Raw genomic sequence first — 82494 nt, 5'->3', positions numbered from 1 at the left:
ATTTCATATAATGGTTGCTCATCTAAGCTGAATGCATGATTGAAAATTGCTTCGCGAATGGTTGCTACATCTTCTACTTCATAGAATGGTACAATAACTGGCGCGAATTTTTGAATCTTTTGCTTTGGTAATCCATCTTCTTCGATGAAAATGGTACGTAAAATTTCATGACGATCTACAAAGATGTTGAAAGCTTCTTCGAACATAGAATGATTCAAGTCGTCTTGCATTCTGAATGCATTGTAAATGTTGAATTCTTTCGACTTTCCTTGAATCTTTTGCAACAACCAAAAACGTGTTTGTGATGGTGATAAGTCATACGCTTCTGCTTCTGGTGCCGCGGCAATATTCTCGAATGTTTCGTCTAATAAAGACTGTGATAAGCTTTCTACCGTAGGGTTCGTGTAAAAGATCTTGAAAGGAATGCGCTTATCCATTTCTTTATGGACACGGTTGATCATTTGCGAAATCATCAAACTGTGACCTCCTAACTCAAAGAAATGATCCTTAATTCCAATTTCTTCTACACCTAAAATATCTTCCCAAATTGTAACCAACGTTTCTTCTGTTTTATTCGTTGGTGCTACATAGTTTTCTTTCACTACGGTAGAAGCATCTATTTCTGGTAATGCTTTTCTGTTTAGTTTCCCATTTGGCGTTAGTGGAATCTTAGGCAACGCTATAAAATAGCTAGGAACCATGTAACCTGGCAATTTTGAGGTAAGCGTTGCTCTCAATTCCGCTTTGTCTACACTTTCTGTAGCTGTAAAATAAGCAACTAGGACTTCTTCGTTTAAATGCGTTTTTACAATCGTTACGACTTGCTGGATAGCTTCAGACGAACGTTGTATTGCTGTTTCTATTTCTTCTAATTCGATTCTGAATCCTCTCAGTTTTACTTGATGGTCTTTTCTTCCTAAGAATGCAATGTTTCCATCAGCCATCCATTTTGCTTGATCGCCTGTGTCGTACATGCGCTGCGATGGATTGAAAGGATTTTGTATGTATTTTTCGTTTGTGAGTTCTGTTCTTCCTAAATACCCTTTCGTTACACCTAATCCAGAGAGGTATAAGCGACCTTCTACTCCAACTGGTACTAATTGACGGTTTTCATCTAAAATGTACGCCTGTGTGTTTAATAATGGTCTTCCTACTGGAATGGTACTATACTCGTTTCCTTCTGAAAGTTGATAGTAGGTACTATACGTAGTATCTTCAGACGGACCGTATAGGTTACGAACTTCTGCGTTCGTTGTTTCTAGCAATGTATTTGCAATATCAACTGGGAAAGGTTCTCCTGCTAAGTTGATTGCTACAACATTTTCTAAACTGCATTCTTTCGCTAATAAGTTACGCATGCTAGATGGCACTGTGTTGATCAAAATGTTTTGATCTTGCTCTACATAGTGTGCAATTTCCAAGGCATTTTGCATCACACGAATGTGTTTTCCTGTCGATAAGGTATAGAAGAACTCATATACAGAAAGGTCAAAACAATGTGACGTTACTGCATAGGTAACTTCATGATTGGTATTGCGGAACTCTTCAAATGCCCAATAGATCATTGCTACGGCATTTTGGTGTGTAATCATAACACCTTTTGGATTTCCTGTCGTTCCTGATGTGTAAATGATGTATGCTAAATCGTCTGCATCTTTAGCAACGTTTACATTCGTATCTGCATATTGATCATTGTTTTCATTGAAATATGCTAAGCTTTCATCAATTACTAAGCGACAGTTACTATCTTTCTCGATGTATTCTATGCGTTCTTGAGGATAATTCTTGTCAATCGGTACATACGCTGCACCCGTTTTTAATACGGCGATTAAAGAAATTACTAATCGCTCATCTCTTTCCATCTTTACTCCGATAAAATCAGAGGTAGTAATGTTATATTTTTCTATTAAAAAACGTGCTAGTTTATTGGCTTCTCTATTTACTTCATCATACGTAAAGCTTTTGTCTCCAAATATAATGGCAGTATTTTGCGGTGTACGTTCAACTTGTTGCTCAAAAAGCTCAATAATAGTTTCATCTGACGGGAAGTTAAAATTTGTATCATTAAACTCGTTTATAATACGGTTTTGTTCAGCTTCCGATACTATAGCAACCAAATCGATTCTCTCTGTGATATTTGTCTCTAAATTTTTTAACCATGATTGGACATTTTGCACAAAGTGGTTTGCTATAGTATCTTTCGTAAAGTTTTCAGAATATGAAACCCATACAGTGAAACCGTTATTTTGTCTTTCAACATGCAACATAAACGGTAAGTTATATTCCGTTTTTCCATAGTTGAATCCGAAAGCTGAATAGTTTTTAAATGTATTTTTTAATTCAAAATCATCTCCAAATTTTGTATACTTATATACTTCTTGAATTTCTGCTTTTGTTTCTTGTAATAATGTTTTAAATGCTTTTCCTTTAAATTCAGGTTGCTCGAATAACAATGGTATATTGTTTTGTCCAAGCATGGTAGAAAAGATAAAATCAGAAGTTTCGAAGTATCTTTCAATTAAAGCGCTGTAGATCACGAAGAATATTGTATACTCTGCGATAGGGTTTTGCGCGGTAATTTTTGTGAAATATGCTAGTTCTTCATTGGTCATGAAAAAACGCTCTGTATTGGCAGGTTTAAACGTTTCTTCGGCAACTGGTGAACTATTTTTCACTTTTTGTATCCAGTAATCTGCGGTAAGTTTATTTTCTAAATTTTTCATGGTTTTAAGTTTTTATGCGGTTAATGCTTCTTCCCCTAGGTAATAGGATGGTATCGTTGCAACTAAGTTTTGGTGTAATGAGTCAATTCGTACTAATATTTTACTAGTAGTATCTGCGCGAAGAACTTCACATTTTAATCCTTCTAATGCTCCACAAACAATTCTTCTCTTTTCCCCTATTGTTGGCAATGCTTCTTCTGTGGTAAGATCCAGAATTTGATCATCTCCAATTAAGAGTTTAATGTTTTCAATCTCATAATCTTGAACTACTGCATATTCTTTTCCAAATTGGATATATGCACAAGCTCCATTTACGGATAATGCTTTATAGAAGTCCATCGGAGATTTTACATTTACAAACACATACGATTTGAATAAAGGCTCTAAAAGAACTTTTTTGCGATCGCTCCAAGTTCTTACGGTTTTGGCAAGTGGTAAGAATGATTCAACTCCAGCTTCCTGAATACGATCATGAACTTTTTTTTCCCAGCGAGAGTTCACATAGAGTACATGCCATTTTGAGTTTGAAGTAGTTTTCATAAGTTAAGTGGTTTTTGAATATAGCTTCGCTTCCCTCAGTCCCATGAAGCTTATTTGTTAATGATTTATGTTTTTTGAATTCCTTAGTCTGACAATGACTTTTTAAGGTCTTCTGGTATTATTTTTTGAGTTCCTTAGTCTTAATTTGACTATGTATGGTCTTCGAGTTTGCTTTTCTGAATTCTTAGTCTTGATCAACTATATATTATGATACTCAGATATGCTTTTTAATTACAGTATAAAAGTACAAGCTAACGTGTTTACTGTCACTACACTAAAGAGTAGTTGTATTCAATATTTTCTGAAACTACACTTTCAGGTAGCTCTGTAGATACAAGGCTTGAAGCTAATGCTTCCTGTGAAACTAATGACTTGTTTTTGTTGAAGAAATCAATCAATCCATCGTATGTAAAAGCTACAGGGATTGTTTCTGATCCTAAGTATTCGATAGATTCTCCAATAACAGATGCTTTGATTCCTAATAAACGTAATACGCGTAGTAGTTTACTATCAATTTCAGCAAAAGCGATATTACCTTTGTGTGCACAAACTGGCGCAATAGCACACACCATTAATTTTTTAAATAAGTTAACGTCTTTTGATTCTTTTTGAATGGCAAATCTTCCAATGTGAAAGATTTCGTTTACATTATAATTTGTTATGGCAAGTAACGGGTTGATTCCAAAAATTTTCTGAATTGGCAATACATCAGAATAATTCCATTTTAATACTCTAATTGCTCCAGTAATTTCGTCAGTATCATTTTTTACTACAAAAATTTCTGAATTATCAATGTACTTAATTTCTTCTTCGTGAATAGCATTAATGTCATCCTCATAATTTTGTGGCAAAACATTATTTGAGTGATGCTTAAAGTTCTCTGTTACGATAAATTTTGCAAGGTCTAAAATCTGTCCTTTTCCTAAGTTTGTTGGGTAGTTTCTTTCAATATTCATGGTTAAAAATTTTGATTCAAAACTATCCCTCAGAGCAGGTGAAAGCGCTACACCAAAGTGTAGTAACTGACTGATTAGTAAAAAACTACACTTTTGTGTAGGTATTAAAACGGACACAAAAGGCACAAAAAAAACGTGCAAAAGCACGCTTTTTCCAGCATTCGTTTTTTAAATAGAATTCTTAATTTTTAACCTAAACTCAACTAAAACAAAGCGTTAAGGTTTTATGAAATATAAAATATAAAATGTTTAATTGGTCATGTAAATAGCATTAGCTATATTTGTTTGGATAGAGATTCCAAGATTGTAAGAAAAAACAACAAACTCCTCCATACTGTTTTTTTATTACTTCTTAGAAAAGTTGCGTATAATATTATGAAAAATACCATACCTGCTATCTGTTTTTCATATATAGATTACATACAAAGATTACTATTCATATAAATATTTATAGAAAAAACATGAGAAAAAGAATTGGAAATTTCTAATTCGCATTAACACCTAACAACATTAAATTAAGAAGAAATTAGGAACAACTAAAAAAGTTAAAAAAGAAACATAACCTAAAAAACAGCGGAATAAAATATAAATAAGGGTTTCCCCTTGAACAAGGGAAAAAAAGGGAAAAAAGTGAATTCTGCTAAAAGTATATCATTAAACAATATATAACAGTTGTACAATGATAAGATGTTTTTGTTGTTAATGCTCTCACCAGGCGAGACAAAACATTACTGACTTTTAGTGGACTAAATATTTTACTATGAACGATGTTAATGATTTTTTTTCATTTAGAAATACAGTAAACAGTATTTCGAATAATGAACAACAAAAAACTGCAAATTATTTGGCGCCAGTAATGGCCTTTGCAAGAACTACCTACAAAAGTATTTACATTATTGATTACCAACAAAAAGGATTCGAATACGTTTCAGACAATCCTCTATTTCTATGCGGTCACACTGCTGAAGAAGTACAGGAAATGGGATATGCTTTTTATTTTAAATATGTCATAGAAGAGGATTTAAATTTGTTGTTAAAGATTAATGAGGCTGGGTTTGAATTTTACGAACGTATTCCATTGGAAGAGCGTAAGAATTATACAATTTCTTATGACTATCACCTTAAAAATCAAGAAGGCAAAACCATCTTAATCAATCAGAAGCTGACTCCAATTTTTTTAACCAATGAAGGGAAAATATGGAAAGCTTTGTGTATTATTTCTTTGTCAGCAGAGCAACAAGCAGGAAATATTACCATTTATAAAAAAGGTGATAATAAACTGTTTAGATACGACTTAGAAGGTAACTTTTGGAGAACTTCAGAACGTATAAAGTTAACCAATAGAGAACGAGAAATTCTTTTATTCTCCACCAGAGGATATACAATCAGTGAAATTGCCCAAGCAATCTTCGTTTCTCCAGATACGGTGAAGTTTCACAGAAGAAAACTTTTCGATAAATTGGATGTAACAAATATATCTGAAGCAATCGCCTATGCTACCAACAACAAGTTGATCTAGTTGTTAGCTTAGTATTGTTGACAAATAGAACTCAGGAAACTTTTTGTATTCTTTTCCTGTAGTGATATTGTAAGCAATATGCGCGCACATAGCAGCTACAGTCCATGAAGCTACCGAAAGTTGTGGCGGCGATAATGGCTCTTTTTCAGCTTTGTATTTAGCAATAATTTCATCAATCCAAGTATGTGGAGTTCCCCAAAATTTCAAATAATTAGATGCATATTCAACTACATTCACTTCGCTAAAAGGATCTCCGCCTGGCTTTTTAATACTATCCAATAATAATCCGTCAGGAGCAATAACAGTTACCAATCCTCCCCAACCTAAATTGTACGGGTGCAATACAGGAATATTATTTTCTTGGCAAACTTTATCAAATACTAACGGTACATCTGTTGTAAAATCAAGTGCATTTATGGCAATTTTATGTCCTTTGATATATTCTTCAACATTGTCAACCGTTAAAAAGGTATTGTGTACTGTAATCTTTGCTTTAGAATTAATAGCGAGCAATCTATCTTTTATGGCTTCTGTTTTGTCTACATTAATATCGTTTTCAGTATAATTTTGTCGATTTAAATTTGACTCTTCCACGTGATCGCCATCAATGATTGTGATATTTTCAAACCCTAATCGTAATGCGCATTCGGCAATGACGCTTCCTATACCAGATCCACCCAGAATTAGGGGGGAATTTTTGATAATTTCTTGCTCTTCAGTAGTTAAGTAGATTCTGTTTCTAGAATATCTATCGCTCATATTGATGATTTTTGTTTCAAAGGTACTGTCGTTAGGAGTATGTGCCACTACACAAAAGGGTAGGTTTTTGTATTTTGATGAGTAATAATATAAAAAAATTAGCTAGAATTAAACGTAAATTCTGATTTTTTTGCAAGAAACTATTCTTTTCTAAAAAATCAAAAAATAAAGAAAGTAAAAACTCACAAAATAAAATGCGTATTCTGGAAAGCGTTGTATTTAAGGGCTTTGTTTACCTTCTCTTTGTTATGACTACATAGCATTTTTATAGATTATATTCGGCTCCAAATGCATTTTTTGTTGAAAATAAGTCAATATTACATCAAAATAATGCTGCTATTTTCATAGACTCATTTTTCTTAAAAAAGTTGGTTTTGAATCAAATTCATGGAATAAAAATGCAAATACCAGATAGTTTCAACCACACAAATTATCTTTTTCAAGAATAATTCTCACCATTCATAATCTATAATTTCACCTATTCCTTGATATATTTTTACAATAAGGAAAACCATAAAAAAAGAATAAACAATTGTTTTAAATTTGAGATAAAATAATACTGATAAATTACGTTATATATTTAGTAATCAGCCCATATTCTTTGATAAAATTAACATTAAAAACATTTTCTTATATTTAGTAAAGATTCGTATTACATGAAGAATTTAGTGCAATTTTTAAACCATCAGTATATTCAATATTTTAAATTACAAAACCTCGAAGTTTAATGTTCAACCCCTTTAGAATACTAATCTTACTTCTATGGTATTGCGCATCTACTTCTGTTCTTAATGCACAGGATATTGATTCGCAAGGTAATCTGTGGATTTTCACCTTGGATAAGAGTCGGTCTATGACTGATAAAAATCTAGGATACAAAACCTATGTGTTTTCTAAGCTTTTGGGAGCTAAACTATATGCTAATATAGATTTCTCTAAAGATGAATTTGTCTTTTATGATAGTGGTGTTGTATGGATGCCCGGTTCGTCATTTAATCCAAAAAGTGTTCCCTCCTACTTAAAAAGAGAAAATAGAAGAAAGGAAAAATTCCGTGATCGATTCATTCGACAAGCAACAAAAAGCAATACTCCTTTACAATTTAATGATCCGGCAGCTTTTGAGCAGCGTTTCAAAAGGATTTACGGTATTTGGAATACCAAAAACTTCCCGTATGCAACATCATTCGTAGCATTGATTCAACCGATAACCTTGGCTTCCTTTTTAGAAGATTATAAAGAATTGAATCTGCTAAAGTATAATAAAATCATTTTATGTAGCATTACAGATGATGCCGACCAAACAGATCAGTGGTTGCAAGATTATAAAACGATTCGAAAATTTGTTCCTAATAAACAACACGAAATTGATAGTACATTAAGCGCTTTAATTTACAGTCCTTTCAATGTAAATAGTAAAGGGCGCGGTGCATTTGCTGCTGTTTTTCCTCCTATTGAAAAAAATGGCAAGCCGAAACTATTTGCTTACGAATATACTACTCGACAAGGCTTAATGCAGCCAGCAGGAGTTAATTCGTCAGTAGAAATTAACACCTCAGAACGAGACACTATTGAACTGACAATTAACTCATTGACTTCTAAAAGTCATTTAATAAAGTTAGATTCTATTCTTGTAAATAATGAATTATTGCAAATTTCATATCCTGTTATTCTTAAAAAAGATAGCATTCAAAAAATTCCAGTTTCACTAAATAGTGTGTTTGATAACACAGTTGCTTTGCGTGGTTTTGGGCAACAAATCTATACCGATGATTTACTTGGTGAACGCATTCAAAAAGTAACTATCAACGAAAATCATTCAGGAATCTTCGCGATACATTCGCCGCTACATCGTTCTTCATTATATATCAATGGAACAATTATTTTAGCAATAGTACTGTTCTTGATAGGTAGATTCATCTATAAATTACATCTTCCAAAATGTATTATCATAGGACCTTCAGGCGAAACAACGATTATTAAAAATGGTTTTAAACGTTTTGAACAAAAGAAAAAAATACAATATGCCGGATTTACGAAAGCGTTTAATATTATTTCTTCCGTTCGACTAAAAAATCATTTTGTTGACAATACACAACTAAACGTAGATACTTCCTCCTCAAAAAAATGGATTGCAGTTATTTCTAAGAAAAATCTATTGTTTGTCAATGATATTGAAGTATATCAATTTCAAAAAGGAGATAGTAAACAAATTCAAGGTGTGGAAACTGCGTATCATGCTAAAATTCGAAAAAAGTATGGAGATAAATATGCCATCTACTTTATTCCATATCCGTCAAGCGATACACAGTTAAACTTTACAATGAAAGAAGATCCTTCTCAAAATGAATACAGTATTAGTACTGCAATTATTGATCAAAATATGTTTAACTCAGCTGTTGATATACAGAATGAGCGCATGATTAGTAATCTATTTCTAAAAAATGACATCTCAACAACAACAAATTATATATTGTTGTGTAACAAAATTCAAGATGGAAATACTAGTATTTTGTATGTAAATCTGATTCAATCATACAGCTTAAAAACATTTTTACCAATTCAAATCGTAAAACAATATAAAATTAAACTGAACAAAACTGATGATTTAGAAGAACTCATCAATTATGAAGCTGCTGCTTTGGAAAAAGAATTGAAACAACAACACCAAAAAGCAAAACTGAAAGTATACTATAAAAAAGGTAGTGATACATATGCGTTGTTAGCAGTTAATTATCCGTTTTTCCCAGTGAATTTATCACTTTGCTCCAAAGAAACTAATGCGTCAAAAACACAATTAGTTCTTTATAATTCGGTAACTTACGATAAGGAAGCTGTGGAAAAAAACACCTTACGAATAAAGATCGAACGTCCAAGTGATATTACAATTGAACCGTATTCTATCCAATTGATTTGGAATCCACATGCTTCGGTGTATGGAATGCATTTGACAGATAGAACGGCATATGCTATCAATGGAGAGAATTACTTAGACATCGGAAACCCTGATACTATCACACTTGATGTGATCAAAAATAATGACCAATATACCCTAAAATGTCAAGGACATACCTTACAAACGAATGTCCAAGATTATTTTTATAAACCAATATATAATGAATAATAGATTTTTACCGATAAAAGTCGCCAATAAAGAATTGTCGATCAACTTAAGTATTGATCCAAAATCGTGGTACGATCCAGCATTTGTTGTGGTAAATAGTAATCACAAACTGCTGCTCAGTATTCCCGAAAAAACGTCTATTATTCCTAAACATACATCAAAAACGGCGTTAAATCCAAGAATTTTGAATGAAAAACTGGTAGAAGTTGATGCTGTTCCTGTTTGGGAAGTTACTATTGGTTTAGGTGATTATGGCGAAGATGTACAAGGAGAAATTGGTACTTATTTTACAGGAGAAACCAACAATTCCAAAAAGCAAGGTTTAAAACTAAACTTCACTGGAAATAGCATCCGTACTTTATCTGATTGGGGCGCAATTCACGTACATTTTCGTTACAAAGAAGAAAGTGAAGAAGTACGTTTTGGCTCTTGCTATTTAATTGTTAGTAAAGAAGAAAACAAATTTGGTAGTCTGAATATCGATTTAGGTTCAGAAGCTACACAAATGGCATACTTACCTATTGAGAAACATTCGCCGGGAATTAGTCCTGTAGCTACGAATATTTCCATCATCAACGAAATCAAAAAAGGATATGCGCAATTGCATGTAGGCGATCATAAAACCGATTATATTCAACGTGACAAAACCGATGAAGATTTATACAAAACTGGAAAAATAATCTACAAAAGAAAAGGAACTTTATCTTCGAGTTATGATGATCCGTCTTGTGTAATGGCATTATTATCTGATCGTAGTTTCTTAGATCCTACACGTATTGCCAATTACAACAAAGCCAACAATCCGATGTTGTGGGATTGGAAAACTCATGAAAGTACCTATATAGAAACGACGAACGTTTTTAATGAAAAAGAAGCGTACATAGAAAAGATTCAGGACAATTTGACCATGATTGGGAATTTAAAACTTGCCTATCTGGATCCTTCTGCCGCAACAAATATTGAGTTGGATGGAAAAGGTATGACTGGTGGAACCAAAAGTGAAGACAATTTGGTAGAACTGATCTCGTATATCTATCAAATATTGATCGGAATTGGAACACGTGAAATGAAGAAAGGAAAAAATGCTTTGTTCATGCGTTTGCTATTGTTGATGCCAAATGTGTACGACCAAGATCGTGTGAATAATATATTGAGAAGTCTCAACGAAAAATTCAATAAAGAATTCATAGCACACTTTTTCACAGATCGTGACGCAACTCGAACACTCGAAACACCCATTGTCATAGAAGCATTTGCTATTTCGGAAAGTGATGCATCTTTGATTGGCTATTTGCGAAACAACTCATTACGCGTAAACAACAAACGTGAAGATATTGACATCAACGATCGCTTTTTAATTATTGATGCTGGAAGAGGAACGATAGATTATTCAATTCTAGAATTTCAAGGAAGTGAATCTTATAGCTGTATTGATCGTGGTGGAATGGCGGGCGCAGGACAGTATTTGACAAACATTTTTCTAAAAGCCGTCGGAAGTCTATTTTCTGAAAAATATGGAAGTCCCGAAAAATATAGTGCCTTCATTCAGCGTGTAGATATGGTACAAGCGTTGGTTTTAGAAGAATTCTACGAGCGCTTGAAAATGAATTATTCTATTGAATACCATAAGAATATTGAAGAAGCACCATTTTTTCAACAGTTTTTAAAACATATAAATAATGCTGATGATCGACTTGCCATTGAAGTACTTCGAAAAAGTTTTGATCAATTAGACAAAGACAACGCATGGGTTTTTACGGTGGAAAGACCGAAAGATTTTATTGAAGCACAATCACTCAATTTGGTGGAAACGCTGGTTGACAATTTGGTCGAAGGAAATCAAGGAGCATTTATCACAGACATTAAATATATAGTACTCAGTGGTCGCGGAATGAAGTTTGACTTATTCCGATCGCAATTACAATCAACACTAGAAAAACGTGTAAAATATACACCGATTAAAAACTGGTTAGGAAAAGTAAAAGATCATAAATCGGTTATTTTTCCAGACTTTATGAGCTCCAAAGACTTAAAGAAAAAAGCGGTAAACCTAAAGCGTATTACCAACTTTTCAGTGAACTCTAACAGTAATTTATTAATTACGTTTGACAATGAATCGGAAAACAATTCGTTATTTTCTGGTGTAGACATTGAGGAAAATCAACTAAAGCGATTTAACTATCATTATTCTCCAGACAGAAGTCAAAACAGAGACCATTCTGATGATGAAATAACAAGTATCTATTACTTAGGAATGCAGTCAGACTTTGCCTTTTTACTCGGAAGTGATGCAAAAATGTATTATCCTGCACAAGCAGAACGATACAATGATTATAGAAACTTTTTAATTGACACACTCTTTGGTCCGGGACAATCCATGAAGGGAAATCCTGATATGTATAACCGATTTATCAAAGAAATATCATATTTAGGAATCAACAAAACAGTAACAAAACCTAAAGAAGAAGTTAGTATAACACCAGATATTCCGAAAAAAGAAGAAATAGAAACAACTGAAAGTTTTCTGGCTACACCGAAAAAAGAAACCACAGATACAAATAATAAGAAAAGTTCTAGTGATCTTTTAGGTGATTAAATTAACAAACAACTAAGCATAAACCGATGATGACTAAAAAAACTATAAACTCTATACTATATGCGCTAGTATTGTTCCTTTTTATTCTCTTGTTTGTATTCACTGGATCACCAAACAAAGTAGATAAACAACTAACAGCAACTGCTACGCCAACCATTACTGATGTGGATGCTGTGGATAGACTCAATTTACAACCTTACAATGAGTTACAAAATGAAATTGCTGAGGTAAAAGAAAATGTCAACGAAACCACACAAGTATTGTATTTTAAGAAGAAAGGGAAAACAGTACAGGTGCAATTGGTTGAAAGTACTGAAACGCTTGCAAAACCTATGGTATTAACCTTAGATGCAGCAGATACGTATAATTTTAACTTTTCTGAATATACGGACAATGATTTTGCAACATTGATAAAATCAAATATTGGAAATGTTGTTTTAACAGCGAATTCTAAATGGACAGAAGGGAAATATTCGTCTGCAAAATTCCCTGTTTTACTTGGTTGGAATACCGCTTTCTCTGAAAAATTTAAAACACTTCGTAGTCAAAAAGTAACGCAAAGCGACGCACAAGTTTCAGCAAATACGACGAAGTCTATTCATTTTTTCTTATGGAGTACAATTGAATACATGAAATCTGAAGGCAAAGACAAATTTCTGTATCACATTGCAAAAGATGGAGAAAACTACAGTATTACATCAACCTTTTTTGATTTTGATCATAAAGAACCAAGAGTCAATCACAGAAACGATTCAACAAAACAGATTAAAGATTACAAAGAAAAATTCGAAAACGCAACCTTAAAAAGTTTCACTTTTACCAAAAATAACGATAACCTGACGCTAACTACTGACGAAGAAATCATTGCTATTCCTATTCGAGCAGGCGATGCTATAAGTGTTGCTACCATTGGAAAAGTAGATCCTACAACCGAAGAAACTGCAAAAAAAGCCTTAACTCCTATTCTAGCGAACTTAAAAAAGGCGGATGCTTCTATTTCCAATTGGGCACAAACAAAATACAAGAAAGCTACTTTAGCACAAGCCTTAGATTTACCAATTCGTACTTCGAGATGGAAACAATTTATTACAGCTAATAAAGCGATAGACTTGTTTGATTTCTTTATTGAAACCATGACTTTTCAATTAGATGAAACTAATCAAGATACAGTTACACTTGAGGCAAACACAACTTTTTTAGAAACCACGAGTAAACTCACCTCTAGTGGAAATACTCTGAGCACAAACATATTGCTGGGTTTGGGAATTTTGACATCGCTGTTTTTATTAATTAAAGAACAATTGTCTCCTAAAACTATTGAAAGAAAGGAAGAAGAAAGTGACGAAATCGAAACTGAAATTGAAGAAGATGAAACAACAACTGTTGGGAATATAGAGCAAGTTGCAGTTCCAATAGTAAATACGAAATCTGACAAAGAAATCATTCAGAAAAAAATCAAAAGCATCAACTCGTTGCAAGAAGCTTCAAAGCTTCCGTGGAAGTCAAGCATTGAAAAAGAATTGAGGTATTTAATTCAACATAAAGATGAAGTTTCAAAATTGATTGCTGCAAAAAACAAAGATGAAGCAGCATTTCTCAACACATTAAAAGAAGTATATCCGAATCAAATAAACAAACTCGCTTCTCAAAAACAAAATGCAACGCTTTGGAGTGATTTCACAGGAATAGAAGATAAAAAAGAATTGAAAAAATTCTTGAAAACCCATAAAAATGGACTTGAAGGGCTTCCCAATTTGTTAAAAATTGGTTTAAAATATGAAGGTTTCGATAATTCTAAAACCTTTGTTGAAGCATTGAAAAATCTAGCAAAAGAGAAAAAATTCACCAAAGAATTAGATGTTTTATCCAAACTGAACGAAAAGTATCCAAATGATTCTATAGATAGTATCATCAACTTTATAACGAACACTAACGCAACATTAAGCAAAGGTGTAAAAACAGCAAATTCTGTACCCGAATTATTACCTTATGTAAACAGTTGGTATAAAGATTATACAGGAAAAAGTGCGGATTGGGAAAACCTAACAGAAAAAGTTGCTACCAAACAACGTCAAATTCAATCGGAAACGAATACAACTCAGAAACTGGCATATATTCAAGATATATACCAACTCATCACTACCAAAAAAGAGGATGTTTTAGCTGAAATATTGACACAGTTTAAAAAAGAAACTCAAAAGCTAAAAGAAGATACAGCACAACAAATTGCTACTACCGAAAAAACAGCTGCTGAAAAAATTGAAACAGCTAAAAACGTTGCCAACACTGAAATAGCAAACATCAAATCGCAAGCAAAACAAGCATATGAAGCTTTGGAAACATCTGCTAAAGCAACCGCTAATAATAATAAATTAGCCGAAAAATATTTTGCCAACTTATATGATCCATATATCAAAGAATTCCAAAACAAAGCACGCGATTTTGACAATGCAGAATTGACCAAACGTTTGGCGTTTATTGCCTTTAATGCAATGGATTTAGCCAAATTTATCAATGATAATTGGAGCGCAGACATCAAAACGGAAGGAAATATTAGACGTATCTTACGCAGAGAATCACTAGGTGAAGTTCCAAAAGAAAATTTTGATCCAAATACAGCTACTAGCTACATCAATACCATTGTAGCATTTTTACATAATAATGGTGTTAAAGAAGTTGAACACTTGATAGACGGTATTGATATCAACGAGGAATTAAAAGGTCTACACTAAAAAAACAGAAATTTCATGCTCAGTTTCTATTTACTTGCAAGTATCATAGTTCTTGTTGTAAGCTTGCTTATTTCATCATCTCAAAACAACGGAAAAAAAATTGCATTGTTCTCGCTTTCTACACTTATGGTTGTGAGTGTTTGGATATTGGCCCGCTATATTCGATCAAGCGATATTGAATTTTACAAAAATGTAGAAACGCACGCCATTGAACATTTAGGATACGATTTTTCCAATACGCACGAATTGAATTTGATGAATGATGACAAACCTGCAACAGCTTTATTTGATGAAGAACAAGGTAAATTGACCATCAAAGTAGATTCAGTCAATACGGAAACACCATTTCAAATTACCTATGAAGACTTAGGAAAACCATTGTTAGTTTCTACAAATACGGCTGGAACTGATTATAAAATTGCCAATACATCACTTCCTGTTTGGAATCCGCAACAAAAACTTGAGATTCCATTTTCTAGCAACCGAAAATTGGCCTGCTCCTATTATGCAAATGATCAAAAAGAACATTTTTTCATCTTTGAATTTGACGAAAACATCAAAGATGGAGTAAAAGTAATTGATACAATAAAGCGCAGCAAACTCAATATTGGATATCCGATTTTGGATATGGTAGAGGAATGTTTTGATATTGAATTGTCTGATACTGAAATTGAAATCTTAGAAGAAACCTATTTGGTTCGAAATAAAATTTACAGCGATCCGAGTAAACATGAAATTGCGCCATTACATCTATATCCAGGAAAATTAGCGGCAAAAGGAAATGTAACTTTAGGTTCGCAAACACTTGATCCTAGTGTAAATACTCAAAAAATTGTACTTAAAGACAACAGTTATTTTTATATCGGAATTGGACAAAATAAAAGTGCAAAGCTTCAATTAAACTATCAGGAAAATCGTTCGTTGCTCAAGCATAAATCACCTGCGCGTTATCCGTTGTATTTTAACGATTCTATCAAAACTGCAGAATTGCTAATTTCCACTTCTGTAGATGACATCATTAAAAGTTCGCGTGAATATAGCGGTGTGATTAATTTTGAAGGAAGAAGTGCATTTGACAACCGATATCACATCAATGCATCTTTAAAATATGCTATTGAAGATGGACAAACTAAGTTAAACGCTATTAAAATAGACAACAATTCAGGTGAGCTAAAACTTGAAAAAGTACTAGAAAACCAACCTTTTGTCCTTAAAACAAATACCAAAGCTGTTGATTATATTGTTCAAGTCAAAAACTACAATAAAAACATGCTTACCTGTTGGTATTGGTTGCCGTTTTTCATTCTGATTGTTGCCGCATTATTCTTTTACTTTTTAATTCACAAATGGAGAAATAACATTGGCTTTTCTGGGAAAAAAGAAGTTGCTGAAACTAAATTGCTCAACACTTTAAAAATTGAATACGCCCTCTATTGGGTAATCACCGTGTTCTTAACAGTTCGTATCTATTTATTGTGGCGAATGTATGCCTTTCCTCCTTTGGAAGATATTACTTTCTTTGAATTCCAAGAGCTTCAAAACATGGAATCCTTCAAATGGACTATTATTACGTTGATTGGATTTTTAATATTTCGTTTTGTGTATTTATTCATCAAAATACAAGAAATTCCAATTCCGTTTGCACACAAGCTGGAAGAAATCATTCATAAAATCAATTTAAAACCGTTGCTCTTTAAACTTGGAATTCTCGCTGGAATTTGGATTGCGGTTTTTGTCTTCTTATTAATTGCAGATCGATTTATTAGTTTTGCTTTTATCATCACGTGTATCCTACTTCCATTATTTGCGTTTATTTATATCGATAGTAAAATTCCCGAAGATGCTGAAGATACTATTTGGATGATGTTTGGAAAGCGTTTGCTCAACTTGGCATTTTATATTCTTATTTATTATAAGTTTGATGCAGGATTTTGTTTGATTGCGCTCGCTGTAGGTTCTTTTTACTTTTTAATTAAAAACACCTATTTCTTAGTAAAAGAAAAACAAAAAAAACGCACAAAATATTCAATTCTTACAGGTTTCTACCTTTTCGTATTTTTCTGTGTATTCTTTTCACATTATATCATTCCACAACTTCCGCTTTTAAAAGATGCGAGTAATGGACGTATTGCAGCTAGAGGAAAAATAATTTATACAACACCTGGCGAAATGCTTTTGGACGCTGATTTCAATTCTACCCAAGCAAGACGAATTTTATGGGCTTCTGAAAGTCATTGGTTTGCTAACAATCATTTATATGAACGTGTCAAAAACAAAGCAGGTTATCATTTTCCAAACATACGTACACAATACAATTCTAGAGGAGTAAGTTTAACGGTGCATACACGTGAGTTTGTGGTGTTGCGCTACCTTATTTTTGAACACAATATATGGTTACCAATATTGCTCATTGCGCATTTTCTTGCATTATTGCTTATTGTTGGTTACTATTATTATCCAAAAAAACATACCGATCCAATTGATTATTTTAAAACCTTAGGAGCCATTTCGTTGTTCCTTATTTTGAGTATTATCATGTATTTGGTATGTATCAATAGCGTGATATTTATTGGGCAAGATTTTCCATTCCTGACACTTACAGGAAAAGCTGCTATCATCATTCCTTTTATATTAATTGGTTATATCATGTATCACCTCAATTACAAAAACATAGAACATGTACAACAAAAAGCACCAGCACAAGTTCGTGTTCCTGCTTTTGCTCTGTTGGCTGTATTATTTTTAATTGTTGGAGGAAAAGTATGGAGTACGCTAAGCGCGATGGACGATCCTAATATGATTACCCATGAAGCTACACAACCTGTGGAACGTTTGAAAGGCTTTGTGGATATTATGAATTCAGATTTTAGAAGCATTCAAAAAGAATACAAACGTTCAAAACGATTGAAAGCATTAAATTACAAACACATTCCTGATATTTTAGATCGTTATTTAGGCGATACGGAAGAAGCGCGCTTTAAGAAAATTGACACGATGGTAAACAATTATGTGAAACAACCACGTGATGCAAGCTACTTGACATCTGCGTTGAAAAGCTTTGATATGAACGAAGCTAAAAACCTAGAGCATATTTTACATATTCGTAAAAAGCGCTATTCGGATCAGTTTGAATTTGTAGTAAATAGTAGTTATTACCGTATCAAACCTATTTTTGAAAGTTCTAAAGAAAATCCTGATTGGGGAGGCGACTTGTTAGCAATGGAGACTCCGAATCAGTATTATTTGCAACCTGTACAGCAGAAAAAACTAGATTCTATCTTTAAACGTGGACAATTGATAAATCGTCGCACGAAAGATTATGAATCTATTCCACTAGATCGAAAATTGTTTGGAAATTCGTTTGCCAAATCAAAAATGATCAAACTATATCGTGTGCCAAGCAAATGGTTGTTTACAGACGATGACGCGATTGTTGCAAAAATTAGTAATGAGAAAAAAGTAAAGCGTGTTACACTTTCAAACAGAACACGTATTTACAAAGAAGAAAACACCTCAAGTTTTTCAGATTTCATTCTAAATAATGGCGATATTTTCAAAATTGAAGATTACAGACCATTGCGCGTAAGTTATAATTCAGAAAACTATTTGGCTTTAAATTATAATTACAACGGAAAACAACGTTTCTTCTATCCGTTAGGGAAAGGAATGATTTGGGCATATAACTATTCAAAATTATTAGAAAAAAATTACGAAAAAACACCGCCAAAAGAAGCCAAACGCGCTACGTTTGATTATCTATTGCAACAAGATTTAAACGATTTGGCAATTAATAAGGAAATTCACGATGATTTCTTCTTAACTGTGATGGACGGTGAAGGACATGTACGTGCCATGTTTGATTACAATCGTGGGAAAGAAAACTATAAAATCAATCCGAACGATCATAGAAAATTGAATCAGATTTACGAAGAAATCTACTTTAACACACGTCAAGAAGATTTAACGCTAGGCACTCGAAACATTCGTAAAATATATGCTTCTGGAGGATTTGGTTCTACCATAAAACCAATTGTCTATGGAGCTATTACTTCGCAACAAAAGCTGGATTGGGACGCTATCAAACTGAACAATATGTACAGTGATAAAATTTATTCTGCTCCTAAAGACACTACACTCAAAGGGGAACAAGTAAAGTACTTTGGAAACAAACCTTTGGTGGCACCTTGGTTAGAAGCTACAGGCGAATTTAAAGGTGAAATTGATAACAAAACCTACATTTTAAAGTCTAAAAACGCGTATAACGGAATGATGATGCTCTTGGGAAGTTATTCTAATAAGCGATTAAAAAATTATAGAAAAGATATTTTACGCCCAGATTCAGATACGATTGAAATGCGTGAACGCTTCCCTAGATTTACTATTAATGGACGTAACTATGTACTTTCGGAAGATTTTTACGATAAGCTTCCGCAAGATTTGAATAGTACAGATTATGTATTGCGATCTGGATTGATCAACAACTTTGATTTTGATACTTCACGCTCCAAGATGAATACGAGTGTTGATTCTTCTTTTGTAGTATTTAATAGTGAAAACAAAATCAATACGTTCCTGAAAACAGAAGAATTATTCGGAAAAGCAATTCGAAATAGTAATTTTAACTATCAATGGGTTTTTCCTGAAAAGCAAGCATTCATTAAAAACTCTACCAACATTCCGGGAGAAGATTTACGAAACAATATTATCAATCCTGCCAAAGGTGGAAGTCCATTTGAATTGACACAATTGGGAATGTTGGAAAATATAGTGCGCTTGTTTAAGCTGAATTCTGATATAAAAGCGACTGTTCAAGAACAAACCGATAGTACGTACACGAAGATGAACTTTGCGGTAAACGACTGGAGTGATGCGTCTTATAAAGGTTTTGTCAAGAAAAATATTTACCAAACCATGCACAATGTTCCTAAAAAAGGAACTGCACAAGAGGTGTTTAAAGGTAAAAATACCTTTACGGCGTACAATACAAAAACGGAAGAAGATGTTACTTTTTATGTCTATGCGAAGACTGGAACACATAATGGCAAACCAAACGAAGTCAACGATAAATCGCTCGTGATAGTAATCAGTGATGTGGATTTGACCTTGCCAAACTATGAAACCGAGCCAAAATTATACACTATGTTATTGACCATAAACAGTGTTAAAAACTCAGAATATAAGAAAAAACAAAAAAAACTCTTTGACTTAATTATAAAATCAGAATCCTTTAAACTGTATTACGAACTATGAGAAAGCGTTCAAAACATACAAAACCACTGTACAAATTGCTAGGAATCGTATTTTTGGTAGCATTCGTTGTAGGTGCTTGGATTATTTGGAGTCATGGCATTAAAAAAAGTGAGATTGAACTGAATTCTGCAGTTGCTTTTGAAGCCGATAGAACCATTTTAAAACTGAAAAAAGACAGTTTGGTGACGATTTTAAACAAATGGCAAGCTGAAAAGCCAAAGAAGTTCTCTAAAGTACTAGTAGAAGACGATTGGATTATTTGGCCATATGACAAACGCTACCAAAAAGGAATCATGCAGGAAATTTTTGGTGGTGAAGCAACCTATAAGAGAGATTCTATTGTTTTTAAAAATGATACTCAGAATTTGCAATTACGCTTCAAAGCACAAGCAGATACAGCCTATGTTTATGTGCGTTTAATTACACAATATTATTCCGTTTTAGATCAATTTAAAGAAACTTCAAAAACAAAGAAGACTCGAAAGTCAGAATAACACATAAAACATTTCATATTCAACAGATTAAAAAACGAAAAATCTATACTTTCTACCCGATCTTTCCATAAAAAAACTATTTCCATATACGAGTATTTCGTATATTTAGGTAAAAATCTCCCCAAGCTCTAGTTTTAAACAATGTTACAGAGAATGATTTTTTCATTACTTCTAGAAGAATATGGAAGCCTAACCGTATTCTTTTGAACGTTGCAACATCAAAAACTACGTATAAGAAACCCAGTCTTATAGAATTAAAATACTATTATGTATCTATAAAATTGTATGAAAAAATATTACAAGTTTGTTTTTAGTGCCTTATTTTTTTGTGTGAATGTTGCGTTTGGGCAAGGTGAAGGCGTTAATTGGTATTTTGGCTCTAACGCAGGTTTAGATTTTACAACCTCGCCTCCTACTGCATTGCTAGATGGAGCTTTGGAAACCAATGAAGGTGTAGCTACCATTTCTAGTCAAACTGGGCAATTACTTTTTTACACGGACGGAAGATCGGTTTGGGATAGAAACCATCAAGTAACTCCAAATGGAACAGGATTGACTGGTGATAGTTCTAGTTCACAATCTGCCATTATTGTTCCCAAACCAGGCGATCCTAATATTTACTACATCTTTACGGTAGATAATGAAGCTGGTTTGAATGGTCTACGATATTCTGAGTTTGATCTTACGCTAAATAGCGGAAATGGCGATGTAACAAGCTTAAAAAACGTACCTCTTTGGCCTTCTACCGCAGAGAAAATTACCGCAGTTCAACATGCAAATGGCACTGACTACTGGGTATTGAGTCACGCTTGGGCTAACAATACTTTTTTGGTTTTTCAAGTGACAGCTGCGGGTGTTAATACAACTCCCATTACACAAGATATTGGAGCTATTCATTCCGGAAATACTACAGAAGCAATTGGTTATATGAAAGCTTCTTCCAATGGAGAAAAACTAGCTGTTGCACAATGGTCAAACGATAGTTTTGTTGAAATTTTTGATTTTAACGATGCCAATGGAACTATTTCCAATCCTATATTATTAGACAATATTTTTTTTGTAGGTGAACAAAATGGTTCATACGGCGTAGAGTTTTCACCAAATACTGAATTCTTGTATGTCTCTGACTTAAAGTTTAATCCTACTGTTGAAAGTAAAGTCCATCAGTTTAATATTACTTCATGGAATCAAGCAGATATTTTAGCTTCGGATGTAATCTTGTATGAAGGTCCTGATATTCTTGGAGCTATTCAATTAGCCGTTGATGAAAAACTATATGTTGCAAATGGCGGTGTTGCGTTTTTAGATGTCATTGAAAACCCAAATGTTGCAGGAACTGGTGCTGGATATTTAAATCGAGGCATCAGTTTACAAGGTCGATTAGGACGTTTTGGATTGCCTACATTTATCCAATCCTTCTTTGTGGGCAGTATTCAATTTGAAAATATTTGTTTAGGTGAAGAAACCAATTTCACTTTAAACACTTCTGAAACAGTCACTTCTGTTGCTTGGAATTTTGGTGATGGCAATTCATCAACTGACTTAAATCCTGTACATCTGTATGCAAATCCCGGAACTTATTCAGTAACTGTTTCTATCAATGTAAATGGTGAAATAAGAGATACCACAAGAGATATTACCATCTATGAAATACCAGTTGCAGGTGCAATTTCTGACTATTTATTATGTGATGATGTTTCAAACAATCAAATTGAGACATTCGATTTGTCAACTAAAATTACAGAAGCTTTGGCTGGACAATCTGATCAATTATTTAGTGTAGCTTTTTATGCTTCTCAAGAAGATGCAGATACAGATCAAAATCGACTACCATTGTCATTTGACAATACTTCTAATAATCAAGAAATTTTTGCGCGTGTTTTTAATTTAGGACAATCTGGATGTTTTGATATTACCAGTTTTACATTGATTGTAAATCCACTTCCTATGGCAAATCCTATTGATAATATTGATATTTGTGACGATCAAAGTAATAATGGTTTTGAAGTAATTAATCTTAATCAATTTGATCCTGAAGTCTTGCAGAGTCAAACGGCAAGTGACTTTGTTATTACCTATCACCTCACACAACAAGATGCAGATAATGATATAGGTGCGCTTGCTACTAATTTTCAAACTATAGACAATCCACAACAAATTGTAGTACGAATTGAAGCCGCAGGAAACGCAACTTGTTATGACACTACTAGTTTTGAAATTACCATTACGTCAGCCATTATTGCCAATGAAGTAGACGGTTTGTTTGAATGTAGTTTTTTAGATAATCCGAACACGGCAACTTTTAATTTAACAACTCAGAATGCTTTAATTCTAGATGGACTTACAGGAACTTATGGAATTTCGTATCACTTGAGCGAAACTGATGCAATGATGAATATAGCACCAATCAGTAGTATTTACACCAACACTGAAAATCCGCAGCAAATTTATGTTCGAGTTGAAGATACTACCAATTCAAGTTGTTTTGATATTGTAGATTTTGCAGTTACTGCACTAGAAAGACCAATTGTAGCGGATGATGAAACTTTGTATTTATGTACAGATGGAACCGTTGCTTTACCTGCTGGAGTTGATGCCGATTTTTATAACTGGTCCAATGGAGCAACTTCCGAAACCATTATTGTAGATACCGCAGGAACGTATACTGTGGAAATTGGCAATAGTTTTACCATTTTTGGTGAGCAACAAAATTGCAGCAATACCAGAACGTTTACGGTGATAGAATCTGGTCCTGCAACGGCTATTGATGTAACAATTACAGATTGGACAAATACTCAAAATACCATTGCTGTAGCCGTACAAGGTTTGGGTAATTACGAATATTCTTTAGATGGAATTACCTATACTAATTCAAACCTTTTTGAATTTTTATTAGCAGGCGAATATACGATGTATGTAAGAGATAAGAACAATTGCGGCATTGTGACAGAACCTGTATTTCTGCTAAATTATCCGCGTTTCTTCACACCAAATAATGATGGTTTTAATGATAATTGGCAAATTGTAGCTTCTAGTAGTGATCCTACATTACGTATTTATATTTTTGACCGTTACGGAAAGCGACTTACCACGTTGAATCCTGCATCTAAAGGTTGGGACGGAAATTATAATGGACAACGAATGCCTTCCGGAGATTACTGGTTTAGAGTAGAAAGACCTATGATTGGAACTATTTATAAAGGGCATTTTACGCTAAAACGATAAGACATTGTAAAATACGTAATTTGTCGTATTGTAATCACTCTTAAAATATTCAATTTTTGGAAGGTAGTGTAATACTAGAACCTTAACTACCTCGTATGCAAAAAACGCTTACTACATAAGATCGTAAAAAAATTAAAGTCAAAAATATGGCGAACGCTCGGTTTTGTAGTATTTGCTATTGCTGTTTTTCTGCTATTTATTTTTTTATACTTCGCGATTCTTTTCAAGACACAAACGATTTTGAATTGATTCCTACGCTCATATTTGGTGTATTTGGAGTTTTCTTTTTGGTTATACTCGGTTATATGGCTTCAATTTTAATTAAAGATTTTAACGCTGGTGCTAAGAATTGCTATGAAGGAATTGTAGAAGACAAAAAATTGAACATTAAGCAAAGTACTTTTCATTCAAGGAGTCATGATCATAGAGATTCTAGCAACAGTAAAACAAATAAAAAACGCTATTATTACATCATTGTAGAAGGAATAGAACATGAAATAGAATACAACATGTATTTGCAAGTAAAAGTGGGCGATTTAGTTTATTTTGAAGTCGCACCAAAATCACGTACAGTTTTGTTTTATGAAGTTCTTGAAAATACAGCGGTAGAAACGAAAACTGAAGCCGTACGATTTGATACTGTTGATTATCAAGATTCTTGATCATCTCCCATTTAGAGGACAGTTTATACGCTAAGTTAAGTTAATAAATCATATATCAAGCTACTTGTTTATTTTTCATCAAATACCTGTTAACAGGTATTTGATTTTCGATTCCTTGATGTCTTCTTTTGGTATTATAATAGTTAAAATATTTCTTGAGTTGTTTGTATAAATCTATGGCAGAGTCTGGCGGATTAAGATAGACACTTTCATATTTTACAGTTCTCCATAAGCGCTCAATAAATACATTGTCAATAGCACGTCCTTTTCCGTCCATACTTAATTTGATTCCACTACCAAGAACGAACTTAGTAAATACCTCTGATGTAAACTGACTTCCTTGATCGGTATTTATGATCTCTGGTTTTCCGTGAATAGCAATTGCTTCTTCTAGCGTTTCTTTACACCAACTAGCATCCATGGTATTGGAGACAGACCAGTTCAATACATATCTGCTATGCAGATCTATGATTGCCACTAAATACATAAAGCCTTTTCGCATGGGGATATAGGTAATATCAGTAGCCCATACCTGATTAGGAACTGTAACGGTTAAGTTCCTGAGCAGATATGGATATACTTTATGGGCTTTATTTCGCCTAGAAGTATGTTTTCCTGGCATGACAGCTCTAAGTCCCATAACTTTATAATAGAGACGTTCTATACGCTTATGATTGACGCTATATCCTTTATCCATAGTTAGCCACGTATGGATTCGTCTAGCGCCCTTAAAACAATGATCCATATAGTGAGCATCTATTAATTTCATTAGTTCCAAATTCAGCTTACTTTCTCCTTTGGGTTTGTAATACAGACCTGAACGATGGAGCTTTAGCAATTTGCATTGTCTGCTAAGACTCAAGATAGAATGATCCTTGCTTATCATTAGTCTTCGTTTGGTTAGTGGTGTTATCGCAAGGCGTTCTTTAAAAAATCAAGTTCGACTTTCTGCTGACCGATTACTTTTAATAAATGTTCTTCTTTTTCTTCTGCTGCACTTTTGACAGATTTTGTGCCTTTATCAAAAACCGTTTCCGCATTGGCTAGAAATTCCCGTTTCCATGTGTAGATTTGTTGCACACTAATTTCAAATTTCTGTGCAAGCTCTTGAACGGTTGAACGTTCTTTTAATACTTCCAAAACAACTTTGGTCTTGAATTTTGAAGTGAATTTTCTTCGTGTCATATCAGTAAATTTAAGTGTTTTTTTCTAACTTAAACTACTGTCCTAATTTCGGGGGAATGATCAGCATGCTTTTTTACAAACCCATGGAGTTGCAAATTAATTACGAACACTATTCTTTTTTACGTTTCTTTTTCTTACCCAATGAAATTTTATAATCATCTACGGTTCCTCGGACCTTTATGTTAAGATATCGTGTTCTTTTGTTGGTATTTACTTCTACAATCTCATCTTCTTGATCTTCAGCAATAGTACGATTCTTGCGTTTAAATAATTTATACCAAGCAGCTTTCCGAACAGTTTTCCAGGGAATACGTAAATAATAATCGATATTTTGATTGCTATCATGTGTGCCAGATAGTTCCATGTGACCTAAAGTAGATTCGATGGTCATAGAAGGAATATGAATCTTTCCTTTTTCCACATTCAAGCTGTTTTGTAAAGTATCAAACCGAATGTTTCGCAGGTTTTTATCTCCCATATAATCTGAAAGTGCCAACATGGGATCGTAATTTTTTAACCTACCGTTTGATACTTTTACATCCATTTCTAGCGTAGATTGATCCAAATCAGGAACCATATCTGGATATACTCTAATCTTACCTTTAATTCTGGAAGTGAGTTTTCCTTGTAAATTTTCAGAAATGAGATGATCTTGCCCAAAATTTTCAAATTTGAAAAGCAGTTTATCCAAATCAACATGAGTCATTACCAAATCAGGTTGCAGATAAATATGTTTTGGATCGCTACCATTAAAATAGCCATTTAATTGAATCTTTCCTCCTGCAGCATTCATCTGTAATGTATCTATATAAATGTAATGATTGGGCGTTGTTCTGAATTCTGCTTTGATCTTTTGAAGGTCTATCCTATGGTAGATAAAGTGCTCTATATCTGCCTTAAACTGCATGTCTGTAAAAGGCAGTTCATATATATTAAAAGCATTGGCATGTTCTGCTACATCAGCAGTTTTTGATGCAACAACTTCTGTTGGTTTTGGTGGCTGTAAATCAAACTTAAAAAGAGCATCATAATCGATGTAATTTGCTTTTACCGCTAGGTAATTATCTCTTTTCTTTATTTCTTGATTTTTTCCTAAATAATAATTTAAATCGAAATTAAAATTAGTGGTTCCTATTTCTCCATGAAAATCTTTTATAACAATATGCTCGTCCTCATAATGAATATTTCCTCTAAAATCATGAAAACGAAGCGGATGCAATTTCATTTTTGTATTTAATTTGTCTAAAGCCAGATCGATGGAATGCAAAGCAGAATCTTTATAATGCATACTAGAGTCAAAATGCAATGCCAAATCATCAAATTCTTCATGTCTATATTCTTCAGGAACATAATTTTCACCTCCATACGAAAAAACATCTTCCAATCTTAACTTGTTGGAAGTGATGTTGATATCTAAGTCTACATCTCCGTTAAGTTCGGGTTGCATCCAAAATGTATAATCGTGTATGAGTCCATCAAAGTGAAAATCACTATCATCAATATATCCAGTGAAATCTACTATTTTTAAATCCGTACTGTCGATTAATACATCAGCATGAAAATCATGTAGCTTATGTGGATAATGTTTTAAGCCAGCATGTAAGCTATCAATAAAAAACTCACCTTTTGGTAAATACTTAGATTCTGTAAAGTCTTTAGCAGAAGCCTTAAAAGAAAATCCTAAACTAAGATTTTGTATTTGCTCATCAATACCTTTTTGGATAGAATCTAACTCAGAATATCCTGTCAATTGTGCAATATCCAGATGCTCAGAAGTAATATCAAAATGAGCTTCTACTGGAATATTCGTATGATGCACTATAGCGGGTAAGTCAGACAGAAAACCACTAATGGATAGATCTGTATTACCTATTGACATATCAAATTGTTTCAATGTTGCTTCTTTACCATTCATGACCAAATCTACATTCAATGAATCTAAAGGAGCGGGAAGGTTTTTGGCGTTTAAACTTAAGTCTTTTACACGCAACTGTGCAAAGTATGCTTGATTGAGTTTTTGTAAAGCTTTTTCGGGTCTGTCAATATCTATAATATCGTGAAAATTCATTTTTAACGAAACTTCTCCAGAGGCACCTTGTACTTGCTCCAAATCAAAAAAGTCGGCAATAAAATTTAGATTAAAGTAAGAGTCGACTTGCATGTCTACTTCTGGCGATTCAAAATTCTTAACCAGAATAGCACCTTTAAACTCTCCCTTTTCTAATGAAGCGGTCATGTCTGTGAGTGAGAATTCCATAGTACTTGTATCTCTATTTTCGCCATTTGTAAAATGACCACTAAAGCCCATGTTATCTATCTTTTTTCCTTTTTTAGTATTTTCTAAAAAGGCTTTTTTAGCTCCAAAATCAGCATTTATAAATGGTCTATTTCCTTTATTGGCAGCACCTTGAATACTAGCGTTAAAATAAATTTCACCAGCGTTTTTGTATTTTTCCAAAACTGGAATCACATCTGCCGGAGCGAAAGCTATAAACATATCAAAATTGGGCTTTTTCCCTTTTATGGAAAGGTCAAGGTCTACATCATTTTTTACATCTATAGAGCCTTTTAATTCAAAATCGCCATTTTCCATAACAATACCCGAAGGTTGTATGTCAAGAATACCAGTATGCTCATTGAATACAACGTCTGTGTGGACTTCTAAATGTTTTTTATGGAAAAAAGTGGTATCTCCATTTTTTATAACATTTAATTCAAGATCGGCATCTACATGCCCTGAGATAATGCTATCTTTTTGATTAAAACTACCTGTGCCTGCATATACAAATTTTTCAACATCTGTATTCGTAGCTTCATCCAATGTATGAATATCAAGGTTTTTAAATTTAATTTTCTTTAGATGAATGTTCGTAGATGGAGTTTCTGTATCAGAGGTGCTAGCGATAGAGTTTTGAATATTAGTAGTATTATTTTCGTGAATAACGATATTAAAAACACCATCTTCAACTATCAAAGATTGAATATCATAATTTCCATTTACAATGTCCCATAGGTTAAAGCCAACATAGATGTCTTTTACATCCATTATAACTGGTGCATTGTCTTCTTTTGTTTCAAAAATTTTGAAATCATAAACTTTTACAGCGATGTATGGGAAATTACCAAAAAGAGATAATTCACTATCACCAATACTAATAAGACCTTTGTGTCCTTTATTTAATTTTTCAATTTCTCCTTTAATAATTTCAGATTGGTTGACCTGAACATATAGTATGAGTCCACCTACTACTAAAGTAGGAACTATGATGAGTCCTAATAAAATTCGTTTCCATAATTTTTTAATCTTCAAAGTAGATGTCTTTTAGTGTTTGACTTTAAAAATAACGAATTCGTATGAAAAAAACTTATTTTAGGATATGATTTAGTTTTTGAAATATATGTGTTTGTTAATTAGGTAGTTGGAGTAGGAAAGAGTTTCTTTAGAATTATGTTTAAAATTAGGATACCAAGAAAATAGATTGTAACCCTAGAAAATCAATTACGATATTTAAGCTACTTCAAATACATATAGCCAAATGCTACAATAAATACAATAGCACTTATGATATACGTGACAAAAGAATCATAAGATTTGAAATAGTGAACGGTATAAAGAATCAACAAGTAGAGAAGTATAATGATCACAATTATTTTCCGTTTGAACACTCTAGTTTCAGCACCATATTTAATTTTATTATCGGCTAAGGTAACAACCGTTGACCAAGGCCGTAATACAATGTCTATAAATGCATGTGATTTCCATATATCTGATCCTTTTGAAAATTTCCGAATCCATAAAACAGGATTTTATTGGTAAAGAATGTCAGTAAATTGTAATGTACACATTGTTTTTTGAATATAATATACTTGTAGTATAAAATACCTACAAGTGCAAAAAATAAATAGTATTGAATAGTAGGCATAAGAAAATAAGATAAGTGCCAGTATACAAATGAGGCTAGTAGGAAGTACTACAAACAATGAAAACTTAAATAGTTGTATCCACTTGTCATAAATTTCAACGTACTTATAAGTATTAATAATTTGTTAATTTACTACTTTGTTAGCAATATTAAAAGTAAGTTTTTTCTTTAAATAGTTGCTGTTTTAAAACAAAAAAGCCTTCGCAATGCAGAATTAGAAAACATACTTAAGAAACTGTTTAATACATTTTGAATGATAGAATTGTAGTGTTTTTTTGCTACTCGAAATTAAATAAATACGATATCAATTACTTTCTATAACTACTATTGATTAATAAATTTAGACTGTTTTTACCTCAAAAAATCATTATTAAATTTTTAGAGATAAGCATATCAATAATATGATTTTATAAATACTTAGCAACTCCTTTTTTGCTTTGAATCTCAGGTAGTAAAAGTTATAATTTCAAGTAAATCTGGAGTTGCGTGTTTGTAAAGGTATAGTGTTGTGATCAACGATCTTTAAAGTCTTTCAAACCTTGACGCCTGCCTCTATCATAACCATCTTGATAAGTATCTGCACCAATTTTTGCGATAGGACATATTGGTGTAATGAAAATGGGCTTACTTTTTTTATTCGTCACATTATAGTAGGTATAACCAGCTTCAAAACTAGCTTCCCAACCGTCACAAAATGAGCGTTCATCATCATTTTCAATGACAGGAATCGCTAATGGATGACTGTTATCATCTTCAATATTAGGATTGCGCTTTTTGAAATCTTTTTTGCCTTCTATCAATCCACAATTATAACCATCTTGATATGAGTCTAGTCCAGCTTTTGCAATTGGGCAAATAGGCGTAATAAAAACGGGTTTCGGTTTGTGATTTGTAATATTGTAATAACTATAGCCAGCTTCGTAACCATCTTTCCAACCATCACAAAACGTTGCTTCCATAGCGATTTTCGAAATATTCTTTTTGTTGGCTGCGTGTACAGTAGCTGTTAAACTTGTTAAGAACAAACACAGAAGTAGAATTCTTTTCATAAAATGATTAGAGGTTAAAATGTTTATACAATACGATGTGAATCATCACAATAATTATTCCGTAAATGCTGATATTTAATTAGATATAGATAAGATCTCAAAAACATTTGACAGAATATTTAAAAATATGTTTTAGTTTGAATCTGTAAAATGTTATATTTGTAAAACTGTAATCTGTTTGTATTTACAATCCTTAAAAAATTATTTTTATGTCGTTTGAACGAATTAAAGAAAAACTAAACCTATTGGCAGATGCCGCAAAATATGATGTTTCTTGCGCGTCAAGCGGAAGTGATCGTGCCAATAAAAATAAAGGTTTAGGAGATGCAAAAGGCATGGGGATTTGTCATACCTATACAGAAGATGGTCGCTGTGTTTCTTTATTGAAAATTTTATTGACCAATTATTGTATTTTTGATTGTGCTTATTGCGTGACACGAAAAAGTAATGATATCAAACGCGCAGCCTTCAAAGTACAAGAAGTAGTTGATTTGACAATTAATTTTTATAGAAGAAATTACATCGAAGGCTTATTTTTAAGTTCTGGGATTTTCAAAAACGCAGATTATACCATGGAACGTTTGGTCGCTGTTGCAAAGAAATTACGCTTAGAGGAAAACTTTAACGGATACATTCACCTAAAATCAATTCCAGGTGCTTCAGATGAATTAATGCGTGAAGCAGGTTTGTACGCTGACAGATTGAGTGTGAATATCGAAATTCCAACACGTGAAGGCTTGAAACGACTTGCTCCAGATAAAAATCGTGAAGATTTCATCAAACCCATGAAAAAAGTCAAAAATGAAATCATTCAATACAAAGCCGAGAAAAAAATCATCAAAAGCACACCAAAATATGCGCCTGCAGGACAAAGTACTCAGATGATTATTGGCGCTAGTGGAGAAAATGATTATCAAATCATGACAGCTTCCAATTTTTTCTACAGAAAGTTCAATTTGAAACGTGTGTATTATTCAGGATATGTACCGATAAGTTATGATAGTCGTTTGCCACAAATAGGAAGTGAAGTCCCAATGTTACGTGAAAATAGATTATATCAAACCGACTGGCTCATGCGCTTTTATGGTTTTCATATTCATGAAATTGTCAACGAAACACATCAGCATTTAGATTTAGATATTGATCCAAAACTATCGTGGGCATTGCGCAATATTCATGAGTTTCCTGTAGATGTAAATCGTGCAGATAAACGTATGCTTGCCCGTGTACCAGGTTTGGGAATGACTTCTGTATACAAAATATTGAACGCTCGTAAATTCCGCCAACTCAATTGGGAACATTTAAAACGTTTGGGAGTTGCACTAAACAGAGCAAAATATTTCTTAATCTGTAATTCTAATGATTTTGAACGTCGCGATTTAGAACCAAATAAAATCAAAGGATTCATCCTTCAAAATTCCAAAAGTAAGTTCAGACAAGCTACCAGTAATCAGTTAAATCTATTTGGCTAATGCAAAAAGTGTTGATATATGATAGTTCGTTTGAAGGTTTTTTAAGTGCTGTTTTTAAAGTATATGAAGAAAAACTCATAGAGGTTGATATTCAACGAGAGGGCAATGTACAACGTTCTTTTTTTGGTGAAACAGAGGAAATAATTACCAATAAGTTACAAGCAGATCGTGTATGGAATGGTTTAAAAAAGAAACTAACTTCCTACGGGCGAAATCAAGTGTATTATTCGTTTCTAAGCGAGATGAATTCTGTTGAAAATATACTACTAGATTACATTCAACAAGTATTTAAGGCATCAGAAAATATAGAAAAAGACTTTTCAAATGCTACGGTTTTAAAACTCTCAAAAATTACGAGAAGTGTTGGGCGAGAAAAACATCGTATGGAAGCTTTTGTACGTTTTAAATTGACCAAAGACGGTTTGTATTTTGCAAATTTAGAACCAGATTTTAATGTATTGCCATTATTAGCTAAGCATTTTAAATCGCGTTATGCAGATCAAAAATGGGTTATTTATGATATCAAACGAAACTACGGATTGCACTACAATTTAGAGCATGTAGAAACCATTGTGATGGACTTTCCAAAGGAATTTGATTTTACCAAAACTTCTGAAGATTTCTTTGCTGAAGAAGAATTGGCTTTTCAAGAATTGTGGCAAAACTATTTCAAAAGTACCAATATTGAATCTAGAAAAAATATGTTGTTACATGTACGACATGTTCCCAAGCGCTATTGGAAATATTTAAGCGAAAAACAACCACTCTAGAAACAAATTGAATACATCTTTTTAAAATTTGGGTAATGAAATAACAATTCAAACCCTAGTTAGTATTAACTTAAATTTTTAAAAGATGAAAAGAAAAAATCTTAAATCACTAAAACTAAACAAGCAAAAAGTTTCTCAATTTGAAGTACGACAAATTACTGGTGGAATGGTTTCTGAAAATGAAAAATGTAAAACATACATGAAAGAATCTGTTGGCGATTGGTGTTTGTACAGTGTATATGCTTCCTGTTATGGCCCATGTGATGGAGTACATGCAAGTTATGCTTGTAATGGAAATTAAAAAAATAGAGCGAACTTTGGTTCGCTTTTTTTTTAAATCTTAAACTTAATTCCTGTTCTCAAATAAATTTTAGCTTCGTTATCTAGGGAAAAAATCATGTTTCGATTTTTGTTTCTAAGCTCAGTATCAATCGAAAAAATATAGGCTGCTCGTAAATATAATTGCAATCGTTTTGTAAAATTATATTCGTATTGCAATCCCGACAAAATTAGCGACATATTAATACTTCTAGCTTCTTTTCCACCAATAAGAGCAACTTCACGTTGCAAATTTGATGTAAAACCATCTAATTGTGCGTATGCTTTTAATTTATGTTTTTGTGAAAAATAATATTGTAAATTGGTTTTTGGAATTCCCAAATTAAACGACCAATCCGGGTGAAACTTCTTGAAATAACTAACAAAAGGTAACGGAAAATTGAATCCTGAATTTCCAGCATACGAAACTCCTAAAATTAATGTTTGATGTTTTCCATTATATTTTTTTCCTTGTTTTATAAAAATAACGGTTCCTGAAAGAACGATATCTTTTATGCTCAGTGCATCCGCTACCAAATTTGTACTTACACCAGGTTGAAATCGTATTCCTAGTCGCCAATTGTTTCGCATCGGAGTTGTATACCCAATACTTAAATCTAACAATTGAAAATCTCTTAGATCACCTGTTGGAAAAGGAAACTCAACTTCAGATTTTAAATTAATTTTACTGTAATCTAATCCAAAAAATAAATAGGTGTCGTCACCCTTTAACTTTACAGGATAATTAAACAAAGCTCGAAAGCGTTCATATTCTATATTTGATTTTGCATTTGGAATGTAGGTATAATCAATACGGGCTAAATCACTCAATTGTGCATATATTGCCGAAGAACAGCAGTATATTATAAGTGTGAGAATTCTGGTAAGATTTGACATGTATTAAAGTTACGCTTTTTAAGCGCTGAAAGATAAATGTTTCGAGACAATTAATCTAAATAACGATAAAAGAGTTTATAAATTGTAGTCTTCGGAATTTATAAAGTTTAGAGGTTTATATTTTGAAATAAAAAAGTAAAAACAGGTAACACTTACATATTACCTATAGTTTCAACTACACCTAAGGAAGCAGCTTCACCAGCCAACATTGCAGCATTTAATGAACCGTTTAGTTGTACATCTCCTGCGAGAAAAGTTTGTGTTGTTAAACGCGTTTCTGAAGGCAATACATTGTATTGAAGCTGTTGTAAATTTGGCAATGCTCTCGGGATGCTATATTGTTTTAAAAAACTACAATTTGTAATACCGCAGTATTCTTGCAACTCTTCTTGCACTTTTTTAATTAAAAATTTAGAAGACATGTTATGTTTTTTCACAATCGTGACGGAGAGCAATTCTTTTGTGCCTTTTGAAGCAGTTGGCAAACTGTGATGAAAAAAGATATTATTTACAAGTAATGTATTGTCTGCACCTAATCCGATCAAAGGTTTCGAAATGGTACGTTTGGGAGTTTCAAAATACAAGGTTTCGCAAGATTTCCAAGCAGTTTCTTGCGATTTTAAGTTTGAAATTAATTGACTAGCTTCCGTCGCAATAATGGTAAAATGGCTTTCTAAAATAGTTCCATTTTCTAATGTAATTTTTCCGTCTTCAATTGTTTTGACTTTTGTTTTGAAATGAAATTTGGTGTGTTGTAATTTAGATTTCAATTGCTTAGGAATCGCTTCAATTCCTGATTTTGGAAGTGCAGCAAAACCATCGCCAAACATTTTATATACAAACTCAAACATTCTATTCGAAGTCACTAAGTTTGGCTCAAGAAAGATACCGCTAAAGAAGGGTTTGAAAAATTTAGAAATCATATCATCAGAGAAGCCTAAATTTTGCAAATGCGTGAGTGTGGTCGTTTCTGGTTGCGCAAAAATTTCATGTATTGATTTTTTCTTTTTGGTTGAATTTAGTTTGAGCACTTTGAGTTTATCTGAAAAATTTCCAATACCCGAAAAAAGTGTAGGAAATAACAAAGAAAACTTTCGTAACGGATCGCCAATTGTTTTTTGTTTTCCTTTGGTAAAAACAGTAGCGCCTGGTAAAAAATGTTGAAGATCGAGCGCATTATAATCTAAATATTTTTGAGCAGCGGGGTACGAAGTAAGTAGTACTTGAAATCCATGATCTAATTGATAATCATTTACAATATCAGTCTTTACGCGTCCGCCAACACGATCTGTAGCTTCAATGATTTCAGGATAATAACCATAATTTTCTAGAATTTGTGCAGCGATTAATCCGCTAATTCCAGCTCCTACAATATATATTTTATACGTTTCTTTCTTCATGCTAATGTTGTTGCTAAAAATCAGTGTAAAAATACGACAAAACAAAGACATTTATAGATCGTTCCAAACGATTTATATCGTAATACATATTCTAAAAAGAGAGATGTAATTATTCTTTTGCGTAGACTTTTAAATTATAACAACCCCAAATTACAAACAGAATTTCCAATACTGTTCCTACAGTAAATGCTGTTGAAGGCACACCATCTACCATTATGCTTAGCAAACGACCTAGGGCCAATCCGCCCATAAAGAAAACTACAGAAAAAGTTGCACTACGCCAATGTTTTTGAAAAAGAACACTATATCCCCAATATATTCCAAGCGCAAAATAGCAACCCATCATGGCTCTAAATACATGATTTAAGTCGGTACTTTCTACATGAAAATCAAAAAATAACGGTAAAAACGTATTCGGATATAGTCCGTAAGTAGCACCAACAACCAAAATAGCAATGGTAGATAAGGTAAGATGGAGATTTTTATGAACTTCTTTCAAAATATTAAAACGGTTTAGATATTCTTGGTTTCGGCTTTTGTTCGGTATTGTGTAAAATAGTGAACGTATCAATGATCTTCTACAAGATACTTAAAAAGTTAAAATTATGTTAAAATTATTTAAAAAAAATAAAATAAATTACCAGAAAAGTAGGTAAATTATGTATTGAACAAAATATTTGATGTTTCTAAATTGATATGATCTGCATTAAAATTTTTAATATTGAAGTGTAGATGCAACAATGAAGATTTATTCTTATAAAACCAATTAAAGTATGCACTGGAAAATTAAAGCGAGTTTGCAAAAAATATTGCATTTCACTAAGATTGGCGATCAGCTCAATCACATTCCGGCTACGCTTAAAAAAGATTATCATAAAAATGTGTGTTTATATCAGTTTTACGAATGCATTCGAAAATTTGAAGCTTCTAAAATTCAGCTAGAAACAGACACTAAAAAAGCAGCATTGGAAATTGGTACAGGATATTCCTTAATTGCGCCTGTGGTTTTGTACCTGTTAGGTTTTGATACTATTGTAACGGTTGATATTTCCAAAGATGTTTCTATCAAAACATTTCAAAAACAAATTATACACTTGAATGATGCTACATTGCTTCAAACCGTATCAGAAAAGGGAAGGTTTACAGTTTTAGAAATCAAAGAAAAATTACAGCAGATACAATCGTTTCAAACACTTGAAAAGTTGTATAAATTTTGCAACATCATTTACATTCCGAAATACACACTAAGCGATATCGAAAACACTTGCAATTCATTTGACTATATCTGTTCGCAAGTGGTTTTTGAACACATCTCACCAGCATTTTTAAAACAATTATTTATAAAAATGAAAACTTGGCTAACCAAGGACGGTTGCGCTATACATACCATCAATTTTATAGATCACTTTGCAAACCCTGGATTTTTTCAAGACAAAAATATTTCGGAATTTAACTTTTTAAAGTATTCAGATAACACTTGGGATTTTTGGGCAGGAAATGCGATTGCCTATACCAATCGCTTGTCATATTTATATTATTTGGAGTTGTGCGAAGCAAACAAATTACAAGTAATTGACTTTATTGGAGAAAATTATAGAATACATAATCCATTGCCAACAACAGAGATTCATCCAGACGTTTTAAAGAAATATAAACAACTTTCAAATGTGGAAGATGTGTGTAAATTTCAACGCGGAACACTAATTTTTAAAAAATAAAAAACACCTCTGACATCATCTGTCAAAGACGCGGATACATTTGCAGTATTATTAACTCTTAAAAAAATACAACAACATGAAAAACGCAGTAAATTGGTTTGAAATTCCAGTAACAGAATATGAAAGAGCAAAAAAATTCTACTCTGAAATTTTAGGAGAAGAAATTAAAGATCATCATATGGATAACATGAAATATGGAATTTTTCCATACGATATGGAAAATCATAATGTTGGCGGCGCTATCATGCAAATGGAAGGTTCAAATCCTTCACAAGATGGTTCAACAGTATATCTAAATGGCGGAGATGATTTAAGTATTGCCTTAGGAAAAGTTGAAGCAGCAGGAGGAAAAATCATCATGCCAAAAACAGACATTCAAGAAAATGGTTTCATTGCACAATTCATCGATTCAGAAGGAAATAGAGTAGCATTACATTCTATGAATTAACAAAAAAGACTATTTTAATGGGAATCTAAACTTGATTCAGAACTTTATAAAGTGGTGATGAATATATAAGGGAAACTGAATCAAGTTTAGGTTAACCAAAACGGAATCTTTAGACTGATTGAAAAAATATCATGACACAACTCGCAAGACTTATATCTATACTCACATTATTACGATCAAAACGATTGTTAACTGCGTCAGAATTGGCAGAAAAATATGATGTTAGCGTACGTACAATTTACAGAGATATTCGAAAGTTAGAGGAAGCTGGCGTACCTGTATATACGTTAGAAGGTAGAGGCTACAGTTTGATTGATACGTATACGATTGCACCTGTACAATTTACCGAAAAGCAAGCCAATGCGCTGATTACTGCTGAACATATCATCAATCAATCCAAAGATGCTTCTTTCGTAAATGACTTTAAAGAAGCATTGACTAAAATTAAATCAGTTTTTAAAACATCTGTCCAAGAAAAAAGTGAAATATTAAGTGATAAAATTCATGTATTTAATTGGAAGTTAGAAGATACTTTTAGTGATGCGCTTTCTGAAATTCAGTTGGCAGTGACCAATTTTAATGTCATGGAAATCAATTATAAGAAAGCAAACGATTATCAAATATCAAATCGTAAAATAGAACCTTATGCCATGTATTCTACAGATAATAAATGGATTTTAATTGCATGGTGTCACCTGCGTAATGATATGCGTGCTTTTCGCATAGATCGCATTCAAAATTTTAAAATACTTGAAGAAAAATTTGAAGATCGAAAATTCAATATCAATGATTATTTTGCATTAGATACGTGCAACAGTCACAACTGCAAAAACTAAAAAGCCAAAGTTTGTACTTTGACTTTTATTTGACGGTATTTTTAATATTAAGAGTTTGTATTTGCGTTACCTTTTGTTGCTGCACATGGTTGAAAACCATACGTCTTATCAGGAGCAATTAACTGCCAGAATACAGTATCATTTGGTCTTAATTTAAAGGTTGAGAATGCCTCTCCAACTACACCTGAAGTAATTGGATTTGCTTTCCCATTTACAGAGTAAAACCAGAAAACTGAATCAGCATTTGGATTTTCATCAAGATTATAACAAACATTACTAATATCAGCAGAAACTTCTGTAGTAGTGTGTGATATTGACTTTACATATTCTTCTCCATTCATTTTTACTGGAACATAATCGATTGAATTATTACTGTTTTTAACAATTAGATCCATAACTTCTTGTATTGTAGGATTTTTGCTGTCAGATCTAACAGTGAAAGTTTGACTTTGTAGTGAATAAGGAGAACCATAATTAGCTTCTAGATAAGCGTTATTTTTACAAGTAAAGTCTGTATATTGACCAGTAGTGACGTGAGGGAAATAGATAATCATTGAAAATGAATATCTTCCTTGTGTAGGGCTTAAGCTAACTTCGGGATGTGAAGCATCTTGATGCATTTTAGAACCTACATTGTGTAACACATTTTGTAGCAAACGCAACGAACGTCTGTACGAACCTGCGTGTCTAGCAACAGTATAACCGTTTTTAGATTTGTTGCTCAAATGTGCTACTGTTCTTCGAAGTACAGCACGTTCTGCTTTGGTAATCCCATGGTTTTTCTCTGCCTGAATTGGATCAATCAAAAATTGATGCAATGCATCATCGTCATGCATTAACAAACTAATGTAATTCAGTAAGTTTGAATTGGATTGTGACATAGTTTTATTTTTTTAGATTATTAGGTATTAAAAGTAGGAATATTCTTTTTTAAATTTATGGGTGATAATACCTGATTGTAGTTTTGGAGGTTTCTATCTGTTTGATAAAAATATAAAATAATTGAACAAAATAATTTATTGTTATAATTGAGTATTTGTAGTATTAAAGTGTTAATTTATTGATATATAATGTATTAATTGTAAGTGTGTTGTTTTTGGGGATAGTTTTATGGTTAAATTTATTTTTCAAAAATGTTTATAAAAACTGATTTTTTAAAAGCCTTTATTTTGTAAGAAAAATAAAGGCTTTTTCAATGTTAATTATTAAAATACGCAATTCATCGTATTGTTTCGTGATGTTTAAATAAAGAATTTTAAGTCCTAAAATTATCACTTATGAAATGTATATATTTACTCTTGAGTTTGTGTATAGTATCATTTGCAAATGCGCAAACCACCAAAAGCTCACTTGATAGTGCTTTGGTAAAAAAAGAGCAGCAAAAGTTTACAGAAGGTATCAAACTATGCGAAGAAGCTATTGCATTAGACAATACTTCCATAGATGCTTATTTTTACAAAGCTGGATTCCATACGGCGCTAATCAACAAAAGAAACGCAGGTACCGATTATAAAAATTATAAAGCTGCCATAGCAAACTATTCTAAAGTAATTGAGTTACATCCCAAACATGCAGAAGCATTCTTTTTTCGTGGTGGAGCACATGATGCAATGGGTTTTTTAAACGATGCATTGGCAGATTACAAACAATCAATTTCTATAAATGTAAATCAACCAGAAGTATACAATAGTATGGGGGTTTGTAATGCCAAAAAAGGAAACATAGATATAGCGATGAGTTACTTTGAAAAAGCGATCATTTTTGATCCAACGAATGGAAAAGCGTATTCCAATAAAGGAAATATTTATGACATGAAGCACGATCTTACAAATGCTTGCGCAAACTGGAAAAAGGCAATAGAATTAGGGTATACAGGTAATCAAAGAAGATATACCGCAAAATGTAAATAGCGCTATTACCTAGAAAAATACGCAATATGTCGTATTGTATACACTGTTAAAAAAAGGGAATTTTGAATATCTAATAAACAGTAATTCAGAATATTAATATCCTAAACATGATGAGAAAAACAGGAATACTACTTCTTTTATTAACGCTTATAGCAGCTTGTACAAATTATGGAGAAAAGAAAGTTTTTGACGGAACAGAGATTTATTATAAAGATGGTGTAACGGAAGTCGAAGCAGATAAACTTGGGGAAAGTTTAATGGATTCAGGGTTTACTAATGGTGAACTAAAATCTGTTCAATTTCTTAAAGAAGGAGACAAATATATTTTTAAAATGGTTGTAAAAGAACAGTTTTTAGAAGACAACTCTTTGTCACATGTTTTCAAATTTTTCCCTAGAGAAATTTCAGAATATATGGATTTGTCAATCGATTTGCATCTGTGTGATAGTCATTTTAACACATTGCAAATACATACATTACAAGATGCACATAAATCCATCATGGCAAAAGCTACTGAAATTCGCTACACCAATAAAGTAGTTCCGCACGATGTTGAAAAATTAAAAGACTATCTCATTGAAAATGGCTTTGCAGACGATGAAATCAAAAAAGTAGTAGTATTAGATAGAGAAAATATGAATTATATATTCAAACTCGTCATAGATAAACGAAGATTGGAACATGAAGGAACACTGAGTTTATTAACACTCTTAAAGGGACAATTATCAAAAAATGTATTCAGTGGTTTGCCCGTAAAAATTCACATGTGTGATGATTTAATGAATACACTCAAAGAAATTTAAAAATAAATAATACATATACAATGAAAAACATAGTATTTATACTGCTTTACTGTTTTATGTGTCAGTTAACAATTGCACAAAAAATAGATATCGAGAATGCGCCGCGAAACCCAATTGGTTTCAAGCATAAAAAGGAGCACTTCTTTTTACGAGGAGATATTTATTCTTCTGCGGGAAAGATTTTTGACAAAAAAGGAAATCTAACATTCAACTATGGAATACGTTATTACTACGATACCAATGGAAGAATTACTGGAAATAATTACAATGATACATTAGAGTACGATTCCCGTGGAAATAAAACCAAGTTCAAATACAAAAATGGAAGTACTTCAATATATAAATTTAATGCAAATGACTTATTGGTATATGAAAAAAGCTCGTATGGAGACGAAAAAACATATACCTACGATACCAAAAATCGCTTGATTAAAACATCTATAAAAAAGAAAGGAAAACTGAGTCAAAAGCGTTTGTTTACCTACAGTAAAAAAGGAGATTCTTTAATTGTTGATATGGCATATACATATACTAATGGTAGACGCGGATTTACTGCAAAATCATACTATATCAATGGCTTTTTGGTAAAAGAAATAGTGGAATCAGGAACATATCGCTATATAGTAAAAACAGATGCTAAAGGAAATAAAATTGACTTTTACGATGCAGATAGAGCAGATGCAAAACACTTTGAAACCTTAAATCGTTATTTCAGTGATGCTAACAAACCTGTGAAAATTGAATACGGATATTACAAAATGAGCGAGCGGAAAACAGCTAAAAAAACAAGTACAATATATGTAAATGGTAAACGAAGTACAGAAATTGCTGTAAGTAAAGGTGTAAAACCAAATGAAAGAGTAATTTATGACGGATTAACAGAAACGTATTATACTATTCAGAATATTATTCCAGAAAGCCATACGATTGATACTCGAATTCCAGTAAAAAATATTCTTTCTAAAGGGAATCCATACATGAATTATGCATACGATGGAAAATTTATCAACTATGTACATGGATACAACAAAGTAAAATCGCGTGACTTTGCCTTTCTTGGACCACACATGATCGATTATCGTATAGATAAAATATTAGGTAGAACTTACATCATTCGAAACTACAAAAACATCAAAGATCAGAAAGTAAAACAAATGGAGTTGTTCTCTGCTGATACAGCTTCGATTTTGTACATACGAGAGTTGAAAAAGGAAAACTTTTTCATCGTAGACAAAGGGAAACACATCGATTACAAAAAGGCACGATTTGAATATTTGACGAATGGAGATCCTGTCATTTTTGTAGATGAAAAACCCAAATATGTACTCACAGGATTCAGAATGGCAGAAGATGGAAAAGTACGTATAGGAAAAAGATATAATGGTGAACTAGGTAGCGATTATAAAAAAACTAAAACAAATACAACTAGTAAGTTAGATTGCATCGAAGGCGATTGCATGGAAGGTTGGGGAAAAATAAAAGTGGGCGAAATTATTACCAAAGCAACCTTTAAAAATGGCGCTATTGATGGACTTGCTTACATATCATATCCAGAAGGTGGATTTTATCATGGACAATACAAAAACAATCGACGTGAAGGATTTGGCTATTACAAATGGAGCAGCGGAAATATCTATATCGGAAATTGGAAAGATGGAAAACAACATGGGCTTGGCTATACAATGAGTAAAGAATTGCAAATCACAAGTGCAGGAAGATTTGAAAATGGGAAACTAGTTGAAAAACAAGGAGCAGATTACAAATCAGGAAAAACGAACGGAAATTGCTTAGGGAATTGTAATGATGGATTTGGAAAATATACGTACAACAACGGCGACAAATATTGGGGATTTTTCAAACATGGACAGCGCACAGGAGTAGGAACTTATGTGTGGAGCAACAAAAGTGCTTTTACGGGAACCTATACTGAAAATGGAAAGCGTAATGGTTATGGAATGTATACCTATGTTGATAAATCTGTTTTCAAAGGCATGTTTGTCAATGATAAAATAGATGGACTAGGCTCTATGAAATATAGCAAAACAGGCAATTTGGTATTTGGAGTTTTTAATAATAAAGGCGCAAAAGTCAAAGACTATCAATAATACTAATCAATACAATTTACATGAAGAAAATTAAAATACTACTTATAGTAATCTGCGTATGATGTTGCTTTATAAAATGCGAAATTCCTGTGGAGACTTATGAAGTTACTCAAGAATTTGCCAAGAAAATTGATAAACTAGCAGTACACTTTTCAGCGGATATTCCTAAAAGTTTAAAATTTGACAAACCTGTTGAAGGCAAAAAAACATACTCGTATGGAATGATTCAGGAAGTAGGGAAAGATAGTGTTGTTACAGAAATGTGCTCATTTGGATATATCACTATGAATGGTAGCATGAAAATCGTAAAAGATGGAGCTACTTTTATGAATCAAATTTTAAGCATGCTCAAAAGTGGAGGTTACAAAATAGAAGAGGAAAATATAGGCGAACACGAATTTGATGGAGAAGAATATATGTCACTACGCGCTATTGGAATTATGAAAGAAGGCATCAGCAAAGAGTTTGTCGGGCGCTATCTTTTTAATGTAATAGCCAAACCCAATCCGCATGGAAATACAAGTATCATCATGTTAATGGCAGCAAGAGACGACCAAGAAGCAAAAGATTATGATGATTTTAAAGACAAACTTACAATTTCTACTGTTTGGAATACCTTTAAATACCTAAAATGACCGAGTTAGTCGTTGTAAAGAGATTGCTTAGAATATCTTTTAAGTAATCTCTTTATTTTTTGAAGAAAATCAACTTTCATAAAATAAAGAAACTAAAAAAGGAAAGGCATCATGAAAATTACAATCTTACTAATAGGTCTCTTTCATACGATTATATTACATGCAAATATGGCTTCGCCTGTAAAAGAAGGAACTCTAGGAACGCGTCCATTTATCAGTCAATATGTGCATATTTTACATGAAAATTTACGTATTGCGATTGATGAGGATTTTCAGTATGCTGACTTTGAGATTGAATATATTATCAATGCTGAAAAAAGCGGTGCACAAATCCCATAACTTTTCTATGCTTCGGAATACTATACAAATTTTGAAGCCACGACTAATGGTAAAAAAATAATGCTTCAAAAAACAGGAAAATTTTTGGGATTTATATGGAGATGACAAAGAAAAACTGACCAACTTTCTATACTTATATGAAACCGATCAAAAAGCGATACGCGAACTTGAAAATGAGTTCAAATATGGTAGGAGTGATCGGATTTCACTAAACGACTTCTTATACTTTCAAACAGATATTGCAGCAAGAAAACACAGCATCAAAGTGCATTACAGAGGTACAAATTGGCGTTACAAACACAATCGATTACATGAAGATAGTTTCCGCTATGCATTGGCACCAGCAAAATACTGGAAGTCATTTGGAACACTAGATATCACAATTGATACAAGCAAAGTAAAAGATCAAATAGCCATCAATCTTGGAACACCAGAAAATGGTGATATCAATGGAATTGCAAATTATCACTTTAACAAATTGTCTGTAGACATTATTCAAATCACTCGAATTCCCAAACTGAGCAGTTTTGCAATATTCTTACTCCGTATAGAATTCTTTTGGCTAGCAGTAATACTCATTAGTTTTATTGTGCTATTTCATGTCTGGAAAATATACCGTTTCCGCAAAAAGAACCCTCAAAAAAAGGTTTCAATAGTAGCCGTTTTGGGTACTATAGTTATTCCAATACTGTTTATGCTCACAATCATAATGGCTTCTTTTTGGATTGATGCTTCTACAGGTGAACCCTATGCAAGCGGACGCGAAAGTTATGGAGTTTTCTATTCGTTTTTATATATGCCTAAGTATATTCTTATCTATGTCATTTTCTCCATTATAACAGATTTTTTATTTAAAAAACTACATGCAAAAGTTATATGAAACCTCAACTTGTTTGAAGTGAGTTTGTTAAGTGCTAGCGCGAATCAATGCAACTATCAAATCTCAATTATCGAGTAAAAACATTAGAATTTTTGTTAATTTAAGCAACACTCACAAAAGCGACAATGAACAATCAAAAAGTAACCCCAAAGTATATTTTCATAGGAATAGTCGTAGTACTATTTACTTGGTTTATTCATGAATTTGCACATTGGCTTACAAGTGAGCTCTTAGGTTATAAAGCTTTTATGCGATTGAATGGCGTAGGAACTATTAACAGAGAAAAACCAGCAGAAATACATCAAGCTATTATTTCTATTTCAGGACCAATCATTACTATTTTGCAAGCTGTCATTGCCTTTCTGTTATTAAAATCAAAAGGTTGGCACAAACTTCTATATCTAGTACTATTTACAGCATTTTACATGCGTTTTATGGCTGGAATTATGAATTTTATGAATCCAAATGATGAAGCTCGTGTTGGCCAATATTTAGGAATAGGAACACATACATTATCCCTCGTTGTAAGCATCTTTTTATTCACCTTGGTATATATCATAAGTAAAAAGTATAAATTAAATTGGAAGTTTCAACTTGTTACAATTCTGTTAGTTTTAATAATCAGTTGGGCAATTATATTTGCCGATCAATACTTTCGAATTCGGATTATATAAATAATATTTATTTTGTAAATCGTTATAGAGAATTTGATTTAGTAGCTCATACAATAATTTAATTCTTCAATTCAAAAAATACGCAACTCTTCGTATAGGAATTTTAGCTGAAAAGTAAGAATATTGTTAGTGTGAAGCATCACACAAAACAAAACCAACCAAAACATTTTTTATCTTTATAAAGATGAAATACCGCATGCTTATATTCTTCTCATGTATAACAGCAGTTCTTGCTGCTCAAACAGATATTGCACAAGCAAAACAAGAGGCTATCGCATTGTTTGAAGCGTACGAACAGCAAAGTGAAACCTTCAATCAAAAACGCGAATTAGATTCGATGCAAGTGTACTTAAAAAAACTCGATGCATTGCTGCCACAAATTCAAGATTCTTCATACAATTACAGAGCTGATTTAATTCGCGGTTCAGTGTTGACGCGCAATACACAATCAGATGAAGCAATGAAAGTATTGCTAAAAACTACGGAATTTTTCAAACTGCAAGAAGATTACCCAAACTATTATCGCGGACGTTACAAAATAGGAATTTGTTACTATTATGTAAATCGCCGTGAAGCTACTAAAGAAGTTATGTTAGAAGTAATCGCTAACAAGCAGTACATCAGTCAAGATTTAGCCACTAGTGCTTTAGCGAATATAGGTGCGGTTAATATTGAATTGGGCATGCAACAAAAAGATGACGCTTTATTACAGGATGCAGTCAACAGATTAGATAAGGCAATCTCTATCAATAAACAAATTAAAAACTATACAAAGTTAGCTTCAAACTACAGCTTATTAGCCGAAAGCTACAATCAATTAAAAGACCGACAGAAAGCACTTAAATTTTTGGATAGTGCCATTCATTTTGCTCAAAAAGATAAAAACCTTGGACAAGAAGGTTTTGCAATGATAAAAAAAGGAAACATATTTACCAATAATAAGCAATACCATCAGGCGCAAAAAATGTTTGATAAAGCATCAAAAATCTATAGAAAAGCAGACGACAATCCTTCATTATTATATGCATATGTAGAGAAAAAACGAATGTTAATGTTGATGGAATCCTATGAAGAAGCAAGCAAATTGGGCGACTCTATTTATGGATTAACAATTGAGAATTACAACAAACGTTTTGCAGATGGTATTTCTGAAATGGAAACCAAATATAAAACTGCTGAAAAAGAACGTCAAATTCTAGAACAACGTGCCGATATCGCTGAAAAAGAGTTGACACTACAAAAACGTCAATATCAATTTTATGGTGCTTTAGGCTTGGCAATATTAATTTTAATAATCGGATATCTATTTTACAATCAACAGAAATTAAAGAATCGACAATTAATCAAAGAAAATAGACTAAAAGTAGCCTTAAAAGAGACGGAAACGCAAAACAAATTACAAGAACAACGCTTGCGAATTTCGCGCGATTTACACGATAATATTGGCGCGCAACTATCATTTATCATTTCATCAATTGATAACTTAAAGTATGCTTCCAAGGAAGTAACTCAAGAGTTCAAAGACAAACTGAGTTGTATAAGTGAGTTTACATCATCCACCATCGATCAATTGCGAGATACTATTTGGGCAATGAACAAAGATGAAATTTCGTTGACAGATTTACAAAGCAGAACACTCGCGTTTATTGAAAAAGCCAAAATCGCCAAGCAGGAAGTTAAATTTAAGTTCAATAATGAAGTAAATGCATCCATTCAGTTCACCGCAATTCAAGGAATGCACTTATTTCGTGTCATTCAAGAAGCAATCAATAACTCACTAAAATATGCAAATGCAGATTTGGTTACGGTTGATTTTAAAGAAGAAAGCAGTCAAATCATATTTAGCATAAAAGATAATGGGATCGGATTTGAAAAAGAAACCGTTTCACTTGGTAATGGATTGAATAATATGCAAAAACGTATGGGCGAAATTAATGCGCAAATAAAGATCAACGCAAAACCAGCAGAAGGAACAGAAATTATAGTGAAATATACTATTTAAAAAGTAACATTTCGTGCTGAACGCTGCATGTAAAGTGTAGTTGAGGTATGATCAAAATAAATAGAAAATTCACGAGTAAACCAATAAAACTAAAATCATGAAACTCAAAATAGCTATTGCAGAAGATAATCATTTTTTAGCCAAAGCGGTGATTGAAAAACTATCTTTCTTTGACGATTTTGTGTTTAAATTTATAGCAGCAAATGGTGCGGAGATGATTGGGAAATTGGAAGCAAATCACAATATAGATGTCATTCTGATGGACATTCAAATGCCTGAAATGGATGGTATAAAAGCAACAGAAATCATCAAGGAAAAACATCCGCAAATCAAAATCATTATGCTGACTGTTTTTGATGATGAAGAAAATATTTTTAAAGCAATTCAAGCTGGTGCTGATGGTTATTTGTTGAAAGAAATCAACGCAGAAAACATTCATAAATCCATTCTGGAAGTGGTGAATAATGGTGCGCCAATGTCGCCAAGTATTGCTTTAAAAGCGTTGAATCTATTACGAAATCCGATCGAAATCACAGAAGATTCAGAGATAGAAAAAGTAAAACTCACCAAACGAGAAACTGATGTATTACTACAATTGAGCAAAGGATTGAATTATAACGAAATCGCAGAAAACTTATTCATCTCCTCTGGCACCATTCGCAAACATATTGAAAACATCTACCGAAAATTGCAAGTACATAACAAAATGGAGGCGGTACAAAAAGCGAGATCGCAGAAATTGATATAATTTTAGTTATGAGTATTGAGATCTTACATTAGATAAATATTGAGAAAAAGATGTGTCAAAATCTTCTACGATTAATTTATTCCGCAGCAATTTTTCTAACATAAGCAGAAAATCTCTCTTTGTTTACACCTAATTTCTCTTTGATAAACTTGAAAAAGTCTGCATCTGTGTCTACAGTTCGTAAGCCATCAATAACACCTTGCATTCCGTGTTTTTCAAAAACTTTTATACAAATCAATCCGCCAATAACATACCTAAATTAGGTATGATCTTCACCATTTGGAATATAACCGCGCAATTCTAATAGAGAAATTTCAAAATCAGTATTTTCTAAAAGATACGCTTTCAATTTCTTAGTATACCAAGCCAAATCTTTGCCACCGCTTCCATCCATATACGTGGCAAATCCTTCATTTAACCAAAAATAATTGGTATCTGGGAAAAGTTCGTATGTATAAATATGAACCAATTCATGTGCATAATACGCTGAATTATTTCCAGCATACACAATTCGGTTATGAATATCTGCCAAGCCGCCAGTTTAACCAGAAATGTAAATCTTGCTCATATAATCATAGCCAATCAAACGTACAATTTCTCCAGAATAACTACTCACATAATAATTAAATGAAATTGGAGCTACCTTAAAAATTTTTGCAATTTCTTCATTAAAAGCATTCATGCGAGAAGCATCTTTTTCATCAAATTGATGTAGAGGATGAATATAATAGGTGATAGCGCCAAATTGCTTTTTTTGCTAAACATTTTGATGATACTGAGGACTAATGACAAGCACATATTTTCCATTTACTTTTTTAACATATACAGAAAGGATTGCTTCCAAAACAATGGTATTATTTTTATCTAAATGGGCTAAAGAAGTTTTTATCGCATAATGACCATTTTCCACCTTAAAAATACCTAAAACTGTACATTGAACTTTTGGAGTTCTAGTACGAACGGATCTAAGATCAACCATCCATAAAAAATCATCTGGAATATGATATTCACTGGTGCCCCAAAAAGGAATTTCTGAATTTTTGAATTCTCCAGATTGTAAATACGCTGTCCAAAGTACTATAATTTCTTTCTCTTCAGGATCATTAGCGTTTTCTACATTAGCGTCAATTTTTACCTAAAACACAGTATCGTTTTGGGTATATCCAGTAAAAAACGTTAGAAAAAAAGGAATAGTAAAGTTTGTTTCATCATCGGTTGTTAGTTTTCTAAACTATGAAACGATTACTTTTTTAATATAGTATTTAGATGTAATTGTGAATCTTAGGTTTATGATTTTTCTAGCACCAAACACCTAAACCAAAAATGATTCTACCAATTAAATAACGAGCTGCTTTTTTCTATTTCGGTGGAAATAAAATCGCTTCTCCATAAAACGACTTTATCTTATAGCGTTTGATAATTTGAGTCATGATCACACCTAAGAAAAACGCAACTCCAATAATTCCATACTTATGAAACGATTCAAATATGAACATTTCATAAATGCAAAACCAGGAGACTGTTTCCGACTTCATCATCGTGATTCCGAATACAATCCCGATCAATAAATACATAATAGTTCTTTTCATAATTTAAAAAAGTAAAGGAAATAAAATGTGAATCATGAGTAAACCGCCAATGAAAAAACCAATCACAGCAATGAGTGAAGGTACTTGTAAATTACTCAACCCTGAAATGGCATGACCTGATGTACAACCGCCAGCATAGCGCGCGCCAAAACCAACTAAAAATCCGCCAATAATGAGTAATGAAAAACTTTTTATAGTAGAGAAAGCTTCAAAAGAAAATAAGGTTTCAGGTAAATACGCTTTTCCAGCACTTTCAAAACCTAAAGCGTGTAAATCAGCAATTGTAGTTGAGTTGATGGCGACAGCATCTTCAAGCATTAAAAAATCATGCACAATGAATCCGCCAATCATTGTTCCTAATACTACTATCAAGTTCCAACGTTGTGCTTTCCAATAAAACTTAAAAAAATCAGCTTTATTTCCTGCGCCGCAAATACTGCAAATAGTTCGCAAATTTCCAGACATTCCAAAGTTTTTTCCAACCATGATTAATAAAAACATCACTAGCGCAATCATGACGCCAGAAACATACCATGGCCAAGGTTCATATATCCATTCCATAACGAGTAATTTCTTAGCAAAAAAAAGAAAAACCAATCGAGATGGAAGTAACTTAGGTTACAGAGTGTTTAATAACTAGTTTCGTCTAGCTGAACTTTTCCTCTAAATGTTCGGTATACAAAATACGTATAACCTAATACCAAAGGTGTTCCAATAGCCACGATAATCAGCATGTTTTCCATAGAACCTTCTGAAGCAGCAGCATTGTATATATCAATATTGTATTGCGCATTTACTGTAGAAAATAACAGTGTTGGATATAATTCTATCGCAACCAAAACCAACATGGAAGCAATGGTAATAGACGAAAATATAAATGCGAGTTTGTATCGTTTTTTATTTGCCAATCGTGGCACATTTGCAATCGACAAAAACGTAATTAATGGTGCGGCAAATAAAACTGGATTCGCTTTAAAATCATCAGATAAATGTGGGATATATAACAAAGTATACATTGTAGTGATGCCAAAGAAAACCATAAATAAAATCAATCCTCGTTTCATAAGAATGGTCAATTTAGCAAACAATCTACCTTCCGTTTTAACCAGTAAATAAATAGCACCATGTGTCATGAATAGAAATAACGTAGTAAATCCAGTCAATAAAGAATATGGATTTAAGAATTCAAAAAATCCTGCTCCTTGATATTGATATTCTGGGCCAATAGCCAATCCTTGCAATACATTTCCGAGAACAACACCTAACAAGAACGCTAGCATAATGCTGGAAACACTGTAAATAATATCAAACATATTTCGCCACCAAGGCCATTCTTCTTTCCCTCGGACTTCAATAGAGATACCTCGCAAAATCAGGAAGACTAAAAATAGCATAAACGGAATATACATACTTGAAAAAAAGGTTGCATACATCACTGGGAAACCAGCAAATAATGCACCGCCACCAATTACAAGCCATACTTCATTTCCGTCCCAAACAGGTCCAACAGCATTCATGGCAATACGACGACTGTGATCTTTCTTGAAAAATAAATGCCAAGCACCAGCTCCAAAATCGAAACCATCTAAGATGGCGTATCCAGAGAACAATCCACCAATTACTAAAAACCACCAAGTGGGATAATCTAATCCTAAAAAAGTTTCCATACGCTTTTAATTTCCAATTACTACTTGTGTTATTTCTTTGTTTAACGGTCTATCATTATCATCCTTTTTCGAAGCTTCATATGGTCCATGCTGAATCTTTTTATTCAATAAATAGATAAATAATAAGAATAGGAAGGCATATACAATCATAAATAGAATTAAGGAGAACAATATCTGATTATCAGTCACAGCTTGTGAAAAGGCTTCATTGGTTCGCAAATGTCCATATACAACCCAAGGTTGTCGTCCCATTTCGGCAGCAAACCAACCTGCTTGATTGGCAATTTGTGGCAAAATAGCAGCAAATACAAATACCCAAAGCAATCCTTTTTTACGAAATAGTTTTCCTTTCCACCAAAGAAAAACGCCGTATAAGGACAATCCGATAAGGATCATTCCGATAGCAATCATGATATGATAAAATTGAAATACGGCATTAATTTGTCCAGGTCTATCTTCTTCGGGAAAGGCATTTAAACCTGTAACGGGCGCTTCTGTATCATAATGTAGCAAAAAGGAAAGTCCGCCAGGAATTTTAAGTCCAGTCACTTCCTGCGACTCTTTATCAACCCAACCAAACAAATACAGATCTGCAGGCGCACTGGCTTTAAAATGCCCTTCCATGGCAGCCAGTTTTGCAGGTTGATTTACTGCTACGCCTTCCGCAGAATGATGCCCTGTGTATAATTGCGCCAACGAAAATACAGCCGCAACGACCAATGCAATTTTGAATGCAGGTTTTGAAATTTCTACAAAACGATTTTTTACAATATAATAGGCATGTACGCTTAAAACTAAAAACGCACCAGCTAGCAATGCACCTAGCCAAACATGAAGTACTCTATCTACACTTGAAGGATTAAAAACCATGGCCCAAAAATCAGTGATTTCGGCTCGTGCATTGAGTCCTTCCCCAACAATTTGGTAACCTGCAGGTGTTTGTTGCCAACTATTGGCTACCACAATCCAAACGGCAGAAAACATAGAACCTAGAAACACACCAATGGTAGAGACTAGATGTACCCAAGGTTTTACACGATTCCATCCAAAAAGTAAAATTCCGAGAAATCCACTCTCTAAAGCAAAGGCAAAAATCCCTTCAGCAGCTAAGGCGCTTCCAAACACATCACCTACATACCGTGAATATACTGCCCAATTGGTTCCAAATTCAAATTCCATCACAATACCAGTCACAACACCAATTCCAAAGGTGAGTGCAAAGATTTTTGTCCAGAATTTTGCGAGGATGTGATACTTCTTGTTTTTTGTACGGATATACATACTTTCAAACAGTACCATTAAAAGTCCAAGACCAATACTTAAAGGCGGATAAATGTAATGAAAGGCAATTGTGAAAGCAAATTGGATTCGAGCGAGAATTTCTGTATCCATGGTGAAGAATTTTGTACTGCAAAGATACATCACAAATGCTTATTTAATAGGCAACTATGGTTGCGAAATACGTTTTTATATCAACTATTTTTTACGTATATTATACTATATAAAATACGGATTTTTTGCAGATAGACCATGCGATTTTAAGAAATATTTGCTTGTGAATTATAACTTTTTTAAGGTGTGAAATAAAACTATTAGAATTGTAAATTGAATTCCTTATTTTACTAGTATGAAACAACACATTTTAACCGAAATTTTAGGGAATGCAGATATTTATTTGATAGATCAAATTTTAAAAGGACGCTATCAACAAAATGATCTGATTTTGGATGCAGGTTGCGGAAGTGGGCGAAATTTACATTACTTCCACCAAAGTGGTATTCCATTTTACGCAAATGATATCAATACAGAACATATAAAAAATCTTCAAGAACGATATCCAAAACTTTCTGAGAATTTTAAAGTATCAGCTTTAGAAAAACTACCTTTTTCTGATACTATGTTTGATCATGTTTTGTGCAATGCTGTTTTACATTTTGCAAAAAGTGAAACACATTTTAAAGCAATGTTTTCTGAATTGGTACGTGTGTTAAAAAAGGATGGAAGTTTATTTATACGAATGACTTCCGATATTGGCATTGAAGGGAAATCAACACTTTTACAAGACGGCGTATATTTCTTACCAGATCAATCAGAACGTTTCTTACTCACAAGAGCATTATTAAACGAAATGCTTACCACACATCAACTTTCATTATTAGAACATGTAAAAAGCACGAATGTAAATGATTTAAGGAGTATGATAACATTGGTGTTGATGAAATAGACTATTTCCAAGCTTTATAACCGCCTTTTAAATCATAAACTTTCTTGAACCCTAATTTTGCTAGTTTTTTAGCACTGCGTTGACTTCTATTTCCTGAACGACAGTATACATAGATAGGTTGATCTCTATTGAAACCTGCAAAGTTTTCTGCAAAGTTGGTACGATCAAAAAAGTCAATATTCATGGAATTTTCAATATGTCCAGCATTGTGTTCTAGTTTTGTGCGGACGTCTAGTAATTGGACATCTGCTGCGGAAATGGCTTCTTTGAAAACGGCAACCTCTAAGATTTCGATTCCTTCTAAGGATTTTGATTCTCTGCCAAATAAAGCATTGGTAAAATACATATATGTAGATTTAGGTTATCCGTGTAAAAATAAGAGTTCCTTGATTAGGACTCAGTAACTTTAGTCACAGAAAGTATTGATATATTGAGTACAGTTGAGTGATTTTGCCATAACAAACTCAAAACATTTTTCTTACCTAACTGCACTCAAATTTTATTTATAAACTCGATGGACATACAAATTCAGAAACAGGAATTGTCGTTTCTTCAATCGCTTTAAATCCACCTTTAATATTGATAAGGTTATGAATGCCTCTACTTTTTAATATAGAAGCAGCAATAACACTACGATAGCCACCAGTACAATACACATAAAATGTTTCCTCTTTTGGAAATTCAGCTAAATGGTTATTTATATAATCTACAGGTGTGTTTGTTGCTTCCAAAATGTGTTCTGAGGTAAATTCAGCATCAAGTCGTACATCAAATACGGGCAGTGCTGTTTGGTATACCTTCTGAAAAGCCTCTGAAGTGATTGAACTTACAGTATCGTATTCTTTAGTAGCATTTTTCCATGCGTCAAATCCGCCTTGCAAATATCCTAAGGTGTGATCAAAACCAACTCTTGATAATCGTGTAACTGTTTCCTCCTCACGATTTTCTTGAGCGACTAATAAAATTGGTTGTTTGATATCGGCAATTAGTGTACCAACCCAAGGAGCAAAACTTCCATCCAATCCTATAAAAATGGACCGCGGAATGTGACCTTTTACAAATTCATCTTGATGACGAACGTCTAAGACAATAGCATTGGTTTCGTTGGCAATAACTTCAAATTCTGTCGGTGACAAAGCAGTTGTACCGCGTTGTAACACTTCTGAAATATCATCATATCCTTTTTTGTTAAGCTTTACATTATCAGGAAAATAACTTGGAGGCGGAAGTAAACCATCGGTAACTTCTTTAATGAATTCCTCCTTTGTCATACTAACTCGTAGAGCATAGTTAACTTTCTTCTGATAGCCTAAAGTATCAACAGTTTCTTTCATCATGTTTTTCCGCAGGCAGAACCTGATCCATGTGCAGGATATACAATGACGTCATCTGCTAAAGGCTTGATTTTTTCGCGTAAACTATTAAATAAATGACTTGCCAAATCTTCTACGGTAATTTCACCTGCTTTTTGTGCTAAATCAGGTCTTCCTAACATCACCTAAAAACAAGGTGTCACCACTAAATAACGCATGATCTTTTCCACTTTCATCACGCAACAGATACGAAGTGCTTTCCATCGTATGGCCTGGTGTATGTAAAGCAATAATCGTAATATTTCCTAAAGTAAACTCTTGGTTGTCTTCTGCTATTACGGCTTCAAACGCAGGTTTAGCGTTAGGACCATACACAATGGGAGCGCCTGTTTTTTCAGCTAAAGTAACATGTCTACTGACAAAATTAGCATGAAAATGCGTTTCAAAAATGTATTTGATTTTTGCGTTTTGTTGTTGCGCTTTTTCAAGATAAGGTTGTACTTCACGTAAAGGATCAATAATGGCACCTTCTCCGTTGCTTTCTATGTAATATGCGCCTTGTGCTAGGCAGCCTGTATGTATTTGTTCTATCTTCATACGTAGTAATTTTAAGATGAGATAAAATTACGAACAGAAACATTTATAAACAGTAACTTGGGTTACAGAATGGTACTTTTTTTTAAAGACTTATTGCTTTATAAAAAACTCCATGTAGAAAATGAAAATAGCCATTACAAAGATAAAATAACCAAATCCTTTTTTGAGTTTCTTTCCATCGATGAAATTTCCTAAATAGCTTCCAATAAAAATTCCGACTAATGATATGGAGGTAAAAATTGCTAAAAATTGCCAGTCTATTTCCATCGTAATGGCATCGCCTAAAAAGAAACCTAATAGTGATTTAAAAGCAATGATGATTAATGAGGTACCTACCGCAACTTTCATTTCTACATTTGCTAATAATACCAACGCAGGAATAATTAAAAAACCGCCACCTGCACCAATCATTCCAGTACCAATTCCTACAACCAAACCTTCTAAAAGAATTAATGGGTAATTATAAGAAATCTGTCCAGTACTTGATTTATCATTACGTTCTTTAAGCATAGAAATAGCAGCAGGAAACATAAGTATGGCAAACAAACCAAACATTCCCATTCTGCGTGTAAATTCAAAATCTCCTATAGTAAATAAGGTATTGGGTAAGGCAGGAATTATATAATAACGAACCAAAGTAACACCAATAATCGAAGGAACTCCGAAAACGATTGCGGTACGCCAGTCAACAAATCCTTTTAGGTGCTGTTTAAGTCCACCAACTAATGCACTTGTCCCAACAATAAAAAGGGAGTAAGCAGTTGCCATTTTTTCGTTTACTGCAAATAAATAGGCGAGGACTGGAACGGCTAAAATAGAGCCGCCACCGCCAATAAGACCAAGAGAAATTCCAATAATTAAGGCACTAACATAGCCAAGTATTTCCATAATTGATTTAGGTATTTGTCAGTGCAAAGTACAGTTTGGGCAATGATTTTGCAGTAACAAAAGTTACATATTCAGGCTAAATTTATGATTTTAATATGATTTCTGTGCAATTCTATGCAACCCAATTGTTCTAATTTTTTCAAAAGCCTTGATATTACTACTCTCGAGCTATGTAATTCATATGCAATTTCTTGATGGGTATTGTGAATTGTGTTCGATTTGTTTATACGAATTTTCTCCTTTAAGTAATTTACCAAGCGTTGATCCATTTTTTCAAACGCTACGCTATCTAAAATATGCAATACTTCATTGAGTCGTGTATGATAACTTAGAAATACAAAATCGCGCCATGTTTTATAGGTTGCTATCCATTCTTCCATTTTTTGAATTGGCACGATAATAAGTTTTGTGTCTTGCTCCGCAACAGCTTTTATTTGGCTTTTTGTTTGTCCCATACAACAATTCATTGTCATAGAACAGGTTTCACCGCTTTCTAAATAATATAGAAGCAATTCGTCGCCTTCTTTGTCTTCACGAATTACCTTAATTGCACCAAAAACAAGTAAGGGCATTCCGCGGACGTAATCGCCAATTGCCATCATGGTAAAACCAGCAGGAACTTCTTTAAATGTTCCTACTTGTGAAATTTCATTGAGTAAATCTTCTTCAAAGAGATGTCTGTAGTTGTATTTAAGTTCTTGAATCATGAAGTGCAATTTAGATATTAACTCTATTCACTAAAAGTAATGATAGTATCTGATTCAAAATTACTGCTTTTGAAAATGGTGTGCTGTAACATTGGTTACAGATCATTTTTCAGTATTAAATATGTAATCTTGCTTTTTAAAAAAAGATAAAAAAGGGAGTAATTAAAATTATTTTTTAACAAAAATTTAGAGTCAGATTAGAAGAAATTAAAAAAAATCATCAAAATTTAATTTTTTTCACACAAAACTTCTTTCTAGAAATCACCGAAGATTAGAGTTAGTGTTGAAATAAAAAACGCTCATATTTATTTGGTGGTTTTTATGTAAAATGCACATTTTTATAAAATTAAGGTTCGGATATTGGCAAAGTTTGATCGATTGTAATGAAAAAAGTACATTGTTGAAAAAGTACATTTACATCAACTTAAAAGAATAACATAATGGGAAATTTTACTTTATCTCTCCTTTGGATAGTATTTGTATTTATATCAAGAACTGTTTTTGCACAAAACAATGGTTGCTTTTTTGGAAATTGGCAATTTGAAATTATGAATGGTACTCCCATGGAGGGTACGATGTCCTTTAAAATGGATAATACCGTAAGGGTTACGTTTCAAGGATAAACAAAAACTGAAAAGGATAGAGTAGAAGAAAATGCTATTGTTGTGACAACGAATGGAGTTGCTAATAAGGCAATTGTAACATCCTGTGATGCATCTTCGTTAACTTTATTTGATGAAACTGGGCAAGCTACTATCGTAATGAAAAGAGTCAACAAAAGGCCAGCCGTAGAAATTGTGAGTGCAATCTACGGAAGTGGAGATAAAACTGCCGATGTTAACAAAAAATTGCAAGAATTAATTAATAATGGAATTTGTAATGTTTGGATTGGTAATCATATTTTGGGAGTAGATCCTATAAAAGGCGTTCAAAAGCACTTAAAAGTGGTGTACACTGTAGATGGTGTACAAAAAGAAGGGTCAATTGTAGAAAGAGGTTATTTAAAAGTATACCCAAAATAAAATACTCTACTTAATAATAGCATAAAGTATATAAGAAAAGCTGCTTGTTACAGGCAGCTTTTCTTATGAGTTGAACTTATAAGGCTTCAATTTGCTTCATGATCGCTTCTGCTTCCGCAGTTTTTTGATCACTTAGTTTTCTGTTTGATGTAGACAAATTGAAAGCTTCTTGTGTAAGCTTTTGATACTTCTCGTAGAGTTTGTCTTTTTCTGATTTCTTTTTGAAGAGTCCGAACATAATTTTTTCTTTTTTTTAGCCCTGTAAAGATACGACAATGAAATGATAAATGTAAAATGTTAAACTTTACATTTAAAAATTTTCAAATACCTCTCAATAGTTCTATTAAGTAAAATCGAAACACGTTTCTTCATTCTATTCCTAGAGATAATGAACGTAAAGTTTAAGTTTTTAAATCATTTAATGCTCTATTAGCAAAATAGTTGATACTGGATTTGTGACTTTTCTTAGACTTTAAAAAATAGAAAAGCGAAAGCTCTTTTTAGAAACTTTCGCTTTTTCTCACTATAGAACAAGCTAACTCTTTTAACTATCCTTTTCCTTTTTCTTTTTACGTAAATCAGTATTATATACAACACCAAATTGCAAATAGCCTTTTCCTGTAGTACGAACTCTTTGATAAAGCATTCCTGTTTGTAAGTTAAGGTTTTTGTTGACCTGATATCCAATTCCGCCATACAAACGGTTTCGATCAAACAGTTCTTCTTGTCCATTGATAAATATTTCATCGTAGATTCCGAAGAAAAATGCACCTGGTTCCATTTTAGGCTTGTTCACCGGAATAAACAGCATCAATCGATAACGGAAACGCGTTTTAAAATCGTCTTCAACCCAGCGTTGTTCTGCACGGTAACGATGTTCAAATTTTACGCGTCCTAAATAATTATTTGTGATTAATTGCTGCCATATACGGTGTTCTTCTGTTTCTGGACTATCGCGTTCACTTTCATATACAAAACTTCCGATATACGCATATCCAGCCGTCACAAAGGCATTTTTAGTAAAATGATAATTTAATCCTGTACGTAGCAACCATTGTTCTGTATTATTGGGAAATACGGTGTGATTACGAAACTGAACTTCCGAGTGAATACTAAATTTTTCACTGATTCGGTTAGATCCAAAATACATTAACCAGTTTCCTGTTTCATCCTGACTCCAACTCATTAGTGGCGACATACACAATAGCAGAACAATTATTTTTTTCTGTATGTTCATTTTCATCCTAGTAGAAAGTTACTTTACCATTACTGATATCGTACATTCCGCCTACAATTTTGATATCTCCTTCGTTTTCTAATTCTGCTAACACAGGACTTTGTTTACGAATGTTTTCAATAGTCATTTCAACATTTTTAGCAGCTACATTGTTTACAAACTCAATGTTTTTTGAGTTACGTAAGCTTTCGTCAGTAGGCTCAGTAACCGCTTCTACTGCTGGCTCAATTTTGTTGATTAAAGCTGTTAAATTTCCAAGTCTTGCATGGTCACAAGCACCTTTAACTGCTCCACAAGCTGTATGTCCTAGAACTACGATTACTTTAGTTCCAGCTAGTTTACAAGCAAATTCCATACTACCTAAAATATCTTCGTTTACGAAGTTTCCAGCAATACGTACGCTAAAAATATCTCCAATTCCTTGATCAAAAATAAGTTCAGAGGAAACGCGAGAGTCAATACAACTTAAAACTGTTGCAAATGGGTATTGTCCTGTACTTGTATCAGAAACTTGATCAAGTAAATCACGAGAAACTTGCATGTTTTCTACAAAACGCTTGTTTCCGTCTTTCAATGCCTGAATTGAAGAATCAGGAGTCATTACTGCTTGTGTTTCTTTAGTTTGTGCTTTCATTTTATTTCTTTTAATTATATTTTTTAATTTAGTTTGTTATGATTGTGTAGGTCTAAGTTTAAAAAACTCGATATAACTTTCAGGGTTTTCAACAGTACCTCTTTCTGAAACAAGCTTCACGTTTATATTTCTATTTTTTGCTTTTTCTTTGAAATCGTCTAAAATTTCAATAACATCATGATCTAAGTAGCTTGTTTTGCGCACATCAAGTTCTAAGTGCGTATCTTTTGGAAGACTATCTAATTCTTTTAAAATGGTGGCTTTATTGAAGAAAGTTACTTCTTCTGCTAAGGTCATTTTAATTCTATGTTTCCCATTGCTTTTATCTTCAATATGCAAGAAGTGAGAGTTTTGGTAACTCTTGAAAAGAGTAATAATAACACCAATTGCCAATCCTATTCCAATTCCCCATAATAAGTCTTTGAATACAATTAGTAATACCGTTACAATGAAAGGAACAAATTGCATCCATCCTGCATCCCACATACTCTTAAATGCAGCTGGCTTTGCTAATTTATATCCAACGATGAATAAAATAGCAGCTAATACTGCCAATGGTATTTTATTTAATAAGGTTGGAATTAAAATAATAGAAATTAACAAGAAGAAACCGTGAACAATTGCAGACATTTTAGTGCGTCCACCAGATTGAATATTTGCAGAACTTCTTACAATTACCTGAGTAATTGGTAACCCTCCAATTAATCCAGAAACTACATTACCAGCTCCTTGAGCGATTAACTCTCTGTTTGTCGGAGTAACACGTTTTAATGGGTCAATTTTATCTGTTGCTTCTACACACAATAATGTTTCTAAACTAGCAACTAGTGCAATCGTAAAAGCAGTAATTAATACCTCAGGCTTTGCAATTACAGCCCAATTAGGAAACACGAATTGATTTAAGAAAGAATCCATCGTTTCTGGAACAGGAACTTCTACTAAACTTTCAGCAGCAATACCAAACGTCTCAGAATCTCCTAAGAATACATAAAAAAGAATCCCTATAATAACTGCGACCAAAGGTCCTTGTATGAGTTGAAAAATCTTTGCTTTTTTAGTTAATACGTTTTGCCATAGTAACAATATTGCGATTCCAATAAGTCCCACAACAGTAGCTCCTACACTTATGTTAGAAAATGTAGATCCAATAGCTGCAAAGGTTCCTTCGCCTTTTACTGGATCGTATCCAAAGAAATATGGAATCTCTTTCAAAATGATAATGATACCAATACCAGTAAGCATTCCTCTAATTACAGAAGAAGGGAAAAAGTATCCGATGATACCAAGTCGTAAAACTCCAAATAGAATTTGAATAACTCCAGCCAATACTACGGCTACTAAAAAGTCTCTAAAACCTAGAGATTCTATTGCTGCAAAAACGATTGCAGCAAGACCAGCAGCAGGTCCACTCACACCAATGTGTGAGCCACTTATGATACCAACAATGATACCTCCAATAATTCCGGCAATTAAACCTGAAATCGGTGGCGCACCACTGGCCAAAGCAATACCCAAACACAAGGGCAGTGCCACAAAAAATACTACTATACTTGCGGGTATGTCTGATTTGAAATTTTTAAATGGATTTGAACTATTCATGATAGTAAATAAATGTTTTTTGTGAATTGATTACACTATAAAATGTACTTTCAATTCGTAGTTAGCTTAATATTTTTAAGTGAAAATTTGAACTATTTTTCTACAGTAAGTTTCTGAGAATGTGTAGAAATGTAGCTCAGAATATGCATAAAGCATATAAGAGTAATTTATGCCATTTCTGGCGGAGGAATCAATATTTCAATACTGTGCAAAAGATTTGATCGTTGTACATAAAAGTGAGAATTGTACAATGATAAATCACTGGTAGCAAGTAAAAAATGAATTGAATTTTGTGTTACTTTTTCATTTTCTTCAGATGAATCTTCAACTTCTTCTTCAGTATCATCTTCAAAATCGAAATCTGCAAACTCTATATTTGAATCAGAAAGTATCGAATAGGTTTGTATAATTGGTGGCGACAATAATGCACATAAAACCAGTAAAAACGGGAGTTGCTTCAACAGTTTTAATATATGTTTTTGGTTGATTGGCATTATTAATTAATTACTTTAAAAACTAAATTGTTATAAAATTTTACAATCGTATCTTTTCCTTCTTGAACATTGGTTAATGAGGGTAAATGTTCTGAAAAATAGCGTTGTTGATGTGCACCTTCAATTACTGTAGAAACCAACATTTGTGGACAATCAAATTCGCCATTAATCTCTTTTACCATATTGCTCACACGTTGTACAACACGTTTGTATACTTTATAATATCCTTTTTCGTTCTCGGTGTCAATGTCTTTAGTATGGTACGCCTTTGAAGATTCTGCAATGATAATTCTGTTCAAAATCACTTCATTTACATATGAAAAAGAATTATCTACATCTACTTTACGTGTCAAAATCTCAATAGCTGCTGATAACTTTTCTTCCTTGGATTGAATGTTTGCTGTTGCAAACACCAACTTATACTCAATCCAACTCCAATACCAACAAATCAAATACACCAAAAGCATGTGTTTGCTTTCAAAATACCGATAAATAGAACTTTCATTTGATCCAATTGATTGTCCGAGTTTTTTGAAGGTAAATGCTTCAAAACCCAGTTCATCAATCATTTCAATACTGCGTGATACGATTTTCTTTCCCAATTCAGATGATTCAGGATTCTTCGTATACAATTCTTCACTAATGACAATATGTATTTGTAAACGATCCATACTACTAATTACAAATATAATAGTAATACTATTGAAAAATAAAAGTTTAACTATTTTTTTGAAAAAAACTGTATGACAGATTGGGGAAATAATTTAGAATTGTTTGAAAATCAAGTTCATGAAAAATACGGTAAAATCAAGGTTTATGTATAAATATGTTTACTTTTGCACTTCTATTCACAGTGGAAGATTTATATTATTTATATATGACACATAAAGCAGGATTTGTTAATATTATTGGAAACCCAAATGTTGGAAAATCAACCTTGATGAATGCATTTGTTGGCGAAAAATTATCAATCATTACGTCGAAAGCGCAAACTACACGTCACCGAATTTTAGGAATTGTAAATGGTGATGATTTTCAAGTTGTACTTTCTGATACTCCAGGAATTATAAAACCAGCTTATGAATTGCAATCATCTATGATGGACTTTGTAAAGTCTGCCTTTGAAGATGCCGATGTGTTGATTTATATGGTTGAAATTGGCGAGAAAAGTCTAAAAGATGAAGCTTTCTTCAACAAAATTATCAATAGCAAAATACCAGTGTTATTGTTACTTAATAAGATTGATACTTCGTCACAAGAGCAATTAGAGGAACAAATGGAATTGTGGAAAGAGAAAGTACCAACTGCGGAAATTTATCCAATATCTGCTTTAGAAAACTTCAATATATCACAAGTATTTTCAAGAATTATTGAATTACTACCTGTATCGCCAGCGTTTTATCCTAAAGATCAATTGACAGACAAGCCAGAGCGCTTTTTCGTCAATGAGACCATTCGTGAAAAAATCTTATTAAACTACAAAAAGGAAATTCCGTATGCTGTAGAAGTAGAGACTGAAGAGTTTATTGAAGAGGAAAACATCATCCGAATTCGTTCTGTGATAATGGTAGAACGCGAAACACAAAAAGGAATTATCATTGGTCATCGAGGAAGCGCTTTAAAAACGGTAGGAATGCAAGCTCGAAAAGACTTAGAAAAGTTTTTTGGGAAGCAAATTCACATTGAATTATATGTAAAAGTCAACAAAAATTGGCGTAGCAATGCTAAGCAATTACGACGCTTTGGATATAACAATAAATAAAAGTATGACTAGAATTGTATTCGCTGTAGTAAGTTTTGTTTTGGTGATAGGTTGTGCCAAAAAATCACCGTCTGTATATTCAAAAGATAATTCAACAGCAATTGAAGTGTCTTATATTTCTACTATTGATGGAGGAGGACAAAATGCAGTAGAAATCAGTGACTATTGTGCAAAAACAAAACGCTTGTTTACGGCAAGTACTTTGCATCAAAGTGTCTTGGTATTTGATTTATCCGATATAAAAAAGCCGAAAAAAATAACTGAAATTGATATTTCTCCGTATGGAGTAAATGTAAATAGTGTAGCTGTTTTTGAAGGAAATGTAGCAATGGCAATTGAAAATACAAACAAACAAGCTACAGGATTTATTGCGATATATGACACTAAAACCTTGAAAGAGAAAAAAGTTTTTGAAGCAGGTGCATTGCCCGATATGATTGCATATTCATCAAAAGGGAATTACCTTCTTTCTGCAAATGAAGGCGAACCCAATGAAGATTATACAGTAGATCCAAAAGGTTCTGTTACTATTTACAATACAAAAGCAAATACGCATACGAATGTAGAGTTTGATCTTTCAGACAATGAATTAGATGGATTCAAACAAAAAGGACTTCGTAGTTTTGGGAAAAATGCTAGTTTTTCTCAAGATGTAGAACCTGAATATTTGACAATTTCTGAAGATGAAAAAACAGCTTGGGTTGTATTACAAGAAAACAATGCAATTGCCGAGATTGATGTTGTGAATGCCAAACTGAATAAAATACTGCCACTTGGATTCAAAGATTTTAGTATAGAAAAAAACAAGCTAGATGTTAGTGATAAAGACGGAAAGATACAGCTAAATACTTGGGGAAACCTTAAAGCATTGTATTTGCCAGATGCTATTACAAAAATAAAAGTAGATGGAATTACTTACTTAATCACGGCAAACGAAGGTGACTCTAGAGACTACTTAGGATTCTCGGAAGAAGCCAGAGTTTCGGAAATCAAACTTGATACTGTAGTATTTCCAAATGCTAAAGAAATTCAAAGAGATGAGCAATTAGGGCGCTTAAAAATAACCAAAACGCTAGGTGATATTGATAACGATGGCGATTATGATGAACTCTATGCGTTTGGAGCACGTTCCTTTTCTATATGGGACACAGCAGGAAATTTGGTGTACGATAGTGGAAATGAAGTAGCGAAACTTACCATGAAAAATTCCAAAGCATTCAATCAAAACGATTCTAGAAGTGATGATAAAGGTTCTGAGCCAGAAGCATTAGCAACAATCAAGATAAAAGGAAAAACAATATTATTTGTTGGTTTAGAAAGAACAAATGGAGTGTTGATGTACGATATTTCGAATCCTAAACAACCTGTATCTTTAGAGTGGATCAACCACGAAGGAGATATTTCTCCAGAAGGATTATTTGTAATTCCAGCATTTGAAAGTCCAAACAATCAAAATGTATTAGTAGTTTCTAATGAATACAGTGGAACCATAAGTTTGTTTGAGGTAAAATAAACTAGTTTATCGTTTCCTTCATAAACTCATACAATGCTATCATTTCTTGTTTTCCAGTAGCTTTTCCACAGCGACCACCAAAATACAAGGAAAAACATACCAATACCATGAAAAACATGCGCGCAATTTGAATGGTGTATGAATTATCCAGTGCAGCATTGGAATAAGCCCAAACACCAAATCCAATGAATAAACACGCAACTATAAAGTGCAAAAACATAAATAAAGTCCAAACGGTTGGACTTGGCTCAAATAAACGATGTAACAAACAATTAAGAGTATCAATCTCATCAACTTCAAGATGCAATTGCGGAGACCAAAAATGTTGTTTATGTTTTGGAATGAGGATAAATACATACTGGTCTATACGAGAAACTACAAAATCTTCTTGACTCTTTTTGCTTGCTTCTTGTCGATTCAAAACCGTTTCAGACGATGCTGAAGCTCTATATGAAACCGAGGTCATAATACAATTTCTTCTCGTAAACTCATGGTGATTATTTTTTAAGGATGTCAAAATAGTCTATTTCATTTGGAATAAGACCGATATATATCATATTGCTTTAACAATCAATTCAGAATGATTTATGAAAACATTATCAATCCCAAACCTTACAATCTATTACTTTTATAAAAGCTAAAATCTATATCATGAGAATGATCTTCATCTGTTTACTATTAGCGAGCACCTGCGTATATTCACAACAAAAAAAGGAACTTTCAAAAGAAAACTTGACAACTTTAGATGGTCTTATTTTAAAATATAATACAATTCAAAAGCTTTCCGATTCAGTAACTACATTCCTGAATCAAAAGCAAATTCCTGTGCAAAGATTTACCATAAATAGTAACATATCGGTGCAAACATCTTGTGCAATGATAGGTAAAGGAACCTATGATAAAGTAAAAGCTAATTATCTTATAGAAATTGGAGTTGATACCAATGGAAGTATTCGTAAAAAGTTTGCTGATACGATCTATAATTTTTGGTCAAAAAAAGAAGAGAATGATTTAGAAAACTATAAATATGTATCAGTCAAAATACATTTATTTTATGCCAATGGTGATTATGTGTTTTATAAAAAACCTTCAAGCAACAATATTGGAGATTATTACATATTCTATTTTAAAAACAGAATGATCAAAGTTTCTTTTACAGGATTTGATACCAAAGGTGGATTTGGTGGACTTTCTGCATTTTTAAATGAATTGGTGCAATTTAGATTCGAACGAAATCAGATCAATCCCAAAAATGAAATGAAATTTGATCCGAAACTATTTATAAAACTATATAAAGACAATGCTTTTGCTACAAAAACGACAAAAAAGTAGTCCTTGAAATATGATATAGCGTATATGTGCGTTTATGTTTAAAGTGATACCAAACATACAGTGACATACATAATCTTATACTCATGCAACTCCAACTACTGCTTTTAACCATATTCTTTTTTATATCAAGTAATCGTCCTTTACATAAAGATACTATCCTTAAAATTGATAAAAAGGGAAATATACTTGGATTGCCCCAAGAATATATAAAGGCAACATTCAATTTAAAAAATAAACACCTCAGAATAAAAGATAAAAAAATTACATTTCCTCGATGTGTGCGAGAATATTTTGAAACTTCTAATACTTCAAATATACCTGTGTTAGCTTCTTGGTATCATTCAAAAAAGATCATGTCATATTATATAAAGTTTGAAATTTATCAAGAAAAAAAGGCACGTAAAAGTGAAATACTTCTGAATTTAGAAACCTTAGAATTAATGAGGATCTAAGTAAGTGCTTTGAAAGGAAAACAGGTATTTGATGCAGAAGTTAAGATAGAAAATACCTGTATAAACAGATATAAACAATCTATAAGAAGTGTCAAATTATAGAATGAATAACACACTTTATGGATTCAATATAAAAGTTTAAACAAAAACTTACTTCAAATTACTTTTTACGCATCAAGAGAAAATGTACCTTTGCAGGCACAAAAAGAACGAAATGAGTAATATAGTAGCTATCGTAGGACGTCCAAATGTTGGAAAATCGACTTTATTTAATCGTATGATTAAACGTAGAGAAGCGATTGTTGATTCAGTAAGTGGTGTAACCAGAGATCGCCATTACGGGAAATCAGATTGGAACGGAAAAGAATTTTCGCTTATCGATACGGGCGGATATGTAGTAGGAAGTGACGATATCTTTGAACAAGAAATTGACAAGCAAGTAGAGTTGGCTATTGATGAAGCTGATGCCATTCTTTTTGTTGTGGATGTAGAATCTGGTGTGACTGGAATGGATGAAGAAGTAGCAAATTTACTTCGTCGTGTAAATAAACCTGTGTTATTAGTCGTAAACAAAGTAGATGCAGCCAATCGTCTGCATGATGCTACGGAATTTTATTCGTTAGGTTTAGGTGAATATTATCCAATTGCAAGTATCAACGGAAGTGGAACAGGTGAAATGTTAGATGCGTTGGTAGAAGCCTTACCAGAAGTGGAAGAAGTAGAGGAAGAAAACCTACCGCGTTTTGCTGTGGTTGGAAGACCAAATGCTGGAAAATCATCCTTAATCAATGCCTTAATTGGAGAAGAACGTTACATTGTAACCGACATTGCAGGAACTACACGTGATGCTATTGATACCAAATATAATCGTTTCGGATTTGAATTCAATTTGGTTGATACTGCCGGAATTCGTAGAAAAGCCAAAGTAAAAGAAGACTTAGAGTTTTACTCAGTGATGCGCTCTATCCGCGCTATTGAACATTGCGATGTGTGTTTGCTTGTGGTAGATGCTACAAGAGGATTTGACTCGCAAGTACAAAACATTTTCTGGTTGGCTGAAAAGAATCACAAAGGAATCGTGATTTTAATCAACAAGTGGGATTTGATAGAAAAAAACACCTCTACAGTAAAAGAATTTGAACAACACATTCGCAAGCAGATTGAACCGTTTACCGATGTGCCAATCGTATTTATTTCTGTATTGACAAAGCAACGTATTTTCAAAGCTATTGAAACTGCGGTACAAGTGTATAAAAACAGATCGAACCGTGTGCCAACAAGCAAACTAAACGATGTTATGTTACCAATTATAGAACGTACACCACCACCAGCACACAAAGGAAAATATGTCAAAATTAAGTTCTGTACACAATTACCAACAGCATATCCGCAATTTGCCTTTTTTGCAAACTTGCCACAATATGTGCGCGATCCGTATAGACGATTTGTAGAAAACAAACTTCGCGAACAATTTGACTTTACAGGTGTTCCTGTACAGGTCTATTTCAGAAAAAAATAAAATGTCACCAAAAGTAATCCTTATCACGTTTGCAGTTGTCAGTCTTTTATTGATTGGAATTATGTTTCTAGTGGTTGATGTGAGGAATAATCCTTTGGAAGACAATCAGAGAATTACAAATACCATTGAGGAAAATAAAAAGCAGCAAAATGCATTTGTAGATTCATTGGAAGCGCTAGGTACAAAAAAGCCAAAAGAATTTACGCCAGTTGAAGCCTTACATACGGTGACAGAAGATTTACTTTCACAGATTAAAGGTTTACAAGAACGTTTATTTCCAAGTGGACTTGCTGCGCACGATTTGCAACAATCAGACATAAGTTTCGAAAATAATACAGTTTTTTTTAAAAAGAATGGTGATTACACTGAACAAGCAACACGATTCGTCGCCACACTAAGTACACTTGAAAATACCATTCGCAGCTTGCAAAATATATATCCAGCGTTAAAAAATATCAAAGCGCTGGTACGCAATGCATATTCAGGCGATACCGATTGGTTAAACTATAATTTTAAAGACTTTCCTGCAGTAGCTTCCCACTCGAAATTGCAATTATTAGCAGAAGCTATTAAAAATAAAAAAGAAGAAATCATTACGACTTTGTTAAGGAATTAATGACTCCTTACAATAATTTTTCAAAAGCAACACAATTCAATCACACTTCGCTAACATTCATATCAAGCGCACGGTTCGTTTTTGTTGAAATAAACATAAATCAACAAAATACAAACCTTAAGACACACACTTTTTGTTGCAGCTGCTCTCGTATGATTAAACAGTTGTAATAACGATGATGACAATCAAACCGCAACGACTCCAGTAGATACTTCTGTAAACTTTCAACTTAAAAACACCATTAATATTGGAGGAGAAGGTTCGGCAGAGATTTTTGCTTTCGATCTTTCCACAAATAAATTATTTACCGTAAATACCGAATCAGATCAAATTTCCATTTATGATATTTCTGATGTAAATGCACTAATACAAAAAACTCCAATTGATGTAAGTGCTTTTGGTGCGCCAAATAGTGTTGCAGTTCATAATGGAAAAGTAGCTGTTGCCGTAGAAGCAAGCAATAAACAAGCAGCAGGAAAAGTATATGTATACAATACTTCCGATAATTCTTTAGCAAACGAATATACCGTAGGTTCTTTACCAGATATGGTGACATTTACGAAAGATGGAAACTTTATTTTAGTAGTAAATGAAGGAGAACCAAATGATGACTACACATTAGATTCTGATGGAACAGTAAGCATTTTTAAAGTTGCAAACAATAAAGTGGTAACCATAGATTTTTTCAGCTTTCAACTCGTAAGAAGCAATAAGAGAAAATCAAGGATTTAAGGTGTTTGAATCAAATAAATATGTGCTTTTCGAATACTATTGAAAATGACTTAGTCCTTTTTAGAGCCGTATTTATTAGCTGAGTAAGCAACAGAATATCATCCAAACTGTTTTTTTATTTTTAAGTCTTTTTATGGCATACGAAATACATAAGTTTAGTAAATATTCAGTGTAACTTTGATTTTTATGAGTGTAGACAATCTCTGAAATATAGGTTTTATCTCTGGTGAGTTCTTGCGCCAAAAATGATAAGTTATAATTTTTTTAGCTGTTGTAGTTCCGTAAAAAGTTTCCTGTCTACAATTGGTTAAAAGAATAGTGATAAGCTGTTCTAAAGTTTCTGGTTTCAAAAGTTCACGATCTAAATATACTTTAGCATCAAAGGTGTGTTAATCAGTTAAACTTTCAAAAGAAGATGTAGCCAAACTGTCTGAGTCAAATCTATCTTTTTGTGCGTATGTGTACAAACGTAAATGTTACAGAGACAATAACGAAAAGAAAGATTTGAGCATGTATGGATAAAAATTAACACGATAGGTGAAATACAAAAGTAAATAATAAAGAAGACCGAATTTGAAAAAGGAATATTGGAGATTTTAAGATTTAAATTGAGTGTTTTAAGATTATTTTAATAATAAATGAGGATTTTTTCTGTTTGTTTGTATGGAAACCGATTACTATCAATCAAAAAACAAAATGAATAAACCATTTAGTCTGCTGCTAATTATTTTAGTCAGCTTTTTGTCAGGGCAACTCTCTGCTCAAGAATTCGAAATTAAAGGAAATATTGTTGACAAAACAGACAATACATCTTTAGAATCTGCAACTGTCTATTTACAAACTCTTAAAGACTCTACTTTAATCACATATACCATTAGTGATAACAAAGGGCGTTTTGAATTGGCAGGAAGAACCAAACAAAAAGAAGCTAATCTTTTTGTTACATTCACAGGGTTTAAAGTTTATCAAAAAAAAATCAAGCTAGACAAACCAGTAATCACACTTCCAGAAATTGGAATGGAGTTGGCAACAGATGAATTGGATGCTGTGCAAATTACGGCAATCAAAGCACCAATTACCGTAAAAAAAGATACACTAGAATTCAATGCAGATTCGTTCAAAACACGTCCAGATGCTACGGTAGAAGATCTTATCAAAAAACTGCCCGGTGTTGAGGTAGATAGCGATGGAAAGATAAAAGTCAATGGAAAAGAAGTAAATCAAATTCTCGTAAGCGGAAAGCCATTTTTTGGAAACGATCCAAAAATTGCTACGAAAAACTTAACAAAGGAGATCGTTGATAAAATTCAAGTAACGACAACCAAAAGTGATTCTGAAAAATTTACTGGAAAAGAAAGTACTTCGGAAAATCAAACCATCAATATAGAACTTAAAGAAGATCAAAATAAAGGATTCTTTGGACGCGCTACGGTAAGTGGCGGAACCGATGAACGCTATGCGATGAGTGGAATAGGGAACTATTTTAATGACAAGCAGCGACTCAGTGTATTAGCTAGTAAAAATAATATCAATAGCTCAGGATTTAGTTTTGATGAAATTTATGATATGATGGGAAGCGCTGGTGGTGGTGTTTCATGGAGCGATAATGGTTCGTTTACTATTGGCGGACAAACATTTGGTGGTGGACAAGGAATTACAACATCTACCAATGCAGGAGCTAGTTTTGTAGATGAATATGAAGATAAAACTGAAATTGCTGCAGATTACTTTTACTCAAGTGCCGATTCGGAAAATGAAAATAGAGTAGAGCGTGAAAATATTCTGCCAGATGGAAGCTTCTTTACAAACTCAAGAAGTACATTTTTAAACAGAAATGACAACCATAGAGCAAATGCAAACTTACAGTTTGAAATAGATTCAACCTTTAAAGTAATTTTTAGACCAAACTTTCAATTTTCAGAAGGAGAAAATTTTTCTTCTCGTAATGAAGAATCGTTAGAAGAAGATGGTACAGTTATCAACCGAGGAGAATCGCAAAACAGAACTGATTCAGAACGCCGTAACTTTAGAAGTAATTTGTATGTTATTAAAAAGTTTGGTGATAAAGGAGCGTATCTTCAAGTTGGAGCAAATGGAAACTTTATCAACAATGCTTCCGACAACTTCTTAAATACAACCAATGAAATATTTGGAACAACACCTTCTATTGAAACTAGAGATCAATTGACGGATTCGGAGTCCAAACAAAATACAATTGCTGCAAATGTGGAATACCGAATTCCGCTAAAAGCAAAAAAACTATTTTTAGACCTTGAATATCGATTTTCTAATAGGCGTGAACGCAATGATAGGCGTGTGTTTGATTTTGATAATGGAACCAATGCTTATGATGATTTCAACGAAAGTTTAAGCTCTGACTTAAAAGTTAATTTTCAAACACATTCACCAAGAATCGGTATTAACTATTCTGGTGAAAAACTAAGATTAGGTGTTACAACTGGATTGCTGTTATCAGAATTAGAAAATGAAGAACTTATTCAAAATACAACAGTTCGATCTACCTTTAAAGATATTAATGTAAATAGTTATATGAGCTACAATATCAAGCAAGGAATGAGTGTGTATTTTAATTATAATACTAGAACGCAAGCTCCAACTGCGCAGCAATTACAACCTGTAGCTAATGTGAGTAATCCATTAAATATCACAATTGGTAATCCAAACTTAAACCGAGAATTTAACCACGATTTCTATGCAAACTTCAATAACTACGACTACAAAACAAAAAGTGGCTTCTTTGTATGGATGAATGGAGGTGTTACCAATGATAGAATTGTTCCTTTATCAGTTACTGATGAAAACAGAATTAGAACAACTACATTTACCAATGTAGATGGAATTTACAGATTAAATGGAGGTGGATCTTTTAATAAAACAATCAAAAAAGACAGTACATCTTTTGGGTACAGAGTTGGGCTCTATGGAAATATTAACAAAGAAATCAACTTTAGTAACGGTGTTGAATTTTCTACAAAACGAAATGAAATTACACCAAGCATTAGTTTCACGTATAATTACAAAGAAATATTAGAAATAGAACCAAACTATTATGTATCATTCAATACCACACGTTACAGTCTGGCAAACTTAGACAATGAAACATTTCAAACGCATACTGCCGGTTTAAAAACTACAACATATTGGCCCAAAAATATTGTGTTTGGAAACGACTTGCGTTATACATATCGAACCAATGTAGCGCCAGGATTTGAACGAAGTGCTTTATTTTGGAACATGAGCTTAGGTTTAAAAGTTCTCAAGGAAAAAGGAACAATTAAGTTGACGGCGTATGACTTATTAGATCAAAATATTAATACACGAAGAAGTATTACAGCTGACTTTATTCAAGATTCACAAAGTACCGTATTACAACGATATTTTATGCTCGGGTTTACCTATAAAATTAGTAAAATTGGAGGGGATAAAAGTGGCTTTGAAGTCTTCTAATATTCAAACAATTATAAAAAAGCTTCTGGATGTCTTCAGAAGCTTTTTTTATGTGCTTAATTTTGTATTTTGAACACGATATTGTAAAAAATACTTATAATGTGTCATCAAACAGAAAAATTACGCATGAAAAACATCCTGAAATCACTTATTTATCTTATTGTTTTATCGAGTTCTATAACCGTCTTTGGTCAAAAAAATCGATTAAAAACAGAAACAGATTTCATGTATTGTTTCTATCAGTCCTTACCAGATAAGGGCAATGAGTTCATTAATATTCTTAAAAAAGCGGAACAAAAACTCATTGATTTAAACTATTTAAAAGACAAAAGCGGTGAAAGTTACATAGCATTATACAAGAATCTTGATAATATGTTTGATGAAAAACTGCAAGATTTGGGAGTAGCAAAATACATGACAGAAGTAGCGGATAAAATAGTTGCTTTAGAAGCAGAAGATTGTATGGAAAAAGTATTCTCATCCGTAAATTTTCAAAATTCAAAGCTTTCAAGAATGTTGCAATTAATAAATTCCTTAAATCAAGGCGATCCAGATCCTTCGGCTTTCATTGAGCAATTTATAGGAATTCTTGATCCTGAAGATTTTACACATGACTATTTTAGAATGACTACATTTACCATGATTGAATCTATGAATTATGTAGATTTTCCGAGCCTTGAATTGCCAAAGGTGGAAAATGAAAATTCGTTAACAAGAGAAGAACAAAGACGTGCCTTATTTATAAAAATAGATGCAGAACAACAACTGTACATTCAGGATCAAAAAGAAAATGTAGAGAACTTGCAAAAAAAAGTAATTGCATATCTGAAAAAACACAAATCAAACAGTGTCTTTGTTGTACGCACCAGTAGAATGACTCATTATGGAACCTTCATAAAAATTCAAAGTGAAATTGAAAAAGGAGTAGAAACCGTAAGAAATCAACTGGCAAAAGAAACCTACAAGCGTTTCTACGGTGAATTATCAACAACAGAACAAGAAAAAATAAAAGAAATCTATCCATTAAATATCAAAAACTTAGAAATAGATGAATAATATGATCAAATCAATACTCTGTGCTTTTGTAGCATTTATTTCATTTCAAACCAATGCTCAAGATAATTACAAGCTAGAAGCTGACTACATGAACTGTATGTGTAGTTTATTTGAAGATAATGGAGCAGAATTTAAATCGCTCATCAAAAAGGCAGAACAAAAATTGCTAAGTACAGAATTGCTAACAAATACAAATGGCGAAAGTTATATAGCACTCTATAAAAATATCCAATTAGCGATTGATGGAAGAATTTCTAATTTCGGAATTAGCGACTATGTGATTAAAAGATTATTAGATACTAAAAATACTAAAAAGTACAGTAAATGTATGGATGGAATTCTTAAAAGCTCTGACTTTAAAGATTCCAAACTAAGCAAATTTATTGCCATGTCTTCCTCTGGAAACAATCCTGAAATTACGGATTTGACTAGTAAAATGCTAGAAATATTTGAAGCTAAAGATTTTAACCATGAATTCTACAAATATCTTACGTTTTCATTGATTGATAAGTATCATGCATCCAATAAAAAAGAATGAAATTGGTAGGTTTTCAACATCTTAAATAATGAAAAAGAAATTACTTAAAATAAGTATCGTTCTATTATTTTTGATTGGAATAGTTGGTTATATTCTTACCATTCATGTAGCTCCGTATGCCATCATTCAACCGCAAAAAATCAATCTTGAAATTACACCACAACAATTAGGTCTACAAAGTGAAACTATAACAATTACGACAAAGGATAGTATTGTGCTCAAAGGGTACTACATTCAACCCAAAGCGCAAGAAGCAAAAGCAGTCATGATTCTTATTCATGGAATTGGTGGTTGTAAAGAACACTTTTTAAACCTTGCAGGAAATTTGGCAACGCATGGAATTGCTTCTATTGTTTTTGATGGAAGAGCACATGGCGAAAGTGGCGGGCAATATTGCACGTATGGTTTTTATGAAAAGCAAGATATTGCTGAAATTGTAGATGAACTCAAAAAGCGAAATCCTTCATTAAAAATAGGTATCTGGGGAAACTCACTTGGAGGCGCCATTGCCATTCAAACCTTAGAATTTGAAAAGCGAATCGAATTTGGCATTATAGAAAGCACATTTACAGATTTAGATCAAATAGTATACGATTACAAAAAGAAAATGCTAGGAGGCTTCGGATTGCGTTTTGTGTCGGATGCAGCGTTGCGCGAAGCAGGAAAAATTGCTAACTTTAATCCAGATGAGGTAAAACCAATTCACTCTGTAAAAAGTATTCGGCAACCCATTATTATTGCACATGGCGATCAGGATGAAAACATTCATTACAGTTATGGGGAACGACTCTTCGAGAATTTGGCTTCCACTGAAAAGGAATTTATCTTAGTAAAAGGCGCAGGACATTTTGATGTAGGTGCAAAAGGAGGTGAATCATATCAGAAAAAGTGGCTAAACTTTATTCAAAAGCAATTATAACATAAAGAAATTACTAAAATGAGACAGAAGAAATTTATGCTTAAATTTTTAGTGATCGCTACAATATTTCTTATGGTAATCACGACTTTTTTCTTTCTTGTTGTAAAAAGAGGTGTAGCAGACGAATTTAGTGATGCTGAAAATAAATCTTCAGTATCAAAAAAAACTCAGCGAGTCAATCCTAAGTTTGAACGAGGAAAAGAATTATTTCTTTATGATTGTGTCGCCTGTCATCGTAGTAGAACACTTTTGAGTACCATATCAATGAATGGAAGAATCTTAGAAGAAATGGGAGTTCATTATTTCAAAAAATATGTAACAAAGCAAGATTCATTAACAAGTGTTGGAGATCTCTACGCGATGAAATTAAAAGAAGTCCATAAAAATAGACCTAACAGTCATAACTTTAAATATGACGATTCAGAATTGGATGATTTGCTTGAATATATTAATGCGAAAAAATAATGAGTTGATTTTTAAAGGAAAAGATATGATGAAACAATTATTATGTATACTAACAGTAATGATTTCAACGCAAGTTTTTAGTCAAATAAAGACTGATGAAGGGCAATTTCAAATCATAGTTAAAGGGAATAATACCGTAACAGTGAATAATACCATTGTGTCTCTTGATGAATTAAAAGGACAAATAAAACAGCATTATTTAAAAAATACAGCGAATAGTTATGTTTCATTAAAAATTGATAGTGAAACTCTAATGGGCACAGTTGTCGATATAAGGAAAACAATCCAAGAAGTTTTAGAATTACTTTGGAACGGTGTAGCAATGAAAAAGTTTAAGCGTTCATATGATGAATTGACTGAATCACAACAACAAAAAATCCACCAAATTTATCCTAGAAAATACAAAATCAAAACCTAATATTTTCAACTATAACGTTGTAGTTAATAAAAATCTAGCAACTCACTAGACTGCAAAAAAAAATACTTACTTTTGAGTTAGACCATTAATTTTATGCGCAACTTTTCCAAATCAATACATCTATGTTTTCTGTTTTTAGTAACAGTAGTGTCGTATGCACAAACACCACCAAGTATTACAGCGGAAGGTGATCAACAATATTGTGGCGATACTCCTATGAATATTGCCATGAATGTATCAATTACAGACCCTGATGCTGGCGATACAAGCTTACCAATTGTATATGTGCAAATTTCAGAAGGCTATAGTAATGGACAAGATGAACTAAGTTTAACAGGAATACATCCGAATATAGATGCTTTTTGGACGCCAAATCTTGGTAGATTAGCTTTAGTTGGACCTGCAACATTTGCAGAATACGAAGCTGCCATTGAAGCAATTGTATTTGAAACCACGCAGACAAACTTTACTGAAGATAAATTTTTCTCCATCAACTTGGGAGATGCAAACTATTTGCCATCTACTGGACACTATTACTTTTATGTGCAAAATCCAGGAATAACTTGGACAGAAGCTCGTGATGCAGCAGCAGCACAAACTTATTTTGGTTTGGAAGGATATTTGGCAACACTCACCACAGAAGAAGAAGGTGATTTAGCAGGTTCACAGAGTTCTGGAACAGGTTGGATTGGTGCTTCAGATGCAGATCAAGAAGGAACATGGCAATGGGTTACTGGACCCGAAGCAGGAACCGTTTTTTGGTTAGGAGCGGTCAATGGTATGGCTCAAAATGATTCGTATACCTTTTGGAATATAGGAGAGCCTAACAACCTTGGCGGAGAACATTATGCGCATATTACAGATCCTAGTATTGGTTTAATGGGATCTTGGAACGATTTGCCTAACGAAGGTTCAACAGATCCAAACAACCCTTATCATCCGCAAGGATATATAGTAGAATTTGGCGGTATGCCAGGAGAACCTGTAATCAATTTATCAGTAAGTACGCGAATTGAAACTCCAAAATCAACCATTGCGGAAAGTGAGAGTTGTGATGCAGCTGAACTAACTTTGATCGTAGAAACCAATACAGATAGTGTGCAATGGTATACCTCAGAAACTGCTACGACACCAATTCACACAGGAACTAGTTATACCGTTTTACTCACAGAAACGACTACGTTTTGGGTGTTTCCAGCATTTTCTGGCTGCACAAGTGGCCCGAGAATTCCAATCACAGGATCAATTTTTGGATTGCCAGAAACAGAAAATATCTCTATAGTACAATGCGGTTCTACTAGTGAAGCTAGTATTTTTAATCTATTTGAATACAATCAAGAAGTGGCTGCTGGAATTCTTGCAGATCGGCAAGTACGTTATTACACGGATAGTGCATTGACAGATGAAATCACTAGTGGAGCTTATGAAAACACATCCAATCCGCAAATTGTATATGCAAAAGTAACTGACTTAGTTTCTGGTTGCGAAAATACAGCAGAAGTAACCTTACAAGTAAATTCAAATGCAATAAACAATGCAATAATTAGTGCTTGTGACAGTCTGGAAGAAATAGGAATCACACAATTTGATTTATCTGAGGCAGATGCACAAATCACAGATGGTTTGCCTACAGATGTTACGGTTACTTATTTTGAAACTATAGAAAATGCGTTGTCACTGTCGAATCCGTTAGGAAATCAATTCACAAATACAACACCATATTCGCAAACAATTTATGCGCGAGTAGCCCAAAATGGAGATTGTTATGGTATTGGAGAAGTCATGCTTAATGTACTGAATTTACCAGCGATTGAAACTGAAGAAACAGAATACTACTGTTTGAATTTTTCACCACAACTACTCACCTTATTCAGTGGTATCAATAGTAATTTTGACAATTATACCTTTTTATGGTCTACAGGGGAAACATCGCCAACCATACAAGTCAATCAAATAGGAACTTATACTGTGGATGTAACACAAATTGGCGGTTGCACTAAAACGAAAACAATCTCGGTACTACCTTCTGACATTGCAACCATAGGAGAAATTTTAATAAATGATATTTCTGATCCTAATGTAGTAACTGTCATGGTTTCTGGAGAAGGGCAGTATGTATTTGCATTAGACAATCCAAATGGCATCTATCAAGAATCAAATATCTTTCAAAATGTTGCAGCAGGTTTTCATACAGTGTATGTGCGAGACATTAAAAATAACTGCGGAACTGTGAATGTGGACATTGCTGTGATTGGCTATCCAAGATTCTTTACACCAAACAATGATGGAATAAATGATACATGGCAACTCAAAGGGATTTCAGAAGTTTTTCAAGCAAACTCACAAGTCTACATCTACGATCGTTATGGAAAGTTGCTTAGAGTCTTAATCAATTCCGAAGATGCTTGGAACGGAACTATCAATGGAGCAAAAATGCCATCAAACGATTATTGGTTTTCAGTACAATTACAAGATGGTCGTAGCTTTACAGGTCATTTTACTTTGAAACGGTAGTTTTTAATAGATGTGAATATTGAAAGTGTTGATAAATTATCTAAAAAGTCTAACAATCTAAGAAGTCTAATGCTCTGACCTCAAAGTTTCTAAAGTTGAACTTTTTGATGAAAACTTTACAGTGATTAGCTTATTTACTGTATCTTAAAAATCAAAACAAACAAAATACTATTACTAAAGAAATAGATTGTCGCGTCGCTATGTTTCTCGCAAATAAGTATCTAACATGTTTAAATCTAGTGCGAAGCAATCTTGATTCTGACAGCGAAGTGTGTCTAAACCCAAGGTTTCCAAAGTCGAACTTTTTGATAGAAGATTTGAAAGTTATCTACTTATTTTTAAAGGAACATTCTGGATTATTAATAGTGTCTTAAAATACTGAATATTTCTAACTCTAGTAAGTTCTCGTATTATCACTTTTTTTCATTTTTTTGCTTCTTTGATGATGCAGATTAAAAACCAAAACAGTAGGTTCGAATTTTCGAACCTACTGACTAGAACCACTTATGTTATTTATATCTAACTAACCTAATTTATTCCCATGTCGTTAGATAATATGTGTGTGATATGCTTCTCAATAGAGGAGTTTATTACCTAATATTTAGATAAGTATTCTTCAGGATATTTATCTAAATACTTTTTTGGAATTTTTGTATTTCTATAATCTACCCCTTTACTTTTTAGAAAATCAACAATTTCCATCTTAACTTTATATTTATCAGAGTTTAAATCAAATCTCCAATCTCTTAATTTATTTTCGATTTTAATTTCTATCCCATCTTTCGTTGTCTTAAGAGGTCTTTTATAATCTGCTCCGTTTAATAATAAGTATTTGACAATTAACTCTTTTCCTTTAGAACCATTTAAGGCTGAATATAGAGCACTTTGATTATATTCATTTATAAAATTAATATCAGCACCTCCTTGCACTAATAACTCAACCTTTTCTAAACAGCATTTAGATGCTTCGATTAATGGCGTGCTTCTAGTTAAATTATCACTTCTACGTTTACCTTTTTCTATATCGTTTGGATTAGCACCATTATCTAATAGCATTTTTAATATCTCTGGATCTCTATTATAGTCTTTACCCATCTTAGAAGCTTCTATTATTGCAGAGGTTCCATCGTAAGAATCATAGATAGAAAGGTCAGCTTTATTTTCTAAAAGGTATTTTACTGATTTTTTTAATTCGTTTTTTACAGCTAAAATTAAAAGTGTTTGACCAAATTTAGGTTCTCTTAAATTAATATCTTTGCCACCAGATATTAGAGTGAAAATTTTAATAGAATCCTGATTTTTAACAGCTTTAGCTAAATCATATACTTCCGTATTTTTAAATAACTCAAAACTATTTCCTTTCAACTTATTATTTGTTTCTATTTTTTTTCACAATTAAACAATGTAAAAAAACAAACTAAAAAGACTATTCTATTCTTTATATTCATCTGTCATATTATTTTTCCTTAATAAATCAATTACAGTTCCTATCATATGTAAATTTATTCTTGTATCTACTGTCTTTACAAGACCTGTTTTTCTTGTTGGTTTAATATTACTTGGTATCTCAATTATATGTCCTTCAACTCTCATTCCTATCTTAAATTGCAGGTGATTAACAATTTCCCCTTCAACTATAAATGATTCTACCTGTTCATAGGAATCTATACCTTCTAAATCTAAATTTTCTTTAGTCTTATCACTAAGCGCAGCTGCATTAAACGTCATTGCACTATCTCCTGTTGCTAAAGAATTAGCACTAGCTAATCCGCCTCCTAACGAATGCCCAACGTATGTTAATTCACTGTCTTCTAATTCATCTGAAATTATTGCAGCATTATTAATAGATTGGGGATATTGTTCCGTTTTACCCCATAATTGAGTAAGATCTTCCTTACCATCTTTATAGTCATCTGTTCCCGCAGTAACATATGCATATTCAATAGAACCATCTTCTTGTTTTCTTTCGTATAAATTAGAATTAAATCCTGTTTCTTTATCTGAATAAGTTACCCCATCAATTTTTCTTTTAGATACTTTCCATTCTCCTTTTAACTCTCCACTACCACTATATACGTGTTGTGCTAATAAAGCAGCCTCTTCTGGAGTAGGCTTAAAAGCTAAATTTCCATCAGGATCAATAAAAATTATTGGATTATTAAAAGCATAATTATATGGAGACAATAAAAAATTAGATTCAGACATATTATCAATGTTCATCCAACGACCAAGACTTGCATCATAATTTCTAGCTCCATAATCTTGCCAATTAAGACTCAGTTCATTTTGTTCTTCTTTTCCATTGTATCCATATTGATGGTCAAGTCCCGTTATCTGGTTATTATACCCTTTGTGTTTAAGTCCAAAGGGATAATAATGATTCTCTTCCTTGATTTCTGTATCTGCTTTGATAGTTCCATTTCCATCAATATCTTCATAAGAGAGTCACCCAACGCGCTAGCTGGCCCATTCGCTATAAAGGTATACTATACCTTTTTTTACTGCTCTGTCCTCTAAGTGATCTTTATAC

69 protein-coding genes and 2 pseudogenes are annotated in these 82494 nt (G+C 32.9%); 39 read left to right on the top strand and 32 right to left on the bottom strand.

The window, feature by feature from the left end; genetic code table 11:
• The 3 genes from MK119_RS16030 to MK119_RS16020 form a co-directional block, all read right to left on the bottom strand.
• Positions 1-2723: amino acid adenylation domain-containing protein (locus MK119_RS16030; RefSeq protein WP_290680631.1), on the bottom strand; the 2723-nt coding region annotated here is incomplete at its 3' end.
• Between the two features lie 12 nt (positions 2724-2735).
• Positions 2736-3263, bottom strand: coding sequence for a UpxY family transcription antiterminator (locus MK119_RS16025; protein WP_290680629.1), 528 nt, complete (start codon positions 3261-3263; stop codon positions 2736-2738).
• Between the two features lie 269 nt (positions 3264-3532).
• A complete protein-coding gene (locus MK119_RS16020; RefSeq protein WP_290680627.1) occupies positions 3533-4219 on the bottom strand; it encodes a hypothetical protein in 687 nt (228 codons plus the stop codon).
• A 760-nt stretch (positions 4220-4979) separates the two neighbouring features.
• Between MK119_RS16020 and MK119_RS16015 the strand changes: the two genes are divergently transcribed.
• Positions 4980-5738 (top strand): LuxR C-terminal-related transcriptional regulator, encoded by a 759-nt coding sequence (locus tag MK119_RS16015; RefSeq protein ID WP_290680625.1) that lies wholly within the window; start codon positions 4980-4982, stop codon positions 5736-5738.
• Between the two features lie 3 nt (positions 5739-5741).
• On the opposite strand, the gene MK119_RS16010 is transcribed toward MK119_RS16015, so the two are convergent.
• Positions 5742-6497 carry a ThiF family adenylyltransferase gene (locus tag MK119_RS16010; RefSeq protein WP_290680623.1) on the bottom strand — a complete coding sequence of 252 codons (756 nt, stop codon included), beginning with the start codon at positions 6495-6497 and terminating at the stop codon, positions 5742-5744.
• Between the two features lie 853 nt (positions 6498-7350).
• Between MK119_RS16010 and MK119_RS16005 the strand changes: the two genes are divergently transcribed.
• The 7 genes from MK119_RS16005 (at position 7351) to MK119_RS15975 (ending at position 24577) form a co-directional block, all read left to right on the top strand.
• Entirely contained in the window at positions 7351-9618 is a 2268-nt protein-coding gene (locus tag MK119_RS16005) for a hypothetical protein (protein WP_290680622.1), read from the top strand.
• Positions 9611-12214: a hypothetical protein gene (locus tag MK119_RS16000; protein ID WP_290680620.1), complete on the top strand. Its 2604-nt coding sequence runs from the start codon at positions 9611-9613 to the stop codon at positions 12212-12214. The genes MK119_RS16005 and MK119_RS16000 overlap by 8 nt, the downstream gene beginning before the upstream one ends.
• 26 nt (positions 12215-12240) lie before the next feature.
• Positions 12241-14946, top strand: coding sequence for a hypothetical protein (locus tag MK119_RS15995; protein ID WP_290680618.1), 2706 nt, complete (start codon positions 12241-12243; stop codon positions 14944-14946).
• A 15-nt stretch (positions 14947-14961) separates the two neighbouring features.
• Positions 14962-20196 carry a hypothetical protein gene (locus tag MK119_RS15990; RefSeq protein WP_290680616.1) on the top strand — a complete coding sequence of 1745 codons (5235 nt, stop codon included), beginning with the start codon at positions 14962-14964 and terminating at the stop codon, positions 20194-20196.
• Positions 20193-20690: a hypothetical protein gene (locus tag MK119_RS15985; RefSeq protein ID WP_290680614.1), complete on the top strand. Its 498-nt coding sequence runs from the start codon at positions 20193-20195 to the stop codon at positions 20688-20690. Before MK119_RS15990 ends, MK119_RS15985 begins: the two co-directional genes overlap by 4 nt.
• A gap of 285 nt (positions 20691-20975) precedes the next feature.
• Complete coding sequence (locus tag MK119_RS15980; protein WP_290680612.1) at positions 20976-23915, top strand: T9SS type B sorting domain-containing protein; 2940 nt, start codon at positions 20976-20978, stop codon at positions 23913-23915.
• 146 nt (positions 23916-24061) lie between these two features.
• Positions 24062-24577 carry a hypothetical protein gene (locus tag MK119_RS15975; RefSeq protein ID WP_290680610.1) on the top strand — a complete coding sequence of 172 codons (516 nt, stop codon included), beginning with the start codon at positions 24062-24064 and terminating at the stop codon, positions 24575-24577.
• 55 nt (positions 24578-24632) lie between these two features.
• Here MK119_RS15975 and MK119_RS15970 read toward each other — a convergent pair whose 3' ends face one another.
• The 4 genes from MK119_RS15970 to MK119_RS15955 all read right to left on the bottom strand — a co-directional run bounded on the left by MK119_RS15970 (position 24633) and on the right by MK119_RS15955 (position 30734).
• Positions 24633-25463, bottom strand: coding sequence for an IS3 family transposase (locus MK119_RS15970; RefSeq protein ID WP_290680608.1), 831 nt, complete (start codon positions 25461-25463; stop codon positions 24633-24635).
• Between the two features lie 23 nt (positions 25464-25486).
• Complete coding sequence (locus tag MK119_RS15965) at positions 25487-25762, bottom strand: transposase (protein WP_290680606.1); 276 nt, start codon at positions 25760-25762, stop codon at positions 25487-25489.
• A 109-nt stretch (positions 25763-25871) separates the two neighbouring features.
• A complete protein-coding gene (locus MK119_RS15960; RefSeq protein ID WP_290680604.1) occupies positions 25872-29072 on the bottom strand; it encodes an AsmA-like C-terminal region-containing protein in 3201 nt (1066 codons plus the stop codon).
• Positions 29073-30197: 1125 nt separating this feature from the next.
• A complete protein-coding gene (locus tag MK119_RS15955) occupies positions 30198-30734 on the bottom strand; it encodes a hypothetical protein (protein ID WP_290680602.1) in 537 nt (178 codons plus the stop codon).
• Positions 30735-30943: 209 nt separating this feature from the next.
• Here MK119_RS15955 and MK119_RS15950 point away from each other — a divergent pair, with 209 nt between their 5' ends.
• From MK119_RS15950 to MK119_RS15940, 3 genes are all read left to right on the top strand, one after another.
• Positions 30944-32206: a putative DNA modification/repair radical SAM protein gene (locus tag MK119_RS15950; RefSeq protein ID WP_290680600.1), complete on the top strand. Its 1263-nt coding sequence runs from the start codon at positions 30944-30946 to the stop codon at positions 32204-32206.
• Positions 32206-32976, top strand: a complete 771-nt coding sequence (locus MK119_RS15945; protein ID WP_290680598.1) for a TIGR03915 family putative DNA repair protein — start codon at positions 32206-32208, stop codon at positions 32974-32976. The genes MK119_RS15950 and MK119_RS15945 overlap by 1 nt, the downstream gene beginning before the upstream one ends.
• 85 nt (positions 32977-33061) lie before the next feature.
• Entirely contained in the window at positions 33062-33277 is a 216-nt protein-coding gene (locus tag MK119_RS15940; RefSeq protein WP_290680596.1) for a hypothetical protein, read from the top strand.
• 32 nt (positions 33278-33309) lie between these two features.
• Here the strand turns inward: MK119_RS15940 and MK119_RS15935 are convergent, their stop codons facing one another.
• From MK119_RS15935 to MK119_RS15925, 3 genes are all read right to left on the bottom strand, one after another.
• Entirely contained in the window at positions 33310-34191 is an 882-nt protein-coding gene (locus MK119_RS15935) for a DUF6268 family outer membrane beta-barrel protein (protein WP_290680594.1), read from the bottom strand.
• A 152-nt stretch (positions 34192-34343) separates the two neighbouring features.
• On the bottom strand, positions 34344-35591 hold the full coding sequence (locus MK119_RS15930; protein WP_290680592.1) for an FAD-dependent oxidoreductase: 1248 nt from the start codon (positions 35589-35591) through the stop codon (positions 34344-34346).
• A gap of 109 nt (positions 35592-35700) precedes the next feature.
• Positions 35701-36090: a DUF4345 domain-containing protein gene (locus MK119_RS15925; RefSeq protein ID WP_290680591.1), complete on the bottom strand. Its 390-nt coding sequence runs from the start codon at positions 36088-36090 to the stop codon at positions 35701-35703.
• A gap of 274 nt (positions 36091-36364) precedes the next feature.
• Between MK119_RS15925 and MK119_RS15920 the strand changes: the two genes are divergently transcribed.
• The 3 genes from MK119_RS15920 (at position 36365) to MK119_RS15910 (ending at position 38593) form a co-directional block, all read left to right on the top strand.
• Positions 36365-37309: a hypothetical protein gene (locus MK119_RS15920; RefSeq protein ID WP_290680589.1), complete on the top strand. Its 945-nt coding sequence runs from the start codon at positions 36365-36367 to the stop codon at positions 37307-37309.
• A 76-nt stretch (positions 37310-37385) separates the two neighbouring features.
• On the top strand, positions 37386-37757 hold the full coding sequence (locus MK119_RS15915) for a VOC family protein (RefSeq protein WP_290680587.1): 372 nt from the start codon (positions 37386-37388) through the stop codon (positions 37755-37757).
• A gap of 131 nt (positions 37758-37888) precedes the next feature.
• The gene (locus MK119_RS15910; RefSeq protein WP_290680586.1) at positions 37889-38593 is read left to right on the top strand and encodes a YafY family protein; all 705 of its coding nucleotides are present in this window, start codon (positions 37889-37891) and stop codon (positions 38591-38593) included.
• Positions 38594-38640: 47 nt separating this feature from the next.
• Here MK119_RS15910 and MK119_RS15905 read toward each other — a convergent pair whose 3' ends face one another.
• Positions 38641-39474, bottom strand: coding sequence for a hypothetical protein (locus MK119_RS15905; RefSeq protein ID WP_290680584.1), 834 nt, complete (start codon positions 39472-39474; stop codon positions 38641-38643).
• Positions 39475-39870: 396 nt separating this feature from the next.
• On the opposite strand from MK119_RS15905, the gene MK119_RS15900 reads away from it, so the two are divergent.
• The 9 genes from MK119_RS15900 (at position 39871) to MK119_RS15860 (ending at position 48689) form a co-directional block, all read left to right on the top strand.
• Positions 39871-40503, top strand: coding sequence for a tetratricopeptide repeat protein (locus MK119_RS15900; RefSeq protein ID WP_290680582.1), 633 nt, complete (start codon positions 39871-39873; stop codon positions 40501-40503).
• Positions 40504-40610: 107 nt separating this feature from the next.
• A complete protein-coding gene (locus tag MK119_RS15895) occupies positions 40611-41306 on the top strand; it encodes a hypothetical protein (protein ID WP_290680580.1) in 696 nt (231 codons plus the stop codon).
• 20 nt (positions 41307-41326) lie between these two features.
• A complete protein-coding gene (locus MK119_RS15890; protein WP_290680578.1) occupies positions 41327-43411 on the top strand; it encodes an MORN motif precursor in 2085 nt (694 codons plus the stop codon).
• A gap of 89 nt (positions 43412-43500) precedes the next feature.
• A complete protein-coding gene (locus MK119_RS15885; protein WP_290680576.1) occupies positions 43501-44046 on the top strand; it encodes a hypothetical protein in 546 nt (181 codons plus the stop codon).
• A gap of 111 nt (positions 44047-44157) precedes the next feature.
• The gene (locus tag MK119_RS15880) at positions 44158-44385 is read left to right on the top strand and encodes a hypothetical protein (RefSeq protein WP_290680574.1); all 228 of its coding nucleotides are present in this window, start codon (positions 44158-44160) and stop codon (positions 44383-44385) included.
• Between the two features lie 265 nt (positions 44386-44650).
• Positions 44651-45265, top strand: a complete 615-nt coding sequence (locus MK119_RS15875; protein ID WP_290680572.1) for a hypothetical protein — start codon at positions 44651-44653, stop codon at positions 45263-45265.
• A gap of 125 nt (positions 45266-45390) precedes the next feature.
• Positions 45391-45939: a hypothetical protein gene (locus MK119_RS15870; protein WP_290680570.1), complete on the top strand. Its 549-nt coding sequence runs from the start codon at positions 45391-45393 to the stop codon at positions 45937-45939.
• A gap of 196 nt (positions 45940-46135) precedes the next feature.
• Complete coding sequence (locus MK119_RS15865) at positions 46136-47941, top strand: histidine kinase (RefSeq protein WP_290680568.1); 1806 nt, start codon at positions 46136-46138, stop codon at positions 47939-47941.
• Positions 47942-48038: 97 nt separating this feature from the next.
• Entirely contained in the window at positions 48039-48689 is a 651-nt protein-coding gene (locus MK119_RS15860) for a response regulator transcription factor (protein WP_290680567.1), read from the top strand.
• A gap of 76 nt (positions 48690-48765) precedes the next feature.
• Here the strand turns inward: MK119_RS15860 and MK119_RS15855 are convergent, their stop codons facing one another.
• From MK119_RS15855 to MK119_RS15825, 7 genes and pseudogenes are all read right to left on the bottom strand, one after another.
• Positions 48766-48927 carry a hypothetical protein gene (locus MK119_RS15855; RefSeq protein WP_290680565.1) on the bottom strand — a complete coding sequence of 54 codons (162 nt, stop codon included), beginning with the start codon at positions 48925-48927 and terminating at the stop codon, positions 48766-48768.
• 21 nt (positions 48928-48948) lie between these two features.
• Positions 48949-49221: a hypothetical protein gene (locus tag MK119_RS15850; RefSeq protein ID WP_290680563.1), complete on the bottom strand. Its 273-nt coding sequence runs from the start codon at positions 49219-49221 to the stop codon at positions 48949-48951.
• A 9-nt stretch (positions 49222-49230) separates the two neighbouring features.
• Positions 49231-49371 carry a hypothetical protein gene (locus MK119_RS15845; RefSeq protein ID WP_290680561.1) on the bottom strand — a complete coding sequence of 47 codons (141 nt, stop codon included), beginning with the start codon at positions 49369-49371 and terminating at the stop codon, positions 49231-49233.
• A 679-nt stretch (positions 49372-50050) separates the two neighbouring features.
• Positions 50051-50278 (bottom strand): annotated as a pseudogene (locus MK119_RS15840) (YeeE/YedE family protein); the annotation flags it as partial.
• Positions 50279-50281: 3 nt separating this feature from the next.
• The gene (locus tag MK119_RS15835; protein ID WP_290680559.1) at positions 50282-50839 is read right to left on the bottom strand and encodes a YeeE/YedE thiosulfate transporter family protein; all 558 of its coding nucleotides are present in this window, start codon (positions 50837-50839) and stop codon (positions 50282-50284) included.
• A 68-nt stretch (positions 50840-50907) separates the two neighbouring features.
• On the bottom strand, positions 50908-51945 hold the full coding sequence (gene cydB, locus MK119_RS15830) for a cytochrome d ubiquinol oxidase subunit II (protein ID WP_290680557.1): 1038 nt from the start codon (positions 51943-51945) through the stop codon (positions 50908-50910).
• 6 nt (positions 51946-51951) lie between these two features.
• A complete protein-coding gene (locus MK119_RS15825) occupies positions 51952-53337 on the bottom strand; it encodes a cytochrome ubiquinol oxidase subunit I (RefSeq protein WP_290680555.1) in 1386 nt (461 codons plus the stop codon).
• Between the two features lie 235 nt (positions 53338-53572).
• On the opposite strand from MK119_RS15825, the gene MK119_RS15820 reads away from it, so the two are divergent.
• Positions 53573-54169 (top strand): class I SAM-dependent methyltransferase, encoded by a 597-nt coding sequence (locus tag MK119_RS15820; RefSeq protein ID WP_290680553.1) that lies wholly within the window; start codon positions 53573-53575, stop codon positions 54167-54169.
• A 1-nt stretch (position 54170) separates the two neighbouring features.
• On the opposite strand, the gene MK119_RS15815 is transcribed toward MK119_RS15820, so the two are convergent.
• The 4 genes and pseudogenes from MK119_RS15815 to MK119_RS15800 all read right to left on the bottom strand — a co-directional run bounded on the left by MK119_RS15815 (position 54171) and on the right by MK119_RS15800 (position 57674).
• Positions 54171-54515: a rhodanese-like domain-containing protein gene (locus MK119_RS15815; protein ID WP_290680551.1), complete on the bottom strand. Its 345-nt coding sequence runs from the start codon at positions 54513-54515 to the stop codon at positions 54171-54173.
• A 157-nt stretch (positions 54516-54672) separates the two neighbouring features.
• A pseudogene (locus MK119_RS15810) lies at positions 54673-56079 on the bottom strand (MBL fold metallo-hydrolase).
• A 90-nt stretch (positions 56080-56169) separates the two neighbouring features.
• Positions 56170-56967, bottom strand: coding sequence for a sulfite exporter TauE/SafE family protein (locus MK119_RS15805; protein WP_290680549.1), 798 nt, complete (start codon positions 56965-56967; stop codon positions 56170-56172).
• A 71-nt stretch (positions 56968-57038) separates the two neighbouring features.
• Positions 57039-57674, bottom strand: coding sequence for a Crp/Fnr family transcriptional regulator (locus MK119_RS15800; RefSeq protein ID WP_290680547.1), 636 nt, complete (start codon positions 57672-57674; stop codon positions 57039-57041).
• 665 nt (positions 57675-58339) lie between these two features.
• On the opposite strand from MK119_RS15800, the gene MK119_RS15795 reads away from it, so the two are divergent.
• Entirely contained in the window at positions 58340-58696 is a 357-nt protein-coding gene (locus tag MK119_RS15795) for a hypothetical protein (protein ID WP_290680545.1), read from the top strand.
• A gap of 76 nt (positions 58697-58772) precedes the next feature.
• On the opposite strand, the gene MK119_RS15790 is transcribed toward MK119_RS15795, so the two are convergent.
• The 6 genes from MK119_RS15790 to MK119_RS15765 form a co-directional block, all read right to left on the bottom strand.
• A complete protein-coding gene (locus MK119_RS15790) occupies positions 58773-58934 on the bottom strand; it encodes a Lacal_2735 family protein (protein WP_290680543.1) in 162 nt (53 codons plus the stop codon).
• Between the two features lie 306 nt (positions 58935-59240).
• Positions 59241-59933, bottom strand: a complete 693-nt coding sequence (locus MK119_RS15785; RefSeq protein ID WP_290680541.1) for a DUF2490 domain-containing protein — start codon at positions 59931-59933, stop codon at positions 59241-59243.
• A 7-nt stretch (positions 59934-59940) separates the two neighbouring features.
• Positions 59941-60567, bottom strand: a complete 627-nt coding sequence (locus MK119_RS15780; RefSeq protein ID WP_290680539.1) for a carbonic anhydrase family protein — start codon at positions 60565-60567, stop codon at positions 59941-59943.
• 36 nt (positions 60568-60603) lie between these two features.
• Positions 60604-62166 (bottom strand): SulP family inorganic anion transporter, encoded by a 1563-nt coding sequence (locus tag MK119_RS15775; protein WP_290680537.1) that lies wholly within the window; start codon positions 62164-62166, stop codon positions 60604-60606.
• 167 nt (positions 62167-62333) lie between these two features.
• Positions 62334-62627 carry a hypothetical protein gene (locus MK119_RS15770; protein WP_290680535.1) on the bottom strand — a complete coding sequence of 98 codons (294 nt, stop codon included), beginning with the start codon at positions 62625-62627 and terminating at the stop codon, positions 62334-62336.
• 35 nt (positions 62628-62662) lie between these two features.
• Positions 62663-63331 (bottom strand): TetR/AcrR family transcriptional regulator, encoded by a 669-nt coding sequence (locus MK119_RS15765; RefSeq protein ID WP_290680533.1) that lies wholly within the window; start codon positions 63329-63331, stop codon positions 62663-62665.
• A 206-nt stretch (positions 63332-63537) separates the two neighbouring features.
• On the opposite strand from MK119_RS15765, the gene era reads away from it, so the two are divergent.
• Positions 63538-64422: a GTPase Era gene (era, locus tag MK119_RS15760; protein WP_290680531.1), complete on the top strand. Its 885-nt coding sequence runs from the start codon at positions 63538-63540 to the stop codon at positions 64420-64422.
• 4 nt (positions 64423-64426) lie between these two features.
• Complete coding sequence (locus tag MK119_RS15755) at positions 64427-65935, top strand: choice-of-anchor I family protein (protein WP_290680529.1); 1509 nt, start codon at positions 64427-64429, stop codon at positions 65933-65935.
• A 1-nt stretch (position 65936) separates the two neighbouring features.
• Here MK119_RS15755 and MK119_RS15750 read toward each other — a convergent pair whose 3' ends face one another.
• Complete coding sequence (locus tag MK119_RS15750; RefSeq protein ID WP_290680527.1) at positions 65937-66401, bottom strand: GTP-binding protein; 465 nt, start codon at positions 66399-66401, stop codon at positions 65937-65939.
• Positions 66402-66592: 191 nt separating this feature from the next.
• On the opposite strand from MK119_RS15750, the gene MK119_RS15745 reads away from it, so the two are divergent.
• From MK119_RS15745 to MK119_RS15690, 12 genes are all read left to right on the top strand, one after another.
• Positions 66593-67267, top strand: coding sequence for a hypothetical protein (locus MK119_RS15745; RefSeq protein ID WP_290680525.1), 675 nt, complete (start codon positions 66593-66595; stop codon positions 67265-67267).
• 83 nt (positions 67268-67350) lie between these two features.
• On the top strand, positions 67351-67719 hold the full coding sequence (locus MK119_RS15740; RefSeq protein ID WP_290680523.1) for a hypothetical protein: 369 nt from the start codon (positions 67351-67353) through the stop codon (positions 67717-67719).
• Between the two features lie 214 nt (positions 67720-67933).
• The gene (der, locus tag MK119_RS15735; RefSeq protein ID WP_290680521.1) at positions 67934-69238 is read left to right on the top strand and encodes a ribosome biogenesis GTPase Der; all 1305 of its coding nucleotides are present in this window, start codon (positions 67934-67936) and stop codon (positions 69236-69238) included.
• Between the two features lies 1 nt (position 69239).
• Positions 69240-69854: a hypothetical protein gene (locus tag MK119_RS15730; protein ID WP_290680519.1), complete on the top strand. Its 615-nt coding sequence runs from the start codon at positions 69240-69242 to the stop codon at positions 69852-69854.
• 546 nt (positions 69855-70400) lie between these two features.
• Positions 70401-70586: a hypothetical protein gene (locus tag MK119_RS15725; RefSeq protein ID WP_290680517.1), complete on the top strand. Its 186-nt coding sequence runs from the start codon at positions 70401-70403 to the stop codon at positions 70584-70586.
• Between the two features lie 696 nt (positions 70587-71282).
• Positions 71283-74054 carry an outer membrane beta-barrel protein gene (locus MK119_RS15720; RefSeq protein WP_290680515.1) on the top strand — a complete coding sequence of 924 codons (2772 nt, stop codon included), beginning with the start codon at positions 71283-71285 and terminating at the stop codon, positions 74052-74054.
• 126 nt (positions 74055-74180) lie between these two features.
• Positions 74181-75110, top strand: coding sequence for a biopolymer transporter ExbD (locus MK119_RS15715; protein WP_290680513.1), 930 nt, complete (start codon positions 74181-74183; stop codon positions 75108-75110).
• Between the two features lies 1 nt (position 75111).
• Positions 75112-75648, top strand: coding sequence for a hypothetical protein (locus MK119_RS15710; protein WP_290680511.1), 537 nt, complete (start codon positions 75112-75114; stop codon positions 75646-75648).
• Positions 75649-75676: 28 nt separating this feature from the next.
• On the top strand, positions 75677-76567 hold the full coding sequence (locus MK119_RS15705) for an alpha/beta fold hydrolase (RefSeq protein WP_290680509.1): 891 nt from the start codon (positions 75677-75679) through the stop codon (positions 76565-76567).
• 18 nt (positions 76568-76585) lie between these two features.
• A complete protein-coding gene (locus MK119_RS15700) occupies positions 76586-77032 on the top strand; it encodes a c-type cytochrome (protein ID WP_290680507.1) in 447 nt (148 codons plus the stop codon).
• Positions 77033-77057: 25 nt separating this feature from the next.
• The gene (locus MK119_RS15695) at positions 77058-77450 is read left to right on the top strand and encodes a hypothetical protein (protein WP_290680505.1); all 393 of its coding nucleotides are present in this window, start codon (positions 77058-77060) and stop codon (positions 77448-77450) included.
• A gap of 93 nt (positions 77451-77543) precedes the next feature.
• Positions 77544-79964 (top strand): T9SS type B sorting domain-containing protein, encoded by a 2421-nt coding sequence (locus MK119_RS15690; protein WP_290680503.1) that lies wholly within the window; start codon positions 77544-77546, stop codon positions 79962-79964.
• A 594-nt stretch (positions 79965-80558) separates the two neighbouring features.
• On the opposite strand, the gene MK119_RS15685 is transcribed toward MK119_RS15690, so the two are convergent.
• The gene (locus tag MK119_RS15685) at positions 80559-81329 is read right to left on the bottom strand and encodes an ankyrin repeat domain-containing protein (protein WP_290680501.1); all 771 of its coding nucleotides are present in this window, start codon (positions 81327-81329) and stop codon (positions 80559-80561) included.
• Positions 81330-81395: 66 nt separating this feature from the next.
• Entirely contained in the window at positions 81396-82358 is a 963-nt protein-coding gene (locus tag MK119_RS15680; protein ID WP_290680633.1) for an RHS repeat-associated core domain-containing protein, read from the bottom strand.
• Positions 82359-82494 lie beyond the last annotated feature (136 nt).

It is taken from the genome of Kordia sp. (genome assembly GCF_022447245.1).
In the GTDB taxonomy this organism is placed as follows: Bacteria; Bacteroidota; Bacteroidia; order Flavobacteriales; family Flavobacteriaceae; genus Kordia.
Note: the sequence above shows the minus strand (reverse complement) of the source record. Positions and strands in the feature narration are given on the sequence as shown.

Coding starts and splice junctions, on each gene's coding strand:
- MK119_RS16025 (WP_290680629.1), bottom strand. CDS start 3,263: ATGAAAACTACTTCAAACTCAAAATGGCATGTACTCTATGTGAACTCT.
- MK119_RS16020 (WP_290680627.1), bottom strand. CDS start 4,219: ATGAATATTGAAAGAAACTACCCAACAAACTTAGGAAAAGGACAGATT.
- MK119_RS16015 (WP_290680625.1), top strand. CDS start 4,980: ATGAACGATGTTAATGATTTTTTTTCATTTAGAAATACAGTAAACAGT.
- MK119_RS16010 (WP_290680623.1), bottom strand. CDS start 6,497: ATGAGCGATAGATATTCTAGAAACAGAATCTACTTAACTACTGAAGAG.
- MK119_RS16005 (WP_290680622.1), top strand. CDS start 7,351: ATGACTGATAAAAATCTAGGATACAAAACCTATGTGTTTTCTAAGCTT.
- MK119_RS16000 (WP_290680620.1), top strand. CDS start 9,611: ATGAATAATAGATTTTTACCGATAAAAGTCGCCAATAAAGAATTGTCG.
- MK119_RS15995 (WP_290680618.1), top strand. CDS start 12,241: ATGATGACTAAAAAAACTATAAACTCTATACTATATGCGCTAGTATTG.
- MK119_RS15990 (WP_290680616.1), top strand. CDS start 14,962: ATGCTCAGTTTCTATTTACTTGCAAGTATCATAGTTCTTGTTGTAAGC.
- MK119_RS15985 (WP_290680614.1), top strand. CDS start 20,193: ATGAGAAAGCGTTCAAAACATACAAAACCACTGTACAAATTGCTAGGA.
- MK119_RS15980 (WP_290680612.1), top strand. CDS start 20,976: ATGAAAAAATATTACAAGTTTGTTTTTAGTGCCTTATTTTTTTGTGTG.
- MK119_RS15975 (WP_290680610.1), top strand. CDS start 24,062: ATGGCGAACGCTCGGTTTTGTAGTATTTGCTATTGCTGTTTTTCTGCT.
- MK119_RS15970 (WP_290680608.1), bottom strand. CDS start 25,463: ATGATAAGCAAGGATCATTCTATCTTGAGTCTTAGCAGACAATGCAAA.
- MK119_RS15965 (WP_290680606.1), bottom strand. CDS start 25,762: ATGACACGAAGAAAATTCACTTCAAAATTCAAGACCAAAGTTGTTTTG.
- MK119_RS15955 (WP_290680602.1), bottom strand. CDS start 30,734: ATGAAAAGAATTCTACTTCTGTGTTTGTTCTTAACAAGTTTAACAGCT.
- MK119_RS15950 (WP_290680600.1), top strand. CDS start 30,944: ATGTCGTTTGAACGAATTAAAGAAAAACTAAACCTATTGGCAGATGCC.
- MK119_RS15945 (WP_290680598.1), top strand. CDS start 32,206: ATGCAAAAAGTGTTGATATATGATAGTTCGTTTGAAGGTTTTTTAAGT.
- MK119_RS15940 (WP_290680596.1), top strand. CDS start 33,062: ATGAAAAGAAAAAATCTTAAATCACTAAAACTAAACAAGCAAAAAGTT.
- MK119_RS15935 (WP_290680594.1), bottom strand. CDS start 34,191: ATGTCAAATCTTACCAGAATTCTCACACTTATAATATACTGCTGTTCT.
- MK119_RS15930 (WP_290680592.1), bottom strand. CDS start 35,591: ATGAAGAAAGAAACGTATAAAATATATATTGTAGGAGCTGGAATTAGC.
- MK119_RS15920 (WP_290680589.1), top strand. CDS start 36,365: ATGCACTGGAAAATTAAAGCGAGTTTGCAAAAAATATTGCATTTCACT.
- MK119_RS15915 (WP_290680587.1), top strand. CDS start 37,386: ATGAAAAACGCAGTAAATTGGTTTGAAATTCCAGTAACAGAATATGAA.
- MK119_RS15910 (WP_290680586.1), top strand. CDS start 37,889: ATGACACAACTCGCAAGACTTATATCTATACTCACATTATTACGATCA.
- MK119_RS15905 (WP_290680584.1), bottom strand. CDS start 39,474: ATGTCACAATCCAATTCAAACTTACTGAATTACATTAGTTTGTTAATG.
- MK119_RS15900 (WP_290680582.1), top strand. CDS start 39,871: ATGAAATGTATATATTTACTCTTGAGTTTGTGTATAGTATCATTTGCA.
- MK119_RS15895 (WP_290680580.1), top strand. CDS start 40,611: ATGATGAGAAAAACAGGAATACTACTTCTTTTATTAACGCTTATAGCA.
- MK119_RS15890 (WP_290680578.1), top strand. CDS start 41,327: ATGAAAAACATAGTATTTATACTGCTTTACTGTTTTATGTGTCAGTTA.
- MK119_RS15880 (WP_290680574.1), top strand. CDS start 44,158: ATGAAAATTACAATCTTACTAATAGGTCTCTTTCATACGATTATATTA.
- MK119_RS15870 (WP_290680570.1), top strand. CDS start 45,391: ATGAACAATCAAAAAGTAACCCCAAAGTATATTTTCATAGGAATAGTC.
- MK119_RS15865 (WP_290680568.1), top strand. CDS start 46,136: ATGCTTATATTCTTCTCATGTATAACAGCAGTTCTTGCTGCTCAAACA.
- MK119_RS15860 (WP_290680567.1), top strand. CDS start 48,039: ATGAAACTCAAAATAGCTATTGCAGAAGATAATCATTTTTTAGCCAAA.
- MK119_RS15845 (WP_290680561.1), bottom strand. CDS start 49,371: ATGAATGCTTTTAATGAAGAAATTGCAAAAATTTTTAAGGTAGCTCCA.
- MK119_RS15835 (WP_290680559.1), bottom strand. CDS start 50,839: ATGGAATGGATATATGAACCTTGGCCATGGTATGTTTCTGGCGTCATG.
- cydB (WP_290680557.1), bottom strand. CDS start 51,945: ATGGAAACTTTTTTAGGATTAGATTATCCCACTTGGTGGTTTTTAGTA.
- MK119_RS15825 (WP_290680555.1), bottom strand. CDS start 53,337: ATGGATACAGAAATTCTCGCTCGAATCCAATTTGCTTTCACAATTGCC.
- MK119_RS15820 (WP_290680553.1), top strand. CDS start 53,573: ATGAAACAACACATTTTAACCGAAATTTTAGGGAATGCAGATATTTAT.
- MK119_RS15815 (WP_290680551.1), bottom strand. CDS start 54,515: ATGTATTTTACCAATGCTTTATTTGGCAGAGAATCAAAATCCTTAGAA.
- MK119_RS15805 (WP_290680549.1), bottom strand. CDS start 56,967: ATGGAAATACTTGGCTATGTTAGTGCCTTAATTATTGGAATTTCTCTT.
- MK119_RS15800 (WP_290680547.1), bottom strand. CDS start 57,674: ATGATTCAAGAACTTAAATACAACTACAGACATCTCTTTGAAGAAGAT.
- MK119_RS15790 (WP_290680543.1), bottom strand. CDS start 58,934: ATGTTCGGACTCTTCAAAAAGAAATCAGAAAAAGACAAACTCTACGAG.
- MK119_RS15785 (WP_290680541.1), bottom strand. CDS start 59,933: ATGAACATACAGAAAAAAATAATTGTTCTGCTATTGTGTATGTCGCCA.
- MK119_RS15780 (WP_290680539.1), bottom strand. CDS start 60,567: ATGAAAGCACAAACTAAAGAAACACAAGCAGTAATGACTCCTGATTCT.
- MK119_RS15775 (WP_290680537.1), bottom strand. CDS start 62,166: ATGAATAGTTCAAATCCATTTAAAAATTTCAAATCAGACATACCCGCA.
- MK119_RS15765 (WP_290680533.1), bottom strand. CDS start 63,331: ATGGATCGTTTACAAATACATATTGTCATTAGTGAAGAATTGTATACG.
- era (WP_290680531.1), top strand. CDS start 63,538: ATGACACATAAAGCAGGATTTGTTAATATTATTGGAAACCCAAATGTT.
- MK119_RS15755 (WP_290680529.1), top strand. CDS start 64,427: ATGACTAGAATTGTATTCGCTGTAGTAAGTTTTGTTTTGGTGATAGGT.
- MK119_RS15750 (WP_290680527.1), bottom strand. CDS start 66,401: ATGACCTCGGTTTCATATAGAGCTTCAGCATCGTCTGAAACGGTTTTG.
- MK119_RS15745 (WP_290680525.1), top strand. CDS start 66,593: ATGATCTTCATCTGTTTACTATTAGCGAGCACCTGCGTATATTCACAA.
- MK119_RS15740 (WP_290680523.1), top strand. CDS start 67,351: ATGCAACTCCAACTACTGCTTTTAACCATATTCTTTTTTATATCAAGT.
- der (WP_290680521.1), top strand. CDS start 67,934: ATGAGTAATATAGTAGCTATCGTAGGACGTCCAAATGTTGGAAAATCG.
- MK119_RS15730 (WP_290680519.1), top strand. CDS start 69,240: ATGTCACCAAAAGTAATCCTTATCACGTTTGCAGTTGTCAGTCTTTTA.
- MK119_RS15725 (WP_290680517.1), top strand. CDS start 70,401: ATGGTGACATTTACGAAAGATGGAAACTTTATTTTAGTAGTAAATGAA.
- MK119_RS15720 (WP_290680515.1), top strand. CDS start 71,283: ATGAATAAACCATTTAGTCTGCTGCTAATTATTTTAGTCAGCTTTTTG.
- MK119_RS15715 (WP_290680513.1), top strand. CDS start 74,181: ATGAAAAACATCCTGAAATCACTTATTTATCTTATTGTTTTATCGAGT.
- MK119_RS15710 (WP_290680511.1), top strand. CDS start 75,112: ATGATCAAATCAATACTCTGTGCTTTTGTAGCATTTATTTCATTTCAA.
- MK119_RS15705 (WP_290680509.1), top strand. CDS start 75,677: ATGAAAAAGAAATTACTTAAAATAAGTATCGTTCTATTATTTTTGATT.
- MK119_RS15700 (WP_290680507.1), top strand. CDS start 76,586: ATGAGACAGAAGAAATTTATGCTTAAATTTTTAGTGATCGCTACAATA.
- MK119_RS15695 (WP_290680505.1), top strand. CDS start 77,058: ATGATGAAACAATTATTATGTATACTAACAGTAATGATTTCAACGCAA.
- MK119_RS15690 (WP_290680503.1), top strand. CDS start 77,544: ATGCGCAACTTTTCCAAATCAATACATCTATGTTTTCTGTTTTTAGTA.